This is a genomic window from Nostoc sp. DedQUE08, from assembly GCF_034530895.1.
Classification (GTDB): domain Bacteria; phylum Cyanobacteriota; class Cyanobacteriia; order Cyanobacteriales; family Nostocaceae; genus Nostoc.
The window spans coordinates 57,672-164,380 of the sequence record NZ_JAVRCD010000010.1; the positions used below are offsets into that span (position 1 = coordinate 57,672).

100 protein-coding genes, 1 tRNA gene and 1 pseudogene are annotated in these 106,709 nt (G+C 41.3%); 52 read left to right on the forward strand and 50 right to left on the reverse strand.

Annotated features, from left to right (window positions below):
* Nucleotides 1-121: 121 nt before the first annotated feature.
* The 3 genes from RMY64_RS09215 to RMY64_RS09225 all read right to left on the reverse strand — a co-directional run bounded on the left by RMY64_RS09215 (nt 122) and on the right by RMY64_RS09225 (nt 2,093).
* Nucleotides 122-1,300, reverse strand: a complete 1,179-nt coding sequence (locus RMY64_RS09215; protein WP_322699852.1) for a hybrid sensor histidine kinase/response regulator — start codon at nt 1,298-1,300, stop codon at nt 122-124.
* 179 nt (nt 1,301-1,479) lie between these two features.
* Complete coding sequence (locus RMY64_RS09220; RefSeq protein ID WP_322699853.1) at nt 1,480-1,743, reverse strand: hypothetical protein; 264 nt, start codon at nt 1,741-1,743, stop codon at nt 1,480-1,482.
* 155 nt (nt 1,744-1,898) lie between these two features.
* The gene (locus RMY64_RS09225) at nt 1,899-2,093 is read right to left on the reverse strand and encodes a hypothetical protein (RefSeq protein ID WP_322671144.1); all 195 of its coding nucleotides are present in this window, start codon (nt 2,091-2,093) and stop codon (nt 1,899-1,901) included.
* A 329-nt stretch (nt 2,094-2,422) separates the two neighbouring features.
* On the opposite strand from RMY64_RS09225, the gene RMY64_RS09230 reads away from it, so the two are divergent.
* Nucleotides 2,423-2,920: a GNAT family N-acetyltransferase gene (locus RMY64_RS09230; protein ID WP_322699854.1), complete on the forward strand. Its 498-nt coding sequence runs from the start codon at nt 2,423-2,425 to the stop codon at nt 2,918-2,920.
* Nucleotides 2,921-3,015: 95 nt separating this feature from the next.
* Here the strand turns inward: RMY64_RS09230 and RMY64_RS09235 are convergent, their stop codons facing one another.
* The 5 genes from RMY64_RS09235 to RMY64_RS09255 form a co-directional block, all read right to left on the reverse strand.
* Nucleotides 3,016-3,633, reverse strand: coding sequence for a class I SAM-dependent methyltransferase (locus RMY64_RS09235; protein ID WP_322699855.1), 618 nt, complete (start codon nt 3,631-3,633; stop codon nt 3,016-3,018).
* Between the two features lie 156 nt (nt 3,634-3,789).
* Nucleotides 3,790-6,261: an EAL domain-containing protein gene (locus RMY64_RS09240; RefSeq protein WP_322699856.1), complete on the reverse strand. Its 2,472-nt coding sequence runs from the start codon at nt 6,259-6,261 to the stop codon at nt 3,790-3,792.
* A 21-nt stretch (nt 6,262-6,282) separates the two neighbouring features.
* Nucleotides 6,283-7,320: a sensor histidine kinase gene (locus tag RMY64_RS09245; RefSeq protein WP_322691526.1), complete on the reverse strand. Its 1,038-nt coding sequence runs from the start codon at nt 7,318-7,320 to the stop codon at nt 6,283-6,285.
* Nucleotides 7,321-7,411: 91 nt separating this feature from the next.
* Nucleotides 7,412-7,840 carry a response regulator gene (locus tag RMY64_RS09250; RefSeq protein ID WP_292861307.1) on the reverse strand — a complete coding sequence of 143 codons (429 nt, stop codon included), beginning with the start codon at nt 7,838-7,840 and terminating at the stop codon, nt 7,412-7,414.
* A 15-nt stretch (nt 7,841-7,855) separates the two neighbouring features.
* A complete protein-coding gene (locus tag RMY64_RS09255) occupies nt 7,856-9,349 on the reverse strand; it encodes a sensor histidine kinase (protein WP_322699857.1) in 1,494 nt (497 codons plus the stop codon).
* Nucleotides 9,350-10,608: 1,259 nt separating this feature from the next.
* Here RMY64_RS09255 and RMY64_RS09260 point away from each other — a divergent pair.
* From RMY64_RS09260 to RMY64_RS09300, 9 genes and pseudogenes are all read left to right on the forward strand, one after another.
* The gene (locus RMY64_RS09260) at nt 10,609-10,896 is read left to right on the forward strand and encodes a Mo-dependent nitrogenase C-terminal domain-containing protein (RefSeq protein ID WP_322699858.1); all 288 of its coding nucleotides are present in this window, start codon (nt 10,609-10,611) and stop codon (nt 10,894-10,896) included.
* Between the two features lie 169 nt (nt 10,897-11,065).
* Nucleotides 11,066-11,736, forward strand: a pseudogene (locus RMY64_RS09265) (response regulator transcription factor).
* Between the two features lie 193 nt (nt 11,737-11,929).
* On the forward strand, nt 11,930-12,898 hold the full coding sequence (gene arsM, locus RMY64_RS09270; protein ID WP_322691528.1) for an arsenosugar biosynthesis arsenite methyltransferase ArsM: 969 nt from the start codon (nt 11,930-11,932) through the stop codon (nt 12,896-12,898).
* A 172-nt stretch (nt 12,899-13,070) separates the two neighbouring features.
* The gene (locus RMY64_RS09275) at nt 13,071-14,036 is read left to right on the forward strand and encodes an inorganic phosphate transporter (protein ID WP_322699859.1); all 966 of its coding nucleotides are present in this window, start codon (nt 13,071-13,073) and stop codon (nt 14,034-14,036) included.
* 43 nt (nt 14,037-14,079) lie between these two features.
* A complete protein-coding gene (gene arsS / locus RMY64_RS09280; RefSeq protein ID WP_322699860.1) occupies nt 14,080-15,087 on the forward strand; it encodes an arsenosugar biosynthesis radical SAM (seleno)protein ArsS in 1,008 nt (335 codons plus the stop codon).
* Nucleotides 15,087-15,857: an SDR family NAD(P)-dependent oxidoreductase gene (locus RMY64_RS09285; protein ID WP_322699861.1), complete on the forward strand. Its 771-nt coding sequence runs from the start codon at nt 15,087-15,089 to the stop codon at nt 15,855-15,857. Before arsS ends, RMY64_RS09285 begins: the two co-directional genes overlap by 1 nt.
* Nucleotides 15,858-15,919: 62 nt before the next feature.
* Nucleotides 15,920-16,237, forward strand: a complete 318-nt coding sequence (locus RMY64_RS09290; RefSeq protein WP_322699862.1) for a hypothetical protein — start codon at nt 15,920-15,922, stop codon at nt 16,235-16,237.
* A gap of 69 nt (nt 16,238-16,306) precedes the next feature.
* Nucleotides 16,307-16,621, forward strand: a complete 315-nt coding sequence (locus RMY64_RS09295) for a hypothetical protein (protein ID WP_322691533.1) — start codon at nt 16,307-16,309, stop codon at nt 16,619-16,621.
* A gap of 150 nt (nt 16,622-16,771) precedes the next feature.
* Nucleotides 16,772-18,172, forward strand: a complete 1,401-nt coding sequence (locus RMY64_RS09300; protein ID WP_322699863.1) for an ATP-binding protein — start codon at nt 16,772-16,774, stop codon at nt 18,170-18,172.
* A gap of 8 nt (nt 18,173-18,180) precedes the next feature.
* Here RMY64_RS09300 and RMY64_RS09305 read toward each other — a convergent pair whose 3' ends face one another.
* Complete coding sequence (locus RMY64_RS09305) at nt 18,181-19,101, reverse strand: alpha/beta hydrolase (RefSeq protein ID WP_322699864.1); 921 nt, start codon at nt 19,099-19,101, stop codon at nt 18,181-18,183.
* A gap of 170 nt (nt 19,102-19,271) precedes the next feature.
* On the opposite strand from RMY64_RS09305, the gene RMY64_RS09310 reads away from it, so the two are divergent.
* Nucleotides 19,272-19,895, forward strand: coding sequence for a Uma2 family endonuclease (locus tag RMY64_RS09310; protein WP_322699893.1), 624 nt, complete (start codon nt 19,272-19,274; stop codon nt 19,893-19,895).
* Here RMY64_RS09310 and RMY64_RS09315 read toward each other — a convergent pair.
* The 3 genes from RMY64_RS09315 to RMY64_RS09325 form a co-directional block, all read right to left on the reverse strand.
* Nucleotides 19,890-22,502, reverse strand: coding sequence for a U32 family peptidase (locus RMY64_RS09315; protein ID WP_322699865.1), 2,613 nt, complete (start codon nt 22,500-22,502; stop codon nt 19,890-19,892). The two genes, RMY64_RS09310 and RMY64_RS09315, sit on opposite strands and share 6 nt — an antisense overlap.
* A gap of 87 nt (nt 22,503-22,589) precedes the next feature.
* Nucleotides 22,590-23,021: an HNH endonuclease signature motif containing protein gene (locus RMY64_RS09320; protein WP_322671128.1), complete on the reverse strand. Its 432-nt coding sequence runs from the start codon at nt 23,019-23,021 to the stop codon at nt 22,590-22,592.
* Between the two features lie 5 nt (nt 23,022-23,026).
* Nucleotides 23,027-23,389: a hypothetical protein gene (locus tag RMY64_RS09325; RefSeq protein WP_322699866.1), complete on the reverse strand. Its 363-nt coding sequence runs from the start codon at nt 23,387-23,389 to the stop codon at nt 23,027-23,029.
* Nucleotides 23,390-23,630: 241 nt separating this feature from the next.
* On the opposite strand from RMY64_RS09325, the gene RMY64_RS09330 reads away from it, so the two are divergent.
* Nucleotides 23,631-24,743, forward strand: a complete 1,113-nt coding sequence (locus RMY64_RS09330) for a hypothetical protein (RefSeq protein WP_322671126.1) — start codon at nt 23,631-23,633, stop codon at nt 24,741-24,743.
* Between the two features lie 203 nt (nt 24,744-24,946).
* Here RMY64_RS09330 and RMY64_RS09335 read toward each other — a convergent pair whose 3' ends face one another.
* The 6 genes from RMY64_RS09335 to RMY64_RS09360 form a co-directional block, all read right to left on the reverse strand.
* Nucleotides 24,947-25,858 (reverse strand): nucleotidyl transferase AbiEii/AbiGii toxin family protein, encoded by a 912-nt coding sequence (locus RMY64_RS09335; protein WP_322699867.1) that lies wholly within the window; start codon nt 25,856-25,858, stop codon nt 24,947-24,949.
* Nucleotides 25,859-26,020: 162 nt separating this feature from the next.
* Entirely contained in the window at nt 26,021-27,424 is a 1,404-nt protein-coding gene (locus RMY64_RS09340; RefSeq protein ID WP_322672299.1) for a ferredoxin:protochlorophyllide reductase (ATP-dependent) subunit N, read from the reverse strand.
* A gap of 200 nt (nt 27,425-27,624) precedes the next feature.
* Nucleotides 27,625-28,419 (reverse strand): DUF5331 domain-containing protein, encoded by a 795-nt coding sequence (locus RMY64_RS09345; RefSeq protein WP_322672298.1) that lies wholly within the window; start codon nt 28,417-28,419, stop codon nt 27,625-27,627.
* Between the two features lie 32 nt (nt 28,420-28,451).
* On the reverse strand, nt 28,452-29,318 hold the full coding sequence (bchL, locus tag RMY64_RS09350; protein WP_292774821.1) for a ferredoxin:protochlorophyllide reductase (ATP-dependent) iron-sulfur ATP-binding protein: 867 nt from the start codon (nt 29,316-29,318) through the stop codon (nt 28,452-28,454).
* Nucleotides 29,319-30,005: 687 nt separating this feature from the next.
* Nucleotides 30,006-30,260, reverse strand: a complete 255-nt coding sequence (locus tag RMY64_RS09355) for a TIGR02450 family Trp-rich protein (protein WP_322672297.1) — start codon at nt 30,258-30,260, stop codon at nt 30,006-30,008.
* 69 nt (nt 30,261-30,329) lie between these two features.
* Nucleotides 30,330-30,704 carry a hypothetical protein gene (locus tag RMY64_RS09360; protein WP_322699868.1) on the reverse strand — a complete coding sequence of 125 codons (375 nt, stop codon included), beginning with the start codon at nt 30,702-30,704 and terminating at the stop codon, nt 30,330-30,332.
* An 81-nt stretch (nt 30,705-30,785) separates the two neighbouring features.
* Between RMY64_RS09360 and RMY64_RS09365 the strand changes: the two genes are divergently transcribed.
* Nucleotides 30,786-30,938 carry a hypothetical protein gene (locus RMY64_RS09365; protein ID WP_322699869.1) on the forward strand — a complete coding sequence of 51 codons (153 nt, stop codon included), beginning with the start codon at nt 30,786-30,788 and terminating at the stop codon, nt 30,936-30,938.
* Nucleotides 30,939-31,299: 361 nt separating this feature from the next.
* Here the strand turns inward: RMY64_RS09365 and RMY64_RS09370 are convergent, their stop codons facing one another.
* A complete protein-coding gene (locus RMY64_RS09370) occupies nt 31,300-31,848 on the reverse strand; it encodes a hypothetical protein (protein ID WP_322699870.1) in 549 nt (182 codons plus the stop codon).
* Nucleotides 31,849-32,104: 256 nt separating this feature from the next.
* Nucleotides 32,105-32,344 carry a hypothetical protein gene (locus tag RMY64_RS09375; RefSeq protein ID WP_322699871.1) on the reverse strand — a complete coding sequence of 80 codons (240 nt, stop codon included), beginning with the start codon at nt 32,342-32,344 and terminating at the stop codon, nt 32,105-32,107.
* 89 nt (nt 32,345-32,433) lie between these two features.
* On the opposite strand from RMY64_RS09375, the gene clpB reads away from it, so the two are divergent.
* Complete coding sequence (clpB, locus tag RMY64_RS09380) at nt 32,434-35,052, forward strand: ATP-dependent chaperone ClpB (protein ID WP_322699872.1); 2,619 nt, start codon at nt 32,434-32,436, stop codon at nt 35,050-35,052.
* Between the two features lie 217 nt (nt 35,053-35,269).
* Here the strand turns inward: clpB and RMY64_RS09385 are convergent, their stop codons facing one another.
* Nucleotides 35,270-35,827 (reverse strand): SRPBCC family protein, encoded by a 558-nt coding sequence (locus tag RMY64_RS09385; protein WP_322672291.1) that lies wholly within the window; start codon nt 35,825-35,827, stop codon nt 35,270-35,272.
* 421 nt (nt 35,828-36,248) lie between these two features.
* On the opposite strand from RMY64_RS09385, the gene RMY64_RS09390 reads away from it, so the two are divergent.
* From RMY64_RS09390 to RMY64_RS09400, 3 genes are all read left to right on the forward strand, one after another.
* On the forward strand, nt 36,249-36,443 hold the full coding sequence (locus RMY64_RS09390) for a hypothetical protein (protein WP_292729343.1): 195 nt from the start codon (nt 36,249-36,251) through the stop codon (nt 36,441-36,443).
* A 140-nt stretch (nt 36,444-36,583) separates the two neighbouring features.
* On the forward strand, nt 36,584-36,748 hold the full coding sequence (rd, locus tag RMY64_RS09395) for a rubredoxin (protein ID WP_292774831.1): 165 nt from the start codon (nt 36,584-36,586) through the stop codon (nt 36,746-36,748).
* A gap of 51 nt (nt 36,749-36,799) precedes the next feature.
* Complete coding sequence (locus tag RMY64_RS09400) at nt 36,800-38,041, forward strand: NAD(P)/FAD-dependent oxidoreductase (protein WP_322699894.1); 1,242 nt, start codon at nt 36,800-36,802, stop codon at nt 38,039-38,041.
* 140 nt (nt 38,042-38,181) lie between these two features.
* Here RMY64_RS09400 and RMY64_RS09405 read toward each other — a convergent pair whose 3' ends face one another.
* Nucleotides 38,182-38,664 carry an SMI1/KNR4 family protein gene (locus RMY64_RS09405; RefSeq protein WP_322691048.1) on the reverse strand — a complete coding sequence of 161 codons (483 nt, stop codon included), beginning with the start codon at nt 38,662-38,664 and terminating at the stop codon, nt 38,182-38,184.
* Nucleotides 38,665-38,956: 292 nt separating this feature from the next.
* On the opposite strand from RMY64_RS09405, the gene RMY64_RS09410 reads away from it, so the two are divergent.
* The 3 genes from RMY64_RS09410 (at nt 38,957) to RMY64_RS09420 (ending at nt 42,629) form a co-directional block, all read left to right on the forward strand.
* Nucleotides 38,957-40,039 carry a hypothetical protein gene (locus tag RMY64_RS09410; protein WP_322699873.1) on the forward strand — a complete coding sequence of 361 codons (1,083 nt, stop codon included), beginning with the start codon at nt 38,957-38,959 and terminating at the stop codon, nt 40,037-40,039.
* 133 nt (nt 40,040-40,172) lie between these two features.
* Nucleotides 40,173-41,225, forward strand: coding sequence for a UDP-3-O-(3-hydroxymyristoyl)glucosamine N-acyltransferase (lpxD, locus tag RMY64_RS09415; protein WP_322699874.1), 1,053 nt, complete (start codon nt 40,173-40,175; stop codon nt 41,223-41,225).
* Nucleotides 41,226-41,822: 597 nt separating this feature from the next.
* Nucleotides 41,823-42,629 carry an iron-containing redox enzyme family protein gene (locus tag RMY64_RS09420; protein WP_322683894.1) on the forward strand — a complete coding sequence of 269 codons (807 nt, stop codon included), beginning with the start codon at nt 41,823-41,825 and terminating at the stop codon, nt 42,627-42,629.
* A gap of 331 nt (nt 42,630-42,960) precedes the next feature.
* Here RMY64_RS09420 and RMY64_RS09425 read toward each other — a convergent pair whose 3' ends face one another.
* Nucleotides 42,961-43,866: a CoB--CoM heterodisulfide reductase iron-sulfur subunit B family protein gene (locus RMY64_RS09425; RefSeq protein ID WP_322683893.1), complete on the reverse strand. Its 906-nt coding sequence runs from the start codon at nt 43,864-43,866 to the stop codon at nt 42,961-42,963.
* Between the two features lie 418 nt (nt 43,867-44,284).
* Between RMY64_RS09425 and acpP the strand changes: the two genes are divergently transcribed.
* The 6 genes from acpP to RMY64_RS09455 all read left to right on the forward strand — a co-directional run bounded on the left by acpP (nt 44,285) and on the right by RMY64_RS09455 (nt 52,558).
* The gene (gene acpP, locus RMY64_RS09430) at nt 44,285-44,539 is read left to right on the forward strand and encodes an acyl carrier protein (RefSeq protein ID WP_322672285.1); all 255 of its coding nucleotides are present in this window, start codon (nt 44,285-44,287) and stop codon (nt 44,537-44,539) included.
* Between the two features lie 235 nt (nt 44,540-44,774).
* Complete coding sequence (gene fabF, locus RMY64_RS09435) at nt 44,775-46,025, forward strand: beta-ketoacyl-ACP synthase II (protein WP_322672284.1); 1,251 nt, start codon at nt 44,775-44,777, stop codon at nt 46,023-46,025.
* A 312-nt stretch (nt 46,026-46,337) separates the two neighbouring features.
* On the forward strand, nt 46,338-48,365 hold the full coding sequence (gene tkt, locus RMY64_RS09440) for a transketolase (protein ID WP_322699875.1): 2,028 nt from the start codon (nt 46,338-46,340) through the stop codon (nt 48,363-48,365).
* 112 nt (nt 48,366-48,477) lie between these two features.
* On the forward strand, nt 48,478-48,771 hold the full coding sequence (locus RMY64_RS09445; protein WP_322691042.1) for a hypothetical protein: 294 nt from the start codon (nt 48,478-48,480) through the stop codon (nt 48,769-48,771).
* Nucleotides 48,772-48,912: 141 nt separating this feature from the next.
* Complete coding sequence (locus RMY64_RS09450) at nt 48,913-49,914, forward strand: ATP-binding protein (protein WP_322699876.1); 1,002 nt, start codon at nt 48,913-48,915, stop codon at nt 49,912-49,914.
* 28 nt (nt 49,915-49,942) lie between these two features.
* On the forward strand, nt 49,943-52,558 hold the full coding sequence (locus RMY64_RS09455) for a S8 family peptidase (RefSeq protein ID WP_322699877.1): 2,616 nt from the start codon (nt 49,943-49,945) through the stop codon (nt 52,556-52,558).
* A 454-nt stretch (nt 52,559-53,012) separates the two neighbouring features.
* Here RMY64_RS09455 and RMY64_RS09460 read toward each other — a convergent pair whose 3' ends face one another.
* Together RMY64_RS09460 and RMY64_RS09465 are read right to left on the reverse strand one after the other, a co-directional pair.
* On the reverse strand, nt 53,013-54,092 hold the full coding sequence (locus RMY64_RS09460) for a hypothetical protein (protein WP_322699878.1): 1,080 nt from the start codon (nt 54,090-54,092) through the stop codon (nt 53,013-53,015).
* A 53-nt stretch (nt 54,093-54,145) separates the two neighbouring features.
* Complete coding sequence (locus RMY64_RS09465) at nt 54,146-55,129, reverse strand: hypothetical protein (RefSeq protein WP_322683887.1); 984 nt, start codon at nt 55,127-55,129, stop codon at nt 54,146-54,148.
* Nucleotides 55,130-55,642: 513 nt separating this feature from the next.
* Here RMY64_RS09465 and RMY64_RS09470 point away from each other — a divergent pair.
* The 5 genes from RMY64_RS09470 to RMY64_RS09490 all read left to right on the forward strand — a co-directional run bounded on the left by RMY64_RS09470 (nt 55,643) and on the right by RMY64_RS09490 (nt 61,618).
* Nucleotides 55,643-56,395, forward strand: a complete 753-nt coding sequence (locus RMY64_RS09470; protein ID WP_094349166.1) for a winged helix-turn-helix domain-containing protein — start codon at nt 55,643-55,645, stop codon at nt 56,393-56,395.
* Between the two features lie 53 nt (nt 56,396-56,448).
* Nucleotides 56,449-57,768: a sensor histidine kinase gene (locus RMY64_RS09475; RefSeq protein ID WP_322699879.1), complete on the forward strand. Its 1,320-nt coding sequence runs from the start codon at nt 56,449-56,451 to the stop codon at nt 57,766-57,768.
* Nucleotides 57,769-57,796: 28 nt separating this feature from the next.
* Entirely contained in the window at nt 57,797-58,465 is a 669-nt protein-coding gene (phoU, locus tag RMY64_RS09480) for a phosphate signaling complex protein PhoU (RefSeq protein ID WP_322672278.1), read from the forward strand.
* Between the two features lie 711 nt (nt 58,466-59,176).
* Nucleotides 59,177-59,806: a Crp/Fnr family transcriptional regulator gene (locus tag RMY64_RS09485; protein WP_322699880.1), complete on the forward strand. Its 630-nt coding sequence runs from the start codon at nt 59,177-59,179 to the stop codon at nt 59,804-59,806.
* Nucleotides 59,807-59,938: 132 nt separating this feature from the next.
* A complete protein-coding gene (locus RMY64_RS09490; protein WP_322699881.1) occupies nt 59,939-61,618 on the forward strand; it encodes an iron uptake porin in 1,680 nt (559 codons plus the stop codon).
* Nucleotides 61,619-61,690: 72 nt separating this feature from the next.
* On the opposite strand, the gene RMY64_RS09495 is transcribed toward RMY64_RS09490, so the two are convergent.
* Nucleotides 61,691-61,951 carry a hypothetical protein gene (locus RMY64_RS09495; protein WP_322672275.1) on the reverse strand — a complete coding sequence of 87 codons (261 nt, stop codon included), beginning with the start codon at nt 61,949-61,951 and terminating at the stop codon, nt 61,691-61,693.
* A gap of 231 nt (nt 61,952-62,182) precedes the next feature.
* Between RMY64_RS09495 and RMY64_RS09500 the strand changes: the two genes are divergently transcribed.
* The 3 genes from RMY64_RS09500 to RMY64_RS09510 all read left to right on the forward strand — a co-directional run bounded on the left by RMY64_RS09500 (nt 62,183) and on the right by RMY64_RS09510 (nt 64,965).
* Nucleotides 62,183-62,785: a DUF3318 domain-containing protein gene (locus RMY64_RS09500; RefSeq protein ID WP_094349161.1), complete on the forward strand. Its 603-nt coding sequence runs from the start codon at nt 62,183-62,185 to the stop codon at nt 62,783-62,785.
* A gap of 125 nt (nt 62,786-62,910) precedes the next feature.
* Entirely contained in the window at nt 62,911-64,455 is a 1,545-nt protein-coding gene (locus RMY64_RS09505) for a hypothetical protein (RefSeq protein WP_322699882.1), read from the forward strand.
* Nucleotides 64,456-64,773: 318 nt separating this feature from the next.
* Nucleotides 64,774-64,965, forward strand: a complete 192-nt coding sequence (locus tag RMY64_RS09510) for a hypothetical protein (RefSeq protein ID WP_292774856.1) — start codon at nt 64,774-64,776, stop codon at nt 64,963-64,965.
* A 186-nt stretch (nt 64,966-65,151) separates the two neighbouring features.
* On the opposite strand, the gene RMY64_RS09515 is transcribed toward RMY64_RS09510, so the two are convergent.
* The 6 genes from RMY64_RS09515 to RMY64_RS09540 form a co-directional block, all read right to left on the reverse strand.
* On the reverse strand, nt 65,152-65,556 hold the full coding sequence (locus RMY64_RS09515; RefSeq protein ID WP_322672272.1) for a hypothetical protein: 405 nt from the start codon (nt 65,554-65,556) through the stop codon (nt 65,152-65,154).
* Nucleotides 65,557-66,097: 541 nt separating this feature from the next.
* On the reverse strand, nt 66,098-66,871 hold the full coding sequence (gene hisA / locus RMY64_RS09520) for a 1-(5-phosphoribosyl)-5-[(5-phosphoribosylamino)methylideneamino]imidazole-4-carboxamide isomerase (RefSeq protein WP_322699883.1): 774 nt from the start codon (nt 66,869-66,871) through the stop codon (nt 66,098-66,100).
* Between the two features lie 47 nt (nt 66,872-66,918).
* The gene (locus RMY64_RS09525; RefSeq protein ID WP_292818410.1) at nt 66,919-67,218 is read right to left on the reverse strand and encodes a DUF3593 domain-containing protein; all 300 of its coding nucleotides are present in this window, start codon (nt 67,216-67,218) and stop codon (nt 66,919-66,921) included.
* On the reverse strand, nt 67,215-67,550 hold the full coding sequence (locus RMY64_RS09530; RefSeq protein ID WP_322684823.1) for a DUF2499 domain-containing protein: 336 nt from the start codon (nt 67,548-67,550) through the stop codon (nt 67,215-67,217). The genes RMY64_RS09525 and RMY64_RS09530 overlap by 4 nt, the downstream gene beginning before the upstream one ends.
* Nucleotides 67,551-67,674: 124 nt before the next feature.
* A complete protein-coding gene (locus tag RMY64_RS09535) occupies nt 67,675-68,673 on the reverse strand; it encodes a glycosyltransferase family 2 protein (RefSeq protein WP_322699884.1) in 999 nt (332 codons plus the stop codon).
* 113 nt (nt 68,674-68,786) lie between these two features.
* Complete coding sequence (locus RMY64_RS09540) at nt 68,787-69,497, reverse strand: TVP38/TMEM64 family protein (protein ID WP_322699885.1); 711 nt, start codon at nt 69,495-69,497, stop codon at nt 68,787-68,789.
* Nucleotides 69,498-70,160: 663 nt separating this feature from the next.
* Between RMY64_RS09540 and csaB the strand changes: the two genes are divergently transcribed.
* A complete protein-coding gene (gene csaB / locus RMY64_RS09545; RefSeq protein WP_322699886.1) occupies nt 70,161-71,198 on the forward strand; it encodes a polysaccharide pyruvyl transferase CsaB in 1,038 nt (345 codons plus the stop codon).
* Between the two features lie 25 nt (nt 71,199-71,223).
* Complete coding sequence (locus tag RMY64_RS09550; protein WP_322699887.1) at nt 71,224-71,676, forward strand: retroviral-like aspartic protease family protein; 453 nt, start codon at nt 71,224-71,226, stop codon at nt 71,674-71,676.
* A gap of 1 nt (nt 71,677) precedes the next feature.
* Here RMY64_RS09550 and pgeF read toward each other — a convergent pair whose 3' ends face one another.
* Nucleotides 71,678-72,463 carry a peptidoglycan editing factor PgeF gene (gene pgeF / locus RMY64_RS09555; protein ID WP_322699888.1) on the reverse strand — a complete coding sequence of 262 codons (786 nt, stop codon included), beginning with the start codon at nt 72,461-72,463 and terminating at the stop codon, nt 71,678-71,680.
* Nucleotides 72,464-72,541: 78 nt separating this feature from the next.
* On the opposite strand from pgeF, the gene RMY64_RS09560 reads away from it, so the two are divergent.
* On the forward strand, nt 72,542-73,360 hold the full coding sequence (locus RMY64_RS09560; protein ID WP_322672263.1) for a biotin--[acetyl-CoA-carboxylase] ligase: 819 nt from the start codon (nt 72,542-72,544) through the stop codon (nt 73,358-73,360).
* A gap of 90 nt (nt 73,361-73,450) precedes the next feature.
* A complete protein-coding gene (locus RMY64_RS09565; protein WP_322672262.1) occupies nt 73,451-75,043 on the forward strand; it encodes a M23 family metallopeptidase in 1,593 nt (530 codons plus the stop codon).
* 121 nt (nt 75,044-75,164) lie between these two features.
* Here the strand turns inward: RMY64_RS09565 and RMY64_RS09570 are convergent, their stop codons facing one another.
* Nucleotides 75,165-75,845: a riboflavin synthase gene (locus RMY64_RS09570; protein ID WP_322672261.1), complete on the reverse strand. Its 681-nt coding sequence runs from the start codon at nt 75,843-75,845 to the stop codon at nt 75,165-75,167.
* A 340-nt stretch (nt 75,846-76,185) separates the two neighbouring features.
* Here RMY64_RS09570 and RMY64_RS09575 point away from each other — a divergent pair, with 340 nt between their 5' ends.
* The 4 genes from RMY64_RS09575 to RMY64_RS09590 all read left to right on the forward strand — a co-directional run bounded on the left by RMY64_RS09575 (nt 76,186) and on the right by RMY64_RS09590 (nt 80,790).
* Nucleotides 76,186-76,683, forward strand: coding sequence for a bifunctional nuclease family protein (locus tag RMY64_RS09575; protein ID WP_322672260.1), 498 nt, complete (start codon nt 76,186-76,188; stop codon nt 76,681-76,683).
* A 174-nt stretch (nt 76,684-76,857) separates the two neighbouring features.
* Nucleotides 76,858-77,988 carry an aldo/keto reductase gene (locus tag RMY64_RS09580; protein ID WP_322672259.1) on the forward strand — a complete coding sequence of 377 codons (1,131 nt, stop codon included), beginning with the start codon at nt 76,858-76,860 and terminating at the stop codon, nt 77,986-77,988.
* Between the two features lie 296 nt (nt 77,989-78,284).
* Nucleotides 78,285-79,988 carry an ABC transporter ATP-binding protein gene (locus RMY64_RS09585; RefSeq protein ID WP_322699889.1) on the forward strand — a complete coding sequence of 568 codons (1,704 nt, stop codon included), beginning with the start codon at nt 78,285-78,287 and terminating at the stop codon, nt 79,986-79,988.
* Between the two features lie 184 nt (nt 79,989-80,172).
* Nucleotides 80,173-80,790 carry a Uma2 family endonuclease gene (locus RMY64_RS09590; protein WP_322672257.1) on the forward strand — a complete coding sequence of 206 codons (618 nt, stop codon included), beginning with the start codon at nt 80,173-80,175 and terminating at the stop codon, nt 80,788-80,790.
* A gap of 28 nt (nt 80,791-80,818) precedes the next feature.
* Here the strand turns inward: RMY64_RS09590 and RMY64_RS09595 are convergent, their stop codons facing one another.
* Together RMY64_RS09595 and RMY64_RS09600 are read right to left on the reverse strand one after the other, a co-directional pair.
* Nucleotides 80,819-81,049 carry a type II toxin-antitoxin system HicB family antitoxin gene (locus tag RMY64_RS09595; protein WP_109012102.1) on the reverse strand — a complete coding sequence of 77 codons (231 nt, stop codon included), beginning with the start codon at nt 81,047-81,049 and terminating at the stop codon, nt 80,819-80,821.
* Nucleotides 81,049-81,261, reverse strand: a complete 213-nt coding sequence (locus tag RMY64_RS09600; RefSeq protein WP_322672256.1) for a type II toxin-antitoxin system HicA family toxin — start codon at nt 81,259-81,261, stop codon at nt 81,049-81,051. The genes RMY64_RS09595 and RMY64_RS09600 overlap by 1 nt, the downstream gene beginning before the upstream one ends.
* Nucleotides 81,262-81,356: 95 nt before the next feature.
* Between RMY64_RS09600 and RMY64_RS09605 the strand changes: the two genes are divergently transcribed.
* The gene (locus tag RMY64_RS09605) at nt 81,357-81,959 is read left to right on the forward strand and encodes a hypothetical protein (RefSeq protein WP_322672255.1); all 603 of its coding nucleotides are present in this window, start codon (nt 81,357-81,359) and stop codon (nt 81,957-81,959) included.
* A 135-nt stretch (nt 81,960-82,094) separates the two neighbouring features.
* Here the strand turns inward: RMY64_RS09605 and RMY64_RS09610 are convergent, their stop codons facing one another.
* Nucleotides 82,095-82,976, reverse strand: coding sequence for a LysR family transcriptional regulator (locus RMY64_RS09610; protein WP_322672254.1), 882 nt, complete (start codon nt 82,974-82,976; stop codon nt 82,095-82,097).
* 688 nt (nt 82,977-83,664) lie between these two features.
* On the opposite strand from RMY64_RS09610, the gene RMY64_RS09615 reads away from it, so the two are divergent.
* Nucleotides 83,665-84,222 carry a hypothetical protein gene (locus RMY64_RS09615; protein ID WP_094349133.1) on the forward strand — a complete coding sequence of 186 codons (558 nt, stop codon included), beginning with the start codon at nt 83,665-83,667 and terminating at the stop codon, nt 84,220-84,222.
* Nucleotides 84,223-84,299: 77 nt separating this feature from the next.
* Nucleotides 84,300-84,944 carry a DUF3318 domain-containing protein gene (locus tag RMY64_RS09620; protein WP_292729213.1) on the forward strand — a complete coding sequence of 215 codons (645 nt, stop codon included), beginning with the start codon at nt 84,300-84,302 and terminating at the stop codon, nt 84,942-84,944.
* Between the two features lie 143 nt (nt 84,945-85,087).
* On the opposite strand, the gene RMY64_RS09625 is transcribed toward RMY64_RS09620, so the two are convergent.
* On the reverse strand, nt 85,088-85,885 hold the full coding sequence (locus tag RMY64_RS09625) for a 7-carboxy-7-deazaguanine synthase QueE (RefSeq protein ID WP_322672253.1): 798 nt from the start codon (nt 85,883-85,885) through the stop codon (nt 85,088-85,090).
* 198 nt (nt 85,886-86,083) lie between these two features.
* Here RMY64_RS09625 and RMY64_RS09630 point away from each other — a divergent pair, with 198 nt between their 5' ends.
* Entirely contained in the window at nt 86,084-87,133 is a 1,050-nt protein-coding gene (locus RMY64_RS09630) for a sugar transferase (RefSeq protein ID WP_322672252.1), read from the forward strand.
* A 283-nt stretch (nt 87,134-87,416) separates the two neighbouring features.
* Here RMY64_RS09630 and RMY64_RS09635 read toward each other — a convergent pair whose 3' ends face one another.
* From RMY64_RS09635 to RMY64_RS09660, 6 genes are all read right to left on the reverse strand, one after another.
* Entirely contained in the window at nt 87,417-88,871 is a 1,455-nt protein-coding gene (locus tag RMY64_RS09635) for a YcjF family protein (protein WP_322672251.1), read from the reverse strand.
* A gap of 112 nt (nt 88,872-88,983) precedes the next feature.
* A tRNA-Met gene (locus RMY64_RS09640) sits at nt 88,984-89,060 on the reverse strand.
* A 46-nt stretch (nt 89,061-89,106) separates the two neighbouring features.
* The gene (locus RMY64_RS09645) at nt 89,107-90,060 is read right to left on the reverse strand and encodes an asparaginase (RefSeq protein ID WP_322667280.1); all 954 of its coding nucleotides are present in this window, start codon (nt 90,058-90,060) and stop codon (nt 89,107-89,109) included.
* Nucleotides 90,061-90,211: 151 nt separating this feature from the next.
* A complete protein-coding gene (locus RMY64_RS09650) occupies nt 90,212-90,712 on the reverse strand; it encodes a CGLD27 family protein (RefSeq protein ID WP_322672250.1) in 501 nt (166 codons plus the stop codon).
* The gene (rsfS, locus tag RMY64_RS09655) at nt 90,709-91,167 is read right to left on the reverse strand and encodes a ribosome silencing factor (RefSeq protein WP_181928677.1); all 459 of its coding nucleotides are present in this window, start codon (nt 91,165-91,167) and stop codon (nt 90,709-90,711) included. Before rsfS ends, RMY64_RS09650 begins: the two co-directional genes overlap by 4 nt.
* A 737-nt stretch (nt 91,168-91,904) precedes the next feature.
* Nucleotides 91,905-93,179: a glycosyltransferase family 4 protein gene (locus tag RMY64_RS09660; protein WP_322672249.1), complete on the reverse strand. Its 1,275-nt coding sequence runs from the start codon at nt 93,177-93,179 to the stop codon at nt 91,905-91,907.
* 360 nt (nt 93,180-93,539) lie between these two features.
* On the opposite strand from RMY64_RS09660, the gene RMY64_RS09665 reads away from it, so the two are divergent.
* From RMY64_RS09665 to RMY64_RS09690, 6 genes are all read left to right on the forward strand, one after another.
* Complete coding sequence (locus RMY64_RS09665; RefSeq protein ID WP_322672248.1) at nt 93,540-94,718, forward strand: DNA cytosine methyltransferase; 1,179 nt, start codon at nt 93,540-93,542, stop codon at nt 94,716-94,718.
* 170 nt (nt 94,719-94,888) lie between these two features.
* Nucleotides 94,889-95,569, forward strand: coding sequence for a deoxyribose-phosphate aldolase (gene deoC, locus RMY64_RS09670; RefSeq protein ID WP_322672247.1), 681 nt, complete (start codon nt 94,889-94,891; stop codon nt 95,567-95,569).
* A gap of 90 nt (nt 95,570-95,659) precedes the next feature.
* The gene (gene recO, locus RMY64_RS09675) at nt 95,660-96,604 is read left to right on the forward strand and encodes a DNA repair protein RecO (RefSeq protein WP_322672246.1); all 945 of its coding nucleotides are present in this window, start codon (nt 95,660-95,662) and stop codon (nt 96,602-96,604) included.
* On the forward strand, nt 96,591-98,231 hold the full coding sequence (locus tag RMY64_RS09680; protein WP_322672304.1) for an MFS transporter: 1,641 nt from the start codon (nt 96,591-96,593) through the stop codon (nt 98,229-98,231). Before recO ends, RMY64_RS09680 begins: the two co-directional genes overlap by 14 nt.
* Nucleotides 98,232-98,587: 356 nt before the next feature.
* Nucleotides 98,588-99,736 (forward strand): glycosyltransferase family 4 protein, encoded by a 1,149-nt coding sequence (locus RMY64_RS09685; protein ID WP_322672245.1) that lies wholly within the window; start codon nt 98,588-98,590, stop codon nt 99,734-99,736.
* A 211-nt stretch (nt 99,737-99,947) separates the two neighbouring features.
* Complete coding sequence (locus RMY64_RS09690) at nt 99,948-100,283, forward strand: hypothetical protein (protein ID WP_322699890.1); 336 nt, start codon at nt 99,948-99,950, stop codon at nt 100,281-100,283.
* 15 nt (nt 100,284-100,298) lie between these two features.
* On the opposite strand, the gene RMY64_RS09695 is transcribed toward RMY64_RS09690, so the two are convergent.
* The 6 genes from RMY64_RS09695 to RMY64_RS09720 form a co-directional block, all read right to left on the reverse strand.
* The gene (locus tag RMY64_RS09695; RefSeq protein WP_322672243.1) at nt 100,299-101,108 is read right to left on the reverse strand and encodes a peptidase; all 810 of its coding nucleotides are present in this window, start codon (nt 101,106-101,108) and stop codon (nt 100,299-100,301) included.
* A 10-nt stretch (nt 101,109-101,118) separates the two neighbouring features.
* On the reverse strand, nt 101,119-101,352 hold the full coding sequence (gene secG, locus RMY64_RS09700; protein ID WP_118167599.1) for a preprotein translocase subunit SecG: 234 nt from the start codon (nt 101,350-101,352) through the stop codon (nt 101,119-101,121).
* Between the two features lie 121 nt (nt 101,353-101,473).
* Nucleotides 101,474-103,072: a 2,3-bisphosphoglycerate-independent phosphoglycerate mutase gene (gene gpmI, locus RMY64_RS09705; RefSeq protein ID WP_322672242.1), complete on the reverse strand. Its 1,599-nt coding sequence runs from the start codon at nt 103,070-103,072 to the stop codon at nt 101,474-101,476.
* 224 nt (nt 103,073-103,296) lie between these two features.
* Entirely contained in the window at nt 103,297-104,991 is a 1,695-nt protein-coding gene (locus RMY64_RS09710; protein ID WP_322672241.1) for an ABC-F family ATP-binding cassette domain-containing protein, read from the reverse strand.
* 167 nt (nt 104,992-105,158) lie between these two features.
* Nucleotides 105,159-105,965 carry an Rpn family recombination-promoting nuclease/putative transposase gene (locus RMY64_RS09715; RefSeq protein ID WP_322672240.1) on the reverse strand — a complete coding sequence of 269 codons (807 nt, stop codon included), beginning with the start codon at nt 105,963-105,965 and terminating at the stop codon, nt 105,159-105,161.
* Nucleotides 105,966-105,999: 34 nt separating this feature from the next.
* Complete coding sequence (locus RMY64_RS09720; RefSeq protein ID WP_322699891.1) at nt 106,000-106,497, reverse strand: hypothetical protein; 498 nt, start codon at nt 106,495-106,497, stop codon at nt 106,000-106,002.
* Between the last annotated feature and the right edge of the window lie 212 nt (nt 106,498-106,709).

A 106,709-nucleotide genomic window follows, 5' to 3' on the forward strand; every position in this document is an offset into this window, starting at 1 on the left:
ACAAGGGGACGGAATTATTGAACAAGCCTCTTCCTTGTCTACCTTGTCTCTTCTCCATACCCAATGCCCAATGCCCAATGCCCAATGCCCAATGCCCAATTATAATAATTTATTTGTCTAATCATTGTAGTGGTAAAGTGACAATTACTGTTGTACCAACACCCTGCTCACTTTCTAATTGAATATGACCACCATGTAACTCCACACATTTTTTAACTATAGTGAGTCCCAATCCTGTTCCTTGAATTACACCCACATTGCTGGCGCGATAGAAGGTTTGAAATAGATGAGTTTGATCTTTGAGAGGAATTCCCATTCCCCGATCTTTGATTTGGAAAATTGCGAGGCGATCTTTGCAAATCAAATCAAACCAAATAGTATCACTTTCAGGAGAATATTTAATGGCATTGGAAATCAAATTAGTTAAGGTACAATTTAGTAGGTCTTCATCAATTTGGGCTTGGGTCGATTCACCTTGACAAGTAAAGATAATGCTGTGTTTACTACCTGCATTGAGTTGAAGAATATCTGTGAGTTCGCTACAGAAATTTTCTAAATTTAACAGCGTAGGCTTGTATTCGAGTTTAGCTGCTTCCGTTTTACTCAAGAACAATATCTCATCTAAAAGATTAAGCATCTGGTTGATAGCATTTTGTATTCGATCGAAATATTTAGTTCTGCGGATATCAGTTAGTTTATTGCTGTTGTATTGAAGGATATCTACAGCCGTCTGAATCGTAGTCATAGGGGTGCGGAACTCGTGAGAAACCATTGCTACAAAGTTTGACTTTAACTCGTTGAGTTCCTGTTCTTTTGCCAGCGCTTGACGGGTGCGTTCTTCACTCTCGCGTAGTTGGTTGAGAATTTCGCTTCTTTCAATGGCATAGCGAATGGCACGCACTAACCATTGTATAGTGATTTTATCTTTAACTAAATAGTCTTGCGCTCCTTCTGCTAATGCTTGCAGTGCTAAATCTTGATCGTCAACACCTGTTAATACCACAACTGGGATATCAGGTACTGCTGCCATAAATTCTTTCAACGTGTCCAGTCCAATAGAGTCTGGAAGGCCGAGGTCTAACAAAACTAAGTCGAATCTGCGTTGCTTTCGACTCTCTATCTGAGAATTATCAAGGTTAGACGTAGAATTTTCCCTGCTAGCTTCTATCGCCTCAGATAACCGTTCAACATGTAACATCTGCCATTGTTCTTGATCTGAATTTAAAAATATCCGGCGTAGCAGATGAGCATCACTTGCACTATCTTCTACTAATAGAATGTGAATTGTGAGCTTTTCCATAGTACAGGGTTATATCAATTTGTTAGATAATCACCTGATTTCCTATTTTTTAGATAGGGCTAGAATTCATGCGCTTGTTAAAAGGTTAATAAGCGGTTATTAGATACCTATTTAAAGATACCTTAATTTGCGTTGAGGGTAAAATAAAATACTGTTCCTACGTCCGGCCCGGTTTCGACTCAGCCCAGATGCGTGCGATCGCCATACCGCTCAACGATTTTTTTGTAGATAGCTAGACCAATGCCAGTACCAGAAAATTCTCGACGAGTATGAAGACGGCAAAAAACCTCAAATAATTCGCTCAAGATATTGAGATCATTATCCTGAGCGATCGCTATATGTAAATTACTTAGAGCTAGACTGAGGGCAGTATCACAGTCAACGAGAACAAATTCCTGACCGCGAGTACCCACACGATAATAAACATAGCTGCGGTAAGCCACGCTAACGCACCAACGTAGAGAGAGACAATGCAATTTTTGACACAAAAACAAGTGGAGATGTAGTGTAACACCACATTTCCACTCTAAATTTAGTGTATTAGGGTTACAACAAAAGACCCCACGAGCTGATTAAAACTTGGGAAAGTTCAAATTAATTAACGTGACTCAGTTCCTTGATTGGGGCTACCTGCTACACCATCGTTTTCTGGAGCTTCTGGAGTAGCAGTGGATTTAGCATCACTCTTTTGTGCATCACCAGTTTTGCGGATACTTTCTTCAGTAGGGGTTTCGCCGTCAGCAGAAGCAGTAGACGCAGGTTGTTCATTATTAGATTTTTGTTGTTCAGCCATGATTACATCCCTTATTATTTATCTTTGAGATTATCTTAAAAAATTAGGAGTATGAATGCATCTATCCAGATATAGTTATGGCTGATTTTTACCTCTATCGGAAGTATTGTTTAGTATTACTCATGTATGCTGAAAAAATCCAGAAATGTAGAGTTATTTAACCTTACAACCCTTCTTATGGCTAAGGTAGAACCTGGAACGGGTTTTATGTCTAACATGTTTTTGAAATTGCTTTATTGATAGTTGTCAGTAAATGGCAAGCGATCTGAGTCTAGCTAGGCGAATAATATGGTGTGATGATGGTGATACAAACTATCAAAGTCTAATTAATGAACCAGAACAATCTATCGTTACCATCTGGATGTATCCTTCGCAAGGCAACCTCTGGGGATCAGTGGTCGATTCGATTGCTGGTATTTTCAGCCAAACTCGATCCAACCCAATTAAATTGGCAGCAATTTTGGGTAGTTGAATACAATGAGAATCTGATAGCTTGCGGACAGCTGCGTAACTTTTCAGGGGCACAAGAACTTGGTAGCTTGGTCGTTGCATCAGCTTGGAGAGGTCGCGGTTTGGGTAGTTTGCTAACGCAGCATTTGATTAATACAGCAGTGCAACCACTTTATCTGGAATGCTTAGGTCAACGGCTGGTGCAGTTTTACAGTCGCTTTGACTTTGTGCCAATATCTTTTGAAGACTTGCCACAATTTCCCAAGACAATAGGCTTATCTACGCTCAAGGAGAAATTTAGATTCTCGCAGTTAGCTAAAAGGCTGCTCAAAGTTCCTGTGGTATTTATGGAATATCGAGGTCAGACTAATTCGTAATTCGTAATTCGTAATTCGTAATTCGTAATTTAAGAGATGCAGAACAAGGCTTGATACAAGATGTTTCTAGTCCTTTACTCTCCCCATTTCCTATTTCAACTTAGAGGTTTAGCAAAAATCGTTAGTAAGACAGGCCCTAGTAAATAATGGTGATTCAAACACAATAACCCAGCAGAGGAGCCAAGAAGTTGACGTTGATTAGGGCTGTAGAGTCTAATTCCACGGGGAGAGATAGGCAATAATTGAGGTTCGGTCTCTTTTTTGGAAGTAATGTCAACCAAATAAAAGCGTCCACCGGGAGAAAGTACCCGTGCTATCTCACTAACCACCTGTTTTGGTTCCAAATAGTGCAAGAAGCTGATAGTATTGAAAATGGCATCAAATTGACCATCAGCAAAGGGAAGAGACTCAGCTTTGCCCTCAATATAAATTAAGCGTGGACGATGGCGGTTGTTCTGTCTTGCTACCCGCAACATATTAGCAGATAAATCCAATCCGGTAGCTTGGAGATTGGGAAACTGAGTAGCAAGGCGCTCAAGCAAGCGTCCAGTACCACAGCCGATATCAAGTACATTTGCTAGCTCTGGTAAATCGACGTACTCCAGCAACCGTTGGTGAATGGCTCGATAAAACACTGAAGGAAAGAACCAATCGTAACTTGATGCCCATAGGTCAAAAAGTAGCTTTTTATTATTGAAAAAGTCATCAGTCATTAGTTTTCGCAGCTTTCTTAAAACTTGATGCTTTTTAAGAGTAAGTTTAGCTACGCCTCCAAGAATTTGGTTAACAACACAAATTAACTATAGCGGTTCTGAATTAGTTGTAATATCGGGCTTTTGTTGGCTTAGTTACACGAAGCTGAAGACTGGCTAATTTCTAGGTTCAATGCCAGATAAAATTAATGTTTCTACCAACGTGCGATCGAGGGGTTGGGAGAAAAAATATCCCTGTGCATATTTGCATTTCATCACTTGAAGTTGTGCCAGTTGCTCTAGTGTTTCTACGCCCTCTGCTATGACATCTATATTTAGACTCTGTGCTAGAGCGACGATCGCTTGAATAATCTCTAAGTTTTCTCCATTAGCACCAATCTTAGCAATAAAGGAACGATCGATCTTCAAGGCATTACTGGGAAAGCGATGCAGATAACTCAAGGATGAATAGCCGATGCCAAAATCATCTAAGTGTAATTGGATATTCATCTCTTGCAACTGCAATAGCATAAAAGTTGCTAATTGAATATTCTCCATAAGTACGCTTTCGGTAATCTCCAGCTTTAAACTGCCAACTTCTAAACCAGTCTCTTGGATAATTTGGTTAATTTGCTCAATTAGGCTAGGTTGTGAAAACTGCTTAGTGGAAAGATTTACACTGATTGTTAAAGGTGGGTCAGTAGGAAATTGTAGTTGCCAAGCACGCATCTGCCGACAAGCCTCGCCTAGTACCCAATAACCAATAGGGATAATCAGCCCAGTTTCTTCTGCCAAGGGAATAAAGCTGTCTGGAGATATTAATCCGTATTGCGGGTGCTGCCAGCGAACGAGAGCCTCGAAGCCAATAATTTTGTAAGTTTCTAATAAAATAATTGGCTGGTAGTAAACCTGAAACTCCTGGCGTTCAACTGCCCGTCGTAGATCCATCTCTAACTCTAATAGCTTTGTAACTTGGGTGTACATGGTTGAGTCAAATATTTCATGGCGTGCCTTACCCAATGCTTTAGCGCGATACATTGCAATGTCAGCATCGCGCAAGAGTTCCTCCGGTCGGTTGTAAGTACCCTTGCTCAGGGCGATGCCAATACTGACGGTGGTAAATACCTCGTACCCACTGAGTTGGAACGCAGATGTCAGAACTTCGTGTATCCGCTCCACTACGCTTGTTACGTCATTGGCATTTTGGAGATCGTCAAGCAAAATTGTAAACTCATCTCCCCCTAGACGGGCAACTGTGTCTCCAGCCCGCAGGCAATTTTCTAATCTACGAGCAAGGGCAGTTAGTAGTTGATCTCCAATTGTATGACCGAGACTATCGTTGACAACTTTGAAGCGATCTAAATCTAGAAAGAGAACAGCGAATCTATAATCTGCACGTCGTTTTGTCAGCATGAGCGCCCGTTCTAGCCGTTCCATAAATAAGGCACGGTTTGGCAGTTTGGTTAGTATATCGTGAAAGGCATCATGAATTAATTGCGCCTCTGCCAGTTTTAGAGCAGTAATGTTGCGAGAAATACTTAAAACAAAATATACTGAACCATCGCTAGCCAATTCAGGCACAAGACGGGTATGGTAATGTCTTGTTTGCTGGGCGATCGCTAAACTGCATTCAAACTCCGTTTCTTGCTTGGTTTGGAAAACTTGCCGAAGCTTGCGATCGCATATCCAGCAAAATTCTTCCGGCAGATTTAACTCTGCGTTTGTTTTGCCGATAAATGTTTCGGCTGATATTCCTGTAATGTTTTCAATAACTGGATTAACGTAAACGTAGCGCAATTGAGGGTTAAATCTGGAAATAATATCGGGTGCATTTTCAATTAGTGCTTTGAATTCTTGCTGGCGACGTGCTAATGCTTCCAGAATTTGGTTGCGCTCGGTGATATCCTGAAAGACCAAAACTGCACCCGTGATATTACCGTTATCATCTTTAATCGCTGCAACACTATCATCAATTGGTATTTCTGTACCGTTTTTAGCGATAAGTATCCTCTGTTCTGGTAGATCGATAGTAACGCCAGACTGAAGGACTTGCGTTACAGGACTTTCAATTATTATACGAGTTTTTTTAGGAGCAATATTGAATACTTCTGCTGCTTCTTTACCAAACGCATCTGAATAATTCCAACCCGTCAGTACCTCCGCAATTGGATTCATAAAAGTCACAGTTCCAGATTCGTCGCTAGTAATCACAGCATCTCCAATACTTTTAAGTACAGTAGTCAGCCATTGTTCATTCTGTTTTAATTTTTTTTCCGTCCGATGTTTAGAAAGAGTAATTTCAATCGTGAATTTTAATTCTTTTTCTTTAAAAGGCTTGAGAATGTAGCCAAACGGCTCTGTTACCTTTGCTCGATTCAATGTTGATTCATCTGCATTAGCAGTCAGATATATGACTGGAATATTAAAAATATTATGAATTATCTGAGCAGCCTCCACACCGTCCATATTTCCTTTGAGGTGAATATCCATTAAAACTAAATCTAAAGAATCGTCTGCTGCTTTCTTAATTGCTTCTTCTCCAGAATCAGCAAGCCCTATAACAGTGTATCCAAATTTCCTGAGCCGATTTTGTATATCCATTGCCACGATGAATTCATCTTCAACAACTAATATATTTACTGGGTTCATGTTTTTATTGAAAATTTAAATTTATAAATTTTTAGTCGGAAATATAATTTTATACTTTACTCCGTTATTGCTGCTAAAATCGATATTGCCTTTTAGCTGATGTGTTAGACCTTTTACTAATCGCAGACCTAATGATTCTGTATTGTGAAAGTCAAAATCTTGGGCAAAACCGACACCATTATCACTGATGGCAAGTATATATAAGTTTACTCCATCAAAGCGAAAGTCAATAGAAATTTCTCCCCCCTCTGTTTGGGGAAATGCATATTTTAGGGAATTTGAAATAAGTTCATTGATAATTAAGCCGCAAGGAATAGCTGCATCAATGGCTAGAAAAACCTCCTCAACATTCATTTTCAAGGTAATAGCGCTGGAATTAACGTTGTATGAATAAAATAAATTAGTTACTAAATCTTGGATATAGTCGGCAAAATTAATCCTTGCCAAGTCTTGAGATTGATATAGTTTCTCGTGGATCAGAGCCATTGATTCAATCCGGTTCTGGCTATCTTTGAATACCTCAAGAGCTTGATTGTCCTTGAGATACTCTGCTTGCAGGTTGAGCAGACTAGAAATAATCTGCAAGTTATTTTTTACTCGATGATGAATTTCTTTCAATAGCACCTCTTTTTCTTGAAGCGATGCTTTAATCTGCTCCTCTGCTTGTTTACGCTCCCGTCTCACTAGTGCTTCGCGCAACTCGCGGGCAACAGCAGGGGTTAGTCGCGCTAAATTGCCTTTGATGATGTAGTCATGGGCACCAGCCTTCATGGCGGCGACTGCGGTATCTTCACCAATAGTTCCTGAGACGATAATGAATGGCAGGTCAAGTCCACTTTCCTTAACCTGCTTCAATGCAGCAGGGGCGCTAAAGGTGGGCATAGAATAATCGCAGATAACGATATCCCATGTTTGCTCTTTGATCGCAGCTTTCATGGCTGTGGGTGTATCAATCCGTTCAAAGGTTACTTCGTAGCCACCACGTTGTAGTTCGCGCAGCAGCAACAAAGCGTCGTCTTCTGAATCCTCAACAAGTAATACGCGCAGTGGTACACTCATGTAATTCGTAATTCGTAATTCGTAATTCGTAATTCGTAATTAAGAAAGTCAGCCTTACGTCTATAACCTGATTTTGGAGGATTGGGAGAAGCTATATTCTTGGTGGTGATTCGTTTAAGACAAACCAGTACAATCCTAGTTGTCGCACTGCTTCACTGAATTGGGAAAAGTCTACTGGTTTGCGAACATAGCTGTTGGCTCCCAAGCTGTAACCATTGATTAAGTCTTGCTCCTCTTTGGAGGAGGTGAGAATGACGACGGGAAGGATTTTTGTCCTGTCATCGGTTCGCAGGTGTCGTAAAACTTCCAGACCATCCATTTTAGGCAGTTTCAAATCCAAGAGGATGATATGGGGCATAACGTTCATGTCGCGATCGGCGTATACACCTTTACCAAAGAGATAATCTAGAGCTTCCACCCCATCCCGTGCTACTACTACCTCGTTCATAATATTGTTTTTCTTGAGTGCCCGTAGGGTGAGCGCTTCATCGTCAGGATTGTCTTCTACAAGTAAAATCATGTTGTATTCCTCTAGTTAAAGGGTGAAGTAAAATGTTGCGCCTTGCTCCACTACGCTTTCTGCCCACACACGGCCACCATGACGGTGAACAATGCGCTGCACAGTAGCTAATCCGATGCCAGTGCCTTCAAACTCAGTCATGGCGTGTAGGCGCTGAAAAGCACCGAAGAGTTTCTCAACATAGGCCATATCGAAGCCTGTGCCATCATCACAGACAAAATACACGTGGCTGTCATCTTGCTGTAAAAGCCCAAATTCTATTCGGGCTTTTTGATGTTTACCTGTAAACTTCCACGCATTACCCAGTAGGTTTTCTAGCACGATCCGTAACAGATGAGCATCACCATTAGCAACCAATCCCGGCGTAATGATAAACTCTACTTGGCGTTCTGGTTGGGTTTTGTGCAACTCTGTAGCGATCGCCTCCACCAATGCGCTCAGATCGACCTTTTCGTAACGCATCTCACTACGCGTTAATCGTGACAGATTCAGTAAATCGTCGATCAGTTGGGCCATTCGCTGGGTGGCTGCACGCACTCGCTGAAGGTAGTTTTGACCTAATGCGTCCAGCTTGTCAGCATAATCTTCTAAAAGTGCTTGACTAAAGCCGTCGATGCTCCGCAAAGGGGCGCGCAGGTCGTGAGACACAGAATAACTAAATGCTTCCATCTCTTTGTTAGTGGCTTCGAGTTGTGCTGTGCGTTCTGCAACTCGCTGCTCAAGCTGGACGTTCAGACGCAGAATCTCTGACTCCGCCTTTTTGCGCTCATTAATTTCAGTTTGCAATTCTTCGTTAGTGTTTCTCAGTTCGGCAGTCTGTTTGTTAACCTCTATTTCTAACTCATCGCGAGCCTTTTGCAGAGAATTTTCCATCCGTTTGCGTTTAACGAGTTCCTGATTGGTGATTGTGGCTGCGAAACCGACGATAAGAGAAGCGATAATGCTGCCAAAAATAGTCAGCAAAGTTGTTTGATGAGCGCTGGCGTTCGCTTTTATCGATCGCTGTTTCAACAACTCATTCTCTTCTTTTTCCATAGCTGTAGTCAGCATTCGGATGTCCTCCATAATTTGCTGACCCCGATCTGTTTGAACTATTTGCAGCGCAGACTCTAAATTTTTGTTTCTCGCGTCGATCGTCTGTTCAATCAAAACCAGTTTTTTGATTATCAGGGGTTCAAGGCGATCGAGCCGCCGCTGTTGATTCGGGTTATCCACAGTCAATTGGCGCAGAGTCTTAAGTTTCTGAGCAATCTCGCCAGTTGCACTGCGGTAGGGTTCCAAATACCGTTCTTTGCCTGTGAGAAGATAGCCTCGTTGTCCAGTCTCTGCATCTTTAATCTGTGACATTACTTCTTTTGTCTTTTCAAGCACCTCGCGTGTATGTGTTACCCATTGAGCGTTTTCTCTATACTGAAGCAAACTAAGGTATGAGATGATGCCAACACCAGTCATAATTGCGACTGCTATTACAAAACTGCCTGTATTCTTTTTGTAAATAGCCCATTCCATTTTTTACCTTCCTAGTTGAAAAAATAGCTGCTGGCTAAATTGGTAAAAACGGTGAGCCAGTGCTGTAGAACGGTAACAGTTGCTCTCTACTGGCTATCTTCTTTTGTTTACGTTCGCGAACAGCGTGTCGGAGACAGAGACTGTGCCAATGAGACGAACCGCGATCGCTGCGTTAGCGCCGTTAGAATCGTCACGCGTTCCCGTCTTTGAAAGAGAAGGGTGACTAGCTGTCCAACTACTCGTCATAGTTTTAGTAACTAATACCAAGTTTCTTAACTTTGAGAGCGAATTAGCTCTAATAAAGGATATCCATATTAATTAATGATTGTGACCGTATATTTGCTGAGACATGAGAAGGCAAATAATAACTTTTGTTAACTAATTCAGTATATTTCCGTAGCTATTTTCCCCAAATTTTCGCTTGCATAAATTACATTGACATGCTATAAAACACCAGTAATTGCACGTAAAAATCTTTACTCATATTAGCTTGATATTAAATTGATTAATAAATACGTAGACTAGATATAGCAATCTGATTTGATTTCTGAATTAATCGTAGGGACTGGGGACTGGGGATGGTGGGGCCCCCTCTGGGGATAAGGGGTAATGGGGACTGGGAAGAAGGAATAAAGCTGTACTGAGTTTTTTTCAAAAATCAAATATGAGTCCTATAGAAACATAAAGTACTATCAGTAACCTGAAAAATTCTGCATCGTTCAGGGATTGAGCCGAAATGTTTGTCAAATAGTTGCAATTTGCTGAAAAGCCTTGTCCTATCTGCCTTTTTGCCCTGAAAAGGAGCTTCTTTACTAGAGAAAGGTTACGGGGTTCAGTTTTGGATGGGTTTTTCAATATGAAGTGAAAAGTCAGAACAAATTATCGCGAACTGTAGTACTTGAATGTGTAGTTAACACTAATCTTTCTACCTCTGTAGAGAACCAAAGAAAAAATAATAAGGGACATCCAAAAATTCAATTACTCAATTTTTGCATCCAATAGGAGCAGGGGGGACAAGGGGACGAGGGGACAAGGCAGACAAGGGGACGAGGGGACGAGGGGGACAAGGGGACAAGGTAGACAAGGTAGCAATATCTCTACCTTGTCTCTCCCCGGACAAGAGTCTTCCCAAAGCGATTGATTATTTTTTTATTTGGAAGTCCCTAAGTGCATAAAACTACAAAACCTAACTGTATTTATTTATAGAGGTTCAAATACAAAAAACTCAATTTAGTTTGAAATTATCAAGGTAAAAAATTATGACAAGCTTTATTCAAGTTCACTCACACAACGATCTACTGCACCCAGTCCGCGAGTGGTTGGAAACGATAGAAATTCATAACTCCAAATTGGCTCATTTTCTATGCAAAGCTATTCCTGCTCAATGTCCCTTTGAGCGAGATATCATGCTGGTTGGCCGGAAGCTATTTCATATTCCACCTATGTGTAAATTAAATCCTCTATACGAGGAAGTGGTTGGTTTGCGTTTTAGAGCACTCTGTTATCTCGCCGATGAATGTGGTGAAGATATCACAGCTTATTGCTGATCGCCAGTTGGATTGTTCTTCGATCGAGCAGCGATCGGTAATTGCAGATTTACGGTTGTTACTTACTCAGGTTTATACTAAGCTAACGTACACCTAATTAGATGTTTGGCTATTAAGTAGCTAACACTATTGTTGCTTCCCGTATCCTGCTGAAATTATTAAGATCATCATGACGCACATCTTACTGATTGAAGATGAGGTCAAACTGGCACGATTTATCGAATTGGAATTGAATTATGAAGGCTATCAAGTCAGTATTGCCTACGATGGATTAACTGCACTCACCGCAGCCAGAGAGTTGCATCTGGATTTAGTAATTTTAGACTGGATGTTGCCTGGTTTGTCGGGGTGGGAAATTTGCAGCCGCCTGCGGAATATCGCCCAGAAAGTGCCGATAATTTTATTAACCGTCAAAGATGAAGTAAGCGATCGCATTGCAGGTTTAGACGCTGGTGCTGATGATTACCTCGTTAAACCCTTCAGCGTTGATGAATTATTAGCCAGAGTCAGCGCTCGCCTACGAAGAAGCAAGTAGAGTACGCAGATGTTTTAGAATTTGAAGACCTAAGTTTAAATCGTCGCACGCGGGAAGTATACCGAGATCGGCAGTTAATTGAGTTAACTGCGAAGGAATTTGATTTACTAGAATATTTATTGGCCCATCCGCGACAGATAATTAACTGCAATCGCATTTTAGAGGAAGTCTGGGGTTATGACTTCATGGGCGATGCCAACATCATTGAACCTTACATTAACTACTTGCGCCTGAAACTTGAAGCCAATAATGAAAAATGTCTCATTCAAACTGCGATCGGTGTTGGCTACACATTGCATGATTGAATTGGAGAGAGACAAGCGAAAGATTTTTCAATAATTCTTCCTTATTCCCTCAGTGCCTATTGCCTAAAAGCAAAAGGCTTCACCATAGCAAACTTTGGCGTTTTTGGCAATCTCTACAAAAACTCATCCAACTTAGAGTTAATTATATTAGGATGCACAAAGCTATCATCCAAAATCCAAAACTCAAAGTGGCATGACCTATCTAGAAACAGCAGCACAGTTCTATGACGAAGTTGCCCAAACCCCACAAGTTGGACTTTGTTGTGTACAAAGTACGCCTCTGCAACTACCAGGATTGAAAATTTCTTTGCCAATGCAGGAAATGAATTATGGTTGTGGCACCACTGTTCACCCCACTGAACTAGGAAACCAACCTACTGTGCTGTACGTCGGTGTTGGTGGCGGTTTAGAAGCGTTGCAATTCGCTTATTTTTCCCGTTATGCAAGTGCTGTAATTGCCGTTGAACCGGTTGGGGCTATGCGGGAAGCAGCTGCACGTAATTTGGAAATTGCTGCTCGAGAAAACCCCTGGTTCAACACCAGCTTTGTCGAAATCCGCGAAGGTGATGCTTTTAACTTACCTGTTGCTGATGCTAGCGTCGATATCGTGGCACAAAATTGTCTTTTCAATATCTTTGAACCAGAAGATTTAACTCGTGCTTTAAAAGAAGCATATCGGGTGTTAAAACCAGGTGGACGCTTGCAGATGAGCGATCCAATTGCGACTCGTCCCATTCCAGCACATCTTCAAAAAGATGAGCGGCTGAGAGCCATGTGTTTATCAGGCGCACTCACATATCAAGAGTATACTGAAAAAATTATAAATGCTGGTTTTGGTCAAGTTGAAATTCGTGCCCGTCGGCCTTATCGCCTACTAGATTCCCAGACTTATAATTTAGAAGAAAACCTACTTTTAGAAAGTCTGGATTCAGTCTCATTTAAAGTTGTCATTCCAGAAGATGGTGCTTGCATTTTCACTGGGAAAACAGCAATTTATGCTGGTTCTGAACTTTTCTTTGACGATTTGGCAGGTCATATACTTCAGCTAGGTATTCCGGCTGCGGTGTGTGATAAAACGGCTGCTAACCTTGCTGTTAGTAACCCAACAGAAATAATTGTTACCAATTCAACCTGGCACTATAGCGGTGGTGGCTGCTGTTAATTTATTTAAGAAAGAATTCAGATGTCAGGAGCCAGAATGGGCTAAACCTTAGTTATCCGCTAACAGAATGGTTCTGTGCAACTGGGTGATGAATGCACAATTTCAATATTTTCACTAATTACATTCTGAATTCTAGATTCTGAATTCTGACTTCTTTTTTATAAACTCCAAAATGTTGTTAATAAGTCTGTTTTTAGCTACGCTTTTTTTAGCATATTCAAATGGAGCAAATGATAATTTTAAAGGTGTAGCGACGCTGTTTGGTAGCCGAACTAGCAGCTATCAAACAGCAATTTTATGGGCAACTTTCACAACTTTTGCTGGTGCAATAACTGCGACTTTTTTGGCAGGAGCGTTAATTAAAAACTTCTCTGGAAAAGGACTATTACCTGATGCGATCGCTAATTCTCCAGAGTTTCATCTTGCAGTGGCGATCGCCACTGGATTGACTGTAATCATTGCTAGCCTCATCGGGTTTCCCATTTCCACAACTCACAGTTTAACAGGTGCGCTGGTTGGCGCTGGATTAGTTGCGATCGGACTACAAGTTAATTTTGCAGCTTTAGGAACTTCCTTTATTTTGCCTTTATTACTCAGTCCGATCGTTGCTATTCCCTTGTCCACAGGAATTTACAGCTTATCTGGCTATATTAATTCAAAATGGCATCTACCAGTCAACCAAAAAATGATTGATGCTTGTCATTTTTTAAGCGCTGGAATTGTCAGTTTTGCTAGAGGATTCAATGATACTCCTAAGATTGTTTCTCTTATCCTAATTATTGAGTATTTCTCGATTCAGGGAGGAGCGATCTTGATAGCGATCGCAATGGCACTTGGCGGTTTACTCAACTCCCAAAAAGTTGCAATAACCATGAGTGAAAAGATTACTTCAATGAATCATACTCAAGGCTTATCAGCAAATATAGTAACTGGTATTCTGGTCATTGCAGCTACTTGGTTTGGGCTTCCAGTGTCTACCACTCACGTTTCAGTTGGTTCTATTTTTGGTGTTGGATTAATTAACAAAAAATCTAAATCTAATACTCGTGTTTTTTATCAAATTTTCCTATCGTGGATTTTAACTTTACCAACTGCTGCAATTATTAGTGCAATAACCTACAGATTATTGCAAGGTTAGAAAAATTGAAAATTGTTGTGCAATTTTTTAGGAGTAGTAACTAATGCAAACTCAAGCAAAAATTATACGAGATACAGCAGTCACAGCCTTTAAAAATAAACTCAGTTCACCTTTGACAAAAAAAGGAATCACTGTTTTACAAATTAATCTAGGTAAGCGTTGTAATCTTGCTTGTACACACTGTCATGTAGAAGCCGGGCCAAAACGTACAGAAGAACTTTCTCCTGAAATTTGCGAACAATTGATTTCACTAATCCATAAATTTCCTGAGATTAAAATTGTGGATTTGACTGGTGGCGCACCTGAAATGAATTATGGATTTAAGCCACTGGTAGAAGCAGCAAAAGCAACTGGTAAACAAGTTATTGTCCGGTCTAATTTGGCGATTTATTTTGAAGATGGATTTGGTGATTTACCAGAATACTTTGCCCAACACCAAGTAAGAATTGTGGCTTCTCTACCCTGTTACCTAGCAGATAATGTTGATAAAATGCGAGGTACTGGTGTTTTTGATAGTTCAGTCAAAGCTTTGCAGTGGCTTAACCAAATGGGCTATGGTAAAGACCAAAATTTAATTTTGGACTTGGTTTTTAATCCCCAGTTACCCACCGATGAAAAATTTTCTTTAGCTCCCGAACAGAGCAATCTAGAACGAGATTACAAAATGTTCTTACAAGAACATTTTAATATTGTGTTTAACAACCTCTTTACCTTTACTAATCTACCAGTTGGTAGAACAAAAATGCATTTAGAACGAAGAAAACTGTACGCTAGCTATTTGCAGTTTTTAGAGTCGCATTTTAATCCCAGCACAGTTGAACATTTAATGTGTCGCGATGAACTTTCAATTGACTATCTGGGCAATGTATATGATTGTGACTTTAACCAAATGATGAATTTGCCTGCAAAAACTCGCAATGGTGAAACTTTAACAGTTGGCAAATTATTAGAAGCTGGCAATTTAGACTTAATTAATGAGGTACAAACTGCTGCTTATTGCTATGGTTGTACTGCTGGGTGTGGTTCTAGTTGTGGTGGTGCTTTGCTCTAATGTCTTTTATCGATGAAATTAATCCTGTCAATGCTTTGATTGTGGGAGCCAGCCAAGGTATTGGTTTAGGTTTTGTGAAAAAATTGCTACACGAGCGCACAATAGCTAAAATTTATGCAACTTCTCGTCAACCGAAATTGTCCTCAGAGTTAATAGCTCTTGCAGACGAATGTCCTGAGCGATTAATTTGTTTGGAGATGGATATTACTGACGAGTTACAAATTATTGAAGCTGTTCAAAAAATACATACTCAAGTTGATAAACTGCATTTGGTAGTCAACTGTGTAGGACTGTTACATGAAGATACTTTGCAACCTGAAAAAAGCTTAAAACAGATCAATTCAGAAAATTTGCTGCGCTACTTTCAGATAAATAGTATTGGTGCTGTCTTACTGGCTAAACATTTATTGCCTCTGTTTCGTCACGGAGAACGCAGCGTGTTCGCCACTATTTCTGCTAAATTGGGCAGTATTGGCGATAATCAACTTGGTGGATGGTATGGCTATCGGGCTTCTAAAGCAGCACTCAATATGTTGATGCGAACTGCGGCAATTGAGTATAAAAGAAGTTGTCCGAAAGCATTAATAGTAACATTACATCCTGGTACAACTGATACCCGCCTTTCTCGTCCTTTCCAAAGAAATGTCCCTGCGGAAAAATTATTTTCAGTAGAACGTACTGTTACCCAATTATTGGCTGTCATCGAACAGCTTCAAGACGGCGATAGTGGACACTTTTTCTCATGGGATGGGAGCAGATTGCCTTGGTAACTGCGTTACGCTGATGCTAATGAAACCTACGTTATTTGTAACCTCAGCCTATGAAGTTTTTTGTGCCAGCAGCCAAAGATGATATCAAAGCAGAGCAGGTGTATAGTGCTCTTGCTCAGTCTCTTCAAGCACCAATAACCGAAAAGCGTATTTGGAAGTTACAGTGGCGCGATCGCGAAATTGATATGGAATGCGAGGTAGGGAAAGCTTTACCATCCTCTTACCAAAGTGGGAAAGAGCTAGTTTTGGCAATCTTTGAGTGTGAAAACCTTTATAAGATTTGTACTCTTACCCGTGGAGGAGTAAAGGGAGAACCTATTTTGGTTGAAAAAAACTCTCAGTCCTCAGCAATATATTTTTCGGATAATGTACATAATTGACTCTGCATTTGAAGGTGCGATCGCAATGCTAACGTAGTAGATAAAATCGCCCACCAGATATCTCAAGCTATGACTAACATTCAGATTTCCTTACCTGAGTCGATGAAAGTCTTTGTCGAAGAACAAGTAGCTAAAGGCGGTTATAGTTCAGCTAATGAATATCTTCAAGAGCTAATCTTTCAAGACCAACAGCGCAAAATTCAAGAAGGAAAACGCGCTCAGTTGATGGCAAAGCTTCAGACACAGGCTCAACTGAACGATGAAAAGTTTGAAGTCGTTGCAGATAAGTTAGCTGACGAATTTACGCTATGTGTTGGGTCAAATTTAGCAATGCTGTCAGATTATGCTGTGACTCGTGAGAGCATTTACGAGGATCATCCTTAGCAGTGGTATACCTCATAGATACTAATATCCTGGTGCGTTTTATAGATCGCACTTTTGTAACAAATTCTATAGTACAAATATACTTAAATAGATAAAAGTGCGTTAATTTGGTGCTAACGTACCTTGCTTAATAGTAAATTAAAGCTAAAAATGGGAAGTATCTATAATCAAGATTTCTTTAATAATTTAGTTTTGAATCCATCTGAAAGTTTATCTGTAGAGATTAAAAGATGGATCGATCCTCAATCTAAAGAGGGTATGGCGAAGATAGCCAAGGCTTGCATTGCCCTCAGAAATAATGATGGAGGTATATTTTTGATTGGTTTCAACAATGATGGTTTTCCTGATATTCAAGGAGCGCATCAAAATCCAAGAGAAAGTTTTCATTCTGATGTTATTCAGTCTATTGCCAGTAAATTTTGCAGTCAACCTTTTGAAGTAACAATTCACTATCTTAAAAAAGATGGTCAAGAGTATCCAGCATTAGAGATTCCTTCTGGATTTATAACACCTGTAGCAGCAAAGGCTGGCTTAAAGGATGAACAAGGTAAGGATCTAATTAAAGCTCATAGTGTTTATGTGCGAAGTCTGAATACAAATAATACTGTTAGCAGTTCAGAACCTCGCTGTAATGACTGGGAACGCATCATGAATTTATGCTTTGAAAATCGTGAAGCAGATATTGGTCGTTTTTTACGCCGCCATCTTGGTGGTGTCACGCCTTCTCTGCTCCGTGAATTGGCTTTCACAATTGCACAAGGAATACAACCAGAGGAATCAATTGAAGATATACTGCGATGTTATCTTCAAGAAAGTGAAGAAAGATTTAACACCGTAGTTAAAGAACGTAGTATTACTTTACCGGAGCATGGTACTTCGCAGGTAGCATTAATAATTATTGGAGAAGTACCTCTACACTCTGCAAATGAGCAATTCTTTAATCTCTTGAGTTTTAATAATCCTAAATATACTGGTTGGCCTGTGTGGCTAGATAGTCGAGGTTTCGTTGACAAAGACCAACCTTATGTTTATAACGGAGCTTGGGAAGCGCTTATTGTTAGTCTGGATTCAGGTTGGAGCAAGGACATTGACTTCATGCGGTTCGATCCAAAAGGTAAATTTTATCTGAGGCGAGCATTAGAAGATGATATGTCAGTCAAGAATTACGCACCCCCACCTATGACAGTTCTTGATTTTGCTCTACCTGTAATTAGAACGGCTGAAGCTATAGCAGTTGGTATTGAGTTTGCAAAGGCAATGGGTTGTGAGCCAGAAAAAACGCAATTAGCTTTTGCATTTAAATGGACTGGCTTGCGGGGACGTAGACTTAGTTCTTGGGTAAATCAAGAGCGTTTTATTTATTCACAAGGTTCAGCACATCAAGATGAAGTTTTGGCGTTCGTTAATCTACCGCTTGAAACACCTCGCTCGGCGTTAGCACAGTACGTTAATCAGGCTGTTAGCCCTTTGTTTACGATTTTTAATGGATATCAACTGAGTATAGATGCAATCGAAGATTTAACTCGACGGTTGATAGAAAGAAGATTGTAGTCAGAATACTAAGAACTAGGAAACTCTAACTCAGCGTTTCCCCGTCCTAACTGCACCACCTCAGATGGTAGATGTTGCTCTAACCAATCTTCCAAATCAGCCATTACCTCTCGATAATTGAGGTCACGCTGAATTTCGTGATAGGCTTCTGGATACTCAATTCTCAGCTTATCTGTATACTTTACCCGTTGATAAAAGATGTCGCTTCCCACAGGTAAAGCCACTCGGTCTGCGCCACCGTGGAGAATCAACAATGGTAATTGCCAATCACCTGCGTGAGCATTAATCCAATCAACTGTTGCAAAGAATTCTGTAGCCAGACGGGCAGTAGCAAGGGTATGTCGCAGTGTATCCTGAGTGATCGCAGCTAAAATCTGCGGATCTCGTGAAGCAGTACTGATGTCAATACCTGTATTCAGTGTAAAACGCGGCCACACCCGTGAAAGCATTTTTCCTAAAAGTACCCGAATCGGTGAAACTCCAACTTTCCCCAAGGTTGGCGCAAGAGCGATCGCACCCTGCAATAATGATGCTTGTTGGGGATAGCCCAGAATGTAATCTAAGACAATCACCGCGCCTAAACTGTGACCCAAGAGAAAAACTGGACATCCAGGATTTTGAGTCTGAATTAACTGTAAAAAGGCTCCCAAGTCTTCACGAAACTCACTCCAAGCGTTGATATAGCCTTGCTGACCTGGTGAGCGTCCATGACCGCGCAAGTCTAAGGCGTAGATAGCGTATTGCTTGGGTATCAAATGCTCAATTACATTACTGTAGCGATCGCTGTGCCCTCCAAGTCCATGCACAATAGCTAATATTGCCCGGACTTTACCCTCTGGATGCCAGCTTTGGTAATACAGTTCAAGTCCTCCAACACCTGTAAATCTGCCTTCTTTACCAGAAGCTAGGCGATCGCTATGGTCAATCATACGGTTAATTTTTTACGTATTCTCCCAACAAGCTACTAAAAAGTCAACATTTATAGTAATTACAGTTAATTGAGTTACCCTCATCTATTTAAAGTATCTTGAAAATAATTCCCCAACTTCTAACCGTGGGTTGGTTAATGATCTCTAAACCAGAGTCAGGAGTAAGTGTGATGTTTCAAGCCTTACCAAAAACGATCGCTTTTGAAGAATTCCTCAATTGGAAGCCAGACGGCGGATGTTATGAACTACACGATGGGGTAATTGTTGAAATGCAGCCAGTAGGAGATCATGAAGAGATTAATGGTTTTTTAGCGGGTGAAATCACTTTAGAGTTCAAACGATTAAAACTTCCATACCTCATACCCAAGCAAGCGCTGGTTAAGGTTCCTGACAAAGAATCAGGTTATTCGCCTGATGTGATAGCGATCGATCAAAAGAATCTTTCAGCAGAACCGATGTGGAAAAAGTCTTCAACGGTTACTCAAGCTGCGTCGGTTCCACTAGTTATTGAAGTCGTCAGTACTAATTGGAGGGATGACTATGCATCCAAGCTGGTTGACTACGAAACTTTTGGTGTTCCTGAATACTGGATTGTTGATTATTTAGCTTTGGGCGGTAGAAGGTATATAGGTAATCCCAAACAACCGACTATTTCGGTTTATTATTTGGTGGATGGTGAGTATCAAGTTAACCTGTTTCGGGGTAATGACCGGATTGTATCGCCCACTTTCCCAGAATTGAATTTGACCGCCGAACAGATTTTTCAAGCTGGGCGTTCAGAAAATCAATTATGAGCGCAGTGCTGATACTCCCATAGGGCCACGAGTCACACCCAGCTGATTTTGCAACTTCAACTCGCGCCAGAGTTGGGAACCTGTAATCTCACCTTGCAATAATTGACTATAAAAATGTATTGTTTTACTCACTTGTTCTGGTGTTTCATTCACAAATTCGATGCGAAACTGACGTAATCCCAGTTCTATGAGGCGCTGTACGTACTCGGCTCCCGTTTGAGCAGTGCCGTTAAATACAGTATTTCGACAACCTACATCTGCTTTAATAACGTGTTCGCTACCTACACGGTCTTTTAATTTCACTTCCTGCTTTTCACAAGGTCGTCCACAGTTGGTGTAATCTGTACCCGTTGAGAGAAAGGCGCAAAAAACACAATGCTCCATGTGAAACATCGGTATATGCTGATGGATTGTTACCTCAAACCACTGGGGTGGACAACTAGTGAGCAGGTCTTGTAGTTGGGTAATATTCAGGTCATAAGATGCCGTCAGCCGTTCTAAACCAAAGTGTTGCTGAAAGTAGTCTGCTGTTAAGGGATTAGCAATGTTGAGCGAAAAATCTCCGATACAACGGTCTGCTGCAAAGAATTGCAATTGGTCATAATTTCGTATCAGATAGCCATCCGCTTCCGAGGCGCGTACTTGCTGCAAAATCCAATTTTCTCCCGGTTTGGTAATTCGGGGTGGTGCAACCCAAATTGTGGGGAGTTGGGAATTAGGAGTTAGGAGTGCTGAGTTATCAGTTAAAAGTGAAGAATTTTCTGCTTTGTTTTTTTGCTGTTGCTGGCGCACCATTTGCACCGCTTCTTGGTAGGCACGGGGGTCTTCAAATTCACAATACAGTGTTTCAATACCAGCTTTGAGGGCGGCTTGGAGTTGCTTGAGATTTCGTACTAGGACGATGAGTGAAGGAAATGTAGCTTTAGCTTCCCGCAGGGTGGGAGATGAGGGGAGTAAGTTTTGGAAAGAGACATCAGAAGCTAACTGCCAGCGTTTGGGTTGACTTCGCAATTCTTCCAACTGTGCTACGATTTCCCGCCGCATCCGGTTCAACTCACTTACGGGTAGCATAATAGCGCCGCTGAGGTGGTTGGTTAGTGTTCCTAAACAGAAAGGGGTGTTACCGAGACGACCGAATTGTTCTTTTAAACGGTCTGTATCTAGTGGTTTGGTGTGCGCTTCAACTAGAGAAGTTGCAGATTCTACCTGTACAATATTACCGAGTTTATCGCGGGCGATCGCAATCAATGCCTGATCAACTTCTCCATAAACCTCTACATCAATCGGACGTTGAAATTGAGGATTCTCGCCAGCAAAACTCTGCCGCAATTGCTTATCGAGTTCTGGATCGCTGGTTTTCCAAATGCGATCGCCTATATGCACTCGGCGCAGGTTCAAGTCATTTCGCCCAAATGTCAGCATGGTTTCTTTACCTTTGGATACCACAGCATAAACCCGGCCGCCTTCTTCCTTCGCCTCTGGATGACCGCAGTCAAACACAATTCCATCTCCCGGTTTTACAGGCGCTTCCAGTTTGACTGTTACCTGTTCGTTGTGAATGCGGCTGACTTCACCTAAATAAACCCCACGTTTTTTGCCAAAGCGGGCGTGAACTAATTCCTGATTATTAATCCCGCCAAACCAGCCCGTGTAGAGTCCGCGAGAAAATGCCATTTCTAGGTTGTAATGTTCTTGGTCTGATTGACCTTTCCCCCCTTCCCTTGTAGGCAAAGAGGGGTTAGGTCTTTCCAATTCTGTCATTACACTATCCAAAGCTTGCCGATAAACACGGGTAACATTAGCAACATACTCTGGAGCTTTCAGACGACCTTCAATCTTGAGACAAGTTACTCCTGATTTCACCAAATCGGGCAGAACGTCTAACCCTGCTAAGTCTTGAGGACTGAGTAAATATTTGCGATCTTTTAAATTCACAACTTCCCCATCGGCGATTAAATCGTAGGGCATCCGGCAAGCTTGGGCACATTCACCTCGGTTAGCAGAACGTCCGCCTAAAGCCTCGCTAGTCAAACACTGACCGGAATACGCTACGCACAAAGCACCGTGAACAAAAACTTCTAAGGGCAGCGAAGTTTCTTGTTGGGCAATCTGCTGCTGAATTTTATTGATTTCTTTGAGAGAACATTCACGTGCCAGCACTATCAATTGACAGCCAAGAGATTTGGCAAATTCCACCCCAGCCGCACTGGTGATGGTCATTTGCGTGGAAGCATGGATGGGAAAATCGGGCGAAAGTTGACGGATGAGACGGCATATACCAATATCTTGAACGATCGCTGCATCCACACCAGCTGCAATAATTGTGCGGAGATATTGCTGTGCTTCTGCTAGTTCTTTGGGAAATATGAGTGTGTTGACAGTGACATAACCCTTTACGCCCCGACGGTGCAGGAATGTCATCAATTGGGGTAAGTCCGCCTCAGTAAAATTTTCTGCCCGCATTCTGGCGTTAAACCGATCCAAACCGAAGTAAATTGCATCTGCCCCATTTTCCACAGCAGCTTTAGCACACTCCCAATTACCTGCTGGCGCAAGTAGTTCAGGACGTTGAAGGGAAAGTTGCAAAGGGGAGATATCGCTTTTCATTAGATTTAGGGAGGGTTAACTAGCACCATAGTGATTTTATCGAAGTTATTGAGGGATGGGGCGATCGCTCTTTCATCTGCGGTTCATTCAATCTTCTGGAGGATGCCAACCCGCAAGTACCCAATAACTATGAACTTCTAGTGCATCTGCATCATCACTCAAATGTAGAACTGCAACAGTTGCTCTACCAGTCGGCGTTTTGCCAACAATACGTACACCATCTTCACTCCAGCCAAAATGCTCAAACCAGACTTGAGTACGAGGGTTAAATAGCTTTACCGTTTCGCTCGTCTCTGGATCAAACCCTGTAGTTTTATCACTTTTGTAGCGATTACATAGGGGACAAGCTAACCACAAGTTTGATTCATCATTGCTACCATTTTTAGATATGGGAATAATATGTTCGATTTTCAAACGTGCCATTACTAAACGCTGAGGACTCAAACAATAACCACATCGGTTTCTAGCAGCACTGCGGACACGACGTTCTATTTCTACAGAAATGTAAAAACGGGCCATTGTTATTAATTGAGGGCGGGTTTCAAACCGCGTTCAACAGCTACTTTTAAAGCTCTTGCTTTACTTACTAAGCCATGTCGATAGACCTGCATAAGTTCATCTAGTTGACGAACTTCTGCATCATTCAACTGTCCCTCTCGATAACGCGCTTGCAAGTCACTGAAAACCTCTTGCTGCTCAGTTTCCATCTGCATATCGCACATAGCCAAAATCCGATCGTCCGGTAGAGACTCCAGAGGTAGTTCGGTAATGGCGCGATCAATCCATTCTAGTAATACATCTTCAAGTCGCTGATGTGTAAAAGCAGCGATTTCCTTTGCTTTTTGTGCCAGTGTTTCAGGGAGTTGAAGGGTGACAATTTCAGCCATTTTCTACCTGCTTGCTTTTACTTATGATTGTATCTGCGATCGCTCTGCATCTTCTGGTTAAAAAATAGCGATCGTTTTTCTTTATTAGCGTGGACGGTTCGTTAAAAAGAGCGATCGCTATTGCATAAACTACAACTCAAATTGGGAATACTGAGTAAAGGGCAGGTATTTACTGTGCGGAATCGAAGCAACTACCTACCATACATCACGCTGCTGAAATTTTAGCAACTAGGAGAAAATTGTGAGTTTACCAGTTACAGTAACCTTTATGCTTGCTGATTGGATTGTCAAAGGACTAACAGATGGAACTCTTGAACGGGTTGGAGGTGTAATTAGGGAAGTAGGCAGTAAGCGAGTAATTACTTGGTTAAGAGAGGTTAATTCACCTACTCAAGGAATTTTGCAGGTAACTAGTGCAGTCAGTATATTGAACCTGGGTGTCTCAGTTATAGGCTTTGTTGTAATAGCACAACGGCTTAAGGAATTAGAACAACGCTTACAACAAGCACAAAAAATTTTAAATAACATTAATCGTAAAATCGACCTTAGTTTCTATGCAAATCTTCGTGCTGCAATCGAATTAGCAAATAATGCTTTTACAATGACCAAAACTGAAAATCGTAGAAATAGCGCCCTACAAGCTATTAACCGTTTTTTAGAAGCAGAGCATATTTATGCTGAATACACCGATATCGAAATTGAGCAAAAAAGCCAAATTATTGATGAATATCTACTAACTTTATCTTTAGCTTACCTAGCTGAAGCACGTTGCTATTTAGAATTAGAAGAACATGATACAGCACTTCGCCGGTTTCAAGAAGGAGCAAAAGTTCTCCGTTCACGTATTAAAAAATATATTGACATTGTACTTACTTCTAACCCAGCAGCATACTTACAACCTTGTTACAAAGGTCAGATAGATTTGCGTAGGCTAACACAAATTTACCAGTGGATTAACCCCAATTTAGATGAAAATGCAGTTTTTGATTTGCAACGTGAGAACTTATTTAAAATGGGAGAAGAGTTATATTCTATATATAAATGGGTAGATTCACTCCCACCAGCAATTTTAACTCGTGATGAAGTTCAAGGAGGTTGGTTCGGCCCAGATCATAAGGATTTAAAACAAGAAGCAGATAAACGTCTTCCTAAAGTTATGGAAGCTGTAGAATCTATGATAGAAACCCATCGCCGTTTTAAATCTTACCAAACAGAAGTGCAAGCAATATCCCAATTAGGAATCAGCTTTCATAACTGGCTTAAATTAACTCCGTCTACAGAAATTAAACCAGACGGCGCAGAATTAATGTACATAATTCCATCTAAACCTTTAGAGTTACAGCCTTTCATCTGAACTAATTACAAGATTAAAGATGAATTAATCAAGGTCAAGAAAGTCTCTGGGAGTAATAATCTGGTTTTGATATTCGGCTAGGGACTTGAGTGATAAAAGGTCTTGATCTCCTGTGATTAAAAATTCTGCATTGGCATCTTTAGCAAGTTCTCAAAATTTGTTGTTATCTGGATCTCTACAGATGTTTATTTGAGATTTTATTTCTATAAAGATTCAAATTCAACAAGAAGCAAATTTATTCCATCCATTATTATTGGAAATTTTTCTTCAGGTATATTTAATTCATGAAAACATTTATCTCTATATTTTTCTTTTTTGGTAAAGTTAGTGATGGCTTTAACTAATGGCTTTTTTACTTCGTAGCTTTCTTCGGCTTTAGCAATTGCACGTGCGGGGATTTCGTTATTTACACGCAATATTGCTAAGTCAATCAAATCTCTAGATTGTGTACTCGAATCATTCCATCGGTCAGCATTAGCCATTAGTTTTGATGTAAATCTATCGCTTATACTCAGACAAGGTATTTTTGTCCATTCTGGATAAACAGGAGGGTCTAAAGTAAAAATCCCATTGGCTACAATTTCTATTTTAATAGTTGTTTCATTGACTACAACAAGGAAACGAATACCATATTGATTTATTGTACTGTCGCCTAATTCGATATCTGTTGTACTTTGAAATAATGCCACAATTCCTTCATCGTAAATCAAATTTCTTAAATATCTGTAATTTTCCGTTCCATAAGAGAAGAGGAAATCAATATCTTTACTAAGCCTGTATTCATCATATTCTAAAGCCAAGAGTGTACCACCACCAAAGTATGCATAAGCTTTTTTGAAAACTTCTGGATTGAAAGTATTAAGGATTTTAAGTATATTATTATGATGATCGAGATGAAACATTTCAAAATCCGGTAGTATCCAGGAGTTATATTTTTTTGCTAAATAATGAACAAAATCTTTCTCTTCTTGTTTTAAATTATTGAAGGTAGTTTGATGATGCCAATTGCGTTGATACAATTGAACAATTTCTTTCTCACTCATTTCATATACATTTTTTAGCTGCCAACCAATAGACTCTAGAAATGGTAGCTTTTGTAGATTGAGCTTAAGCATAATTAACTCTAATGGTTAAATTTTCTCTAAGTTATGATTTAGCGATATCCACCTGATTGTAACTATTTTTAGGCGATCTTCCTTTGCACCTTTGTGAGACAAAAAAGGCGAACCCAAAAAGTTCGCCTTAATTATATGCTGTTGCTCAATCCAAACCCAAATTTAAATCTTCGCTTCTTCTCTCACCAACTTATCCCAACCCAAATCTTTCAAATTATTATTCCGACGCAACGGACGAGTCACCAACTCTAATATGTCACGCGCATTTGTAAAGCCGTGAATTTGAGCAAAAGTGAACTCTACAGACCACTTAGTATTAATACCCCGTGCTTCCAATGGGTTAGCGTGAGCCATACCAGTAATTACCAAATCTGGTTTCAACTCATAAATCCGTTGAAGTTGATTGTAATTATCCGGCTTCTCTACAATCCTTGGCAGAGGTGAATTCATTTCCTGGCAAGTTTTCTCCAACAATGCCAACTCAGCAGCTTGATAGCGCTTATCCATGTAGGGAATGCCGATTTCGTGAACTGTCATCCCACAACGGATTAAGAATCTTGCTTGGGAGATTTCCAGCAAGTTATCACCCATAAAGAATACAGACTTACCGCGAATCAGTTTTACGTAATCTTCCAAGCCTGCCCAAATTTGTGCTTCCCGTTCATCCAAACCCTTGGGAGTAATACCGAACACCGAGCAGATTTTCTCAATCCAAGCGCGAGTGCCATCGGGGCCAATGGGGAAGGGTGCGCCAATGAGTTTACACTTGCGGCGGCGCATCAACGTAGTAGCTGTGCGGCTGAGGAAGGGGTTGACACCAGCGACATAATACCCTTCTTCCAGTACTGGCAATTCTGTGAAGCGCTTCGCGGGTAGCCAGCCGGAAACTTTGATACCTTGTTTCTTCAGTTCCAAGGTTAACTGAGTAACTACGGGGTCGGGCAGGGAGCCAAAAAGAACTAAGGGTGGATGATCTACGTACTCAGATTCATCTTGGGCGACATCTTCTTTCTTTTTACCGAAGTTGAGCAATTTTGCGATCGCATTGCGTTCACTTTTCTCTGTTTCCGCCACTGGAGCCTTATCAGGGCAACGGTTAGCCATTGCTGCTAATACGGTGTCTTCCCCTTGGGTGAAGGCGTAATCTAGACCATTTGCCCGCGCTACTACGATGGGAATTCCGATTTCAGATTCTAGCTTCGGTGCCAAACCTTCCAAATCTGTTTTGATAATTTCGGTAGTGCAAGTGCCAATCCAGACAATTACACTAGGATTGCGATCGCGTTTAATTTGCAAGCACAACCGCTTTAACTCTTCATAATCATTCAGCTGTGCCGAAATATCGCCCTCTTCCAACTCTGCCATTGCATAGCGGGGTTCAGCAAAAATCATCACCCCCATCGCATTTTGCAGGAAGTAGCCACAAGTTTTTGTCCCAATCACCAAAAAGAAGCTATCTTCAATTTTTTGGTATAACCACGCCACACAGCTAATTGGGCAAAAGGTATGGTAATTCCCGGTTTCACATTCAAAGTTTAAAGCTTCTGGTTGTTGAGCGACAGTCATTTTGGTTTTTTCTCCCCTTGATATTTAATGGCAGATCGACCAATTTTAGATTTTAGATTGATAATTTTGGATTGAAGGCTGGGACAACAAAAGTATCCTCTGTCTAACGACAATTTCCCTAATTCCTCATCCAAAACCGTTCGACTGAGCGTAGCCGAAGTCCCAAATCTAAAACTTAAAATTGCGAAGAACGGCAATAATTAAGCGTTGGGGAAGAGGCGGGCAATTTCTGATTCATCAAAAACGCCTGCTGGCAGTTCTTCCCCCAAAAAATCGTTATTTTCTTCAGCCTTTTGTAAAGCTGTTTCATCACCCCAGACATCTGATAACACGTCTTTAAACGCATTCTCATCTAGTGGACTATCTCCAAGCGCCTCGTCTTCGTCTTCATCCAGCTTTACTTCCGTTGCAGCTGTTGTATCGAAGGCAATTTCCCCAAACTCATCTGCTTCTAAACTAGAGCTTTGGAGAGACTCATCTTTTGAGTTGTGTCCGTTGGTTAAGGAAATATCGCCAAAGCCATTTTCCGTTTCTTCCAACTCGCTGATTCCCAGGCTTTCATCCTCAGAATCCACAATTGTGAACTCTTCAACTACCGCCACCGCCACAAAGCCATTGGTATGAGCGTGTGTCAATGTTTCATCTTCAGGCTTTTCATCAATGACAGATGCTGCTTCTTCTACGTATTTTTCTGCATCTGGGTTGACGACGAAGCGATTACCGAGAGCTAAATCTGGGTCAAAATGCAAATCCAGCACTTCAATCAGGGTATCGGCGTCAGGATTGAGTTTGGCAAAGGGCAACATTAACTGCGCTAGTTTTGGCTCTAGGGCGTTAAGAACTCCCAGGATGAGGTAGGAAGGTGGTCGCTTCCCGCCATCAGGGGTGTACACTGATTCCACTTCCATGTGAAGGGTAATCCAGTCTCGATTATTCTGGAAAAATTGCAACCACTTTTGCTTTATTGAATCCGTAAAACTGTGAAAGAAAGCCATATTATTGTCCCCCATCCTGAGAACTTGGTGATTTATACAATCATCAAGTCTAGTTCCTCTTCTGAATTAGGAACCTGGGGTTTACCCGGATTTAGATAAAAATCAGATAACAAAGAGAACAACTCGCGATCTGGTGAATCATTAGGTACAACACCTTCGGGACGCGCTAGAATTTGGTCGGCGATGTTGAGATAGTAGTCGCAAACGTAGTCTAGGGAAGGATCTTGCTCTGCCATCTCAAACAATGTCTTACCTTTCACACGGGAAACGCGGATATCTTCAATTAAAGGTAGAACTTCTAGAACTGGCATGGGCACTGCTTCTATATATTTTTCAATCAAGTCGCGCTTAGATGTGCGATTGCCAATTAACCCAGCTAAACGCAGTGGGTGAGTTCTTGCTTTTTCGCGGACTGAAGCAGCAATCCGATTAGCCGCAAACAACGCATCAAAGCCGTTGTCTGTAACGATCAGGCAGTAATCTGCATAGTTGAGTGGTGCTGCAAAACCACCGCAAACTACGTCACCCAGAACGTCAAAAAGAATTACATCGTACTCATCAAAGGCGTTGAGTTCTTTAAGTAATTTTACGGTTTCACCAACTACGTACCCGCCACATCCAGCACCCGCAGGTGGGCCACCAGCTTCTACGCAATCAACACCGCCGTAGCCTTTATAAATTACATCTTCCGGCCAGACATCTTCGTAGTGATAGTCCTTTTCTTGGAGGGTGTCGATAATTGTCGGAATCAAAAACCCAGTCAGGGTGAAGGTGCTGTCATGTTTGGGGTCGCAGCCAATTTGCAGCACTTTCTTGCCACGTTTAGCTAGGGCGACGGATATATTACAGCTAGTTGTGGATTTACCGATACCACCTTTTCCGTAGACTGCTAGTTTCACTGTTGTTTCCCTCTTATAGCTTCTTGTCAAACTTGTGGCTCAAACATTTGCCTTCACCTTTCCTGAGATGGCGATGCGTGAGGTCTGTTGATGTCATTATTGGGCAAATTACTTAGAAAAGAAAGTGGCTCCTAATCTGTAAAACAGTCTTAGACGATGAATTCAAGCTTAATTAAATTTATTTAGGTTTTTATGAATTTTAAAGACCTTAAAAGATTTAAAAATAGACAATAAAAACTTTTTATTATCTATTTATATAAAAAGAGTTACAAAAAACAAAAAGCTGAAATCGTTTTTTTTGAATGCTTTTCATAGAATTAGCTAATGTTTTTAGAACCTGTTTTCAAGGCATTGGAGCGCAGGGTTAAGGGGAAACAGAGGTATATGCAGCCTGATGCTGGAAATACTACTGCAATTTGCGTTAGCGTAGCTCACCAAACGTATCGCAGATAATCTGGCAGTTTTCAATCGGTAGAGCAAACCATTTAATTGCTGCTTGAGAGTGAGTTAGTGTGATTTTGTAAAATATTATTAATTTGCAAGATATAGCGTTTCTGGGTTGAGTCCTATGACAGACTTAACCCCCCTTCCCTACTAGCGTTGGGTAGTAAGATTCAAAGCCTCTTTCCTAAAAGAGAGAGCAATGAAAGTGAGGTTAAAATCTTTTGGCTGTGCGGCTTAAGGCAATTAGGACACCTCAGTTTTAATTTCCTGGATTTCCTGCAATGTTTGCCAACCAGCTTGCCACTGGGAGTTATCTTGTAATAATTTGGCATTTATCCAAAAACGGACTTTAGGATCGCAAGCAGCAACCATTTCGGCGTAAACCCACTTCCCCTGATTTTTCCGATTGACAACTTGGAAATGCCGCCAGCCATCAACTTTTTGCTGTGCTGTCCACTTAGAACCAACTAGGTAAGGAAATTTTTGTTTTTTAGTCATTTGTCATTTGTCATTCGTCATTCGTCATTTGTCATTGGGAAAACACTTTCTTTATTCCCCATTCCCAAATTAAGATGTCACCAAATCACCGTTACGGGTAAATTTCTGGCAATCCAACTCATTATCTTGCTGAACGCATAGCGAAAACCATCTGATATGGCTCCAGCAGGTGTTGATGTTGTTGGTAATTTTGCGCTTTTTCTTAGAAAGGCGTTGTCTTACAACTTCATTAGGACAAAGAATTTCTAACGTAGCCGTACCATCTTCGTCATTGACGATGCGAAATAGACAGTCTTGCAACATCGCACGGCTGCTGCTGTCGAAGAACCGCTTAAATCGCTGTAGCTTTTCCCCTTCAGTCATTTGGCTGATGGGTTTTATTTTCAAGAAATCCTCATCCTCTAAGTCAAAGTCATTATCTTCAAAGTCGTAGGGGTCAATCATTTTTAGCATCCACTAGGCGACCTGGGATCATGGTAACTCTGTATGGGGGCAAGGTAGATTTAATAAATAAGCATCTCTAGAATGTTATCAATATTAATCGAAAAAGCTTTGAGCGTTTCTTTGATGGCTGCTTGTGAATTCAATGAGATTTGGCTTCATGGTATTACTGCTGCGATCGCCATTTACTTTGGCTTTATTGCTACACCAAATTTATTAGAACTGAGTTCCGGGTAAAACCACAATCTTAGCCAGAAATAAATAAAAGTTATATCAAAATTAAGTAAGCGGGCTAGTCATTTAATCGTATTGACTTAATAAAGAATCGTATACCAAATTAAGTATACGATTCTTGATAAAACATAGAACTAAATTGTTTTCTACCCACGATTGGAATGCTTCAGTTGTTCAACCAAGGGATATTAGAGCTAATTACGGGCAGTGTATGCCATAAAGTTGGCTTTGCTTAAAATTAAGGGGGTACGCCCGTTTTTTTTAGTTACAGCTAGGAAGGAGCAAACATTTTTGTACTAAGCTTTTGTACTAAGCAGTTTTACCTGTTACACCAAATAGGTTTTTTGGTATAACAGGCGTATACTTACTGCAAACCTAGTTGTTTAGACTGTGATGCTACCAGCGTAATGGCAAACTTAGTCCCTGGCTTAAAGTCTGCAATAGTTGCATTATATTCCAAGGACTGGTTCGATGGTAAGTAAGATGGCCCCCCGCAAGATACATTTAAATCCGTACCATCCTGAACTTTTAAATTAGAACAACCATAAATGACTGCTTTATTGCCTTCATTATCGATTTTGCTGATCTGAAGGCTTTTAACAACCCCAGTTACATCCGCAGGCAACTCTATAATAGCTCTTTCAACCCTCAGAGCTTGTGATAACTTCATCGCGTTAGCACTGAAGCTACATCCATCGGCATTGTTAACTATCACAGTCGGTGGTATAACATCGATTTCATTGGGGTCATTTGGATCTGGTATTATTCTTACATCACCTACGACGGTACAATCTGACTTGAAAGGCGCAGTCTGTGAATCTGCAATTGCCATTCTAGGAAAGAAAGTTGCACAAATTACGAGTAAAACAGCAAGAACTCCAAAAATCTTTTTGGAATATTTGAATCGATTCATTATTTTTCCTCCTTAAGTAAGTAGATGTTGGAAAAACCTCTAGCTAAAGGAATATTCAGTAATTTTTTGATTAAATATGCAAATATGCAATTTGATTTTCAAAATTAGATTTTTCTGGGGGTGTAGACATCGCCAAAGCACTGCAAAAGTTTTCGGATGACTGGCACGAACACTGATTTCCAGCATTGTTACATTAACTGCTAGTCTCCAACTCAGCACACGCAACACTTTCTCCTCCAGCGCTGTCAAGTAAGCACTATTCGGCTTCTAGGGCGACTCCAAAAACCTCTGTACCGACTCCTAAGCGCTCACTGGAATAAACCCAACTAATGCGATCGCCTACGTGGGCCCTTGCGCCATCGCACACGAGAGCGCATCTGCTGACATTCCGCAGACAGGTAATTGAAACCCACATAGGAAAATCGGAACTAGGGGAAAATACCACTTTTACAAGACGTGAACACCGATCTAGGCGATCGCTCCACTCTTCATACAATATCTATTGAAAGTAGAAATTATCTTTACTTGGTGTTCTGGTGGTAGCCTGCGATAAGCTGCTGCACCTCTACGTTCCTGAAAAAGCCTATGCAACCTACTAATCCTAACCAATTTACAGAAAAAGCCTGGGAAGCGATCGCCCATACCCCGGATATTGTTAAACAATATCAACAACAACAAATCGAAAGCGAGCACCTGATGAAAGCTTTGCTAGAACAAGATGGTCTAGCAATTGGGATTCTCACTAAAGCGGGTGTTAATCTCCAAAAACTGCGCGATCGCACTGAACAATTTTTCCAACGTCAGCCGAAAGTATCTGGTAATAGTACTTCAGTATACTTAGGACGCAGCTTAGATACACTTCTAGATCGAGCAGACGGATATCGCAAAGAGTTTCAAGACGAATATATTTCAATTGAACACTTATTGTTGGCTTACGCTAAAGATGACCGCTTTGGCAAAGCTTTATTCCAAGAGTTTGGTTTAGACGAAGGCAAACTCAAAAATATTATTAAACAAGTTCGTGGGAGTCAAAAAGTGACCGATCAAAATCCAGAAGGCAAATACGAAGCACTGGAAAAATACGGGCGTGACCTTACAGAAGCCGCGCGTAAAGGTCAACTCGATCCAGTAATTGGACGAGATGATGAGATTCGTCGCACTGTGCAAATTCTTTCTCGCCGCACCAAAAATAATCCTGTGCTAATTGGCGAACCAGGTGTTGGTAAAACTGCGATCGCCGAAGGATTAGCACAGCGCATTATCGCAGGTGATGTACCTCAATCCCTCAAAGACCGCAAGCTAATCGCTTTAGATATGGGTGCTTTGATTGCAGGGGCAAAATTCCGGGGTGAATTTGAAGAACGCCTGAAAGCAGTATTAAAGGAAGTTACCGAATCTGGCGGCAATATTGTTTTATTTATTGATGAAATTCACACCGTTGTCGGCGCTGGTGCAACCCAAGGCGCGATGGATGCTGGGAACTTGTTAAAACCAATGTTGGCGCGGGGCGAATTGCGTTGTATTGGTGCGACAACCCTGGATGAATACCGCAAATATATCGAAAAAGATGCGGCATTAGAAAGACGGTTTCAACAGGTTTATGTCGATCAGCCTAGTGTAGAAGATAGTATTTCGATTTTGCGCGGCTTGAGAGAACGTTATGAAAACCACCACGGGGTGAAGATTTCTGATAGTGCTTTAGTTGCCGCCGCCGTATTGTCGAGTCGATATATTAGCGATCGCTTCTTACCAGATAAGGCAATTGACTTGGTAGACGAAGCCGCCGCTAGGCTGAAAATGGAGATTACCTCCAAACCAGAAGAACTCGACGAAATCGATCGCAAGATTCTGCAATTGGAAATGGAGAAGCTTTCGCTACAAAAGGAAAGCGATGCTGCTTCTCGCGAACGTCTAGGAAGACTGGAAAAAGAAATTGCCGATCTCAAAGAAGAACAAAAAACTCTGAATACTCAATGGCAGTCTGAAAAAGATATCATTGACAAAATTCAGTCTGTGAAAAAAGAGATTGAACAAGTCAATTTAGAGATTCAGCAAGCAGAACGCGACTATGACCTTAACCGCGCTGCGGAGTTGAAATACGGCACTTTAACCAGTTTGCATCGTCAATTGGAAGCAATAGAAGCTGAATTGGCAAACACTCAAAGAAGTGGTAAATCACTATTAAGAGAAGAAGTCACAGAAGGTGATATTGCTGAAATTATTTCTAAATGGACAGGAATTCCGATCAGCAAATTAGTGGAATCTGAGAAAGAAAAACTGCTGCATTTAGAAGATGAACTCCACCGCCGCGTGGTTGGACAAGAAGAAGCAGTCACAGCTGTAGCGGATTCAATTCAGCGATCGCGCGCTGGATTGGCCGATCCCAATCGTCCCATCGCTAGCTTTATTTTCCTTGGGCCTACGGGTGTAGGTAAAACCGAATTGGCGAAAGCGCTGGCGGCGTATATGTTCGATAGCGAAGATGCATTGGTGCGAATCGATATGTCTGAGTACATGGAGAAACACGCCGTCTCTCGTTTAATCGGTGCGCCTCCGGGATACGTGGGTTATGAAGAAGGCGGACAACTTACAGAAGCGATTCGTCGCCGTCCTTACTCAGTGATTCTCTTCGACGAAATCGAGAAAGCACACCCCGATGTCTTTAATATCTTCTTGCAAATTCTCGATGATGGTCGCGTCACTGATGCCCAAGGTCATAAGGTGGACTTCAAGAACGCTATTATCATCATGACTAGCAACATCGGTTCGCAGTACATTCTTGATATCGCTGGGGATAACACCCACTACGATGAAATGCGCCGTCGAGTCATGGAAGCAATGCGAAATAGCTTCCGTCCAGAGTTCCTGAACCGGATTGATGAAATCATCATCTTCCACGGTTTAGATAAGAAGGAATTGCGGCAAATTGTGCTGTTGCAAGTGGAAAGATTGCGGCAAAGATTGAGCGATCGCAAAATATCTCTCAAACTATCGGATGCTGCACTTGACTTTTTAGCAGAAGTAGGGTATGACCCAGTGTATGGGGCGCGTCCACTGAAGCGGGCGATTCAGCGAGAGTTAGAAACTCAAATTGCTAAATCCATCTTGCGCGGCGAATTCAACGACGGCAACACTATCTTTGTAGATGTGCAAAATGAAAGGTTGTCTTTTAGCCGTTTACCAGTTGAAGTCTTTACCGGATAATTACACCTGATAAATCACACACAAAAACCCGTTTTCTCACAGAAAGCGGGTTTTTGAATTATCGAGAGGTATAGCAAGGGACTGGGGACTGGGGACTGGGGACTGGGGACTAGATGAATGGTTAGTTACCCTGCGGGATCTTGCTACAGTCGGGGTTTAAATCCCTATCTGAAAATGTCTAAAATGTTTGAATTTTGAATGCGTGATTTTTGAATTGTTAATGACTCTTACACATAACTTGTCGCATTTTACGCATATTTGCAGGCAACTCTAAATTCATCGCTTGTTGAATAAAAATAGATGGAATCGGAATTAGAGGTGTCGCTTGCACAGTATAAGCAAGTATTGTGCCATTACCACAATCTTGTAGTTCTAAATTGGCGTTAAAATCCTCAAAAGTCCCATTTACCATGCGAAATTGGATTTGCTGCCCCAGCACTTCTACAACATTGAGGTAAATTTCCACTTGAGCCGTAAAAAAGAAGAAAGCTTTTTGTGCTGCTTGATACAGACGTTTGACTTCACCTTTATGTACTACCTCACTCTTGGTAATATCGGGAAAATATTGCACCCAGCGGGGATAATCAGTTAATTGCTGCCAAACGTGCGATCGCACCATCGGCAAATACATCCAGGCTGTCACCGCACCACCCGACATCTTGTGCGATCGCGTTTCTACCAAAATTTCACCCTGTACCAGCAACTTTTGCTTGTCTTGACTCCAAGCCATATCTGAACCTGCAATAATTGAATCTGATATATAAGACGCAGACATAATGATTAAGTTACTCCTCAACTCATCCACCTAAATAGAGTTGAAACTACAAGCCATAAAACTTGATTTAGAGCCAACCCATTATTAAATTAGTTCCAGTTTAATACTTATCTTTTCCGGAAAGGATGATTTTTTGCTCATCATTTCAGTTACTTTACTGTAAAAACTGTGTTTCTTATCACAATTAACATAATTAATACTCCAGTGACTTTTGTCAAAGTAATACTTGTAGATGAAAAACTGCGTTGTTAACAGCTAGAATGGCACAAACACGATTTAACATCAAGTACTTTACCCTAACGTTTGGATAGTATCTCTTGGTTTTACGTGTTATTTCTGATGAAACTATAACTTCATCGTAACTTCATATTTTAATTATCAATATCAAGTGTAATGTCTGTTGAATTGAGAGGAAAATTAGGTGAATCAATCTTCTTTGAATCGTAGATTAATCCAGATTTTTGGTACACTTCTCGGCATTAGCGTTGCCGTCTGGGTACTGAGAGGTATTGGTATTCTCACTTTTATCCCAGGTGGAATTATTTGGCTCTTGCTACTTGGGGCGATCGCGATCGGAATTATCAGTTACGCCCAAAGGACATGGTGGCGTTTTTAGTCATTTGACTAATGACTTTGCGAAACGGTTTGATTTTCATGCCGTAGTCTCGTTTAAGAATTGTAGCTTGCCTATTTTGACTTACTGCCAAAAGTATTTAATAGGGAAGCAATGCCAACAATTTACGAGGGGAAAGGAACATGGCAAAGTATAAATGTACTGTTTGCGGCTATATATATGACCCAGCAGAGGGCGATCCAGATAGCGACATAGCACCGGGAACAGCCTTTGAAGATATCCCAGAAGATTGGTCATGTCCAACTTGCGGTGCAACAAAAGACGACTTTGAACCTGATGAAGAGTGAAAATAACAGCTAGCCTAGAAAGTAGGTGCTGTAAAAGAGACATTTTTGAAATTGTTACCGTTACAAATTGTAGTTATTGGGGGTGGGGCAGCAGGATTTTTTGGCGCGATCGCTTGTGCCAAAGCCAATCCTGATGCCCAAGTTACTTTACTCGAAGCCAGTCGTCAACCCCTAGCGAAAGTGCTAATTTCTGGTGGCGGACGCTGCAACGTGACTCACGCTTGCTTTGAACCGGAGGAGTTAGTCCAAAATTACCCCAGAGGTGCAAAAGCTTTGCGGGGTGCTTTGACTCGGTTTGGGCCTCAAGATACAGTAGCTTGGTTTGCTGCTGGTGGAGTCTATCTCAAAACGGAAGCCGATGGCCGGATGTTTCCTGTCACCAATACTTCAGAAACCATTGTGGAATGTTTAATTAAAGCAGTGGCGAAATCTGGGGTAAAACTCCGGATCGGTACACACGTAACTTCGGTGAGAACCGCAGCAGATGGGGGGTTTGATATTCTTCTGAAGTCGGGAGAGACAATTAAATGCGATCGCCTACTTCTAGCAACTGGTAGCAGCCTTGCAGGTTATAAAATTGTTCGAGAGTTAGGTCATCAAATTGAACCGCCAGTACCCTCGTTATTTACCTTCAACATTGTCGATCAAAAATTGCGGGAATTGGCTGGAGTTAGCGTTAACCCCGCTCAATTGCGTTTATCTGCGGGCGGGAAATCCCAATTACAACAAACTGGCCCATTGCTAATTACCCACTGGGGTTTGAGTGGCCCGGCTGTTTTGAAGCTTTCTGCTTGGGGTGCGAGAGTTCTGCACGAAAGCCGCTATGAAGCCACATTATTGATTAATTGGTTGCCTAATTTGCACCATGAACAAGTGCGAGAAAAAGTTTTAGCAGTTAAGGATGAATGGGGAAAAAAAGCGATCGCATTGCATCGTGGCGTTGATCTTCCTCATCGTCTCTGGCAATATATTATTGCTCGTGTAGGCATTACTACAGAAGACCGTTGGGCAGAAATATCTAGTAAAACCTTAAATCAACTGGTGCAAGAACTTACTCAAGGACAGTATTTAATCAATGGCAAAGGAGCCTTCAAAGAAGAATTTGTTACCTGTGGCGGCGTCAAGCTTAAAGAAGTCAACTTCAAGACGATGGAAAGTAGGTTAGTTCCTGGTCTTTATTTTGCTGGAGAAATCTTAGATATTGATGGCGTTACCGGTGGGTTTAACTTCCAAAGTGCTTGGACAACAGGGTATTTAGCAGGCGTAGCAATGGCGAATAGCCAAATAGCTTAAAAGAGTTCGTAGTAAGCACTAAAGTGCTAAAAAAATCAGGACTAAAGTCCTTACTACGAACTTAGAAAAATTAATGTAGCAGAATACTATAATCGTTATCGTTAAAGTTTATTTATTCTCAAAAAGATAACTTTTAAATCTTATCTCAGTCCTCTCCTTATCAAATACTGAACTTGTTCTACAAATTTCTCTATCCAATCCATCACAGATTTACTGGACTCTGTGATTGTGCCACTGTCATTTAGAAAATAAACAGAACAGTCATCTTGTCCATTGGCAATAATAAACCACGGATCTCCATGTAAAGCACAGATACAGAAAGCATTTTCAGGTAAAGGTGTACATTCTTCTCCCTCAGCAATAGACTCAAGGATAATCTCTTGCTGCCATTCATTCATTTTAATAAGTTGGTCGTAATAAAACTCAATTTCCGATTCTCTAACAAGCTTTCCGGCACTATGCCCAAGTAAGCCTAAGATTTCCCTGTAAGTCCTTGGTAAAACTCCATATTTACTTTCAATGTATGCAATTTCCTCTGAGGTACATCCTTGTAGGTCTTGCTCATTTTTTACTATTTCACTAGCAAACAAGCGCTCTCTTAATTCTTGTATATTATTAATCATTTTAAAATTTGAATTGTTTAGAGGATAAATAATCTCTATCTTAATTATTAATTATCTGACTAGTACAAAATAGCAAAAATATACTCTTAAAGCTTGTTAGTAAGAGTGTCTCCGTGTTAACCTCAACCCATTTACCAGTTCTTTAGGAACAGCGATCGCTACTTAATTATATTTACTTATCAAAATTCTTATTAATCCTCCAGCATTTCCCACCTTGCCACTCTATATTCACACCAGCCACTCTAGAGAAGACAAATTTTTCTGGGTGTATTACTTTTTTCATAAAAGATATATGGATACTGATAAAAATCCTACGTCTGAAATTACGTTGCAAGAAAGCCAGTATATGCTGCATGGCTTTCCAGTGCTTGGTATTCCTGATGAGGAGCGTGCTGTTAAATACTTCAGCCTCAATCCATTTCTACCAAATGTTCAGAATCGTTGTCCGGTTGAATGTGCCTATTGTGTCTGTCATCAAGACCGTGATTGGCATCATTATCCACAAAACTTTCAGGATGTCTCAGCTCCGGTTGACCTGCTCGATCTTTTGCTAGACTACATTTTTGCTACCCCAGAGGGACAAAAGGGCTTTCCAATTTCACTGTGCGATTACTCTGACCCTTTTATTCCAGCCCATCGAGAACGCGTACTATCAATTTTGGATGCACTGATTGACCGCAAAGCTGCCAACATCGTCTACATCACCACCAAAGTTCATCCTGGTCAATCTTTTCTAGAGCGCCTCAAAAAAACTCTAGAGCGACCTCATTCCCTTCGAGTCACTGTCTTTGTTAGTCTACCACCCTTGAAACCAGGCTATGAGCAAGCCTCAATTCAGAGTCGGGTACAGTTGCTGCAAGATTTAGTAAACCTTGGCATTCCCTGTTGTTGGTATCTGCGTCCACTAGTTGAAGAGTGGTTTGATGAAGCCTTAATGTGGCAATTAGCACGTACATTATTACCTCATGTTTCCCGTCACGTTATTCTATCTGGGCTTGTGATGTCTGAAGAGATTGAAACGAGTCTGTTAAAACAGGAATTAATCGTTCCAGAATGGGATCGCACACAACCAGGACGTAAGCAATACTTATCATTAGAGTTCGAGTCAAAACTGCGCTCAATTCTCAGTACTGTAGCTAGCGAGCAAAATATTTCTCTCGGCCCGGTGATGGGACATCGGTTATGCGGTAGTAACGGCAATCATGCTTATGGCTGCTTGATTTGCGCTAAACAAAATCGGTATTGCCAGCTTTTTCAACTTCATCACTATGGTGAAACGATCGCTACCGAAGATAATCAACGCCTCAAGACGCTATTGAGACAAGATTCAGTGAAAGTAAGCTCACGAGAGCCATCAACAGAAGAATGTCACTGAAGTAATCCAACCTGAAGCGAAACTAGAAACAGTCTGATTGCCTCACCGCTACGCGTCTACAAAATTATTGTATTGGAGCATAAAGAGGGAAAATTATCTTGCAATTGTAGATCAATTTTGAACACACCCAACAATGAAATTCAGCGAAATCCTCCGTCAATTTGGTGACGCGGCTACCAATCATAGCCTGACTAGCAACCCAGACCAAGACCCAGAAATTACAGGGGTAGCAGCCATTGATGAAGCTACCAACGGTACTCTCAGTTACGTAGAAGGTGCAAAATTTGGGTCTTTTGTTGGCAATACCAATGCTAGTGCTTTAATTTTGCCCCAGGACGAAAAATTACAGACGCTTGCACAACAAAGGGGTATTGTCTGGCTAGCAACCTCAGATCCGCGACTATTGTTTGCCAAAGCGATCGCACTTTTTTATCAACCATATCGCCCTACCCCAGAAATTCATCCCACCGCTGTGATTCACTCCACCGCAAAAGTTGGTAGTGATGTTTATATTGGCCCCCATGCTGTGATTCAACAAGGGGTAGAAATTGGTGATAGTGCAATCATTCATCCCAATGTAGTGATTTATCCAGATGCCAAAATAGGCGATCGCACCACTTTACACGCCAATTGCACCATCCACGAACGCACCCACATCGGTGCAGATTGCGTCATTCACAGTGGTGCTGTCATTGGTGCAGAAGGCTTTGGTTTTGTTCCTACCCGGACTGGTTGGTTCAAAATGGAACAATCAGGCTATACAGTCTTAGAAGATGGCGTGGAAGTTGGTTGCAACACTGGTATTGACCGCCCAGCAGTCGGAGAAACACGGGTAGGTCGCAATACAGTAATTGATAGCTTAGTGCAAATAGGTCACGGTTGCAAAATCGGTTCTGGCTGTGCGATCGCAGGTCAGGTTGGCATGGCAGGAGGGGTTCAACTGGGAAATCGCGTTATTTTAGCTGGACAAACAGGAATAGTCAATCAAGTGAAGATGGGAGATGGATCGATGACATCTGCTCAAACTGGAATTCATAACGATGTTGCCCCAGGAGAAGTTGTCTGTGGAACTCCAGCCCTTCCTTACAAACTATATCTCAAGGTATCTGCTGTTTATGGTCGCCTGCCAGATATGTATCAATCGCTAAAACAATTGCAACGTAAATTCAAAAATAGCAATGATTAAGCTGAAACTTATCTAAATTGCATAACTAAATTCAAAATAATTCTTGTGGGGCGTGAATCTTGCACGTCCCATTCTGTATTCTTCTTCAAGAGGATTTTATTTTTATTCCTATTGACAGATGACAGAAAAAGTTGGTCATAAGTTTATACCAACTTTAGAAATTTGTCGAAAAAAATAAAGATTTAGTTAATGATGTTTTTTTATTTGCTTACAAAAAAATAAGACACTAGAATTTTTATTAAGACAAAGTACGAACTTGTACGGAATATTTGCAAAAAAGGTAATAAATTATTCATGATGACTGTACGTACATTTCAGCTAACCAAAAACAAAAATTTTTGGAACGCATTATAGTTAAAATTTGGCCTTAATTATTGAAGATAATCTCAATTTTCCAGCTTATCCTAACCTAAATAAGGATTTGCAAACTTGTGAAATATGGTTACAAAAGGTTTGCACATTTTACTATGTGAACTGCTTGAGTAATTGTTCATTATTCACATCAAATCAGTCAATCAAGTATTTGTTAATCAGCATTTGCAAACATACTCTAAAACATAGTTGCAAAGAGTATGCATTTTTTGCTATGCAAGCTGCGTGAATAATTGTCTAGATATTCACGCCCAATTAGACAATCAAGCATCAACAACAACCCACTTATCTGCTAAAATAATGACTGCAACTCTTTCTTTGGATGCTAAGATATCCAACCAATTACAGCAAGTTTTATTAGAAATCACAACTGCGCAAGATTTGTCTCTACATCCCTTTGTTCAACGCTTTGCCAAAGGAGAATTTTCACAAGATGCAATCCGACAGTTTGCAATGAAAATGCTACCTGGCTCAAACAGATTCAATATGGCTTTTCTGAAAGTCGCGTCTAAAATGGATAGTTACCATGCTAGAACGATTATGCTAGAAAATGCATTTACTGAGCATGGAGAACTCAACTCAGACCTTGCTCATGTAGCATTATTTATGCGTTTTATGAAAGGTATTGATTGTCCTCAAATTGATATCAATGCCGAGGATGGAGCGTTTCTCATTCCGGCATTACGCTTTAAGAAATTTGAATTTTGTGATGATGAACCTATAGTACGCTCTTTAGGAAGATTTGCAGCAATTGAGCAAGTCTTACCTGGAATTTTCATCAAATACATCGAAGGGCTTCGTAAGATATTTAAAGGTATTGATGACCATACCATCGAATATTTTCATCTCCACTGCCACTTAGACCCAGAACATACAGACGAATTGATTCAAGTGGCTCAAATTTATACCAAGTCTGAGAAAGATGTAGAACTCTTCCGTGAAGGAGTTGAAGATATGGTTAAATCAATTGGCGATATGTTTTCTTGGATGGATGAAAACATCGAAAAAGAAGCGTTGACTTTACGAAGCTAATACCAGAGCGATTCTAAAAATTAAAGTTTAATTAAAGTTATCCAAAATTACCAGTCTTATATATTGTAAGTTGGTTAATTTTGGAAATTTTTTTATCAAAACAGCAATATTGGCGTTAGTTGTATAGAATAACTTTGTTGTATTCTATACGACTAAGGCCTTGGTGCAGCTGTTCTTGCTTTGCTCCTGAATTATTCGGCAATTTTTGAATAACTCTGTGTTCTCTGCGCCTCTGTGGTTAAATAAAAGACTTTTGAACCGCACAGACGCAAAGGACGCAGAGAGAAAAAAAGAGATTTTACCAGTCAGATTAAAAAGGCTAGTCCTAAAACTAAAATCCTAATTTTTCCAACACTGGCTTTGTGGAAACAATGTGACGGTCTAAACCCAGTTCTTTTGGACTAACGCCAAGTGCTAAAGCAATCAATTGGGGTAAATGCAACACTGGTAAACCTAGCTTTTGTTCAATCACCTTTTCTACCTCTGGCTGACGCGAATCTAAATTTAAGTGGCACAGAGGACAAGGTGTAATCATACAGTCAGCACCAGACGCTAAAGCGTCCTGAATATGCATCCCCGCCATCTTAAAAGATTGGGTAGTGGCATAACTAGCAAGGGGCCAACCACAACATTGTGTCCGCCCTCGGTAATAAATTGGTGTTGCACCCACTGCCCGAAACATATTTTCCATCGCTTCCGGTTGGAAAGGGTCGTCATAAGGCATAGATTTTTGGGCGCGCAGGAGATAACAGCCATAAAAAGCCGCACATTTTAATCCAGTTAACTTTCGGGTGACGCGTTTGGTAATTTCCTCTAAACCGTAATCTGTCACCAAGGCATAAAGAAGATGTTTAACGTCAGTACTGCCGCGATAAGGCGAACAACCTTCTTTATTTAGCAAGCCATTAACCTGTTCAATGTAAACAGGGTTAGAAGTCTTACATTCTTTCAGGTGTTCATTGACGTGACCGATAACACCTTGACAAGTGCTGCAATGGGTAAGTAAGGGCAGATTTAATTCTTCTGCTAGGGCAATATTTCTGGCGTTGACTGTATCTTCTAGCAGTTGTGAATCTTCTTTAAATGTGCCGGAACCGCAGCAAGCAGCTTTTTTAAGTTCAACTAGTTCAATGCCCAGTGCTTGGGTGAGCGCTTGAGTTGATTGGTAAAGTTCCCGACAGGCCCCTTGAGCAACACAACCAGGGAAGTAAGCGTATTTCAGTGTCTGAGGTAGCATAGAAGTATGTTTGGGTTAGAGCGATCGCTCTAAACAATAACTGTTTTATCATTCCTTGTTAGCATCATTCTGATGTTTGACGTTTAGCTACCTTTTAAGCGTCTAGGTTAAAAGGTCGCAGCATCTACATATTCTTAATTGCTAGCAAGGCTGTAAATACCGATGAGACATTGTCAAAAATTTTAGCAATAATTGGAAAACCAAAGCATTTACACGGGATCGGCGATGGCGTAACGCGCTCCACAGTTCAAGTGTTAAGAGAAAACTTATCCGATTTATTTTAGGAATGGGAGAGGTTTTCTAGCAGAAAAACCCTTGGAAGTATGCGGGCGATCGCGCTTGACGATAAGATGTATATGCTCAAAACAATGTCTCCTCTAAAGAGCAGATCGTAGCAAGTGGTTAAGGACTTTTATTTATGAGCCAAACGGAAATTTTTGAAAAGGTCAAGAAAATCGTCACCGAACAACTGAGTGTTGACGACGATGCCAAAGTTACACCACAAGCCAAGTTCATGGAAGACCTGGGAGCAGATTCCCTCGATACCGTTGAGTTGGTGATGGCTTTGGAAGAAGAATTTGATATCGAAATTCCCGACGAAGCTGCCGAGCAGATTACATCGGTTCAAGAGGCAGTAGATTACATCAATAACAAAGTAACCGCCTCAGCTTAACTGGGGATTGGAATTGGGGATTGGGATTGGGGAGATTTTTCTCTAATATCTAGCCACTCTTCGCGTGACGCTGCTAATGTCACTAATGCTGACGTTAACGACACTCACTTGAAGTCAGCAAATCCGATGCCAGTCGCTCGTAAAGGAAACCTTTAAGACCGCGCTGGCTCACCAGTACCTAGTCGCTAACCTCAAATTTTTTGCCTGCTGCTTTTTCGCCATTTTTAACTGAATCATGACAGATCATACACGTAAACGCGTTGTTGTAACTGGTGTTGGCGCGATTACACCTATAGGTAACACAGCAACAGAATATTGGGATGGATTATTGAGTGGACGTAATGGCATTGACTACATCACATTATTTGATGCGTCTAGCCATGATTGCCGAATTGCTGGTGAGGTGAAAAACTTCGATCCGCATGATTACTTGGAACGCAAAGAGGCCAAGCGTATGGATCGGTTTTCCCAATTTGGGGTTGCGGCAGCAAAACAGGCTCTAGCTAACTCGGAGTTAGCGATTAATGACCTGAATGCAGAACAGGTAGGTGTGATGATCGGTTCTGGCGTTGGTGGGATTAAGGTATTAGAAGACCAGCAAACTATCTACCTCAACCGTGGGCCCGATCGCTGTAGTCCATTCATGATCCCAATGATGATCGCCAATATGGCCGCAGGATTAACGGCAATTCACACGGGTGCTAAAGGGCCAAACTCTTGTCCTGTAACTGCCTGTGCTGCTGGTTCTAATGCCATTGGAGATGCTTTTCGCTTAATTCAAGGGGGATATGCCCAAGCGATGATTTGTGGGGGAACGGAGTCAGCTGTCACACCATTGTCGATAGCTGGGTTCGCCGCCTGCAAGGCACTGTCTTTTAACAATGATGACCCGACTCATGCTAGCCGTCCTTTTGACCGCGATCGCAACGGATTTGTTTTGGGTGAAGGTGCGGGAATTTTAATTCTCGAAGAACTGCAACACGCCCTAAGTCGCGGCGCTCATATTTATGCCGAAATGATCGGCTATGGTATGACCTGTGATGCCTACCATATCACTTCCCCCGTACCTGGTGGACTTGGAGCCGCTAGAGCGATCGAACTAGCGCTCAAAGATGCTGGCATAACTCCCGAACAAATTAGCTATATTAATGCCCACGGCACTAGTACCCCAGCTAATGATTCAACTGAAACCTCAGCAATCAAAAAAGCTTTGGGAGAACATGCTTATAAGGTGGCAATTAGCTCCACCAAATCGATGACAGGTCATTTATTGGGCGGTTCTGGAGGTATTGAAGCAGTTGCAACAGTACTAGCGACCGCTAATGACCAAATTCCACCGACAATCAATCTGGAAAATCCCGATCCAGAGTGTGACTTAGATTACGTGCCTCACTCTAGCCGCGCTCAAAAAGTCGAGATAGCAATATCCAATTCTTTTGGGTTTGGCGGTCATAATGTCACACTGGCCTTTAAGAAATACGTTTAAAAGAGGCAGGAGGCAGGAGGCAGAAGGCAGGAGGCAGGAGTCAGAATTCAATAGTTTAATCCAGCTCTGCTCGTTTGCCCAATGCCCCATGCCCAATGCCCAATGCCCAAAGTATCAGAAATATCATTCCGATATAATTTAAGCGTTCAGCATGACCCAATTATCAGCTTGATTTATCACCAGAAACTCAGGAGATCCCGCTTGTCCATCGACAAGCGGGAGTGGGATGATGAGGATACTGTGGGGAATCTAAAATAACCCCAGCAAGAGAAGCTACGAAGAGTGCTAACCCGTCGTTAAAAACAAGAGATTATGACTGTTGCAACCCAATCCGCCAAAGAATTGTCCGTCGAAGAACTGGCTATTAACTCGATCCGCTTCTTGGCTGTTGATGCCGTAGAAAAAGCAAAATCGGGACACCCAGGACTACCAATGGGTGCGGCTCCGATGGCTTTTGTCCTTTGGGATCGCTTTATGAAGTTTAATCCCAAGAATCCCAAATGGTTTAACCGCGATCGCTTTGTCTTATCTGCCGGTCATGGCTCGATGTTGCAGTACGCCCTACTGTACCTGACAGGCTACGATAGCGTCACCATCGAAGATATCAAACAATTCCGTCAATGGGAATCCAAAACCCCTGGACACCCCGAAAACTTCATGACCCCAGGCGTAGAAGTCACCACTGGCCCTTTAGGTCAAGGAATTGCCAATGGAGTTGGTTTAGCGATCGCCGAAGCTCACCTTGCCGCTAAATTTAACAAACCCGATACCAAGATTGTTGACCATTACACCTACGTAATTGTGGGTGACGGTTGTAACATGGAAGGAATTTCGGGTGAAGCTGCTTCTTACGCAGGACACTTGGGATTAGGCAAACTCATCGCTCTGTACGACGACAACCACATTTCCATCGACGGTTCCACAGATGTGGCATTCACCGAAGATGTTTCCAAGCGCTTTGAAGCTTACGGTTGGCACGTTCTGCACGTCGAAGATGGTAACACCGATTTAGAAGCGATCGCCAAAGCAATTGAAGCAGCCAAAGCTGTCACCGATAAGCCTTCTTTCATAAAAGTAACAACCATTATTGGTTACGGTTCCCCCAATAAAGCAAACACCGCTGGCGTTCACGGTGCTGCCCTTGGTGGAGACGAAATAGAATTGACTCGGAAGAATTTGGGTTGGGAATACGAACCTTTCGTAATCCCAGAAGAAGCCCTCAACCACACACGCAAAGCAGTAGAACGTGGTGCAAGCTACGAAGACGAATGGAACAAAACATTTGCCGACTACAAAGCTAAGTATGCCCAGGAAGCAGCTGAATTTGAACGTTACCTAAGCAGCAAACTACCCGACGGCTGGGATAAAGTACTACCCACCTACACCCCCGAAGACAAAGGACTGCCCACCCGCAAACACTCAGAAACTTGCCTCAACAAACTGGCGGCAGTTTTACCTGAATTGATTGGTGGTTCGGCTGACTTAACCCACTCCAACTTGACTGAAATCAAAGGCAAGGGCGACTTCCAAAAAGGGCACTACGAAAACCCCAACATCCACTTTGGGGTACGGGAACATGGTATGGGCGCAATCTGTAATGGTATAGCATTGCACAGTTCGGGATTAATTCCCTACGGTGCTACCTTCTTAATCTTTACAGACTATATGCGTGCTGCCATCCGCTTATCCGCACTTTCTCAAGCTGGCGTAATTTGGGTGATGACTCACGATTCCATTGGGCAAGGTGAAGATGGCCCCACCCACCAACCCATTGAAACTCTGGCTTCCTTGCGAGCTATTCCTAATTTAACCGTGTTTCGTCCCGCAGACGGTAACGAAACCTCTGGTGCTTATAAAATAGCGATCGAGAAAGCGAAGCAAAACGCTCCGTCTCTTTTGGCGTTTACCCGTCAAAACGTCCCCAACTTGGCAGGTACATCGGTTGAAGGCGTGGCAAAGGGTGGATATACCGTGGTAGATAGCGAAGGTACACCCGATATCATCCTGATTGGTACTGGTTCAGAACTGAGCCTCGCCGTCGGCGCAGCCGAAAAACTCAAGGCTGAAGGCAAGAAAGTTCGTGTTGTCTCGCTACCTTCATGGGAACTGTTTGAAGCACAGGATGCGGCTTATAAAGAGTCCGTTCTGCCGAAAGCTGTCACCAAGCGTTTGTCTGTAGAAGCTGCCGCTAGTTTCGGTTGGCATAAGTACATAGGTACTGAAGGCGATACTGTTAGTATCGATCGCTTTGGTGCTTCGGCTCCAGGCGGTGTTTGTCTAGAGAAGTTTGGCTTTAGCGTTGATAATGTGTTAGCTAAGGCTAAACAATTGTTGGGTTAATAGCAACAGAATATTCTCAAAATTTTGTGAGGTGGGCTGAAAGGCCCGCCTTTTTTATGTAAAGAAAGATTAGCTATAATTGGAGTAATAAGTTACTAATTGGGAGGAAGTTATGCAGGAAGTTTCTGAGGAAAGAGACGTACTTCTAGCCCGGATAACAAAAATTGTAGAACATTTGATGCAAAAGGATAGTAGCTATCAGTATTATCTAGATAAAGATAAAGCAATTAAAATTATATTTAAATACTATTCTAAGAAAGTATCTATGGAGGAACTAAAAGCTATATCTGATTTCAGATTAACAGGGTTTGTTGAGGGAGATATGATGACTTTGTTATTGATTGAAGGGGAAGATTATATAGACCTTGAAAGCAATGTCTTATGTTTAGATATAGTAAACTTCTAAGCAGAAGAATGATTTTTTGTTATATAACTTAATATAATGATTATAAACAAGCTGATCGCGTTATGATTTATAACGCACTATACTTTCATAGTACAATAGTACTAAGCTAGTCCAAAATTACTATTTATACTGAGAGGCAGTATGAAAGCAGAGCTTCTCAAGAGATTTTTTAGAGCGATCGCTAGTTCAGATCAAGACGCGATTGATAAGCTTACATACCTAGTGATTGAGGAAGAACGCAGTAAGGGACATACTCTCTTAGCTGACCAGTTAGAGAATATCACTAAAAAAAGCCAGAAAGAGAAGCCTACTAACATTAGCAAACCTGCTTCTTCAGTACCAGAAAACTTACAGACATTAACTGAATTATCAACCAGTAAGCGATTTAATCTTCCTTTAGTAACTATCATACCAAGGGATCATTTGCGGCATCACATGGTGTTGCCAATAAATATTGAAAAACGTTTCTGTCGAATTGAACGCGAGTATGCGGCTAGAGATAGGCTTGCTCATCATGGATTGCGTTACAGACAAAAAATTCTTTTATATGGGCCTCCTGGGTGTGGAAAGACACTAGGAGCAGAACGTTTAGCTTGGAATACAGGGTTACCACTCTTGAAAGTTCGGTTTGATGCAATGGTGTCGTCTTTTTTAGGCGAAACTGCCAGCAATTTAAGACTTGTATTTGAGGATGCCTCAAAAAGTCCATGTTTATTGTTTCTTGATGAATGTGACTCAATTGCTAAGACACGAGAAGACTCTCAAGAAGTAGGAGAAATTAAGCGAGTAGTCAATACATTTCTTCAAATTTTGGATGAGTATCAACCCTCTTTTGGGCTTTTAGTAGCAGCAACAAATTTGAATAAATCTCTGGATACTGCCCTTTGGAGAAGATTTGATGATTTGATCGCAGTACCCAAACCCGGAGAACAGGAGCTAGAATTTATACTAAAGGAAACACTATCTGCAATTGAAGTCGGATCTATCAACTGGACAAGGATCATTGAGCAGATGAGAGATTTTTCTGCGGCTCAAGCTGTGAGGGTTGCACAAGATGCAGCTAAAAGAGCAATTCTTGAGCGAGAGGAGCTAGTGATTCAGGAACACTTAGAAGAAGCGATCGCAGAAATCAAAGTTTTTTAGTATTAATTTTTGGTGTTCGGAGAAATAAATGGTTGAAGGTTCTCAGGGTTTTCCTCATATCCAGCTTAGGCTGACAACAGAAGGACGTGCTGCATCGCCACCAGGAGGAGGAAAAAAAAATCCTATAACAGTTGTTAATCTGGGTAATCGCCAGGGACATGGAGGTAAACTCAAAGGTTCGGTTGACTCCTTGATCTTTGAATGGCAAGAAACTCAAGAAGAACGAGAGCAAGAAGAGAAGCCGCTACTTACATCTCGACGTATTATCTTAGAAATTGATCCTGATTCTTTTAATCCAGATGGGTTGAAAGCATATGGTATTGAATTAATTGCTGATACAGAAGATGGATATATTATTGGAGCATCAGCAGATTTAGAACTTAGTGAACTACAAGAAAAGATAGAAAAATTTATTAATGAGCAGTATGGTGGTAATAAAGTTGCTGAAATTTGGGAAGTAATAGACGGTAAAAAAAAGCCAGAATTGATTCTTTCTCCAAACTTATTTGCTGAATTATATGAGAAATGGCTTGCTATAAAGGAAGAGCAGATATACACTGTTGATGTGGGTGTTGCTTGTGTAGGAACCAAAACCAAGCTGCCTAATTATCCAAAACTCCAACCTAATGAAACTAATGAGAATTTTACAAGACGAGTTAATAAGTGGATTCATAAACGTCAGTTAACTGAGCAAGAATGGGAAGAGATATCTTGGGAAAGGCAAGACGAATTTGAAGAGTTTATTCAATTTTATAAAGGCAAGATTAGCAAAGGTTTTCAAGATGATGGTGGTGAGATTGGTACAGCTACTTTGCCTGATAGTTTTTCATGTCGAATTCAAATTTCAGGTAAAGGTCTAAAAGATTTAGTTGAAAATTTCCCCTACATTTTTGATGTTAGTGAGCCAGATGAGTTTGCTGAAATTATTCAGAGAGAGGATATATCTGATACTGATTCTCCATCATTTCAACTAGAATCGCCAGAATTAAATGCTCCTAAAGTATGCATTATAGATAGTGGTATTCAAGAAAGACATTCTCTGCTAAAAGCAGCAATTGATTCAAAAAACTCAAGGTCTTGGGTTCCACGAGAAACTGATAAAACTCCAGACTATGTTAGCAATGGTGGACATGGAACAAGTGTCGCTGGTGCAGTCCTTTATCCAAGAACTATACCTCGTAGTGGTAATGAAAAGGCTGTTTGCTGGATTCAAAATGCCAGAGTTCTTCAGGCTAACCGCAAATTACCTAAACAATTATTTCCACCGAATCTTCTGGGTGAAATTGTAGAATTTTATCACAATCAAACAGGAACTAAAATTTTTAACCATTCTATTACTGGTTCCGTTCCCTGCCTAACTCGATATATGAGTGCTTGGGCATCGTCTATTGATAATTTGACATGGCAAAGGGATATTCTCTTTATTGTTGCAGCCGGAAATTTACCTCTCAACAGTAGAATTGGCTTTACAAGATTATCTGTAAGAGAACATATAGCAGCAAATCGACAATACCCAGACTATTTATTAGAAGATTCATCCAGAATTGCTAACCCTGCACAAAGTTTTCAAGCTTTAACAGTTGGCTCTATTGCTTTGAATTCTTATCATGCACCACCTTATTATTCAATTGCACAGAAAGATAAATCCTCAGCTTTTTCATGCTGCGGATTGGGAATTTGGGAGACGATTAAACCAGAAGTAGTTGAGTATGGTGGAGATTTAGTAACAGATGAAGGTACACCACCAAACATAACTTTTCCTAAAGATGTTTGTCCCGAATTAGTACGGTCAACTTTGAACGGTGGGCCAGCAATTGGGGCTGATAAAGTTGGTACTTCTTTTGCAGCACCAAAAGTAAGCCATATTGCTGCACGTCTTGCAGCCGAGTTACCTAATGAGAGTTGCCTTCTTTACCGTGCATTAATAGTACAATCAGCAAGATGGCCAGAATGGATAATGGGATATGGTGGCGATAAACTGCATATCCTACGTCAAATTGGTTATGGTCTTCCCGATGTTGCTCGTGCTTTGGGTAATGCTCCCAATAGAATCACTTTGATGACAACAGGAGAGCGCCGCATTGTAGCTAAACAAGCTCATATTTACCAAGTAAAACTGCCAGAAAAATTACGTTCTCAAGGAGAGGCATTTAAGATTCTTCTGGAGGTTACTTTATCATACAAAGCCCAACCACGTCGAACCCGTAGAAATCGTCGAAAATATCTTTCAACTTGGCTTGATTGGGAATGTAGTAAAAAAGGAGAAGATCCAGAACTTTTTAAGGCTAGAGTTTTGAAAGAGTTTGATGCTCCAGAAGATGCGGAGAAGGGAGAAGGTCTTTTTAAATGGATGCTTGGCAAACAAAATCATCACGGAATAATTAAAGGTGTATCTAGAAGTGCAGGAACCCTTCAAAAAGATTGGGCTGTTGTAAATTCATTTGAACTCACAGAAGCATTTTCCATTGCCGTTGTTGGACATGAAGGTTGGAATAACGATCCAGAAGCTAGTGTTCCATATTCTCTAATTGTGAGCTTTGAAGCCATACAAGCTGATATTCCAATTTATACGCCTTTTGTTGAAGCTCAAGTTGAAATAGAGATTCAACCCACGATAGAAATTCAATCTATTGTAGTTAGCTGAGGCGATCGCACCCCCGCTATTAAACATCTCCATAAATTAAATATGGATTATCCAGAACCCTTGTAGAGACGTAGCAGTGCTAAGTCTCTTTTGCATCAGATATTTATTAAGATTTGTATTTATCCTGTTAAAAGTGAAGGTTCCTACAGGGGTAATATTATTTACTAACTTGTTTTAGTTAAACTTAAATTCTCTGTGATATATTTATGTAATCAATGATACTTTAATGTGAGAAATATTGTAGTAAATATTAAAACTTAGTATTATGTCTAGTCAAGAACAAAATTCCAACAAAGCATTGAAGCAAACGCAGGCTAGCCCAACAAAGAAAAAGAAAGTACAACCTCCGCCAGACCTCAAAAAACCAAAGAAAACTGAATAAAAAGCATTAGAGTTACTTGCAGAGACTTAATTTAATTTAAGTCTCTGCAATTTTCATCAAAAATAAATCAGCTTACTTATTTTTCGCTTGAGTCTTTGCCTGTTCTAAAGCTATTTCTTTGATTGCCTGATATGAATTAACATTTGAAGTACCTTCAATAGCTTTAACTGCCAAATCCTGAACTTGTTTGAGAGCGGATTCAAGTTGCTTAGAAAGATTTTGAATTCGCGTCTCTTGATTAGTAATAGTTTGTTCTAGAGATTGCAGTCTTTGTTCATAGAAACGCTTTTGCCCTTCTACTTCCTTAGAATATAAATCTGATTTGACTTTAGCTTGGTAGTGGGCGATGCCTTTACCTTCTTCTGTAGCTTTTTTGATGGCTGCTTCTTTATCTTTCGGAAAAGCCTCTACCTTAGCTTTTAACTCTTCAAATTGTTTTTCTCTTTCAGAAATTGCTTTCTCCCGTTCAGCCCACTGCTTTTCTGTTTCTTGTAGTAATTCTTCTAATTGCTTATATAGCGCTTTTTGCTGTTGCTCGTATTCGTCATTTTGCAGTTGTCGTTGGAGTTCTAAATTATATTTATACTCTGCTGCATCGCGTTGCCGAGTTTTATTTAAGTTTTCATTCCGTTCTTTTATCGCCCGTTGCTGTTCTTCTTGTTCTTTTCCCCAAGTATTTCTTTGCTCTAGTATTTCTTGGAATAAAACTTCAGAATGTTGGCTATATTCTTCCTGATAAGCTTTAGTATTATCTTCATAGGCTTGGATAAGAGTATCCAAGATATCATCAGAAATTTCTAAATTATGCAGTTGTGTTAATTGTTGGATTTCTTCTTCTAAAGTTCGCCTAATTTCTTCCAAATTCGAGGCTTTTGTGGTTAGCTGTTCCGATAATTCATTAGCAGCACTGCCAAAACCTAATTGAATCTTTGCCAAGCTTTCGATTGTATTGTTCATCTTTTGTTGGACACTAGAAAGCTGATTCATAGCTGTTTTTTGTTCTAATTTAGGCTGTTCTTTAGTTCCAGACTGGCTTTCGTTGCCAACTTTATCAAGTTCTGATTTCAATGCTGCTTTTTCTTTTGCCAACTCTTCATACGCCTGAAGAATTTCTACTTTAGTATTCTTATCAGTCGGTTTTTTCCCCACCACAACAAACCTCCTCTTCAGGAATTCAAAATTATTAAGATGCTACGAACTCACAACTATTTAGAGTTAGAACTACCAAAAGCCCTCATAGCTAAGTCTTGTGCTTGTTTTAATGCAGTTTGCAATTGAGCAGAAATGCCTTCTATTTGCTCAGATTGCTTCTTAATTGTTTCTTCCAGAGATTGAATTTTTTGTTCATAACTCTGCTTATTAGATTCCCATTCTCTTTCAAATAAATCAGCATCAATTTTAGCTTTTTGGCTTGTTTCTTTAATTGCTTCTTCTCTAGCCTTCTTAACTGCTTCTTCCAGTTCGCTAGGAAATGTAGTTACCTTTTGTTGATAATCTGCAAAGAGTGGTTGGCGTTCAGCGAAGATTTTTTCTCGTTCTGCCCAATCTTTCTCTTTTTTCTGAGAGTTTTCTTGTATTTCCCTTTGTTGTTGGCGCTTTATCCCTTCGTAGCTGTCTGTATTGAGTTTACGAGTAGTTTCTAATTTATACTGAAATTCTTCTTGTTCTTTCTGGCGATCTTTGGCTAATAAATCATTGTATGCTTTGAGTTTTTCTTCATACTCTGCTTGTTCTTTTTGCCATTCTTTTCGCCTGATTGTAATTTCTTTCTCTAGTGCTTCCCTTTTGCTAATAGTATCTTGTTCGAGAATTTTTAATTTTTCTTGATGTTCTTGACTTAAAACATCTAGAGTATCCGCTACAACTCTAATTTGTTGCAGTTCTTGTAGACGTTGGGTTTCAATTTCTATAGCTCGGTTCAATTCATCTAACTTGGAGTTTTCCTGAGCTAGTTTTTCAGATAATCCGTTGAGAATACTGCCAAACTCCAATTGTAAATCAGCTAAACCTTTGACAATACTATCAACTGTATATGCAGAAGCTGCTTGCAGAATTTCTTGACTTTTTGCCTTCTCTGCTTCCTCTTGTTTGGTTGCTATTTTAGATTCAAGTTTTTTTCTGTGGATAATAATTTGTTGAAATGCTTGCATTAGTTGTTGTTTGCTGTCTTTGACTCCAACTGTAGTCATCTTCCAACTCCCTTCAATAGGCAAATGATTTATTGGGTAGCAAGCCATACCAATGACTACCCTATGCAGACATCAGAGTAGCTTTTTAATCAACATTTTTAACGCCGTGGAAATACTGAAATGATCCACATCTAACACTTAGTGGGTAGGAATTTTCCACATATATGTCTTTCTGTTTTTTAGGTATAGTTTTCCCTTTGGGGTTTAATAGTACATTTGTACTAAAATAAATATACCTAAACTAATCTCCTCTGTCAAGATAATCCTTCATCCAATAATGTCTTTCCATCTTGTGAAGACAGAATCGAAAATTCAAAGTCTTTAATTAAAAACTATTTAGAAGCTTGCTGGCACAGTGATTTATGATTTAGGAGACTGCTGTGGTGTATGTTACTTTATGTAAATAAAATCTAAAAGAATTAACCCTAGTAGAAGCGCAGTTGCAGTAAGGCGAGATAATAGACTTGATCATCCTAATTGATACAAGCACAGTCCTAGACTTTTGTGATATCAATGTATACCAGTGAATCGACCAAGTACTCTGCCAGAACGGACATTGGACAAACCAGCCGTATTCTAGTAGTAGAAGATGAAGAATTAATCCAGGAAATGCTAGCTGTAGCTCTGGAAGAAGAAGGTTATGGGGTGATAACTGCTCCCGATGGGCGGTCTGCTATAGAGTATCTTAAAAGTTTTGAAACCAATTCAGGGGAACTTCCCTTCGATCTGGTCATTCTTGATTTGATGCTACCGCAAATCAATGGGCTAGATATTTGCCGTTTGCTGCGTCATCAAGGCAACCCAGTACCTATTTTAATGCTCAGTGCTAAGGGTAGTGAAACTGACCGTGTTTTGGGGTTAGAGGTGGGTGCAGATGACTACCTGACCAAACCCTTTAGTATGCGCGAGTTAGTTGCTCGTTGTCGCGCTTTACTCCGCCGCCAACGCCTAAGCAATTTACCACCAATACCAGTATTAAAATTTAAGGATGTCTCCTTAAATCCCCAAGAATGTCGCGTGCTAGTTCGCGGTCAAGAAGTGAGTCTTTCTCCTAAAGAGTTCCGTTTGCTGGAACTGTTTATGAGTTATGCCCGCCGGGTATGGTCACGAGAACAATTGCTCGATCAGGTTTGGGGGCCGGATTTTGTTGGCGATAGTAAAACCGTAGACGTTCACATTCGGTGGTTGCGCGAAAAATTAGAGCAAGACCCCAGTCATCCCGAATATATTGTGACTGTAAGAGGTTTTGGCTATAGGTTTGGATAATTAGCTGGGATAGTTGTTAGTTTTTAGTAGTCACCAAGAAACTAACAACTCAAATGCTTTTATTGGGATTTTTTCTGGGTTTAGTGGTAGGCATTGGGTTTTGGGTTTGGCAACAGGTTCAACTTAACCGCTACCTGAGGCGCTTACTCCGACCGTTAACCTCGCATTCTGACAAGATGGGACTGCTGCTGATTCCTGGGTTGCGGCAAGAAATAGCGATGGTGAAACAGCACCGGCAAGATTTGCAGCAGTCGTTGCAAACTTATCAAGACCTGCTAAATTTGGCTCCAGTGGGATACTTGCAGGTGGATGAGGAAAATCAACTGCTGTGGTGCAATCGACAGGCGCAGGAAATTTTGTATCTGCAAAGGTGGCAACCAGAACAGGTGCGCTTGTTATTGGAGTTGGTCAGGTCTTATGAACTCGACCATTTAATTGAGCAAACTCGCGATCGCCAAAAACCCCAGACGGGAGAATGGGTATTTCATCCATCTTGTGATGATGCAGCAGAGATGGCAACAATTAAATCTCTGGCTTTGCGGGCCTCTAGCTTGCCTTTACCCAATGGACAAGTGGGAGTCTTTTTAGAAAATCGTCAACCCCTATTAGATATAAATCAAGCACGCGATCGCTCTTTTTCCGATCTAGCACACGAACTCAGAACGCCCTTGACTTCAATTCGTTTGGTTGTAGAAACTTTACAAAACCGTTTAGAACCACCTTTAAATCGCTGGGTTAACCGCCTGATGCAAGAAGTTGACCGATTGATCAACTTAGTGCAAAGCTGGTTAGACCTTACCCAAATGGAAGCAAACCCAAATATGCAATTGCAAGCCAAAGCTGTAGAATTGCGATCGCTGATTACATCTGTTTGGGAAACGCTAGAACCTTTGGCACAACGCCAACATTTGTCTTTTTCTTATTCTGGCCCCGAAAATCTGTGGATTAAGGCAGATAAACCCCGGATTTACCAGGTTTTTCTGAATTTGCTAGACAATAGCATTAAATACAGTCCTCCTTGCACAAGTATTCATGTTGAAGCGAAAATATTATCAACAAAGGATAACGATCCTGCTTCCTCAATCTTGGAAATAAATCTTATTGATTCTGGAGTCGGCTTTTCTGAAGCAGATTTACCCCACGTTTTTGAGCGATTTTATCGAGGAGATAAAGCGCGAACTCATTCCCCCCAAGATAGTAATTCTATAGGAGCGATCGTTGGCAATGGATTAGGATTAGCGATCGTTGAGCAAATTCTAATTGCCCACGGTGGTTCAATCAAAGCGATGAACCATCCAGAAACTGGTGGTGCGTGGATGCAACTCCAATTTCCTGAAGTTATGGCAAACTCCCTAAGCCAAGACTATAGTTAGTAATATCTTCACCTTTGAGACAACAAGTGTGAAAGCCGTCGATAATACTCCCAATCCTCAAAGACCACAACTCGCACGCGCCATTAGGCGCTTAGAACGGGATGTATTACGCATGGGTGCCTTGGTAGAACAATCATTTCGCCTCAGCCACCAAGCGTTATTTGCTCGTAACTTAACAGCAGCTGAGGAGCTCCCCCGATTAGATAAAAAGATCGATCGCTTTTATCGTCAAATCGAATCAGACTGTACGGCAATTATGACGCTACAAGCGCCTACAGCTCCCGATTTGCGCTGCTTGAGTGCCTTTATGCAGCTGGTGCGAGATTTAGAGCGCATTGGCGATTATGCTGAGGATTTAGCTGAAATTGCGATTAAAATTTTTCCTTACGCGCCTCATACGTCGATGCCCGACATTGAAGCTATGTCTCTTCACGCGCAGGCGATGCTAGCAACTAGCTTAAAGGCTTTAGGAGATTTCGATGAAGCGAGTGGACGCCGTTTAAAGCATCTGGATGATACTGTAGATGATGCCTACGATCGCGTTTATCAGACTTTAGCCCAACAACGAGATGTGTCTGGTGTAGTCGAGCCAATTATACTGCTGGCACTGGCAATTCGTTGTCTGGAACGTATGGCAGATCACGCTACGAATATCGGTCAAAGGGTAGCATATATTGTCACCGGTCAACGCTCCTAATTGATCTGCTGCAAAGATCCCCGACTTCTACCCGCCAGATATCTGTAAGAAGTTGGGGATCTAAATCCAGCGATTTAGTATAGCCGTAGTCACATAGGTTAACGTGAGTTCGATGAACCTCTCCCGGACAATCTCCCTCTCCCACGGGGAAAGGGAGGAGCAACGAGAAATTAGGGTTTTGGCTCCCCTCTGGGTGTCCAAGAGGGGTTGGGGGAGAGGTCAAAAAAAGGCTTGTCGAACTCACGTTAGGTTAGGACAGTGTTGATACCTCAAAGCCTTGACAAAACTGGGTTTTTACTCAGCACGGGCTAAACGCCCCGCTGACGCTAACAGCACTCAGCACTTTACTATAAGTTATAAGTGCCATTCCACCCTAATATCTTCATAATTTTTGCGCCTACATACTTACTTAGTCTTCAGAAAATACCAAATAATAAAAAATAAGTTAACTAAATATTTTACTAAAAGCTTACCTATTCTTAAACTTACACAATTAAAGTAGCGGATAAACAACTTAAAATTTTGGCTATATCTTACTGATAAATCCCTTAAGTAAAAGTTGTTACCATCAGAAGATTTTGAGTTAGTTCCTAGCTCTGAATTGAGAAGAATAGACTTTCAGTTAAGACAGGTAAATTTTGAGACAAATTGTTAGAGTTTCTTAATCATTGTAAATAGCGAGATTCCCTAATAATTATGTAGTTACGGTTAATGATGTATTCCCCAAGTCCTACTTCAAACTCTTCTATTGTGTTAAATGGTTCTGCTTTGGGCGAACAATTACCCCAACAGATATTTATCCGTCGGGAAGTAATTCCACCTTACAATGACATAATTTGGCGAATTGAATATGGTGCAGTTCGTACTTTAACGTGGAGTGAAGATGGAACATTCATTACTCTTGGTTATTGGGGACTAGGGGATCTGATTGGCTATCCTTTGTCTAAGGTGAAGCCCTACCAGATTGAATGTCTTACGGGCGTGGAAGTAAGCATTGTGCCACCTCATTTGTGGCATCAGGATATTAATGCTTTGTTGTCTCATATTCAACAAACAGAGGATCTACTAAGCATTGTGCATCAAAAACCAATTTCGCTACGCTTATGGCAGTTTTTAGTATGGTTAAGTGAAAAATTTGGCCGTGACGTAGATAAAGGCAAGCTAATTGATTTAAATGTTACCCATCAGGATATTGCTGAAGTTTTAAATACTACGCGAGTAACTGTTACCCGACTCTTACAGCAGTTAGAAGAAGAAGGAACAGTTTTACGTCACAAACGCCGCATTATCTTGCGATTACCAAATAAATTAATGAAAAACTATAGTTCAGCAGCGTGTTAAATGAATTGCTTGTAATAATCACAGGGTAAAGGTATAATCGTTGCTGTGATTGTGTGTGAAATCCACGAAAGAAAAGTGTTTAAAGCATTTTATCATGACTGGATTATTGTAGGTGTGAGTGAAAGTAAAAACATGACAAAACGATTCTGGAATCTTTTTAAGGTTAGTCCAATTGTATTAGCCGCTACATTTTTCGTTGCTAATAGTGCCTTAGCTGCTGAAGTTAACGAACAGGTAACAAATGTTGGCGAATTATCTGAAACTCAAGAGTCTAACGACATGAGTCAGGTAACATCAGTTTCTCAGTTTTCGGATGTGCAGCCTACAGATTGGGCGTTCCAAGCTTTACAATCTCTAGTTGAGCGCTATGGCTGTATTGCAGGTTATCCTAACAGTACCTATCGTGGAAACCGTGCTTTAACCCGTTATGAATTTGCCGCAGGTTTGAATGCCTGTTTAGATCGGGTTAACGAACTGATTGCTACAGCTACTGCCGATTTGGTCAGCAAACAAGATTTAGCTACTTTACAGCGCTTGCAAGAAGAATATTCTGCGGAACTAGCAACTCTGCGCGGTCGTGTTGATGGATTAGAAGCCCGCACTTCTGAGTTGGAAGCTAATCAGTTCTCCACTACCACCAAGTTGGTTGGAGAAGCAATTTTTGCCGTGTCTGATGTTTTTGGTGACAGTAGAGCAGTTCCTGGTGGTGCTCCTACTCAAGACTTAAATTATAACACCACTTTTAGCGATCGCGTTCGTTTGAACTTGTTCAGCAGTTTCACTGGTACAGACCAGTTGCAAATCCGTTTGAATGCTAACAATACCATTTCTAATGTTGGTAGCGTTGTTGGTGGTGTTGCAACCGGTACTGGTACTAACATGACCCGGTTGGCTTTTGATGGAGATAACGGCAACGCGGTTGTGATTGATAAAATCAACTATGCTTTCAACTTTTCTGACGCGGTGCGTGTCAAAGTTGACGCTAGTGGTGGTGAATTATACGAAAACGTAAACACCTTCAACCCTGACTTTACAAGCTCTGCTAGAGGTGCGCTCTCTCGCTATGGACGTTTTAGCCCGATTTACCGTCAAGGTCAAAATTCTGCTGCTTTGACTGTTACTTTGAATCCTAACAAAGCTATCAGTTTGACTGGTGCTTATTTAGCACCTTCAAGTGGTACTAATGGTATCTTTGGTGCTAATAATCCCGGTCTTAATAATGGGCTGTTCGATGGTGATAACACTATCTTCGGTCAATTAACTTTCAAACCCAGCAAAGCCTTCAATATTGGTCTAACCTATGCCCATAGTTACTTCGCTGGAAATGCTGCCAACAGTCTCTTCCAAGGAACAGGTAGCGCTTTTGCCAATAACCCCTTTGGGGCTGGTACTCGCACTGAATCCAATAACTACGGTATAGAAGCTACCTTCCAACTAGGCTCTACCTTAGCTATTAGTGGTTGGGGAGGTTATACAACTGCTGATGCTCTTACTGGTGCGAATGCGGGTACAGACGCAGATGTTTGGTACTGGGCTGGAGCGCTTGCTTTGAAAGACTTTGGTGGTGAAGGCAACGTTTTAGGTGTGATCTTTGGTCAACCACCCAGAGTTACTGGTGGTAGTATCAAAAATGTCGCTGGCAATACTACCTTCGACGACAGTACTTCTTATCACTTAGAGGGTCTTTACAAGTACAAGGTTTCCGATAATATTCAAGTAACACCTGGCTTGTTAGTAATTTTCAATCCAGAGCATAATGACGCTAACGACACTGAATATGTAGGTACTCTACGTACTACCTTCACCTTTTAAAATTGGCAAAGCTCAGAATTAGATAAACAAAACCCCACTTTTAGGTGGGGTTTTGTTTAGGAAGAAAATTGGCTATGTAGGATGGTAATCTGGCTGATTGGATATATCTTTTGGGGGGCGATCGCTACTCCAAGCCCACCACACAGAACCACAGTGACAGTAATAAAACTCTTGCCATTTGCGACGACGGTCTTCTGTAAGTACAGGCGATCGCCGATTTAGCCAAACTTTCTCAGCTTCTAGGCTACTTGAGTGGCAGTTAGGACAGCAAAAATTGTATGCATGTATTGCCTTATTCGTCCATTCAGGTGGGAGGGTAGCAAAAGCGTCCATGTAGTTACAAATATAGTTTTAATGGCAAGCCAAAACTTTGAGGTTTGGAATTTGGCGGCAAAGAAATACTATAAAATCCCGCCATACTATCAAACTGCTGAATAAATATTCTTATAGCTCGATCTGAATCTATTCAAGACTGTGAGAGCATCTCATAAATCAAAGGTTAACATGAAAACTTTATTTTTACACACCTAGTTACTATGCACATTATGGCTAATAATTAAATTTATGGAGCCAAATGTTGAAATTCGCCGTTTGTTAGATGTGATGCCTGCTTCTGGTCGGATGACGACAAAAATCGTCAGTAAGCCAGAGCAAGCAAAAGTAATTGACGCTTCCTTTCCCCAACCCTGGAACCAAGCGCGACCGATATATATTAATTTTGATTTGTGGCGTCGCCTGACAAAGCCGCAACGAGACTTGCTGCTGTTGCAGATGGTTAGCTGGTTGACGGGGGTAAAGTGGTTTAAACCCGACATTTATCAAGGCGTGGTGTTGGCTGGGCTGTTAGGCGGATTCTTAGAAGCAGCACAATCAGATGTAGTGGGCGTTGCTGTCGCTGGGGGATTAAGTGCGATCGCTGCTTTTCGGATCTGGCGCACTAATAAATCTCAAGAGTCAGAGTTAAATGCTGATGCAGCCGCAATTAAAATAGCACAACGGCGTGGTTATTCAGAAGTTGAAGCAGCACAGCACCTATTATCAGCAATTGAAGCGGTAGCCAAAATTGAAGGGCGTTCCAGTTTGAATTTTACTGAGTTGATTCGTTGCCAAAACTTACGAGCGATCGCAGGTTTATCACCAGTGGGTATACCAGAAAGTTATAAATAAAAATAAGTAATAATCAAAATTCAGAATCCATCTGTCTGAATAGTTAAAGAATCAGAAGAATATCTGATGATAATCGCATTTACAGCAATCTTGATAATACAAGCAAATTAGATTCTGAACTAACAATGTTAAATAATAAAATTAGCAAATATACTTCAAAATTACCTTTGAATTCTCCTTGGTTTATTATTATTCTTTTTGCTTTTCTTGGTTTAATAGGTATTCTTAACCATTCAATGTGGCGAGATGAACTAAATCCCTGGCTGATTGTCAGAGATAGTGAATCGTTCGGGGATTTAATTGCAAATATTCATTATGAAGGTCATCCTGTTCTATGGTATTTTTCTCTGGCAATTCTGAGAAAAATAGTCGATCATCCTATGATTATGCAAATTTTCCATTTGGCAATTACTGTTGTTTCCGTTACACTTTTTTGCCTATATAGCCCTTTTAACTATCAACAAAAATTTTTATTTTCTTTTGGCTTCTTTCCTTTTTACGAATATCTTTTAATTTCTCGAAACTATGCCTTTAGTATGTTATTTGTTTTTGCATTCTGTACAGTTTTTGCATCTAGAAAAATAACTTATGCTTATTTGGCAATTCTATTGGGTTTACTAGCAAATAGTAGTGCTTATGGTTTACTAGTATCATTTTCTTTATTATTAACTTTGCTGGTTGAATTTTGTTTTGATAGCGAACATCGACAGCACTATTTTAGTCAAACCAAAAAGTACGACTTATTTTTAAGTATTTTAATTATCACATTATCTTTTCTTTTATCTATTTATATTATTACTCCTCCAACAGATAGTTATCTTCACGGTGGGTTAAATAATGGTTGGCTAATAGAATTAGATATCCGTCATCTGTTGAGAAGTCTTGGCAGAGTATTTGGTAGTTATTTATTAATTATTCCTACACATAAAAGATGGTTGGATTTAATTGTTTGTGCGACAATCGCTTTATTTTTTGTAGTTTTAACTTTAATAAAATTATCTGAAAAGCCAGTTATTTTCTTTTTCTACATGATAGGCAATTGTATATTATTTGCCTTTACATACTTGAGATTTATAGGTATGCCACGGCATTTTGGACATTTTTATTTAGTTTTAATAGCGGCTTTATGGCTGGGAAGTTATTATCAAAAGTCTATAGTTTTACTTAATAAAATTTCTATTGTTCCACGTTCAATTACATTTATTTACAAATGGCATTACCTCGCTTTGATGCTTATTCTGTATGTCCAGTTTGGGGGAGGAATTTATAGTTTTTCAAGAGATTTAGTTATACCATTTTCTGCTAGTCGCGAAACAGCCCAATATATTCACAAATCTGGATTAGATAATGAGTTTATTGTTGCCAGTCGAGATGCAAATATGGCTCCTTTATCGGGTTATCTGAATCGAAAGTTTTACTATCCAGAAATTGCAAAAATGGGAAGCTTTACTTTATTTAAAAAAGGTCGTCAAGAAGTGGAACAAGCAGAGATATTAAGCCAGGTTAATTCTCTACTTCAAAATCAAGATGAGCGAAAGAAAGTTTTGCTGATTTTAAATAAAAAACTGAATGTCAACCGCAATGATTTGAAAATTGTTCCGATTAAAGATTTTCAGAGAGGCTGGGTGGATAATGAAAGATATTATCTTTATTGGGTAGATGAAGTATAAAAATAATGCACCACAGAACTTTGTAGTTTAATATGGTATAGACTTTTTTGTACTAGAGATCGGCATTTACATTTGAATGTGTCGCCAAAACACCTCAAAAATAACGCTTTTGCATCCTTTGACTAGCTTGCCACCGCTGATAACTAGCTGGGATGCGTGAGCTAATCTACACTGGAATAAGAGAATGTGTGTTTAACTGGCTTATATATCCAAAACTGGGGAGTTTTGTCATACCTTCTCGGTGTTCCTTATGAGGTGATTACCTCGTGTGGTAAAACTTAACTTAAATTCTGTCAGTTACTAACGGAGTTGATGGGAATGAGTACCTTAATTTTTATTGGCTTGATAGGAGTTTACGGAGGCGGCGCTTGGAAATTTTGGAATGGGTTTGGACGGACTAATTTTAATCCAACTTTGACCAATCGGATTGGTTTATCTTTACTATGGCCAGCTTTGTTTATTACAAATCAGTCTTATCGTCGAAACTTTAGAAAGGCGTTGAAGGGTTAGAGATTACTATTAAGCCTAACGTCATCAAATCCTGACGGTGGTATATATCTCAAATAAATCTAACCTACAACCTCGCTCCCCTTCTAGGGAAGCGAGGTTAGTTTTACTCCTTTTACGAAAGAGAGCAATTAGGGAGGGATAAGTTCGTTAACCGTTGGAAAATATTTCAGTTGACCAATTTACCAATTATTTACCATTGGTTAATAGATGGATTGCTCCACCTACGGCTGCACCATCAATAGCATTGCCAAGAGTATCTCTTTTATCACCAGTAATTACACCAGTCAATGCACTAGCCCCTGCACCGACTCCGACATCTTGAGCGGCGTTCCGGTGACGGCGATTGCGAGTATTTCTCAGACCATTTGCACCATTGACGGCTGCACCAGTCACACCACCCTTAACAGCATTCCCTAATACACTGCCATTTCCCCTAACAGCTCCGGTTACAACGTTTGTAACAGCTCCAATACCTGCATCTCTTAGTACTTGGTCATCAGCAGCGGCGGGTTTGGCGGGAACTAAGGTTACACCAGCTAAACTTGCAGCCATGAGGCTGGGTAGAAGTGCGCGTTTTAGGATTTTATTCATTGTGTTACCTTCTCAAAACATCAAACAATTTTTTAAAAACCAAAGTTACTAGAGTCTGATAAGATTTAAATTTTTTATCTGAATCCTAGCAACTATATTGTTTGAGAACATATTCATTATTGCATTTGCAAAGTCATAACTGCATCTACTGAAAGCATTAATATAAATTCAGTCCAGAGAAGGCCTTAATGATTTTTTAAATTATACAAGGGATTACATCTTGACAAAATTAATCAAATATGATGTATAGATTTTTCAGAATTAACAAGGGATTTGTAATCAGAAATAAGGTAGTGTTTACCTTATCTATCTAAAGATAGTTGCCAAATTAATTAAACTAATATCAATTCGATTAATGATTGCAATACATTCTTGGTTAAAGACGCGACGCCAGTCGCTACAACGGGGGGAACCCCCGCAACGCGCTGGCTCATAAATCGCGTCTCTACAAGATGGTCTATTTGTCGCATCCTTGATTATCTATCCCACCAGCGCAACCAGGGTAATTCTAGATTTTGATAGCGAACTTGCCAAGAAAATGTCAAGCAAAGGTAGAAAAACCGAGATTGGGTGGAATATCCTGAATTCGCCCCGGACCGATCGCTCGTAATGCTTCTTTGAGTAAAATATCCCCAGTATACAAGGCACGTCCGACAATTACGCCAGTCACGCCTTGAGGTTCTAACGCCAACAAACTCAACAAGTCGGTGACAGAACTTACCCCGCCAGAAGCAATTATCGGGATGGAAATTGCGGCTGCAAGTTCTCGTAAAGCTTCTAAATTTGGGCCTGTAAGTGTACCATCCCGGTGGATATCTGTGTAAATGATGGCGGCTGCGCCCAATTCTTGCATTTGTACAGCCAGTTGAGTTGCTAACACTTCTGAGGTTTCTAACCAGCCGCGAGTTGCGACTCGACCGTTACGGGCATCAATACCGATAATAATCTGTTCGGGAAATTCTTGGCAGAGTTCTTGGACTAACTGGGGTTGTTCTACAGCAATGGTTCCGAGAATTGCCCACTGTATGCCTAGATTAAATACTTGTTGTACACTGGTGCGATCGCGCAATCCTCCACCAATTTCAATGGGTACTGACACTGCTTGAGCGATCGCTTCAATTGCCCCCAGGTTTACTACTTTACCTGCTTTGGCACCGTCTAAATCAACTATATGCAATCTAGTAGCACCTTCATCTACCCACTGTTTGGCAACATCAGCGGGATTTTCGCTAAAAACTTGCGAGCGATCGTAGTCTCCCTGATACAGTCGTACACAGTGACCTTCTAGTAAATCAATCGCTGGAATTACGTCCATTTAACTCTTCCTCATTGCAATCAAAACGCTATCTATAGCTGAATTTACTATTTTTCATTTTTCATTTGTAATTGCCTTACAGCTTGCCCAAAACCCAGCACAAGCAAGATGTTAGAAAGCGTCAAAAATAGTTCTGCACCACCGTGCAACCAATCTACATTGGCCAAAGACTTACCATAATGCAATACAGCATAAATCCCCGCCGGGATGGTAATGGCAACAAAGACGAGAGTGCCGTAAAATCCATACAACGCCAAACGCGGCATTTGCGGACTGCGGCTGATAAACCACAAGAAACCCAAATAGGGAAACAGTGAAAGTGCAAACAGGGTTTCTTTAGAAATCATTGCTCTGATTTGATAGGGTTTGGTTCAACGGTGTTAACAGATTTGGTAGAACGCCAAATCAAATATGCCGCCGCCCAAAGTGTAAAATTACCAACTAAAGTCATGGTAGCTTGAAGCGTTACCAGCCATTCCAAAGATTCGGCATTGTCGAAATAATGCCAGGTACAAGCACACATAGCGCTGACTAAAGCTGGTAACATCGCCAGGGATAATCCCCACCAGCTACGGTTATTAGTCAGTTCGCCGTAAGACCAGATTAACCAAATGGCGACAATCCACTCTATAACGCTAGAAACATGAATAATCCAGGTAGGAATTGAAAGGGTGTGCATAAGTAAAGTTAGGAGTTGGGAGTTAGAGATTTGGAGTGGAGAGTAGCACTGTCAAGGTGATATGTAGCTTGAATTTTATATTTGTTTAAACAAACCTTTATTATGCAACGCCAAATAAAGATTTTTATTTGTAAGCGTCTTCTAAATTATCTAGTTTGTCAGAATTGCTCGTTGAGTTGGAGGATTTGCGCGCAAAACCACCTACCTCTGTCAAAGTATAGAGGGGTCTGGCTTTAACTTCTTCATAGATGCGCCCTATATATTCACCTAAGATGCCAACACTAACTAACTGCACAGATCCGAGGAAGAAAATTGCCATCAAAATAATCGTAAACCCAGTTAAAGGGGAATGGGGGACAAAAAGACGCCAATATAAGACTAATAAAGCCATGAAGATGGCCGCTGCCGCTGCTATTAAGCCTAAGTAGGTTGATAACCGCAGTGGCACTATTGAAAAAGACACTAAACCATTGATCGCAAGGGCTAAGGATTTGCTAAAAGTGTATTTAACTTCCCCAGCAAAGCGGGGGTTGCGCTCGAACCGAATTGCTGTTTGCTGAAAGCCAACCCAAGAACGCAAACCACGAATATAGCGGTTACGTTCTGGCATAGAATTGAGAATATCTACAATCTGCCGATCCATTAAACAAAAATCACCAGTATCAGTCGGAATCTCTACATCTGCAAGCTTCTTAAGGATTCGATAAAAGAAATAGGCAGTAAAACGCTTAAACCATCCTTCTTTAAGGCGTTGAGTGCGTTGAGCGTAGACGACTTGATAGCCCTGTCGCCATTTTTCAACCATGTCGGGGATTAGTTCTGGTGGGTCTTGTAAGTCAGCATCAAGGATGACAATAACTTGACCCCGGACAAAATTAAGACCAGCAGTTACGGCAATTTGATGACCAAAGTTACGAGCAAAGCTCAGATAGCAAATGCGCGGGTCTTTTTGATGCAGGTCTCGTAGTAATTGTAGGGAGCGATCGCGGCTACCATCATTGATTAAAATTAATTCGACAAGCCCATCCATCCGATTCATTACTGCACTCAGTCTGCGGTATAGTTCTGGAATAATTTCTTCTTCGTTATAAATTGGAACAATGAATGAATACTTTGGTAACATCTAAAAATATTGTTTAATTTTTTTTTACAGCCAAGATAACAGGCTGCCTGCGATCGAAAAGGTGTGGTTCACAGTATACCTAGCAACACTTAAGTTTCATTCTTATACTTTATTTATTTATTCTTCGGATTTATGTTATCTGAAGAGTCTGATTTTTTCAGCCTTTCTACAGCTTTTTTGGGAAAAGTTCGACGATGGCGATACCAAGTAGACCCTGCTACCAGGGTTCCAGTTAAGCCGAATGCAAGTATTAGCGGCAAAAAATCGCCTGTATTCACTGCCTTCAGACCAGAACTACCTAGTAGTACAAAAGGTAAAACACTAGGAACAGTACCAAGTGTTGTACCTAGAACATAATCTTTAAAACCGATTGAAGTCAGTCCTGCGGCAAAGTTGACCAAGCCATAGGGCATGATTGGTACTAATCGGATGGCAAACATATAAAAAAGCCCTCCACGACGCACCTCAGCATCCATAGCTTGCCAGCGTCCTGCTAGTCGTTTTGCAACTGCTTTGCGTCCAATAGTTCGAGTAAAAACAAAGGCAATTATTGCCGCAATGACTGCTCCAACACTAGTCCAGACAGTACCCAGCCAAGGGCCAAAAATCGCACCTCCAGTCAGATTTAGTACCGTTGAGGGCAAAACTAACATGGTTGCCACAACGTACAAAGCAATATAAATAATCGGTGCCCAGATACCAGAAGATTTCAGCAAAGCTTGAATTTGTACTGGTTCAATGCCGCCAAGAAGATATACGGTTATACCAGTTGCAATTATGCAACTCAGCGTGAGTAGCAAAATACCAGTTTTCAAGTTCCACATTAGAACTTTACTCCTACTTTTTGTATAACAAAACCCATCTTTTGAAAATTTAAATCCTTGTATAGAGGCGAAATTTCGAGTTTCTACAAGGATTTTTCACTAGATGTCTATTGTATTAGCTAGTTTTAAAGAGAAGCGACGTAACTTTTATCTCAGTATCGAATGGCACTAAGTTAAGACACAGCCCTTGTCCTAACTGGTTAAGAGCCTGGAGGCTCTTAACCCATTCTGGGAGGCGGAGCCTCCTCTTTCTTGACCAGAGGCAGAGCCTCTGGAAATACATTCCCAGTCTGGAGACTGGGAACGAGGCTAAACAAGCTTTCGAGCTTTTCTTAGTGCCATTAATCCAAGTATCGAAGTATCCAAGCACAGACCAGAAAACCGCAAGGTAACAAGACTTTTGTCGATCGAACCGGAAGTGAACACTTCGGAGTCGAATAAATGTAAGTAATTATAGCGGCTGCTATCCTGCTTAGGACAAGTCTGCTATAGACAGCTGTGACAGTAAATTTTCTGACGATTTGCTAATGAATATCCTAAGTTGTTTAACCACTGCTATAGAACTTGGGAATGAGTTTACCATCTATATGAGGGGCAGAGATTCATTTAACAATAGCTATTAATTAATCCAAAATCCAAAATCTAAAATCCAAAATGGTTAAGATGCGGGCATTATTGTCTGGATATTACGGTAAAGGTAATGGTGGTGACGAAGCTTTATTGGCAACGCTTTTGCAAATGTTGCCATCTCACGTAACGCCTGTGGTGCTTTCTGGTAATCCAGAAGAAACCCGCCATCGCTACAATGTAGAAACCTACGATCGCATGGCTCCCTTAGCTGTACTACAAGCTTTACGCTCAAGTGATGCCTTAATTTGGGGCGGTGGGAGTCTGATTCAAGATGTTACCAGTACCATCAGCCCATTTTATTATGGCGGACTGATGGCATTAGCGCAGAAAATGGGTTTGAAAACTGTTGCTTGGGCGCAGGGTATTGGCCCTTTGGTGCGTCCGCAAACTCGATGGTTAGCACGGCAAACCTTTAGTAATTGTACCAAAGTTAGTGTACGCGATCGCGCCAGTGCCGCTTTATTATCTGATTGGCAAATTCCTTGTATTATAGCTCCTGACCCGGTTTGGGCGTTGGAATCTCAACCAGTTCCAGGGCTTTGGGATTTACCTGCGCCAAGAGTTGCGGTAACGTTGCGATCGCATCCCGAACTTACAGAAACACGTTTAGCAAACTTAACTCGTGCTTTGGTTGACTTTCAAAAAGCTACGCAGGCTTTTATTTTATTACTGCCGTTTCAAAAAAGTGAAGATTTAAGTATTGCCGAAGCTATTCAACCACACCTTAAAGATGTCAGTCAGATTTTATGTCTGGAAGATCCGCAACTTTTAAAAGGTGTGTTTCGCGGCGTTGAAATGGCGATTGGGATGCGTTTGCACAGTTTAATTATGGCTGCGGCTGAAGGTTGTCGCTGCTTTGCTCTCAGTTATGACCCTAAAGTAAATCGTCTCATGGAAGACTTAGAAATGCCTGGGTGGGATTTAGCAAGTTTACCAGATAACCCCAATTTTATTGGTCTGACTTGGATGGAGCATTACGCCAATGGCGATCCTTTATCATCAGAAAAAATCCAATCTTTGGTGGATGGTGCTTTACTGCACTGCGAGTTGTTGAGTGAAGCTTTGAGTTAAAGAATTTCTCAAAATTACACAGATTATGGTACAAGTCAATCGTGCCAATTCTGCCAGCAATCAACCTATGGGTGCAGTTCGAGTCCAAGTCAAGCTCACCAATGCCATTGATGAAGCCCTTGTCAACCGAGGAATGCTAAATCCAAATATGCTGCGGGTGTATGAAACAGAAGCATTAGTGGACACAGGGGCACTACGTACTGTGCTACCCATGTCTATTGTCCAGCAACTTGGTTTGAGAATTCGAGGACAGCAGATTGCTCAATACGCCAATGGTAGTGAAGAATCTATAGGAGTAACTGAACCCGTAATTATTGAATTGGCAGGACGGGAAACTACCGAAGCCACATTAGTTACAGGGAATATAGTTCTGCTTGGACAGACGGTTTTAGAAACGCTGGATTTACTGGTGGACTGTAGAAATCAACGACTTATCCCGAATCCTGAACATCCTAACTATCCTGTAATGAGAATATAGGCTAGTCACTCGTTTTCTTGCTAACAATCCCTGACCATTGAACTTTTTTCTCTTTCTCTCGACGATAAGAAAAGAAATGCTCTGGAGTTTGGAAAGTACAATAAGGTGCGATCGCAATTTGTTCTGCACTAATCCCCATATTTTCCAGTTGTAAGGTATTGACTCGCCGCACATCTAACCGTACCTTTCCTGGATTAGGGTCTTCTAGCAAAGGTGAATTTGGTAACTCATGTAATGCAGTTACAATTTTTTCTTCGTCATTATGTGATATAATGCTAGCCCCGATTTCGGCAGCCACTTCGGTAGAGACTTGGTAAACCTCACCAGCGATCGCTGGGCCCATCGCAATCCTCAAATCATCGAGTTTACTGCCTTGAGATTGTAATCGAGCGATCGCCAAGGGGACAATCTTCTTGGCAGTCCCCCGCCAGCCTGCGTGTAATGCTGCTACCCGTCCAGTTTGCACATCCCCAATCAACACGGGTGTACAGTCTGCGCTAGCAACCCAAACCGCTTGTAGAGGCTGCTCGCTCATTAAACCATCTGCCAATGCGAAATCTTCCTGTGCAGAGCTTAAGAAGCTTTCAACTTCTTGGGGGGTGAGAACAGTATTGCCATGAACCTGCTTTAAGCGATAGACTGATGCCTCTGGTTGCAATACTTCTGTGATAACTTGTGGCGATCGCGGCCAAAACTGCTGGGTAAAGAAGCCGTGGTGCCAACGTTCCAGAATACTACAAGTTAGATAGGGGAGTCCTTCCCAATTGTGCCAGTGCCAAGTGTGCATCTTCAACCAAACCTAAACGGAAAATCACTCATCAGCCAATCAATGCTAACTTGAACAACGGAATTTGGGTTAACTGCTGTGGGATTTAATCTGCAAAACTTGGAAGCAGCCTTGCAAACAGGGCGTAAGCATACATATTTACCATTTTCTCTTCACTTTTTTGAAAGCGTCTCCTCAACTAACGAAACCCTCTGGAACTTACTCAACCAAGGGGCTATTTCAGGGACAGTAGTAATCGCAACTGAGCAATCTGCTGGGCGGGGACAATGGGGCCGCCAGTGGATTTCTCCGGCTGGGGGATTATATATTTCCGTGGCGATTTCTTTCGACCACAAAATAGAAGCTACTGACAGCTATCAGCTAACTTTCGCTACTGCTTGGGGAATTGCGTTGCAATTACGCCAATGCGGTATAGATGTTGGGATAAAATGGCCTAACGATTTAGTTTTAAATGGTCGCAAACTAGGCGGCATTTTGACAGAAACCAAAGTAAACAAAGGACAAATTACCCAAGCAGTAATTGGTGTTGGTATTAACTGGACGAACCCAGTACCAGAAACTGGAATCAATCTGGAATCGTGGCAAGCTTCCCAAGATTTCAGACCAATTTCGTGTCTGGAAATGCTCACCTCTAAAGTCTTGCTGGGAATAGAATCCGGTATAGAGTGCCTTTTTCAAGAAGGAGTAAATATACTCTTGTCTGGCTATCTAGACTTGCTTACAAACATGGGCGATCGGGTGTACGTCAATAATCTTTTAGGTACTGTAGTTGGGGTGACATCTCAAGGAAATTTACGAATTGATTTAGAAACACATGATACAAAGGAACTAAATACACCGGAAATTTATATTGAACCCGGTACAATCAGTTTGGGGTACCATAAATCTTCCGTTTAAATTTGAGGTTTGTTCAAAATTTCGCTCTTTGGGCAAGACAAACCACTAGCATCATCTCTTTAGGCTAATTACACACAACTGAGAGAACAAATGACGCAGCGCAAAAATTCTGCCCATCATCGTTTGCATTACTTATGGCAGCAAGGTCTAACAAAAAAACGTTTTGCCTCAACACTACCAGCCCAGAGTCTCTGCTGGCTGAGTAGCGTTAGCCTCCTTAGCGGTGGCTTCGTGTTTGCCCAAACGGAAGCACAAATAGACAACATCGTTCCCACTGTTGAAAGTTCTCAACCAACAGCAGTTACAAATCCAGTTAACACTGAGCGAAGTCGAAGTGTTAAAAAACAGGCTGTTGCGTCGCCGGAAGCTGCTCAAGCGCAACCAGAATTTTCCCAACGGCGAGCCAGACTCAGACAGAGATTAGGCAAGCCAGACGTTGCTCAATCAAAAGAGCCAGTTAGGCAGTCTACACCCAAAATCGAAGCAGCTGAACCTGTTGTGATTATCAGACAATCAAAGCCCAAGGTAGAAGCCTCCCAGGTTACTCCTTTAAGGGTGAGACAGGAAAAACCCAATACCCCTGCCCGCTATGCACCGGAAAAACTTCCAGTAGTTGCTCAACCATCAAATAACTCTAACAGCCCTGTCAGTGCAACGGCGGAGAAAACCAAGGATTATAATAACGCTTATATCGATCCTAATAGTTATGACAGTGGTGCAACAGGTACTTATCAAGCACCAAACTCTGTAATTCTTACAGAACGCTCCAGTGGTTGTCGAGCCATTTTGCCGTCAGGGCAAAGTGTATTAGGCGGCGTTTGCGCCAAAGTACCTCAAAGGAGTGTAGCTGATTCTAATAGTAAACCAGCACCTAATTGGCTCAGAAGAAGTCAAAACGCTCAATTACCAGTAGTTCCACCTGTACGGCAGATTGCATCTTCTACTGGCAACACCAGCAGATGGCGTGCTACTCCAACTCAAAGTGATTCTAGCGGTGTCACCAAGAGCGCATTTCGCTCGAATCGGTTTATCCCGACTCCCGCTGAATTCAGTCCTACAAGAGTTAGTGCAACTCCCATTGCACCGAGTGGTGGTACTTTACCGTTACCAATGGCAGATGGTAACATTGCACCCCGCCCCAGCAAGGTGGCTTACGACTTCTCACTGGCATCAGTATTGCCACAAATCCCCTATATGGGGACAGTCGCCTATAGTGGTACGGGAATGATGTATCCACTATCTATTCCCGCTCCTATTACTTCTTTGTTTGGTTGGCGAATTCATCCAATCACAGGTAATCAACGCTTCCATGCTGGTACAGACTTGGGTGCGCCTACGGGAACACCAGTTTTGGCTGCTGCTGCGGGTCAAGTGGAAACTGCTAACTGGGTGGGTGGTTATGGTTTAACCGTTATCCTGAATCACAAATCTGCTGAACAAACTCTCTACGGTCACATGTCAGAAATCCTCGTTCAACCCGGTCAGTGGGTACAACCTGGAACTGTCATCGGGCGAGTTGGCAGCACTGGGAACTCCACAGGCCCTCACTTGCACTTTGAAGTCCGCCACCTGACACAAGATGGGTGGGTTGCTTCTGACCCAGGCGTGGAATTACAAAGTGCCCTCAGTCAGTTAGTGCGAGGCTTGCAAACCGCTCAGGTAAGCCGAGAACCAGGCAGCTAGAAGAAGCTGAGGGGCAGGGGAGCAGGGGAGCAGGGGAGCAGGGGAGCAGGGGGAGGAATAACTAATGCTCTATACCCCATTCTTAATACCCTACTCACCACTCTCTATCCCCATTCCTAAATTACAAATACCCGTGTTCTGCTAGGAATGCGGGTGTAATGCCATCTATACTATTGTCATCATTAGCTCTGGTGTGGGGGTTGCCAGAATAAAGGAATTTTTCGACGTATTTGCCGAGAATATCCCCTTCTAGATTCACTAAACTCCCAGAAACCAAATAGCGAAGATTTGTCTCGCTGTATGTCAGGGGAATTACCGCTACTTTGAATTGGGAGAGTTCTGGCTCATAATCGGCGACTGTGAGGCTGATGCCATTGACGGCAATGCTACCTTTGGGGACAATGTACCGTGCGATCGCAACGGAAGCAATAAAGGTCATTTCCCAAGAACTAGCCGTTTGTTCTGCCACTAGCAATCGACCGATGCCGTCTACATGACCCATCACAAAATGACCCCCAACTTTGCTGCCTACCTTTAGCGACGCTTCTAAATTGACATATCTCCTTTGGGTTTGCTCACCTCCCAACGTTGTCCGGCGTAGAGTTTCCGGTGAAGCCGTGGCAATAAACCCGTCTTTTAAAACTTGTTCCACTGTCAGGCAAACACCATCTACAGCAACACTGTCACCATAAGCCAAATCTTGCATAATTACTTCACCCGACTGGCTTACACAAGTAATTTGCCAAGAATCGCCCCCCAAGGGTTCCATCGTTCCTAATGCCTGGATTAATCCTGTAAACACGGCTTTTTTGTTAAACTAACTCTATTTATTGCCTAATTTTGCCTGAAATCAATTGGTAATTATCACAGAAATCTTGAACATCCAAGTATATTTTCTGACTTTTTTTCGCATAGGAATATTAACACATTAGCATCCTTCACAGGGCATACTTGGGTAAGAAGGTTATTCTCTAAGAAGACCAATTTGACTTACTCTGGTTTTCACCACAAGTTCGGAGTTTAATAGAAGCAATTATAGAGAACGAATGCTTATGTTTATTACTGTCACCAAACCGCCTAAAAATGGGTGCTATTTATTACACGGCATCCAAGACTCTCAAAGCATTGTAGAGGCTTAGGCAATGATTGAAATGAAAGTCGCTGGCATAGCATTAGATGCCATAACCCGCAGCCCGATCGTCCTTTTGAAAGATTCTTCAGATCGGCGGGCTTTGCCAATTTACATTGGTCAGGAACAGGCTAGGGCAATTATGGGCGCACTGGAGAATCAGAAGCCTCCCAGACCCTTAACTCATGACCTGATTGTGAATCTTCTAGAGACTTGGAACATGACTCTAGAAAAGGTGATCATTCATTCCCTGCAAAAGGATACATTTTATGCAGCTTTAATTGTCCAGCAAGGCGAAATCAAAAAAGAAATTGATGCGCGTCCTAGCGATGCGATCGCCATTGCCCTCCGTACAAATACTCCCATTTGGGTAATGGAAGAAGTCATTGCCGATGCTTCTATCCCTGTAGATCGCGATGCAGATGAAGCCGAACAGCAAGCCTTTCGTGAATTTATTTCTAATCTCCGTCCTGAAGATTTGATCAAGCGCTTTGGTAATGACGACAGCTAAATTAAAGTTATGAGTTAGGAGTTAGGAGTTATGAGTTATTTTGCTTCAACTCTTAACTCGTAAGCAAAAAAAGTTAGGAGCAGAGCCGGAGACGCTCCGCCTCCGGTTAAGAGTTATGATTTACTTCTTTCAACTCCTAACTTATAACTCCTAACTCCTAACTCTTTGTTAAAAATGCAATACCGACGCTTTGGAAAAACGAATCTGCGCCTCTCGGTTTTTTCCTTGGGAACGATGCGCTACCTGGCTGATTTTGAAAATGCTCACCAGACCATCGAACAAGCCTTAGCGCTAGGAATTAATCATCTAGAAACCGCCAGAGGTTATGGCAAAAGTGAGGAGTATCTTGGTAGGGCGTTAAAAGCTGGGTTGTCAGTACCCCGAACGAAGCTTTATGTCACTACCAAAATCTCAGCCACAGCAGATGCTGACACCATGCGTCGGTGCATCGACGAATCTCTAGAACGATTACAGCTTGATTATTTAGATTGCTTGGGCGTTCATGGTTTGAACACTTGGCAACATTTGGAGTGGGTGCAAGCCAAAAATGGCTGTATGCAAGCAGTAGAGGAAGCTGTTGCTGATGGTCGGGTGCGACACGTTGGTTTTTCCAGCCACGGGTCATTAGAGGTAATTCAGGCAGCAATCAATACAGATTTATTTGAATTTGTCAATCTGCATTATTACTATTTTTTTCAACGGCACGCACCAGCAATTCAACTAGCTGCCGAAAAGGATATGGGCATTTTCATTATTTCCCCTGCTGATAAGGGAGGACGCCTCTACACGCCACCACAAACTCTAAAAGACCTATGTTACCCGTATTCACCCTTAGAACTGAGTTATCGTTTTTTACTTGTTGATGACCGTATTACTACTTTGAGTATAGGGCCAGCTAACCCAGAGGAATTAAGAGAACCTTTGCAAATCGCTGACCATGATGGAGAGTTAACATCAGCAGAAATTTCCGCTTTCCAACGGTTAGAAAATCATCAAAAAATTGCTTTGGAAACTGATAATTGTAGCCAGTGTTATGCTTGTTTGCCTTGTCCAGAAAATATCAATATTCCAGAGATATTGCGGTTACGTAATCTTGCCGTAGCATACGAAATGAAAGACTATGGCCAATATCGTTACGGAATGTTTGAAAATGCAGGTCACTGGTTCCCTGGAATGAAAGGCAACCGTTGTACAGAATGCGGTGACTGTTTGCCTCGCTGTCCAGAAAAGTTAGATATTCCAACTTTGTTAAAAGATACTCACCAAAAATTAAATGGGAAAGCAGGTAGGAGATTGTGGGGATAAAAATGTAAACAGGAGTCAGAATATCCGTTAACTTCAGCATGGTATTCACCACCCAGTCGCATACTCGTCATTCTAGCTCCTGAGTTCTGAGTTCTTTATTGTTAAAATTATATAAAGATTAATAGAGTCAGGAAGATCCGCCCAAGCTGGGGTGTCTCACCAAAAAAGATGAAAATTAAAAAAAAAGAAATATCCTACGCCAATCACTGACGGTTTTCCGCTACAGTGGACGGGCTGTAAGCCTAGTATGGACTACTAGCCGATCGCTTACTATTTTTCTGGCTAGTTTAACTTTAATGGCTGGTCTTTTACCGGCGGCGATATCCTACATTAGTAAGTTAATTGTTGATGCAGTGGTATTTGCATCTCAAGTGAACTCACAAAGCAATGGTTCTGTCAATATTTATCCTTCACTATTTTATGTAGGATTAGAAGCGATCGCTGTAATTTTACTAGCAGGTAGTCAGCGGGGAATCACCATTTGTCAGTCGTTATTACGGGCGCTAATGGGTCAGCGAGTAAATGTACTCATCTTAGAAAAGGCGCTGACACTCGATCTTAGGCAGTTTGAAGACTCAGAATTTTATGACAAATTGACCAATGCCCGACGAGAAGCATCGGTTCGTCCCCTTTCTTTAGTAAACCGCACCTTTGGGTTGGTGCAAAATGCCCTTTCCCTAATTACCTATGGGATTTTGCTAGTAAATTTCTCAGTTTGGGCAGTGGTGGTACTGATTTTGGCAGCTATGCCTGTATTTATTGCTGAAACAAAATTTGCTGGAGAAGCCTTTCGCTTATTTAGTTGGCGTGCGCCAGAAACCCGACAACAGCACTACTTAGAAAATCTATTAGCAAGAGAAGATTTTGTCACAGAAGTCAAACTCTACCAGTTGGGAGAAATGCTGCTAGGACGTTATCGCAGCCTGTTCGATCAACTATATGGCGAAGACCGCGATTTAACTCTGCGGCGAGGACTTTGGGGATATCTCTTGAGTTTGGTCAGTACAGGTGCTTTTTACCTAGCTTATGCTTGGATTGTGCTGGAAACAGTGTTAGGTAAGATTTCTTTGGGAGATATGACAATGTATCTCACTGTGTTTCGCCAAGGACAGTCTACTTTCTCCAATGCCCTCACTTCTATTGGAGGGATGTATGAGGACAACCTATATCTATCAAATCTCTACGATTTTCTGGAAGAAGAAGTACCAAAATCTTGGGGTAAGGCAACTATTGGTTTAAATTCCCAAGATGGTATCCGTTTTGAGAATGTCTCATTTACTTATCCGGGAAGTTCCAAGCCAGCATTGAGAAATATTTCGCTGCATCTCAAACCCAGAGAAAAACTGGCAATTGTGGGTGAAAACGGTTCCGGTAAAACTACCTTAATTAAACTACTTACCCGACTTTACACCCCGGACTCAGGGCGAATTTTCTTAGATGGCTTGGATTTGCAGGAATGGGATGTGGATGTGCTGCGGCGTCGCATTGGTGTGATTTTTCAGAACTTTGTCCGTTACCAGTTCACTGTGGGGGAGAATATTGGCGTGGGCGATGTAGAACATCTCGAAAACAAAACACAGTGGAAAACTGCTGCTGAAAAAGGCATGGCCCAATCTTTTATTGACCAATTACCCCAAAGCTTTCAGACTCAACTTGGTCGTTGGTTTAAGGGAGGACAAGAACTTTCTGGGGGACAGTGGCAGAAGATTGCTTTGTCTCGTGCTTTTATGCGATCGCAAGCAGATATCTTGGTGTTAGATGAACCAACATCGGCAATAGATGCCCAAGCTGAATTTGAGATTTTCAATCATTTTCGCGCGATTACTCAAAATCAGATGGTACTTTTGATTTCCCATCGCTTCTCAACGGTAAGAATGGCTGACAAAATTCTAGTTATAGAAAACGGCGAAGTTATAGAACAAGGAACTCACGAAGAATTGTTACAGCTAGGAGGACGTTATGCCAAGTTGTTTCTCTTACAAGCTGCTGGTTATCAATAGGAAAAGAAGTTAAAAGACTATGTGAATTGAGATAGCGATGCCTACAGTCGGCTGCGCCTACGCTCACTTTGTAAAAAGCACATAAAACCTCTATCTAACCTGTTAACCAGTTCGGTCAACATGGATAAAATATCTTTAGTGCCTAGACGATCCGTATTGTTAAACATTGTTACCCGATAAAATTATGCAAATAACAAAACAGCGATACTATACCCCAGAGGAATATTTAGAGCTAGAAGAAGCTGCTGACTACAAAAGTGAATACATTGACGGGCAAATAATTCCTATGGCGGGTGGAACAGTAAATCACAATCAAATAGCACTTAACTTAAGTACTGAGTTGAATTTTGCTTTTAAAAAGCAGAATTACCGCGTTTTCATGGGTGATGTTCGTCTGTGGATACTCCAAAAGCGTACCTACACCTATCCAGACGTGATGATTCTGGCGGGTGAACCGGAGTATTTCAACAACCGAAAGGATATAATTGTCAACCCACAGGTCATTGTGGAGGTTTTATCAAAATCTACCAAAGGCTACGATCGCGAAGATAAATTTCAGGCTTACCGAACTATTTCCACTTTCCAAGAATATCTATTAATTGACCAAACACGAATTCATGTAGATCAATTTTCCAAAACCGGGAAAAAGCAATGGGCGCTTCGTGAATATGATGAAGAAGATAAAGCGATCGCACTTGTAACCATACCATTTGAAATTTCTCTACAAGATTTATACAACAAGGTGAAGTTTGAGCCTGTTGAGCCGGAAGCTGAAAGGATTGATATTGAGGGATTGAGGTAAAGTGCGATGCACTGTATCTTAAAAATATTTAAGCCACTTTTAACGGTTTTTGAGGAAAAGTAATTGGCTCTGGCAAAGGTTTTCCTTGCTCTTCATACCATTCAATCAGAGATTCAATTACCTCTTGCCCATGTTTAGCAGCTTCTTCATAACTCTTACCATGAGTGTGGAATTGCTGCCAAGGAAATTCCGGTAAGTGTACTAAGTAGCAATTATCCTCATCTGACCATTGAATTACCATACTATAGCGATCGCTCATTATTCTTCCTCTATTTCTCTTAGTTGCTTCAAAACACGATTAACTTGTTTTTCTAAGTATCGAGGTGCATCGTCTCCATCTTTCCCAGCAATAGTAACTGGTTCATCAGGTATCAATAGGTGAGTCCAGAACGTATGACTACCTTTAGCAGAACGGTAGACAAACCCAGCCCTCAACAAAATAGTTTTTAACTCTCTGATTTTTTTGGGCATCTACCCTCAATTTAAATAACTATGTTATTATCTTTTTAGTACATAAATACTATATAAATAACTCAAATTTTTACTAAATATTTTTGAGGTCAAACTTGTCTCTATCAGAAGCCATTAAGCTTAAAATTTATGAAATTGTAGAGCAAAATCAAGATTGGTTTCCAATATGCTTTACTTTCTACAAAAATGCAAGTAATTACTTAATTGATGAAGGGCATCCCAGTCAAATCTCTTATAAAGACTTGTTTCTCCAAGAATATGTAAGCGGAGATGCCTTAACTTCTGGTTACATTATAGGTCAATTTCATGCTCTAATAGCGTCTCAAAAGGCAGCATTTATTGCTATTGCAGTACCCGATGTACCTTTGGCAAATTCACAGAGGGAACATAACAATTCTATTTTGCAAGGGATAGCTCAACCATTTAAAGCAGAATTTGATGGTACATCATGGGGTGAAGACGGAATCATTGAATGGGATGCTCAAGATACTTTTGCACCAACTCATCCAGAGCTTACTTTAAATAGGGATATTTGGAGGTTCCCTCTGGAAGTAGGTACGTGTTCACCAACAACTTTATGGGTTCGCTTTATGGATTGGGGTGGTTGGGCGAGATGGCCTTATCATTCTCAATATATCTATTTATTTGCAGCCCCAAAGCAGCTTATGAGAATGAAGGACTCTTTACTAAAATTTTAGTGAGTAGTAAAAATTGGGTTGAGTAAGTAGCATCTATTATTAATTTTTTACTTAAAAAAACTATATTTTTAAATACAAAGTTTAAATGTTTTGTTATTTTGCATAGCATCTTTGCCAGAAGAAGATCGTCATTTCTCAACAGATACTTCTGACAACTTGTAAAAATTCCCTTAGTACAGGTGTCATATCTTCTTCCCGCCACACTATAGCCGTTTCTACTAATGGTGTTTTCTCCTCTAGAGTACGATAAACTACACCAGTTCTCTGAAGATTTTGCAATGAAGACGGTGCGATCGCAATCCCCATTCCTGCTGAAACCAATCCGATAATCGTCTGCATCTGAATCGCTTCTTGAGTCACTTTTGGGCTGAAGTCTCCTTGCTGACAAAGATTTACGATTTGATCGTAAAGCCCGGGCCCCAAATGGCGAGGGAACATGATAAAGTTTTCGTTTACTAGCGATCGCACTGAAATCTTTTCTTGTTCAGCTAAAGAATGAGTTTCCAACATAGCGACAATTAACGCTTCTTGCTGAATGCACTCTTGATTGAGTGTCTTGTCTTCTAAGGGCGGATGGGCAAAACCTACATGAATGTGCCGATTCTGTAGCGCTTGCTCCTGCTGAGCTGTGGTTAATTCTTGCAATACTAACTCTACTTCTGGAAACTGTTCTCTAAACCGCCGCAAAATCACAGGAAGCAAATCATAAGTTGCCAAACTGGTAAACCCAATTCGCAGTAGTCCCTTTTCACCTCTTCCCGTTTTTTGGGTTAGCTCAATTCCTTTTTGGAGTTGAGTTAAAACTTGATACGCTTCTTGCAAAAAAACTTGTCCTGCTTCTGTTAGTTGCACCTGTCGTTTGGTTTTACGGTGAAACAGTTCTACCCCCAATTGCGCCTCTAATTGCTGAATTTGCTGGCTTAAGGGCGGTTGAGCGATGTGCAGTCGCTCGGCGGCTCTACTGAAGTGCAGTTCTTCAGCTACAGCAATAAAGTAGCGCAGGTGTCGCAATTCCATTTTCGTGATATTTTATAAGTTTTAATTTTCTATAGATATATAAACGCAAAGAGGCACAAAGTAGCGCAGAGGTTTTAGAAAATTTATAACAAAAACTAGAGGTGCGATCGCTATCATTAATGCTGATTTATGCATAATATTTCTTGATATTCATAATCCAAAAAGTGTTGCTAGCTACAATCATTATGTGAAAAAGATTGTTAATTCTAATATAAAATTGTATTAATTATCATGCTATATTATTCAACTTTAAAAGTAGTATTTGAGGCTTTTACGTATATTTTCAAAAAATTTAGATGCTATGTATAAATTATTTAAACTTTGCTTTATATTTCAATTTGATTACAAATCCTGCCACCATGCTTGCTCTAGCAAGACATTCATTCAAATTATAAAAAAATTAAAATTTAAGGGAGTTAGGACTATATGCTTTATTAGCTAAAATTTGAAAAACAGTAATGATTACTTCTTTAAGAATCAGCAAAAGTCATCCAAAAAATATCATTCATAGGGACGACCGAACGTCTATTTTTCTTATCTTCAATGCCCCATACCCCATAACCCATCCCCAATACCTTAATTGCATACTTATATGCGATCGGAAGTATCCACACCAACCCAAACAACTGCCCCTAGCAGGTTAAACTAGGTCTGGTAACAACTGCTCCACGTTCCTTATGAGGCTTTTATGGGAGCTAACCTCAAACAGATTGCCAACTATTTAGACAACCTTGGTTGGGACTACCGTTTTGATGATGAAGAAGACCGGATTATAACAGGTGTAGAGGCTGATAATCTAGAAGATTTCCTAATAGTTGTCCAACTGGATGAAGAAGGAAAATTTTTCCGGGTATTTGCCCCTCAAGTTCTGGGAGGAATCCAAGACCATCCTCACAAGGCAGCTATCCTCCAAACAATGCTTGCAATTTCCTGGGAAACCAAAATGTTGCAATGGGAGTATGACCCATCCGATGGTGAAATTCGTGCGATTATTGAGTTTCCTTTAGAAGACTCAATTCTTACAGAAAAACAATTTCACCGTTGCCTGAGTGGATTAATTCAGATTGTGGATGGCATAGCAATACCTCGCTTGACAGAAGTGATGGCAACAGGTCTCGATCCGGGGAATATAGAACTTGGGGAAAGACTATTACTCAGTATCCAAGAAGAAGCCCCAGGATTGTTAGATTTACTAGAAAAAGCAATGGAAGCACGAAAAAAGCGAGGAACTTTTCCTAGTGAGTGAGACGGATCGTTACTTAAATAGCTATACTCCAAAGTGATACCCTCACTATATACTGAAATTTTCTGGGGCTGGATATTATGACATCCTATGCAACCTCCTCTGCCAAAGCGGAAATGAGCGAACTCCGGCGGTTGAAAGCTTTACTACCACCAGAACTGCAAAGCTGGGTCACGGTTGAAGGCACAACTGAGGTCAATCCACCCCTGGTTCGCTGCGAAGAAATTGGTAAAGACCAGGTAGAAATTCAAATTGATTTGGTGAAATGGGATGCCCTCGCAATGGATCAGCGTAATCTGCTGTTCTGGCATGAGGTTGCTCGCGTTCAAAATGACACAATTCCTAAAGATGGTTGGGAAATGGCAGCACTGGCCATTGGTTTAGGTGGTGCTGTAGGAGAATTGTGGGTACAAGATGGATTGCTGCTGGTGTTAGCTTTGTCGCTTTGTGGCGTGTCAGGCTGGCGACTGTACCAAAAGAATAATGGGGAAAAGCAACTAAGAGAATTGCTCAATGCTGATGAGAAAGCGATCGCTTTAGCAACTCGTTTTGGTTATAGCCTCCCCAATGCCTACAAGAGTCTTGGTAGCGCCTTGAAAACCCTGATTGATAATACTCCTAGTAAGCGCCAACGATCGAGATACGAAGCAAGACTCTCTGCCCTAAAACGCAGTGCCAATAAGGCAAAAGCTAAATCCAAAGCTCCAGATGAGGGCGCACTATAGCAACTTCTATTTGAAATGGAATAAATCAGCCCTGCTGCTAGTAATTGGGCTGCTGCCTTCCTAATTCATGAGAGGCAACAGCCCGATTACCATTTCATAAAATCTTACTTTTTTCTTGACTACATCTTTATCAAACTAAAATTTTACAACTGGTTCAGCATTTTATGGGTCTGGGGGATCACGCGCACGTGCTTGAGAAACCCCTTCATCAAACCTTGCCACATCAAAACTCGATCGCTGGAAGGCGCAAGTACAGGCACTGGAGAAAATTGTTCTGATACTGCTAAAGGCGTGACAGGTTGTAAAAATACTGGGATATCTGGACTAACCTCTGCCACCAACAAAGCTGAACGTTCCAACTCGGCGGGATCTGTGTCTTGAGACACAATTATCTTGACAAAAACATTTAAATATGAGTCATGACATAACTGGAGAAATTTACTATGTTCTTGCCAATAACTTTCGCCGCTAACACTGGGCAGTTTTAAATCCATACCTACAGAGTCTAAGTATGGGATAATCATTGCTAGTTGTTCTGGGCGATGTCCGCCAGTTTCTAAGTATATAGGTAGACCAGTTATGGCTCGCACTTGGGGTAGAAACTGCGTTAAAAATGAAGCATGAAGAAGTGGTTCGCCGCCAGTTAAGCTAATGCTATCGTGTAGACAAGGTAGATTTTGCTGTTCCACCCATTCGAGTAATATGGGTAATGAGACGGGGTTAGAGTGAATTTCAAAGTCGCGCAATCCAGGCGATCGCTCTATCCGACAAGTTGTAGGTGCACTCCAAGTGTGAGCACTATCACAAAAGTGACAGCGCAAATCACACAAAGCAAAACGAATAAATATCTGACGTGTCCCGACATTCAGTCCTTCCCCTTGAATGGCAGAAAAGACCTCAATCAGGCGTGCGGTAGGTGTAACCGTATTTTTAGCAATCATTTGATCAGAGCAACGCGATCGCGCTGCGTCGGCACAACAGCAAGGATGTTTTTTGGCTTCTTGTTCTATTGTGAATCGTCGCTAGCGATCTCCAATCTCAGCCCCGGTAAATAGCAGTTAGTCCTGATTACCACTAATTCCGATATTAGGTTAAGTAATTTTGTAGGACAAAGTAATGTTTGGCATATTACATTATACATGGCAACGAAAGTGCAGAGCTTCATGACTAGCCAACCGACAGAGGTCGATTTTCCAGTTAATTCCCTAAACGACATGGCTATAGTGCAGGTGCCGACGCGGTTGAGCGTGCTGGAGGCTTTAGGCTTTAAGCAAACCTGCCAAGGCTTAATTGGGCCCAATTCACATCCTAAGCAAATCATCATTGACTTTCACCAAACTACTTTTATCGATAGTAGTGGTTTAGGTGCCCTGGTAAGTAATTTTAAATACGCTCAGACTAAGGGGATTACATTAACACTGCGGAATGTAACACCTCAAGTCATGGCAGTCCTAAAACTCACAGGGTTGGATCAGGTTTTTGCTTTAGAGCTTCTGGGGGATGGGTCGTTAATAGAACAAGATGACGTAGTAGATAATCGGAAGACAACTTCCCGTAAAGTAGAGCAGTTACCCACTACTCACCCTTCTATGGCATCTTGGATGAAACGGTTCTTAGATATTGTCGGGTCAGTGATTGGTTTATTAATTACAGGAATTTTGTTTATTCCAATTGCGATCGCGATTCAAATTAACGATCCCGGGCCCATTTTCTTTAGTCAAATTCGTTGTGGTTGGATGGGTAAGCGGTTTAAAATTTGGAAATTCCGCTCTATGTGTGTGGATGCAGAAGCGAAGAAATCTGAAGTTAAAAACCAAGTGCAAGGTGCTTTTTTCAAAAATGAGAATGATCCCAGAATTACTAAGGTAGGGCGCTTTTTACGGCGAACTAGTCTTGATGAATTACCCCAATTTTGGAACGTCCTCAAAGGAGAGATGAGTTTAGTAGGCACTCGACCACCTACACCCGATGAAGTGGAACGCTATGAAGTACCTGAGTGGCAACGTTTAGATGTAAAACCCGGCATGACTGGCGAATGGCAAGTAAATGGACGTTCTACAGTCCGTAGTTTTGAAGATGTAATTCGTCTGGATTTGCAGTATCAAAAAAATTGGAGTTTAGTGTACGATTTAAAGCTAATTTTCAAAACTATAGCTATTCTGTTTAATAGAAACAGTGGTGCTGTTTAGCTAATTATCCTTATTCACAATTTTTTGAGAACTAGCAATCACGATATTCTTAAATACACCCAAGCCTAAAATAGGCTTGGGTAAATTTTAGGTTTACTAACAGCAGCACACAAGTGTCAGCCAATTTTGGTTTTGAGATTTTAGACTGATTTATTAAAAGAAAGATGTTTATGTATTTTTATCCTCTATTAAAATTATGGGTTGAAAAAAATTTTGGATTTTGAATCATTAAATCCAAAATCCAAAATCCAAAATCTAAAATTTAGCGATCCTGTGTATAAGATTATCCCATTGCCTTCTGAACATTAACTACTTCAACAGGCTGCACTTCTGGTAACAAACGCTTCATGCCTTGCTTAACAAACCCCTGCAAAAAACCAATCTGCTGATTTTGCTGAAATACCTTTTGCAAGGTTTGCCGCAAATTCTCCAAATTCAAACCAGTTCCAGAATCTATCGCTATTTCCTGCTGTTGGAAATACTCAACTAGACTTAACCCTGCGACTCTAGTCAGATAAGCTGCACTTACTCCTTGCACTACGCCACCAGCAACAAAGGTAACGGCATTACTTTTCAGAACAGTACTAATAGCCTTTGTAGAAAGTTCAACTAAACCCAATTTCAGCATCAAACTTCCCATTGTTCCAGCTACGGTTTGTGCCTGTTCTAGGGAAAATTTTTGCTGATAGATATTACCCAAATCCATTACCATTTGAGCATTAATTGCCGCAGTTGCCAGAATATCAAAGGCTGGTACTGGGTTAGCAAAGGCAGCAGCAGCAGCTATCCACTGATATTGTTCAATAATTGGGGTGGCGCGATCGCGTCTGGTTCCATTCAGCCAATTTTTCGCCTCAGCTTTCAACAACCCAGCTTTCCTCATGGTTGTCACCCAAACTAGCCGTTGTCCTTGCTGTGCCAAAACTTCACCCAACTGGTGCGTTAATTGCTGAATATCTGCTGCTGGTTGCTCCATCCACTCTTGCACAGAACCATCAGCCTCATGCTTTCGGACTTTGATGGCAATGGGAGAGGCCGCAGTTGCAACTACATTTCCCTGCATCCGCTGTTTCAATTGACTAAAGATGTTGGCGCTTTCATCAGTTAAATACTGGTCTTGTTTGTTGAAAACCAGCATATTAGGCTGATTTGCTGCCTTTAGCTGCTGTAAGGTTTGAAATTCTGAATCTGTCAAATCACCGTTTGTCAGAAATAGCACAAAATCAGATTTTGCTACTTCTGCCAAAATAGCTGCATCTGAATTTTCACCTGTTTCTCTAAACAAAGGTGCTGTCTCTTGTAAAAACACGGAATTTTGTGTCTCTAAATTTTGTAGCACTTGAATTAAAGTGCTTTTACCCACGGATTTCCCGCCAGTCACAGCAACTTTAATTTCTTGTCTGTCTAATTCCAGCAACAATTGGGCAACTTGTTCTCTGAGTGTCTCTAAGGCTGAATGGTTTTCTGTTTCTTGTGCTAGTTGGTTAATTACAGTTTCAGATTTAGCGATCGCACTTTCCACAGTCGCTCGGTCAACCACCATACCATCTAGCTGCTTTAAACTGTCTTTGGGGCGCTTTTGCTGGAATAACCACAAACCACCACCTACAGCTAAGGCACTCAACAAACCGAACTCACCCACCTGCAATATAGAATCGTGCCAACTGTCCAACATCCACAGGGAAAAGGAAAGTCCCAATCCTCCCACTAAAATTGGTCGCTGCAACTTCACAACCATGATTCTCCGCGCTTTTTGGATGGCTATTTCTTCCAGAATAGATCAAAATAAAACAAAACCCTGCAATCTTTACTGATTGTAGGGTTTTGTTTTATTTTTCTTATTTTTTATGTGGTGGCGGGAAGTGGATTTGAACCACTGACCTTCGGGTTATGAGCCCGACGAGCTACCAGGCTGCTCTATCCCGCGTCGCTCTTAACTTTTATAGCATAACCTATAGTCAAGAGTTTGGCAACTACAAAAATGATAATTCTCCAATTACTTCTAAACGCTTGTATTTTCCCAAGGTGACAAACTTTTCTGAGAGACTTTCGGCGGCGCTGGGACTAATCCACCCCATTTGCTGAAGTAAATGAATAGCAACGGCATACTTTGCTCGTTTTGCCCCATCCATGACTTTGATTGCCAATCCCAAGCCTTCACCGAGTCTACCAATGCACTGCACTCCTTCGGCACCAGTTTTACTGACTAGTTCTCCTGGAGTTAAGCGCATCAGTTCCGTATCAAATTCTCCATCTCCTGCGACCATCGCGGGGTGATGAGTCATAGCACGGACAATCCGCTCCATATCCAAGTTGGTACTAGAGGCTAGCAGTGCATATAAAGATGCCATGTGACCGAGTTGCATTAGATAAGTTGGTGCGCCACAATCATCATGAGCGCTGATAAATTCTGCGGCTGGCATTCGCAGCAACTCTGCTACTTTGCCCAAAATCAACTGCTGTATTGGGTGCTTGCGATCCAAGTAGTTATTCAAGGGCCAATGGCGTTGCTGACAAACGGCTAACATTCCGGCATGTTTTCCAGAGCAATTGTATTCCAGAGGACTCCGTTTGCCTTCAGGAATTGGACACTGGAGTGTAGTCGGGTCGAGATCGGCTCGCCAAAGGATGTTAAATACCTGTCGGACTTGATCTACTTTTCCTTTATGAGAACTTGTGATAATTGCTAAGTCGCGATCGCTGAGTTGATAGCGTTCCAGTGTACCTGTGGTGGTGACAGCAAGTGCCTGAAACGGTTTGAGGGCTGAACGGATAAATGCAGCAGTTTCAGAATTTCCGGCAACGGTTAGAACCCGTCCTCGTTCGTCGCAGACAACAGCTTGGACTATATGCCTGGATTCAATAATACCTTCCCGCAGCAACCGGACTTCCAGTGCTGTGGCTTGAGTTCGTTTTCCCATTGTCATGGGTTTATATTTATCACCTTTTTTAATTAAATTAGTCATTGGTTATTAGTCCTTTGTCCTTTGTCCTACCCTGCGGGAAGCCGCTGGCGCGTCTATGTCTTTTGTTTATTTACTAATGACCAATGACTAATGACTAATGACTAATGACTCTTTAAAACAAATGCCAACCTATAGTACCAATAACGTACATTCCCGCCAACCCAGCGAAGGTAAATTGTAACCGTCGCAGAATGGGTTTGATCTCGTATGCAACAATTAAGCGATCGCGGTTAAGGACTTCCTGTGGTTTAGTCCAAGTTTGACCGTCGTACCAGCCGGACTCTTCATAAAATACTGTGGGACTACAAAGGCGATCGCACACGTAGTACCAGCCTAAGTATAACCTTACCAGTATCAGCACTAACCCGACACTGGCTCCTGCTGCACCACAGAGAATAAAATGTGCAATATACTTGTGAGGAGGAAAACTTGCCGCAGCTATAGGCCCTGCAAAGAGCCAAGATAAACCCCAAATCCAAACAAGTTTCGTGATATACTCGCGCCAATGTAAAGTGGTATCACGAAACAGCCAGGAAGTTTTTAACTCTTCGTATTCATTGAGTGGTTGTTGGTCTGTAGGAACTGGGCAATTAGAAACCGAAGACCTAATCATGTTGGCTTACCCTCACCTTCATCAGATTCTGGAAGGGAAATACGTTCTGCATGAATCCAGAACGCTTCTAAATTATAAAACTCCCGTTCCTTGGGCATCATGATATGAACGATCACATCACCGTAATCTTGTAGTACCCAACTGCCCTCGACTTTTCCTTCTGTCCTTAAAGGACGGCGTTGCAACTCAGTTTCGACTTTTCCTTCAATTGCTTGAGCGATCGCCCTTACCTGTACCTTAGAATAGCCAGTCATCATCACAAAGTAATCCGCCAAGTAAGATACCTCTGCTACTTTGAGCAATAGAATCTCACCTGCTTTGCGATCTGATGCCGCAACAGCGATCGTTGCAGCTAATTTTTCGCTCGCCTCTTCGGTTTGGCCGTGGCTTATTACCGCACTCTTCGTCAGTGGGACAGATTGCAATGGGAAATTTCCTTGGAAATAATCAGTCATTAAACCTCAGGTGCTTTCTTCCTTTTGAAACAATTGTTGACATTTACTTACAAACAACGAACAATTGATCTGACAAATATGCCAATAGGTTTTTTTGAATACTAACAAAAAAACAGGTGTCTATGGGATTAGTTTGATAATTGGCTGTTTAGATTTCGATATCCGCAACAGCTGAAAAGCTGATGGTTATTGTGCAGCGATAAATCAACCAATAGCTTTGCAGCAGGAATTGACAGCGAAAATAATTGCAGATTAATCAAACAGCATAATATGTAATCTAAAGCTAGTAATTTGCAAGTAACTACACATCTACGCTTTATACTGTCTGCTAAAAATTACGATACAACACAGCATACTAATTACTGGTCTAGCAAAAGTCTGATTTATTATACACATATAAATTTAAGTATTTATATATACTTTGTACTCGGGTAATCACGGGTTAAACTTCTTGCATAAATCAAAAATAAAGAACCCCACCCCGCATTTTAGTAAAGCAAATGCTCCTCTTTCCGATGCTTTGGGGAGGGGTTGGGGGTGGGGTGTTAGGGACTTTTGCAAGAGGTCTATTGAATGAAGTGAGCCACGAGATTTTTAGTTCAACAATCCACCTGACAACCTGCTTGTCTATTGTTATATTTTTATTAGTAAAATTCGCTACCTTAAAAATTCCTAATATTTAGGCATGAGGGTATAATCGTAATTTCTACAGATGTAACATAACTTTGCAGCAAAGATTAAACTTCTTGTTTCGTAACTATGCCTGTAGATTGAATTGCTCTGCGTTCTGCTGTCAATGAGTAACACAAGGACTCATACTGATTTAAAGCTTGCTCAAAAGCATATTGCTCAACGGCATATTGGCGACTTTTATAACCCAGAGTTTTGACTTTTTCGGGGTTTTGGTACAAATTTAAAATTGCCATCGCTAAAGCTTGGGGATCTTCTGGAGGAACGATAACTCCGCCGCCACTTTGCCTAATGGCTCTTGCTGCCGTACCATTGTCGGGTACAGAAGCAACTAAGGCCCCTCCACTAGCAAGTAACACTTGAATTTTTGACGGCATATTGAAGGATACAACATTTTTCTTTTGTACCACTAAACCAACATCCGCAGCTGCTAACATCTGTGGTAAATCTTTGCGGGGTTGAAATGGCAGTAACATCACATTATCTGCGCCGCAGTCTAGACATTCCTGTTGCAATCGCTGTAGACCTTTTGCCTCTCCAACAATGACAAAGACAATATCTGGGATATGGCGCAAGGCAGAAGCAGCTTTGACGACGCTTTCTAAGCCTTGGGTTAGGGCAATGTTACCAGAATACAGTACTACAAATTTGCCGTTTAGACTATGTGCTGTACGGAAAGGGTTATCCTCTTTAGGTAAAGGGCGGATAAAATTTACATCAACCCAGTTGGGAATTTGCACAATTTTGTCAGCTTCTACGCCTTTAGATCGCAAATTTTCCACAAACCCATCGGCAATGACGCTAATTTTAGTGGCAGTGCGGTAAGCAAATTTTTCCAATAATGTAAACAACCGAATAAGTAATTTATTTTTCAATAGACCGACATGGACGGCTGCTTCTGGTAAAATATCTTGTAGATTTAAAATTACAGGACAAGCACGTAACCATCCTAAAAGAGCAACTGGTACACAGCTTGGCAAGGATGGCGATGTTGAGAGAATCACATCTGGGCGCCAACCGATGAGGGCGGGTACAAAGCTAGTGACGACGAAACTAGCATCTAATAACACCCTATCTAATAGGTTGGGTTGTGGACGAATCCAAACGTAACTGCGTTGAATTTGAACGCCATTTTTGTATTCGTTGACATACCATTTACCCCGATATTCCTGGTAAATTTGCCGCTCAGGGTAATTGGGCATAGCGGTAACTACACGCACTTCATGCCCGCGTTTCACTAGTCCCTCTGCTAATTCAGTCATTAGTGGGGCAATACCAATCGGTTCTGGATAGTAGTTGTAGGAGTAAATTAAAATCCGCATAAAATTTAGTCCGAAGTACCCCGGCTTTTTATTTAATGACAAATATTTGTCTGAAATATCATTTGGGCTTGGAAACCCCTATATTTAATTGTGACTCCAGACTCTTTTTCTGTCAGGTATTTTCCTTAAAGATTGAGTAAACTTTAAGATGTAATACTTAGGGAAACTGTAAATTTTTTTGACTATTTAAGCAGTTTTTTAATTGTTATTTTTTGATTGGTACTTACGTAGAAACCCTAAGTATATTAGTTTTTGCCAATCCTTAAATCAAATTTGGGATAGTTAGTATAAGTTACGTACATAAACCATTTTCCGAGAATCTGAATATTAATAATAATTTTTGATCGTACTAGTAATTCAATGAGCGATCGCCCTTGTATTTTCTCTTTTTTTGCTGGCTCAGGTTTCCTCGATTTAGGTTTTGAAACCAGCGGTTTTAATATTGTTTATGTCAATGAAATCTTCGCCCCATTTATCACCGCCTATCGCCATTCACGGGAAGTTCTAAAAATGCGATCGCCTGAATATGGATATCATCACGGTGAAGCAGCAGATGTAACAAAATTTATTATCGGAAAAGAAGCACAACACCTTCAAGAATTAGTCAAGGACTGCCGCAAATCTCATAATATAATTGGTTTCATCGGTGGGCCTCCCTGCCCTGATTTTTCTATGGGTGGAAAAAATAGAGGAAGTTTAGGAGATAATGGCAAGCTTTCTGCTTCATATATTGAATTAATTTGCCGAAATATTCCCGACTTCTTTTTATTTGAAAATGTTAAAGGTTTGTGGAAAACGACAAAACACCGTTTATTTTTTGAATCCCTCAAGCAAAAATTGCAGGAATCAGGATATATATTAACAGAGCGGTTAATTAATGCTATCGAATATGGCGTACCCCAGGATAGAGAAAGAATTATTCTAATTGGTTTCAAAAATAATTTTCTTCAAGATATAGGAATCAAAATCGGTAGTGAAAAGCTACTAAATGAGGGATATTTTCCTTGGAATAATTATATTTTATATCCTCAAGAAAAAGTTTTTGCTTACCACTGGTGTAAGAGTGAACCATTCCAAGAAAATTCTCTAATACCTTGTCCTGATGGCATACCTGAAGAATTAACAGTTGAATACTGGTTTAGAAAAAATAATGTTCTGAAACATTCCAATACTAAAAACTGTTTTCAACCAAGGGCAGGTATCACAAAATTTGCTGCTATTAATGAAGGAGATGATTCTAAAAAGTCTTTCAAACGTCTGCATAGATGGCGTTACTCTCCGACAGCTTGCTATGGAAATAATGAAGTACATTTACATCCTTACAAAGTCCGGCGGATTTCTGTAGCAGAAGCTTTAGCTATCCAATCTTTGCCTGGAAATTTTGTACTTCCAGAAAATATGTCACTCACTAATATGTTTAAAACTATTGGTAATGGTGTCCCATATTTGGCATCGCAGGCATTGGCTCAAAGTATTATTAACTTCTTAGGAAATAGTGCAAAAAAACCTCTTGATATTCCTAGTATTACTACTACTTAGCGTTAACTTAAACACTTGTAGTAATCCTGGGATATCTGTAAAGCCAATATTAAAGACAATTCAGCAACTTGTTTTCAGGATAAACTCGTAATAAATGTGGTTTAATATATATATAAGAAATGTTTTAATTTTTTATAAAGTTTAATAATCAATCACTGGCAGAAGACACGATGGCAGCAGACTATCCAGACATTGATATTGCGCCATTTATCGATCACTCCCTGTTAATGCCAACGGCTACTCCAGAGCAGGTTGAGCAATGGTGTGAAGAAGCATATAGATTCAACTTTGCGGCGGTTTGTCTGTTCCCCGCTAATGTCAAGCAAGCAGTCGAACTCCTCCACGGTAAAAACCCGAAAGTTTGTACAGTGATAGGCTTTCCTTCTGGTGCAACGACTTCAGCAGTGAAACTGTATGAAGCTCAAGAAGCGGTGGATAGTGGGGCCACTGAGTTGGATATGGTGATGAACTTAGGCTGGTTAAAAGCTGGCAAAACTGAAAAAGTCCACCGAGAGATTGCCGAAATTTGTGAAGAGACTGGGCAAACGGTCAAGGTAATTTTGGAAACTAACCTGTTGACAGATGCGGAGAAAAAAATAGCTGCTGAAATAGCTATGGAGGCAGGAGCAGCATTCTTAAAAACTAGTACAGGTTGGAATGGTGGTGCAACTGTGGCAGATGTGCGATTTTTGCAAGAATTGGCAAAAGAAAGGGTAGGAATTAAAGCTTCAGGTGGTATTCACACTATCAATCAAGCCCTAGACTTAATCGTAGCGGGTGCTACTAGATTAGGCACATCTCGCGGTATGGATTTGATCCGCCAGCGCGATAACTTGGGAAAGGGTGAATAGTCATTTGTCCTTTGTCATTTGTCATTTGTCCTAAGCTAATGACCCTTGAGCAATGATTAATAACTACTAATGACTAGTGACTAATGACTAATGAGTAGAACCTACAAAGCAACTGGTATTAATCTTAAAACCCAGGCGCTAGGAGAATCGGATAAAATAGTGACGATTTTGACACGAGAATTCGGTCTAATTCGAGCCGTGGCTCCAGGGTCGCGTAAGCACAACTCCAGCCTGGGTGGTAGGAGTGGAATGTTTGTTGTGAATGAACTATTGATTGCTAAAGGGCGATCGCTTGATAAAATTACTCAAGCACAGACGTTAAAAACTTATCCTGGTTTAGCTAAAGATTTAGGAAAACTGGCTGCCAGTCAATATTTAGCAGAAATAGTTCTGTGTGAAGCTTTGAGCGAACAACCCCAAGAAGAACTTTATGATTTGTTCAATGAACATCTCCATCGCTTAGAGGCGGTGTCTAGTACAAATTCATTTGGTGTTTTAGCTCATCTGGCTCATGGTGTATTTCACCTTTTAGCCTTAGCAGGACTGACGCCACAAGTGCAAATCTGCTGCCTATCTCAACGTTCCCTTAAGCCAGACTTCACAGACCCCAACTGGCAGGTAGGATTTAGCATCCCTGCGGGTGGAACGGTTTCCTTAGAAGCTAGGGAACGTTTACGAAAAGAAGGGGAAAAGGAGATAAGGGCGCAACAAAGGAGCAGGGGAGCAGGGGAGGAGGGAATTAATAACCAATACCCAATGCCCAATGCTCCATCCGCAATGCTCAATGCCCAAACAGTTGTTGTGCATCGGCAAGAAATACCTGTGATTTCTAGTCGTTTGGGTGCTATGGAACTAGCTTTGCTTCAACAGCTGTCACAACCAGAGATAATGCAAATTGATAGTGCTAGAGATTATGACTGGTTATCTGTTGAGCAGATTTTGCGCCAGTATGCTCAGTATCAATTAGGTCGTCCTATTCGCTCTGCTACCTTGATCGACTCTTATTTTGCTGCCAACCATGATGCAACCTTCTGATTTGGATAAAAAAATCCTACCTTTGTCACCAAGCCTCGCCAAAAAACAGAATAGGGTATCAGATTCTACACTCAGGAATCACTTGAGTGCTGTTCCCAAGTGTACACCTAGTCAAATAAATGGCCAAGAAATGTCCCCAAAAGATATTTCTAAAAACGATCAAAATTGTCCAAAAACCGATCTTCCAAGCCAATCAGAAACACAATCTGAGGACAAATTAACCACTGCTGAGGTAGATAGCAATGGCGTTCGTAATGGGCAAAATTTGCCAATAGCCACTATTCCAGAAAAAGAATTACCGACATTAGATGCCTCTAGTTCAGATGGAGAAGCTATTGCAGGGAATGTAAAACAGCTAGGATTTTTACCTGTATTAAAAAATCCTAATTTCTTGGCTCTTTGGGGCGGTCAAGTTTTTTCCCAACTAGCAGATAAAGTTTATTTGGTGTTGATGATTGCTTTGATTAATACTCAGTTTCAAGGAAGCAATCAGAGTATTAGTGGTTGGGTATCAGTCTTGATGATGGCTTTTACTATTCCAGCCGTATTGTTTGGTTCTGTTGCTGGTGTGTTTGTCGATCGCTGGTCGAAAAAGGCTGTGCTGGTGGCAACAAATATTTGGCGTGGCATCCTGGTTTTGTCAATTCCCTTCCTGTTGTGGTTGACTCATGATTGGAAACCCATAGGAGTGCTGCCAGTGGGTTTTTTGATCATTCTGGGTGTGACTTTTTTAGTTTCGACTTTGACGCAGTTTTTTGCACCAGCGGAACAGGCGGCAATTCCTTTAATCGTAGAAGAACAGGATTTACTCTCAGCAAATTCGCTTTATACGACAACGATGATGGCATCGGTGATTGTTGGGTTTGCTGTTGGAGAACCATTGTTAGCGATCGCCGATGGACTTTGGCTGCAAATTGGTGGTAGTGGTAATTTGGGTAAGGAACTTTTAGTTGGTGGCAGTTATGCGATCGCTGGACTAATTTTGTTCCTCCTGGCAACTAAGGAAAAACACCACCACCCCGATACAGAATTCCCTCACGTATTCTCTGACTTGCGAGACGGTTTTGCCTATCTCAAAGCAAATCATCGCGTCCGCAATGCTTTGCTGCAACTGATTATCTTGTTTTCTGTTTTTGCAGCATTAACTGTTCTAGCCGTTCGGATGGCGGAAATAATTCCCAACATGAAAGCTTCCCAGTTCGGCTTTTTACTAGCAGCTGGCGGTGTTGGTATCGCTGGTGGAGCAACAATTCTCGGTCAATTTGGTCAACGCTTCTCCTATACTCAGCTAAGTCTGTGTGGTTGTATAGGTATGGCAGCATCCCTGATTGGTCTGTCAGTATTTACAACTCAACTGTGGCTTGTCTTGTTACTGGTGATGCTTGTGGGTATTTTTGGGGCACTAGTAGGAATTCCCATGCAAACTGCAATCCAAACAGAAACACCTCCAGAAATGCGTGGTAAAGTTTTTGGCTTGCAGAACAATGTCATTAATATTGCCCTCTCCTTACCTTTAGCATTAGCTGGTGTCGCAGAAACCTTTCTGGGATTACAGATAGTTTTTTTGGGATTAGCTGCGATCGTCTTTTCAGGAGGTATATTAACCTGGTATAACTCACACAAGTAGTTATCAGCTAACAGTAGTTATTATTCATTACCTTGACGTAATTAATAATTTACTTAAAGCTTTTGTGTTCATGGTAAACTGTTGCCAGTGAAAATTTATCACATACTTGCCGGATATGAATCTGACATTAGTCAGAATAAGTTGTTTAAATATCAGAAATTAACAACTTATAACTAAAATGAATAAAGCCATCAATCAACTGGTTTAATTAGCTGACAATAAGCTTTTAAACTAGTAGAAAGTTATGGGAATTTTTAATAAATAAAAAAACCAGCAAGTATAGCTAGATAAAATAAAAATCACAAAGGACACATAATTAATAGATTAAACCCGCTTTTCTTACAGCTAAATAAAGAATGCGTATAGCCTGGATTGGAAAAAAATCACCCTTTTGCGGCAATGTCACCTACAGTCGAGAAATTACAAATGCCTTGCTAGATAGGGGACATCAAGTTAGCTTTCTTCACTTCGCCCAGGAAGAGTCTGAACCTGATAATTGGCCAAATCTTCGAGAGGTCTCTTTACCTTTCATTTACAAGTCCCAGGTTTACACAATTCCTACTTTTAAAGCCACCAAAGTTTTAACCGATTCACTGCGGGAAATCAAACCAGATGTAGTCCATGCTTCCTTGACCTTATCTCCTCTAGACTTTTTTCTACCGGAAATCTGTGAGGAACTGAGGTTGCCCCTAGTTGCCACTTTTCACACGCCATTTGCTGGCAAGGGTGCAAAACTGGTATCAGGAACACAACTTTTGGCTTATCAGCTCTACGCGCCTTTTTTAGTTAACTACGATCGCGTGATTGTATTTTCCCAAATTCAGCGAGAATTATTGGCAGGGATGGGTGTAAGAGAAGAAAATATTGCCGTAATTCCCAATGGTGTTGATACTGCTAAGTATTCTCCAGGATTTTCTCAAATTAAAGCAGAATTTAAAGCCGAACGTTTATTTGTCTATCAGGGTCGCATAGCACCAGAGAAAAATGTCGAGGCTCTTCTCCGCGCTTGGAAGCAGTCGGCAATGAGTCCTGGTACGAAGTTGCTAATTGTTGGCGACGGCCCTTTAAAGTCTTCCTTAGAGCCTTTTTATGGTTCAGAATACGGCATTATCTGGTTGGGATTTGTTGCTGATGAAGACCGACGCATTGAAATTTTGCGGGGCGCAGATGTATTTGTTTTGCCTTCATTGGTAGAGGGTTTGTCCTTATCTCTGTTAGAAGGAATGTCATGTGGGTTGGCTTGTTTAGCAACAGATGTGGGTGCAGATGGAGAAGTCTTGGAAAAGGGTGCAGGTGTAGTTATTAGTACCAAAACGGCGCGATCGCAATTGAGAACCCTCTTGCCAGTGCTGCAAGACCATCCAGAGTTAACAACCCTACTGGGGCAAAAAGCTAGAGTGCGTGTATTAGACCGCTATACCCTTAGTAAAAATATTAGTCTGCTGGAAGAACTATATAAAGGAGTTTTAGCACAGCGACCTCTACCACTAAGTCGTAGAGCGTAAGGAAAAGGAAAAAGTGCGATCGCACTGGAAATTCTAAGATGCTAATGAGTGCGATCGAGCAACAATGTTAGCCAGCATTGGCTAGTATTCTAATCATACAATTATTTGTGATTTATGAATACAGATACCTGACTAAAGAAAGTTAACGAAATGAAGTATGATGCAAGTCAGATAAAGTTGATAAATATCCCTGACTTAGAGCAGCTAGAAGATGGAAAGTGCTGCCGAACATACGTCTATATCCTTCACAACTCCGTTGCCGGAGCAAAACGTTATCGATCAAATTGCAAATAGTTTGGAGAAGAGATTCACCTTTTCAAAAGAAGTATATGAGATTCCTGAAGATGTTGAAATTTGTGCATCTATTTTCATGGAGCGTTTACAAAATAACGAAGCCAGAGTTCGTGTTTTGACACATCAACCAGAAGAAGATTGCGTTTACATCTTTGGGATATACACTCTGCCACGCAAAATTGAGGAAAGGTTTGGAATGGTACAGTCGATTCAGGGACAACAGCGAGAGGCTTGGATTACTGACAGACGTTAGGGTATTACTTATCAATCAATTAATCTTTGAATTATCCACTAAAGACCATCCTAAACTGGTTGGCTGTTCATAAACCCGCTTTAGAGTATTTACATCTCTGGCAGAAATAGGTGACGGGTTACGAACTTGAGAAAAGTATAAAGCATCAGTTTGTAGCGGACTATGACCCCAAATTCCCAATGCATGACCGAATTCGTGGCGGGTAGCTGCAATGAGATACTCACCTGTTTGACTAGGGCTTAACAAGATGGTGAAGCGGTGGGATAAAATTTTGTTGCTGGTGTATAACTCGTAAGTCGTTTGTGCCGATCGCGCACGGGGTATATTACTACCAGGCGAAGTTTGTAGAGGTGGCGCTTTTCGGACAATCGTAATATCAGCAACTTCTGGCTGTTCGACTACTGTTAAAGGTAAATAAGTACTCCACTCCTGTACACCCTGCAAGACACCATTAACCCATGCTTGAGCTTGTTTTTCGCTGACAGATTTTGGTGGTTCTACGTAAACTCGAATAGGAAATTGTGACCAGACTAAATAACCAACTTGGGTTGTTGTGATTTGGGAAAAGTAGTCACCACTGTTAGTGTTATCTTGCCACTGCGCCAGTGTGGGCGGTAAGGGATGGGGTTTTGAGGAAGTGGGGAGAGAAATTATTAAATCTGAATGTATATATTCTGGTACTATTGCAAACCCATTACTCAACTGGATATTAGTAAAAATGACTAACAGCCCTGTGCCAATCAACAAGGCAAGAGCTGTAATTAACCGTCGTGAAATTAAATTTATTAGGGTGTTAAGTATCGGGTGTTGGGTTCTTTTCCCCATTTACCTATCCTTATTTAGGCAGCCAACCAGCACTTAAAACTACTGTTAAACCGAGAAAAATTACTGTCAATGCCCAAGTAATTCGGTTTAAGGTGTTTTCTGCACTTTTGGTGCTGCTAAATAATTGGGCTTGTCCACCAATGGCACCAATGCCATCACCTTTGGGACTATGCAGTAAAACCAAGATAATCAAACCAGTGGCGGAAAATGCCCAAATGCCTTGCACGATATTACTAACTGTCATGGTAGGAATCTCATTTATAACAAGTTTTCAAACAGGGAGTTAGGAGTTAGGAGTTAGGAGTTAAGAAAGTTTTAATTCATCACCTTGACTATTAACTCTTAACTCCTCACTATTAACTGTTTTACAGCCCTACTTGCACGGGAGTGCGAGTACGTTGCAGCTCGTATTCTGCTGTTTTCAGCAGCGATCGCCCGGTCATTTCTAGTGGCTGAGGCAGCTGTAAAATCTCTAGAATCGTGGGAGCGATGTCGGATAGCTTGCCATCGCTTCGCAATTCGACATTTGTACCATATCCAGGGATTTTGACTTTCTCTCCTTCCACCAAGATGAAGGGGACTGGGTTAGTGGTATGAGCCGTCCAGGGATTACCCCCTTCATCTAGCATATACTCAGCGTTGCCGTGATCGGCAGTAATAATTGTTGTACCACCAGCTTTGATAACGCTCTCTAACAAACGTCCCAAACAGCGATCGACTGTTTCAATTGCTGTAATGGTAGCGTCTATTTGACCCGTATGCCCTACCATGTCTGGGTTAGCATAGTTAATCACAACTAGGGAATATATACCCTTTTGAATCGCAGCGATCGCAACATCTGTAACTGCTGCTGCTGACATTGCTGGGGCGTGGTCGTAAGTTGCTACCATCGGGCTACTTACTAGTTCCCGATCTTCTCCGGGAAAAGGTTCCTCCAGACCCCCATTAAAGAAATAGGTGACGTGGGCGTATTTCTCTGTTTCGGAGGTGCGGAACTGATTCAAACTATGATTGGCTATAACTTCTCCCAGAATGTTACTGAGATTCTGAGGCTCAAAGGCTACAGCCACGGGTAAGTCTGGATCGTACTGCGTAAAAGTGACAAAAGACAGTGGTGTGATTTGCTGCCTTTCAAAACCATTAAACGTGGGACTGACTAAAGCTTGAGTCAGTTGTCTGGAGCGATCGGGGCGGAAGTTGAAAAATATCACCCCATCCCCTGGTTCTATTGCGCCTGGTGCAATTCGGATTGGGTTGATAAATTCATCTTTTACCCCTTCGGCATAGGATGCTTGCAAGATTTCTACAGCCGTGCGATTATCACCTGCACCATCTTGGGTCATCACGTCGTAGGCGCGTTTGACTCGATCCCAGCGGCGATCGCGATCCATCGCGTAGTAGCGACCGCTGAGGGTGACTATGCGCCCAATTCCTGTGCGGTCTATATAATTTTGCAGTAGCGCGATCGCTCTTACACCGTCAGTTGGGGCGGTGTCACGACCATCGGTGATAGCGTGAATACAAATTTCTGGAATTTGCTGATCTTTGGCTAGGTCAAGTAGTCCGAATAGATGGGTGATATGCGAATGTACCCCTCCTTCAGAACAAAGCCCGACTAGATGCAGCTTGCTATTCCGAGAACGAACTTCCTGGCAAATTTTGACAAGTGCTGGTTTTAAGGCAATAGAACCGTCTTCGACTGCATCGGAGATGCGTACAAGTTCTTGCGGTACCACTCGTCCAGCACCAATGTTCAAATGACCAACTTCCGAGTTGCCCATTTGACCTTCTGGCAACCCTACGGCTTTTCCTGATGTGTGGATGAGGGTATGCGGGTAAGCTGCCCATAGACTGTCCACAATGGGAGTTTTAGCCGCAATAATGGCGTTTCCTCGCGTTTGGTCGCAGTAGCCCCATCCGTCTAAAATGACTAGCACCACAGGAGCAACAGGTGCTTTGGTCATAGTAAAATTGCCCTTTACTTTTTGTAATACCCGAATGATACCACTGCTAATCCACGCCGCAAGTGAATTTTTGCTTATTAACTTCTTTTACGAAGGACTTGCGGTTTTTGGAAATATTTTTTAAATTTTAGTAATTTTCCTGTGATGTTTTAGAACTCTTATAACGAGTGATTACTTAGTAATAGCGCTAAAACGCTGCTACTACTAAGCCATTTTTTAGTTTCTCATTTCCTTTTCGTGGAAGCTTTAGCTGCTTTAGCCGCTTTTTTCGCTGCTTTTTCGGCTTCTATTGCAGCTAATTTTGCCTGTTCTTTTTCTTCGGCAATTTTTTGGAGATAGTAATGATAATCTCCTAAATAGACGCGGAATTCGCCATCACGAATTTCGACGATTTTATTTGCTACTTGAGAAATAAAGTAGCGGTCATGAGAGACTACAATTGCTGTGCCATCATAGTTTTGGAGCGCCTCTTCCAGCATTTCTTTAGCTGGAATATCTAGGTGGTTTGTCGGCTCATCTAAAATTAGTAGGTTAGCAGGACGTAAGAGCATTTTTGCCAATGCCAAACGAGCTTTTTCTCCTCCACTTAATGCCCCAACCGGTTTAAATACTGTGTCACCGGTAAATAAGAAGCGTCCCAAAAGCGTGCGGACTTCTTGATTATCCCAGTCGGGAACTTCATCATGGATAGTTTCCATGACAGTTTTCTTTAAGTCCAAGGCTTCAGCTTGATTTTGCTCAAAGTAACCGGGGATAACGTTATGATCGCCTAATTTAACGATACCTTCTGTGGGTGGTTCCATACCCATAATTACGCGCAGAAGGGTAGATTTTCCAGCACCGTTGGGGCCAAGAAATGCAATGCGATCGCCTCTTTCAATCAGGAGGTTTGCTGCCAAGAACAGGATTTTATCACCATAAAGATGAGTTAAATCTTGAATTTCCACTACTTCGCGTCCACTGCGAGGTGCAGGTGGAAAACGGAAATGTAGAGTTCTTACTCCAGCAATGGGTGCTTCAATACGCTCGATTTTTTCGAGTTGCTTTTCCCGGCTTTTTGCCTGAGTACTGCGGGTAGCACTGGCGCGGAATCTATCAACAAAGGTTTGCTGTTTCTCTAATTCTTTCTGTTGGCGTTCGTAGGCACTAAGTTGTGCTGATTGACTTTCAGCTTTTTGTGACAAATATGCTGAGTAGTTACCGAGGTAGGTACTAGAAACGCCACGTTCAGTTTCCACAATTTGAGTGCAGAGGCGGTCAAGGAACTCCCGGTCATGGGAGACTATTACCATCGGCGTAACCAGTCCTCTGAGGTAATTTTCCAACCACTCAATGGTTTCTAAATCTAGGTGGTTAGTCGGTTCATCCAGTAGCAACAAGTCGGGTTTTTGCAGCAGAATTTTACCTAAACTCATCCGCATTTGCCAACCACCACTGAAGGCACTGACGAGGCGATCGCCATCTTCTAGCCCAAACCCCATCTCTGGTAAAATTTTCCCGATGCGTGCATCTAAGTTGTAACCATCCAAGGCTTCAAATTTGCGCTGCAAGCGATCCAACTTGTCGATCAGCCGATCCAGTTCGTCTGGGCTAGCGGTTTCCATCTCTTGTGGCACATGCGCCAGAGATAACTGTACTTCGTTAGCTTCTTTGAAGACAGTCCAAAATTCTTCTCTAACGGTGCGGGTGGGGTCTACTTCAAATTCTTGGTTGAGGTAAGCTATGTGTAAGCTATTAGGACGGATAATTTCGCCTGCGGTGGGTTCAATTTCCCCAGAGATGATTTTGAGTTGAGTAGATTTTCCAGCACCGTTGACACCGACTAAGCCAATGCGATCGCCTGGTTTAACTTCCCAGTTGATATCTTTGAGAACTTCGCCTGTGGGATAAATTTTACTTATATGTTCTAGTCGCAGCATTAAGTTTCTCTCAGGTAGGGAGTGGGTGGTTGAGGACGAAGTACTAACACCGCCTCTAATATTAACAAAAATTAACTATAAATTCGTCGCGATCGAGTCGGGGAGGCGCAAACAAAATTTGACTTGAGTCACGGATAAAATTTACCACATCTATCTTAAGACTGGCTTTATATTATTTGTCCAACTTCTTCAACACTCAAATCTAACGCCTCTGCTACTTGTTCTACAGTCAACCCTGCTGCCAACATTGCTGGTACTGCTTTTAGTTTCCCTTTAATCTCACCTCTAACCTCACCTTGTTCAATGCCTTGTTCAACCCCTTCCTGAAAGGCTTCCTGATAAAATCTGGTTTGCTTTAACTCACTTAAGCCAAACATTTCTTCCATCTCCTCCCTACTCATTGCAGGAAATTTGTAAGCCAAAATAGTCTCTATAAATTGTAATAATTGCTGCTGTTTTGATGGTGAGTTTATCTCGGACTTGGTTCTGTCTATCAACTCCCTTGCTTGTGCGATCGCAATGTCTTCGGTTGCAATTACTAATTTAGCAGTTGCAATGCCAATTGGAAGCGATCCACCTTCACCTAATTCATCCAAATAAATGCGCCTGACGCGCCCACTTGTGAAAAACTCACGGTAATGTTTGATATCTCCTGTATCTACATTCCTGTTTGGGTATAAAACCACAGCACCCCAGTCATTTGATGGTTGATTTTGACGGAGGTATAAACATATTTCTGCAATTAGCCGTGAATAAATTTCCCCATCAGCTTGAAATTGCACTTCAACAAAGTAAATCTGGTTCTCGCTTCCTTGTGTAGGCAAAAACACACCATCGATTCTGAAGGCTGTTTGTTTGATTTCAACTGATGAAAATTGATAAAGGCTAGCTGATTCTGGAGGATTACCAAGTAGTTCAAAAAAGATATCAGGGAATTCTTGAAACAGCCGATAAAAGATGATGTCTGTTTTCACAATTTTATATCATTTGAATATTTTGATTTGCTGTTCATGTGTTACTTGTTTCTCCAGAACCATCTCGCACTTTCAGCAATTGCTCTTTTGCCATCCCTAATATCCGTGAAAGGGGCGCTAATAAACTATCATCAAATGCTTCTCCAGCAGAAATATTATTCAGTTCAGTTGGAGATAATTTAAAGGTGTCGCAGAATTTAGCAAACTCCTGATTACTCAAGTCAAGCTCTTTTTGCCTATCTTGAAGTAAAACTGCGATCGCTCTAGTTCCATACTTTGGACGTTCACTAGTTTTTACATATTTTTCCATTAAATAATATACTTTCCTGGTATCGCCTCCCAGTTTTTTAATTAAATCAGTACAAGCCATTTTTAGTGCTTTTTTTAAAACTTCTTCTTCATTTAAAAACTTAATAATTTCGCCAGCATATTCTGGTTTAAAAAATCCCACTAAATCACCTTTATGGTAAACTGGGATATAAGGCTCATTTGATTCAAAATGCCAATCTAATGGTTCGTTGCGTAGTGACATAGCTGCACCCCTAAATATTTTAAGATTGCACCATTTTAAAACCATTTATTCCTTAACTGCCAGTAAAATACTCTAGCTTTGGCGATTAGAAATCGCAGCTATACAGACAAAACACACCTCTGTGGGTTCCAACTTGCTGGAACCCATGCAGACGGACTTAGAGCTGATTCGTAAAGAAAATCTAAAGGGACTGTGGATGAGTAAGAGTGGAT

Bases quoted from the DNA above. Each gene is read 5' to 3' on its own strand.
- RMY64_RS09215 (WP_322699852.1), bottom strand. From the start codon at position 1,300: ATGGAAAAGCTCACAATTCACATTCTATTAGTAGAAGATAGTGCAAGT.
- RMY64_RS09225 (WP_322671144.1), bottom strand. From the start codon at position 2,093: ATGGCTGAACAACAAAAATCTAATAATGAACAACCTGCGTCTACTGCT.
- RMY64_RS09230 (WP_322699854.1), top strand. From the start codon at position 2,423: ATGAACCAGAACAATCTATCGTTACCATCTGGATGTATCCTTCGCAAG.
- RMY64_RS09235 (WP_322699855.1), bottom strand. From the start codon at position 3,633: ATGACTGATGACTTTTTCAATAATAAAAAGCTACTTTTTGACCTATGG.
- RMY64_RS09240 (WP_322699856.1), bottom strand. From the start codon at position 6,261: ATGAACCCAGTAAATATATTAGTTGTTGAAGATGAATTCATCGTGGCA.
- RMY64_RS09245 (WP_322691526.1), bottom strand. From the start codon at position 7,320: ATGAGTGTACCACTGCGCGTATTACTTGTTGAGGATTCAGAAGACGAC.
- RMY64_RS09250 (WP_292861307.1), bottom strand. From the start codon at position 7,840: ATGATTTTACTTGTAGAAGACAATCCTGACGATGAAGCGCTCACCCTA.
- RMY64_RS09255 (WP_322699857.1), bottom strand. From the start codon at position 9,349: ATGGAATGGGCTATTTACAAAAAGAATACAGGCAGTTTTGTAATAGCA.
- RMY64_RS09260 (WP_322699858.1), top strand. From the start codon at position 10,609: ATGACAAGCTTTATTCAAGTTCACTCACACAACGATCTACTGCACCCA.
- arsM (WP_322691528.1), top strand. From the start codon at position 11,930: ATGACCTATCTAGAAACAGCAGCACAGTTCTATGACGAAGTTGCCCAA.
- RMY64_RS09275 (WP_322699859.1), top strand. From the start codon at position 13,071: ATGTTGTTAATAAGTCTGTTTTTAGCTACGCTTTTTTTAGCATATTCA.
- arsS (WP_322699860.1), top strand. From the start codon at position 14,080: ATGCAAACTCAAGCAAAAATTATACGAGATACAGCAGTCACAGCCTTT.
- RMY64_RS09285 (WP_322699861.1), top strand. From the start codon at position 15,087: ATGTCTTTTATCGATGAAATTAATCCTGTCAATGCTTTGATTGTGGGA.
- RMY64_RS09295 (WP_322691533.1), top strand. From the start codon at position 16,307: ATGACTAACATTCAGATTTCCTTACCTGAGTCGATGAAAGTCTTTGTC.
- RMY64_RS09300 (WP_322699863.1), top strand. From the start codon at position 16,772: ATGGGAAGTATCTATAATCAAGATTTCTTTAATAATTTAGTTTTGAAT.
- RMY64_RS09305 (WP_322699864.1), bottom strand. From the start codon at position 19,101: ATGATTGACCATAGCGATCGCCTAGCTTCTGGTAAAGAAGGCAGATTT.
- RMY64_RS09310 (WP_322699893.1), top strand. From the start codon at position 19,272: ATGTTTCAAGCCTTACCAAAAACGATCGCTTTTGAAGAATTCCTCAAT.
- RMY64_RS09315 (WP_322699865.1), bottom strand. From the start codon at position 22,502: ATGAAAAGCGATATCTCCCCTTTGCAACTTTCCCTTCAACGTCCTGAA.
- RMY64_RS09320 (WP_322671128.1), bottom strand. From the start codon at position 23,021: ATGGCCCGTTTTTACATTTCTGTAGAAATAGAACGTCGTGTCCGCAGT.
- RMY64_RS09325 (WP_322699866.1), bottom strand. From the start codon at position 23,389: ATGGCTGAAATTGTCACCCTTCAACTCCCTGAAACACTGGCACAAAAA.
- RMY64_RS09335 (WP_322699867.1), bottom strand. From the start codon at position 25,858: ATGCTTAAGCTCAATCTACAAAAGCTACCATTTCTAGAGTCTATTGGT.
- RMY64_RS09340 (WP_322672299.1), bottom strand. From the start codon at position 27,424: ATGACTGTCGCTCAACAACCAGAAGCTTTAAACTTTGAATGTGAAACC.
- RMY64_RS09345 (WP_322672298.1), bottom strand. From the start codon at position 28,419: ATGGCTTTCTTTCACAGTTTTACGGATTCAATAAAGCAAAAGTGGTTG.
- RMY64_RS09355 (WP_322672297.1), bottom strand. From the start codon at position 30,260: ATGACTAAAAAACAAAAATTTCCTTACCTAGTTGGTTCTAAGTGGACA.
- RMY64_RS09360 (WP_322699868.1), bottom strand. From the start codon at position 30,704: ATGATTGACCCCTACGACTTTGAAGATAATGACTTTGACTTAGAGGAT.
- RMY64_RS09365 (WP_322699869.1), top strand. From the start codon at position 30,786: ATGTTATCAATATTAATCGAAAAAGCTTTGAGCGTTTCTTTGATGGCT.
- RMY64_RS09370 (WP_322699870.1), bottom strand. From the start codon at position 31,848: ATGAATCGATTCAAATATTCCAAAAAGATTTTTGGAGTTCTTGCTGTT.
- clpB (WP_322699872.1), top strand. From the start codon at position 32,434: ATGCAACCTACTAATCCTAACCAATTTACAGAAAAAGCCTGGGAAGCG.
- RMY64_RS09385 (WP_322672291.1), bottom strand. From the start codon at position 35,827: ATGTCTGCGTCTTATATATCAGATTCAATTATTGCAGGTTCAGATATG.
- rd (WP_292774831.1), top strand. From the start codon at position 36,584: ATGGCAAAGTATAAATGTACTGTTTGCGGCTATATATATGACCCAGCA.
- RMY64_RS09405 (WP_322691048.1), bottom strand. From the start codon at position 38,664: ATGATTAATAATATACAAGAATTAAGAGAGCGCTTGTTTGCTAGTGAA.
- RMY64_RS09410 (WP_322699873.1), top strand. From the start codon at position 38,957: ATGGATACTGATAAAAATCCTACGTCTGAAATTACGTTGCAAGAAAGC.
- lpxD (WP_322699874.1), top strand. From the start codon at position 40,173: ATGAAATTCAGCGAAATCCTCCGTCAATTTGGTGACGCGGCTACCAAT.
- RMY64_RS09425 (WP_322683893.1), bottom strand. From the start codon at position 43,866: ATGCTACCTCAGACACTGAAATACGCTTACTTCCCTGGTTGTGTTGCT.
- acpP (WP_322672285.1), top strand. From the start codon at position 44,285: ATGAGCCAAACGGAAATTTTTGAAAAGGTCAAGAAAATCGTCACCGAA.
- fabF (WP_322672284.1), top strand. From the start codon at position 44,775: ATGACAGATCATACACGTAAACGCGTTGTTGTAACTGGTGTTGGCGCG.
- tkt (WP_322699875.1), top strand. From the start codon at position 46,338: ATGACTGTTGCAACCCAATCCGCCAAAGAATTGTCCGTCGAAGAACTG.
- RMY64_RS09445 (WP_322691042.1), top strand. From the start codon at position 48,478: ATGCAGGAAGTTTCTGAGGAAAGAGACGTACTTCTAGCCCGGATAACA.
- RMY64_RS09450 (WP_322699876.1), top strand. From the start codon at position 48,913: ATGAAAGCAGAGCTTCTCAAGAGATTTTTTAGAGCGATCGCTAGTTCA.
- RMY64_RS09455 (WP_322699877.1), top strand. From the start codon at position 49,943: ATGGTTGAAGGTTCTCAGGGTTTTCCTCATATCCAGCTTAGGCTGACA.
- RMY64_RS09465 (WP_322683887.1), bottom strand. From the start codon at position 55,129: ATGACTACAGTTGGAGTCAAAGACAGCAAACAACAACTAATGCAAGCA.
- RMY64_RS09470 (WP_094349166.1), top strand. From the start codon at position 55,643: ATGTATACCAGTGAATCGACCAAGTACTCTGCCAGAACGGACATTGGA.
- RMY64_RS09475 (WP_322699879.1), top strand. From the start codon at position 56,449: ATGCTTTTATTGGGATTTTTTCTGGGTTTAGTGGTAGGCATTGGGTTT.
- RMY64_RS09485 (WP_322699880.1), top strand. From the start codon at position 59,177: ATGATGTATTCCCCAAGTCCTACTTCAAACTCTTCTATTGTGTTAAAT.
- RMY64_RS09490 (WP_322699881.1), top strand. From the start codon at position 59,939: ATGACAAAACGATTCTGGAATCTTTTTAAGGTTAGTCCAATTGTATTA.
- RMY64_RS09495 (WP_322672275.1), bottom strand. From the start codon at position 61,951: ATGGACGCTTTTGCTACCCTCCCACCTGAATGGACGAATAAGGCAATA.
- RMY64_RS09500 (WP_094349161.1), top strand. From the start codon at position 62,183: ATGGAGCCAAATGTTGAAATTCGCCGTTTGTTAGATGTGATGCCTGCT.
- RMY64_RS09505 (WP_322699882.1), top strand. From the start codon at position 62,911: ATGTTAAATAATAAAATTAGCAAATATACTTCAAAATTACCTTTGAAT.
- RMY64_RS09510 (WP_292774856.1), top strand. From the start codon at position 64,774: ATGAGTACCTTAATTTTTATTGGCTTGATAGGAGTTTACGGAGGCGGC.
- RMY64_RS09515 (WP_322672272.1), bottom strand. From the start codon at position 65,556: ATGAATAAAATCCTAAAACGCGCACTTCTACCCAGCCTCATGGCTGCA.
- hisA (WP_322699883.1), bottom strand. From the start codon at position 66,871: ATGGACGTAATTCCAGCGATTGATTTACTAGAAGGTCACTGTGTACGA.
- RMY64_RS09525 (WP_292818410.1), bottom strand. From the start codon at position 67,218: ATGATTTCTAAAGAAACCCTGTTTGCACTTTCACTGTTTCCCTATTTG.
- RMY64_RS09530 (WP_322684823.1), bottom strand. From the start codon at position 67,550: ATGCACACCCTTTCAATTCCTACCTGGATTATTCATGTTTCTAGCGTT.
- RMY64_RS09535 (WP_322699884.1), bottom strand. From the start codon at position 68,673: ATGTTACCAAAGTATTCATTCATTGTTCCAATTTATAACGAAGAAGAA.
- RMY64_RS09540 (WP_322699885.1), bottom strand. From the start codon at position 69,497: ATGTGGAACTTGAAAACTGGTATTTTGCTACTCACGCTGAGTTGCATA.
- csaB (WP_322699886.1), top strand. From the start codon at position 70,161: ATGCGGGCATTATTGTCTGGATATTACGGTAAAGGTAATGGTGGTGAC.
- RMY64_RS09550 (WP_322699887.1), top strand. From the start codon at position 71,224: ATGGTACAAGTCAATCGTGCCAATTCTGCCAGCAATCAACCTATGGGT.
- pgeF (WP_322699888.1), bottom strand. From the start codon at position 72,463: ATGCACACTTGGCACTGGCACAATTGGGAAGGACTCCCCTATCTAACT.
- RMY64_RS09565 (WP_322672262.1), top strand. From the start codon at position 73,451: ATGACGCAGCGCAAAAATTCTGCCCATCATCGTTTGCATTACTTATGG.
- RMY64_RS09575 (WP_322672260.1), top strand. From the start codon at position 76,186: ATGATTGAAATGAAAGTCGCTGGCATAGCATTAGATGCCATAACCCGC.
- RMY64_RS09580 (WP_322672259.1), top strand. From the start codon at position 76,858: ATGCAATACCGACGCTTTGGAAAAACGAATCTGCGCCTCTCGGTTTTT.
- RMY64_RS09585 (WP_322699889.1), top strand. From the start codon at position 78,285: ATGGCTGGTCTTTTACCGGCGGCGATATCCTACATTAGTAAGTTAATT.
- RMY64_RS09590 (WP_322672257.1), top strand. From the start codon at position 80,173: ATGCAAATAACAAAACAGCGATACTATACCCCAGAGGAATATTTAGAG.
- RMY64_RS09595 (WP_109012102.1), bottom strand. From the start codon at position 81,049: ATGAGCGATCGCTATAGTATGGTAATTCAATGGTCAGATGAGGATAAT.
- RMY64_RS09600 (WP_322672256.1), bottom strand. From the start codon at position 81,261: ATGCCCAAAAAAATCAGAGAGTTAAAAACTATTTTGTTGAGGGCTGGG.
- RMY64_RS09610 (WP_322672254.1), bottom strand. From the start codon at position 82,976: ATGGAATTGCGACACCTGCGCTACTTTATTGCTGTAGCTGAAGAACTG.
- RMY64_RS09615 (WP_094349133.1), top strand. From the start codon at position 83,665: ATGGGAGCTAACCTCAAACAGATTGCCAACTATTTAGACAACCTTGGT.
- RMY64_RS09620 (WP_292729213.1), top strand. From the start codon at position 84,300: ATGACATCCTATGCAACCTCCTCTGCCAAAGCGGAAATGAGCGAACTC.
- RMY64_RS09625 (WP_322672253.1), bottom strand. From the start codon at position 85,885: ATGATTGCTAAAAATACGGTTACACCTACCGCACGCCTGATTGAGGTC.
- RMY64_RS09630 (WP_322672252.1), top strand. From the start codon at position 86,084: ATGGCAACGAAAGTGCAGAGCTTCATGACTAGCCAACCGACAGAGGTC.
- RMY64_RS09635 (WP_322672251.1), bottom strand. From the start codon at position 88,871: ATGGTTGTGAAGTTGCAGCGACCAATTTTAGTGGGAGGATTGGGACTT.
- RMY64_RS09645 (WP_322667280.1), bottom strand. From the start codon at position 90,060: ATGACAATGGGAAAACGAACTCAAGCCACAGCACTGGAAGTCCGGTTG.
- RMY64_RS09650 (WP_322672250.1), bottom strand. From the start codon at position 90,712: ATGATTAGGTCTTCGGTTTCTAATTGCCCAGTTCCTACAGACCAACAA.
- rsfS (WP_181928677.1), bottom strand. From the start codon at position 91,167: ATGACTGATTATTTCCAAGGAAATTTCCCATTGCAATCTGTCCCACTG.
- RMY64_RS09660 (WP_322672249.1), bottom strand. From the start codon at position 93,179: ATGCGGATTTTAATTTACTCCTACAACTACTATCCAGAACCGATTGGT.
- RMY64_RS09665 (WP_322672248.1), top strand. From the start codon at position 93,540: ATGAGCGATCGCCCTTGTATTTTCTCTTTTTTTGCTGGCTCAGGTTTC.
- deoC (WP_322672247.1), top strand. From the start codon at position 94,889: ATGGCAGCAGACTATCCAGACATTGATATTGCGCCATTTATCGATCAC.
- recO (WP_322672246.1), top strand. From the start codon at position 95,660: ATGAGTAGAACCTACAAAGCAACTGGTATTAATCTTAAAACCCAGGCG.
- RMY64_RS09680 (WP_322672304.1), top strand. From the start codon at position 96,591: ATGCAACCTTCTGATTTGGATAAAAAAATCCTACCTTTGTCACCAAGC.
- RMY64_RS09685 (WP_322672245.1), top strand. From the start codon at position 98,588: ATGCGTATAGCCTGGATTGGAAAAAAATCACCCTTTTGCGGCAATGTC.
- RMY64_RS09690 (WP_322699890.1), top strand. From the start codon at position 99,948: ATGGAAAGTGCTGCCGAACATACGTCTATATCCTTCACAACTCCGTTG.
- RMY64_RS09695 (WP_322672243.1), bottom strand. From the start codon at position 101,108: ATGGGGAAAAGAACCCAACACCCGATACTTAACACCCTAATAAATTTA.
- secG (WP_118167599.1), bottom strand. From the start codon at position 101,352: ATGACAGTTAGTAATATCGTGCAAGGCATTTGGGCATTTTCCGCCACT.
- gpmI (WP_322672242.1), bottom strand. From the start codon at position 103,072: ATGACCAAAGCACCTGTTGCTCCTGTGGTGCTAGTCATTTTAGACGGA.
- RMY64_RS09710 (WP_322672241.1), bottom strand. From the start codon at position 104,991: ATGCTGCGACTAGAACATATAAGTAAAATTTATCCCACAGGCGAAGTT.
- RMY64_RS09720 (WP_322699891.1), bottom strand. From the start codon at position 106,497: ATGTCACTACGCAACGAACCATTAGATTGGCATTTTGAATCAAATGAG.